We start from the raw sequence: 112,297 nt of genomic DNA on the forward strand, positions 1-112,297 counted from the left end.
TCTTCCGGGAAGAAGTTGACGATGCGGTCCATCGCCTGGTTGGCATTGTTGGCATGCAGCGTGGCCAGCACCAGGTGGCCGGTTTCGGCGAACGCGATGGCGTGGTCCATGCCTTCGCGGGTACGCACCTCGCCGATCATGATCACGTCCGGCGCCTGGCGCAGGGTGTTCTTCAGCGCGGCTTCCCAGCTGTCGGTATCGATGCCGACCTCGCGCTGGGTGATGATGCAGCCCTCGTGCTTGTGCACGAATTCGATCGGGTCTTCGATGGTGATGATGTGCCCGGTCGAGTTCTGGTTGCGGTAACCGATCATCGCCGCCAGCGAAGTCGATTTACCGGTACCGGTGGCACCGACGAACAGGATGATGCCGCGCTTGGTCATCGCCAGCGTCTTGATGATCGGCGGCAGGCTCAGCTCTTCCACGGTCGGAATGCGCGTCTCGATGCGACGCAGCACCATGCCGACCTGGTTGCGCTGGTAGAAGCAGCTCACGCGGAAACGGCCGACACCGGACAGGCCGATGGCGAAGTTGCATTCGTGGGTCTTTTCGAATTCCTCGCGCTGTGCCGGGGTCATCACGTTGAGGACCAGGTCGCGGCTCTGCTGCGGCGTGAGCGGGGTCTGGGTGATCGGCGAGATCTTGCCGTTGACCTTCATCGCCGGTGGCATACCCGCAGTGATGAACAGGTCCGAGGCGCGCTGGTGCGCCATCAGCTTGAGGAACGAAGTGAAATCGATGGTGGTCGCGGTGGTGTTCACGGCGGGCTCCCGGAAAGCGGTTTACCAGGTAACGGTCGGTGGAGGAAACAACACGGAGCGGCCGCGCCATTGCGCGCGCCGCCCGTCGCTGTCCCGCCTTACTCGAACAGGCGCTTGTCCTTGGCGTACTCGCGGGCCTGGTTGCGGGTGATCAGGCTGCGCTTGACCAGGTCCTGCAGGTGCTGGTCCAGGGTCATCATGCCGTACTGCTGGCCGGTCTGGATGGCCGAGTACATCTGCGCCACCTTGTCCTCGCGGATCAGGTTGCGGATGGCCGGGGTGCCGACCATGATTTCCCACGCCGCGGTACGGCCGCCGCCGACCTTCTTCAGCAGTGCCTGCGAGATCACCGCACGCAGGGACTCGGACAGCATCGAACGCACCATCGGCTTTTCGCCCGCCGGGAACACGTCGATGATACGGTCGATGGTCTTGGCCGCCGAACTGGTGTGCAGGGTGCCGAACACCAGGTGGCCGGTTTCCGCGGCGGTCAGTGCCAGGCGGATGGTTTCCAGGTCGCGGAGTTCGCCCACCAGAATGATATCCGGGTCCTCACGCAGTGCCGAGCGCAGTGCTTCGTTGAAGCCATGCGTGTCACGGTGCACTTCGCGCTGGTTGATCAGGCACTTCTGCGAGGTGTGCACGAATTCGATCGGATCCTCGACGGTGAGGATGTGGCCGTATTCGTTCTTGTTGATGTAGTCGATCATCGCCGCCAGCGTGGTCGACTTGCCCGAACCGGTCGGGCCGGTCACCAGGATCAGGCCCTGCGGCTGCTGGATCACCTCGCGGAACAGCGGCGGGCAGGCCAGGTCCTCGAGGGTGAGCACCTCGGACGGAATGGTACGGAACACCGCACCGGCGCCACGGTTCTGGTTGAACGCGTTCACACGGAAGCGCGCCAGCGACGGGATCTCGAAGGAGAAGTCCACTTCGAGGAATTCCTCGTAATCGCGGCGCTGCTTGTCGGACATGATGTCGTACACCAGCGCATGGACCTGCTTGTGGTCCAGGGCCGGGATGTTGATCCGGCGAACGTCGCCGTCCACGCGGATCATCGGCGGCAGGCCTGCGGACAGGTGCAGGTCGGACGCTTTGTTCTTTACGGAAAACGCCAGCAGTTCGGCGATATCCATGAGCGGCTACTCCCCAATAACGGCTTCGACTGGAAGGATCTTTCCCCGGGCGGCAGTATAGCCTCCTGATTCAACGGAACGCGTTACGTGGCCACTCCCCTGCCCCAGATCCTGAGCAACCTGCATGCCGCCGCCGAGGCGGCCGGCCGGCCCGATCCGCGCCTGCTGGCCGTTTCCAAGACCCAACCGGCCGAGGCCGTGGCTGCGCTGGCCGCGCAGGGCCAGCAGGCCTTCGGCGAGAACTATGTGCAGGAAGCGCTGGCCAAGATGCAGGCGCTGCAGCACCTGGCGCTGGAGTGGCACCTGATCGGCCACCTGCAGTCGAACAAGGCCGAGGCCGTGGCCACCCACTTCGATTGGGTGCAGAGCGTGGACCGGCCCAAGCTGGTGACGGCGCTGGCGCGCCATCGCCCGGCAGCGCGTGGTCCGCTGAATGTGCTGATCCAGGTCAACATCGACGATGAATCCAGCAAGCACGGCTGTGCGCCGGAGGATGTCGAGGTGCTGGCCGCTTCGATTGCCGCCGAGCCCACCCTGCGCCTGCGTGGCCTGATGGCGATTCCCGCGCCATGGCCCGAGGCGGAACGCCGTCGGGATGCGTTCGTGCGCATGCGCACACTTTTCCAGTCGCTGGCCGCCCAGCACGCGCAGGTCGACACGCTGTCGATGGGCATGAGCAGCGACTACGCCGACGCCATCGCCGAGGGCGCCACTTTGGTGCGCATCGGCACCGCCCTGTTCGGCGCGCGTCCTCGCCCGGCCTGATCTTGCAAGGAGAGTTTCATGACAGCTGATTCCATCACCTTCATCGGCGGCGGCAACATGGCGCGCAGCCTGATCGCCGGCCTGATCCGCCAGGGCGTGCCCGCCGCACACATCCACGTGGCCGAACCGGTTGCAGCACTGCGCGAGTCGCTGGCCACGGATTTCGGCGTGCAGGTGCACGACAATGCCGCCGATGCCGCCGCACAGGGCCGCACCTGGCTGCTGGCGGTGAAGCCACAGGTGCTGCGCGAGGTCTGCCAGTCGCTGCAGGCACTGGCCCAGGCAAGCCGGCCACTGGTGGTGTCGATCGCCGCCGGCATCACCAGCGCGCAGCTGGAACGCTGGCTGGGTGGCAACCTGCCGGTGGTGCGTGCAATGCCCAACACGCCGGCCCTGCTCGGCGCCGGCGTGACCGGCCTGTATGCCACGCCGTCGGTGGATGCACAGCAGCGCTCGCAGGCCGAACAGGTATTGGCCAGTGCCGGCCGTACCGTGTGGATCGAGCGCGAGGCGCTGATGGATTCGGTCACTGCCGTGTCCGGCAGCGGGCCGGCCTACGTGTTCCTGCTGGCCGAAGCGATGGAAGCGGCGGGCATTGCCCAGGGCCTGCCGGCCGACGCCGCGCGCACGCTGGTGGTGCAGACCCTGCTGGGCGCCTCGCGCATGCTCGATGAAGCCGGCGAAAGCCCGGCCGAGCTTCGCCGCCGTGTGACCTCGCCGAACGGCACCACCCAGGCCGCGATCGAGAGCTTCCAGGCCGGAGGTTTCGAAGTGCTGGTGGACAACGCGCTGCGTGCTGCGCAGGTGCGCGGGCAGGAATTGTCTGCGGCGAATGATTGATCCCGATGTGTGCCGACCAACGGTCGGCACCTACCATCATCCACGCATGGCGTGGATGCTCATTGCCCAAATGTGGCCATGACGAAATCCACGAAGCACTGCAGCCGCGGGCGCGGCCGTCGATCCGGCAGGTAGATCAGATGCATCGGTCGCGGTTCGGGCAGGTAGTCGCGCAGCAGCGGCTTCAGGCGCCCTGCTGCGATCTCCCCCGCCAACAGCGCGGTGGGCTGCAACACCAACCCGGCCCCGGCCACGGCGGCTTCGCGCAGCGCGAACCCGTCGTTGCAGGTCAGCCGCGCCTCCCAATCCACCTGTTCACCGTTGGCCAACTGCCAGCCATGGCCACCACGCCAGGCAAGATGGCTCAGGCAATCATGCCCCTGCAGGTCCGCCGGCGTGCGTGGCGTGCCGCGCCTGCGCAGGTAAGACGGCGCCGCGCACAGGCTCATCGCATACGGCGGCAGCGGCCGCGCCACCACCTCCTGCGATGGCAACGGCCCGACCCGGATCGCCACGTCGAAGCCGTCCTCGATCAGGTCCACACGGCGGTTGCTCAGATCCAGTTCGATGTTCAACTGCGGCTGCGCGCGCAGCAGGCCGGCCAGCTGCGGCGCCAGCACGCAGCTGCCCCAGGTGGTCGGCGCACTGACCCGCAGCAGGCCACGCGGCTGTACCTGCAGACCGGCCACATCGGCCTCGGCCTGCTGCACCTGCTCCAGCACTTGCCGGCATCCGGCCAGATAGGCGCTGCCGGCTTCGGTCAGGCGCTGGCGGCGGGTGTTCCGTTGCAGCAGCGCGGTACCCAGATGCGCCTCCAGCTGCTGGATGTACTTGCCCACCATCACCGCCGAGACCTGCAGCTGTTCGGCGGCGCCGGCGAAGCTGCCACGCTCGGCCACGGCAACGAAGGCCTGCATGCATCGAAGGGTATCCATTACTAATCCTTAGTTAGGAATCTGCGAATCATACGCCGCTTACCTAACCCCATTGTGAGGGCGCAGACTGCGCTCACTCCCTTACGCAAGGAACGGCCATGAAGATCCTCCTCGTTGGTGCCAGCGGCACCCTCGGCCAGGCAGTCGCCCGCCAGCTCGGCCAACAGCATCAGATTCTCGCCGCCGGCCGCAGCAGCGGCGAACTGCGCGTGGACCTGACCGATGACGCCAGCGTCGCCGAACTGTTCGCACGTACCGGCCCGGTCGATGCGGTGATTTCCACCGCCGGCAAGCTGCACTTCGGCCCGCTGCAGCAGATGACGCCGGCGCAGTTCAACCTCGGCCTGCAGGACAAACTGCTGGGCCAGGTGAGGCTGGCACTGGCCGCGCAGCATCATCTCAACAGCGGCGGCTCGATCACCCTGACCAGCGGCATCGTCAGCGCACAACCGATCCGCGACGGCGTCAACGCCACCTCGGTGAATGCCGCACTGGAAGGCTTCGTGCGCGCAGCCGCACTGGAGCTGCTGCCGCGCGGCCTGCGCATCAACGTGGTCAGCCCGAACGTACTGATCGAATCGATGGCCGCCTACGGCCCCTACTTCCCGGGCTTCGAGGCGGTAAGCGCACAGCGCGCGGCACTGGCCTTCCAGCGCGCGGTGGAAGGCATCCAGAGCGGCGAAACCATCACGGTCTGGTAAGAAAAAGGGGACGGAGGGGATTAAGTCGCAAGTGCACAAACGACATAATCCCCTCCGTCCCCTTTTTGTCGCTCACTCCCAGCGCATCGGGCCGTCGCCGCGCTCGCCGAGGACGTCGCCGGGATTGGCCAGGCGGCAGTGCTGCAGCGACAGGCAGCCACAACCGATGCAGCCGGTCAGTTCGTCGCGCAGCAGCTGCAGCATGTGGATGCGCTCTTCCAGCTCGGTGCGCCAGCGCGCGGACAGCCTGGCCCAATCCGCTTTGGTCGGTGCGCGTCCGTCAGGCAGGCTTTCGAAGGCACGGCCGACTGCTTCCAGCGGCATGCCCACCCGCTGCGCCACGCGGATCACCGCCAACCGGCGCAGCACGTCCCGGCTGTAACGACGTTGGTTGCCCGAGGTGCGCAGGCTGCTGATCAGCCCCTTGCGCTCGTAGAAATGCAGTGCGGAAACGGCCACGCCACTGCGCTGGGAGACCTCGCCAACGCTGAGTTCCTGGGATGCCATTGCTTGACCTCAACTACAGTTGAGGTGGCATGCTGCTACCTTCGCCGCCCGTTGACAAGCGCGGCCTGCACCTGACCCGTATGACCCCGACCCTCTCTCCCGCCGACACCCACCTGCCGGCTGACAGCTCGATCCTGTCCGCGCGCTACCGCGCCACGACCATCGGCATGGTCGCACTGGTCGCGCTGCACGCCTTCGAAGCACTGGCCGTCGCGGCCGCGATGCCCACCGTGGCCGAAGCACTCGATGGACTGCGCCTGTACGCACTGGCCTTTGGCGGCACCCTGGCCACCAGTGTGATCGGCATGACCCTGGCCGGGCGCTGGGCCGATCGCCACGGCCCCGCGCGGCCACTCTGGTACGGCCTGGGCTGCTTCGTGCTGGGCCTGCTGCTGGCCGGCTTTGCGACGCGCATGGGCATGCTGGTGGCCGGGCGCCTGATGCAGGGCCTGGGCGCGGGCGCGATTTCGGTCTCGCTGTACGTGATGGTCGGCCGCAGCTACCCCGAACACCTGCGGCCGAAGGTGTTCGCGGCGTTCTCCGCAGGCTGGGTGGTGCCCTCGATGGTCGGCCCGGCGTTGAGTGGCCTGATGGTGCAGCACCTGGGCTGGCGCTGGGTATTCCTGGCAGTGCCACTGCTGGCGATACCGGCCGCACTGCTGCTGCGCCCGGCACTGGCGCGCATGCAACCTCCCGTTGCGGTCTGCAACGATGGCGAACGCAGCAACGTGGTGCGCTGGGCCTCTGGCGCCTCACTGGCCGCACTACTGCTCTACGTCGGCGGCCAGCAACAGGGCATGGCTGCCCTGCTCTGCATCGGCGTGGCGATGCTGGCGCTGCTGTTCTGCGTGCATCGGCTGCTGCCGGCCGGAACCCTGATCCTGCGCCGCGGCCTGCCCAGCGTGATCGCGTTGCGCGGCATTGCTGCAGCGGCGTTCTTCGCCTGCGAGGCCTATCTGCCCCTGCTGCTGCAGCGCGAACGCGGGCTCTCGCCCAGCTGGGCAGGCGCCGTGCTCAGCCTCGGTGCGCTGGGCTGGTTCGCCGGTTCATGGCTGCAGGGCCACCAGCAGCGTGGCTGGTCACGCCAGCAGCTGCTGCGCGTTGGCACGGTGATGATGACGTTCGGCATCGCCGCAACGCTGTCGGTGCTGTTCAACCCGATGCCGCTGCCGGTCGCGCTGGTCGGCTGGGCCGTGACCGGCTTCGGCATGGGCATGATCTACGCCAGCCTGTCGGTGCTGACCCTGTCGCTGTCAGCACCGCATGAGCAGGGTGCCAATACCTCGGCGCTGCAGCTGAGCGAGGCGTTGTCGGTGACCACCGCGCTGGCCGTGTCCGGCGCGTTGTTCGCCATGTTCGTGGAAAGCGCGCCGCATACCGGCTACCTGCTTTGCCTGGCCATCACCTTCGGTCTGGCGGTGCTGGCCGCAGTGGTCGCGCGGCGGGTGTAGCGCCGCCGGATTCCGGTAGTGCCGGCCGCTGGCCGGCAACCTCCGCGCACGCGGGAATCCGATGATGGCGACGGCCAGAGGCCGGCATTACCGTGTACCGGTCCCGACGTCATCGATATCCCGATGCAGGATGCGGCGCACTTCCAGCACGGCCTGCGGGGTCTCCTGCACGCTGTGGCCGGAAATGATCACCTTCTCCGACAGCGCGCCCGGCAGATGCGCGCTCCAGTACGGCACCAGCCCGTCATCGGACTTCTCCACCGGCAGCTCCGGCTTGCGCTGGGCGATGATCGAGTGGTACTTCAGGCCCGCTTCGATCGGCAGCTGTGCGGCGGCCTTCACGAACGGATCGCTGGCCTTGAGGTTGTCGATGCTGTTGGGAATCTTCGGCTTGGCGGTGCCGTCGACCTGCTGCTCGGCCTGTGCCAGCGCCATGAACACGTCCTCGAACTTGCCGAGAATGGTCAGCGGCAGGCGTACCAGGCGCCCGATCAGCCGCCCGACCTTGTTGCCGGCGATATCCGTGCCCTGGTGCGGCGCGGCGATGAAGATCGCGCGTTCCACGTTCGGCTGCGCCTTGAAATGCAGCAGTGGCCCCAGCTTGGCCTGCACCCGCTTCAGCCGCTCGCCCTTCAGGTCATAGTTGGCCAGCAGGTCATCCCACAGCACATCACCCGAGTCGCTCACCAGCAGCCGCGCGAGCACGCCGCCCATGCTGTGACCGATATAGACCATGTCCTTCGATGCGCGTGTGCTGCCGTTGGGGTCGAAGTGCTTGAGCGTGTCATTGAACGCGTTGGCGATCTCGTAGCGGTTCAGCGCGATCGGTGCATTGGTCGGGTAGTAGACCTGCCACACCTGGAACTGCTGGCGCAGCTCGGGGTCGCCCATGATCTCGTTGGCCAGGTTCACCCAGGCTTCCGGGCTGCTGGCCAGGCCGTGCAGCATGAAGATGATGCGGCGGTTCGGGTCCCACGGCTGCATCAGGTAGATGTGCGGTTCGCCGATGCCCTCACTCATGCCGAACAGGGTGCGCAGTGACTGCCGGGCGAAGCCACTCTGCGCCAGCCACAGGCCGTAGGCAGCGGTGAAATTGCCGGCCAGCGGCACCTGTTCGCCGTGCAGGGTGATGCGTTCAGTGGCCTCCGGCGAATAGGCGTCCAGTTCAACCCGGCGCGTGCGCATCACGTCTTCCAGGCTGCTGCCTTCGAAACGCAGCAGCGCGGTGACGTTGATCGAGGACATCTCGCTGAATTCCGGCACCGAATCGTCATGCCGATGGCGGCGGCCACGGCGCTCGTCGTCAGCATCATCCGCCGCTGTTTCCGCCTTCGGCCCATCGCCCGCGATCACCGGCGCGACCAGCTTGGGCGGGTCCATCACCATCACCAGCTCGGCACCGAAGCCATCGCGGCGATAGGTGCTGCGCAGGCCGACGAAGCTGACCGTGCCGGCCGGCACCAGCTGCGCCGGAATGCTCTTCAGGTTCAACTGCTGGTAGTTGGAGGCCAGCGACCAGCTGCCGACCGAGATCGGCTTCGTATAGTCCTCGCCGGCCAGTGCCGCTGCACGCGCGCGCACGAACAGCACCACCGCCGCCTTCTCGGCGGCGTAGTTGTAGTAGTCGCGCACCTGCGTCTGCCGGTCCTCGAAGGCGCGGTCGGACGGCGAGCGGCCGCTGTAGAACAGGTAGGCATAGGCATAGCGCGCGGCTTCCAGCCAGGCATCCAGCGCCGCATCGCTCATCGGCGGATCGCCGGCGGCGGTCTTCTTCGGCGTCAGCGCCAGTGCGGCCTTCACCCACAGTTCGGACAGCGCCGACAGCCGCTGCTCGACGTTGAGGTCATCGGTCATCAACAACGTGCTGCGGCAGACCAGGAAGTCCTTCTCGCACTGCGACTCATCCAGGCCCGCCGCGCTGAGCGTCTCGCGCGCGGCCGGGCTGAGCTTGCCGGTGTTGAGCACATCGGCGCGCTTGTTCACCAGCGAATCGCTGGACTTCACCTGCTTGACAGTCACCATCGCGCAGCCGCTGCTGCCCAGCAGCAGGAAGGCGGCGAACAACACCGGCAGCGCGCGCTGCCAGCGGATCAGGAAGAGTCGGGTCATTACTGCGGGTCCTGCTCGGTGCCGGGCACGCCCTGGCGGATCACGGTGGAGAAGTGGTCGCCGCTGCCCAGGTCCAGCGCACGCTGGGTGATGCGGCCCTTGTCATGCAGTTCGGCATAAGGCACGCCCGGCGTGAGCGCGCCGACCTCCTGTGCGTATTCGGCCAGGTAGCCGGACAGCAGCAGGCGGTAGTCCAGCGGCAGGCGCGGCGCGATGTGGCGGGCCAGATCGAAGACGATGGTGGTGCAGTTGCTGGTGAGCGTGTTGTAGAAGCCCGGCTTCGCATCCAGTTCGCGCGCCTGCGCGATGTACGCGGCGAACAGTTGCTTCAGCTGCGCCTGGTCCATGCCGTGCAGGCGGTACAGGTAGACATCCTCGCCACGCGCGTTGGTGCGGGTGCGGATGATGTCGGTCTCCTCCGCGGCCACCAGGGTCATCTCGAATTTGCGGAAGAAGCCGCCCAGCGCCGAGAACGATTCGCCGCGTTCCTTGCGGATCTCCAGCGAGAACACCACGTGGCGCCCATCCTCGAAACCGAACGAGATCAGGGTGTGGGCGATCGCCGGGCCCATCCAGTACGACAGCACCAGATCGGCCGAGCGGAGTTGGTCCAGGTCGTACGCGCGGCGCACCCAGTGCGCGTCGTAGTCGGTCTCGCTGCGCCAGGTGAAATCACGCACGTTGTCGAGCACCACGTGGCGCCCGTCGAAGGACACCACGTGCAGGCGCTGGGCCACGTCATCGGCCCAGACGCGGTCCTGGCGCGGGGTGAGCAGCAGCCACCACAGGCCGGCTAGCGCCAGCGACGCGCCGAACGCCATGCCCAGGCGACGATGGCCACGGCCACGCGCGACCTGCCACGACGCCCACAGCGCAACCAGCAGCCACAGCACCGCAATGCCATTGGCCAGCCAGCCCGGCCCCGGCATCTGATAGGCCAGCAGCCCGGTCACCCACAACGCTGCCAGCGCCATGGCACTTCCTGTCATCCAACGTCCTGCGGCTCTCACTGGCATCCTGTCGCGGTCCCGAAGCCGCATAGTTAGCCACAAGCGGGTTCACCGTGGCATCTACGGCCCGTTCAGGGACCGCGGCGCACCGTCTGCGGCGGTCCATGCGGCCAGGTTCACCTCACAGCAGCAACGATGGGCATCACTTCCGTGGCCGGCGTTCCGGTCCAACCCCAGCACCGCGCCACCTGCCACTGCGGCACGGTCGAGCTGTTGCTGGACCTCCCGGACGGCATCGTCGACCCGCGCCGCTGCGACTGCTCGATGTGCCGGCGCCGGGGTGCCATCGCCGCCAGCGTCCCCCGCCAGGGCCTGCAGGTGGTGCGCGGGCAGCATCACCTGCAGAAGTACCAGTTCAACACCCATGTGGCCGAGCACTACTTCTGCGGGGTGTGCGGCATCTACACCCATCACCGGCGCCGCTCCAACCCCGACCAGTACGGCTACAACGTGGCCTGCCTGGAGGGCATCGACCCGTTCGCGCTGGGGGTGATCCCGGTCAGCGATGGGGTAAACCACCCATCAGACCGCACCGGCTAGTGGCGCGTGCGCCGCGGTGGCGTGGCCACCTTCTGCCAGGGCGCCATGCCGCTGCGCCCGGCCCGCGCCGGGCGTTTCAGCCAGGGCCGGCGTGACGGTGCCTGTGGCGCGTCCTCGACCGGGGGAGGAAGGGGTCGACGGCTGGGCCAGAGATGGTCGAGCAGCCACATGGCGGGTCTCCGTGGGGGACGGGGACGATCAACACTAGGCCCGGGTGGGCATAGGCGGCGTGAGCGGGACACGACAGCGGGATGACGGCGGAGGCGGCGATGAGCCTGCTACACCATGTCCCCGACCAAGGCACCTGTGCGTTTCCGCAGCAACAGGCGCAACACGGCGGCACAGGCGGCGGTCAGCAGCGCCAGTACACGCAGCAGTGTCGCCAGCGCCTCACTACTGGCGTGCTGCAGCTGCATGCGGCTCATCGTCGGTAGCAGTGCCTGCGCCTGTTCCCGCGCCCCCGTGGCCAGATAGGCACCGGCACGCACCAGCGGTGCCGGCGACGCGCCCTGCAGCTGATGGCCGATCAGCAGCGCAAGCAAGGCAGTGACTGCGGCCAACGCGATGCCTTCGCCGGCCACCCGCACGGTTCCGAATATGCCTGCGGCCATGCCGGCACGTTGCACCGGTACCACGCTCACCGACAGTCCATCCATCAGCCCCCACGGCAAAGCCGTGCCTGCGCCGACCAGCATCAGCAGCGGCACCCACTGCAAGGGCGACGGGTGCGAAGCCTGCCGCGACAACAGGTACAGGCCGGCGGCACACACCAGCAGACCCAGCGTGCACAGCCGCGCACTTCCCACGCGCTCCGCCCAACGCGCGGCCAGCATCGGCAGGACCAGCATCGGCGCGGACAGCGCCAGCATCTGCAGTCCCACCAGCGTCGCGCTCTGGCCATGCACGCCCAGCAGTTGCACAGGTAACACGACCAGCAGCACCACGTAGCCGAAGCAGGTCGCCACCGGCAGCAGCTGGACACCGAGGAACGCCGGTTGTGAGAACAGTGAGAGGTCCAGCAACGGTGAGGGGTGCCGCCGTTCGATGAAGACGAACACCCCGCCCAACAGCAGCGTCACCAGCAGCGCCAGCCGCACGCGCGCGGCATGCAGGCCGAACTCGCCCAGCCACAGCAGCGCCAGGGTCAACGCCGCCAGCGTCAGGCTGAAACTCAGCATGCCGCCGATATCCAGTGGTCGGCGCTCGCCATGACTTTCAGGCAACGCGCGTGCCCCCAGGCCGAAGGCCACCAACGTGAGCACACCGCCCGCGGCGAACACGCTGCGCCATCCCAATGTCTGCAGCAGCAGGCCCGCGAGCAGGGGCCCCAGCGCCAGCCCCATGCCGAACGTGGTGCCCAGCAGGGCGAAGACACGGGCACGCGCCGGCCCCTGCCAAGCCTGTGCCAGCAGCGCCGTGCCGGATGCCAGCGCCGCCGCCGCGGCAACGCCCTGCAACCCGCGCGCCAGATCCAGCCATAGCAGCGTGCGAGCAAGGCAGACGGCGGCGGTGGCGGTGGTGAAGCCCGCCGTGCCCAGCAGGAACAGCCGCCGACGGCCATATCGATCGGCCAAGCCGCCCGCAGCGAGCAACAGACTGCCGAAGGTGAGCATGAAGGCGTTGGTCACCCAGGCCAGCGCGGTGGGCGAAGCCGCCGCGGAACGGGCCAGCGCCGGCACCGCGACTGCACCGGCAGAGAAGGACAACGGCAACGCCAGCGCGGCCAGGCAGACCGCAAGCAGCGCCCAGCGCTGCTGCGCGCGGACAGGTACAGGGAGCATCGAATCCGGGGCCATGCGGGCCTCCATCCATCAGGGGGCATTGATGATGGACAGGCCGCTATTCCAGAAAAACAGGCTCGGTGGATGTTGATTGCGGCGAGATGTTCCGCAATCATCCAAGCATGGACTCCATCTCCGCCCTGCTCGCCTTCGTCCGCACCGCGGAGGCCGGCAGCATTGTCGGTGCCGCCCGCGTACTCGGCCTGTCAGCCTCGGCCGTCGGCAAGCGCATCGCCCGGCTTGAACAGGAACTCGGCACGCGCCTGTTCCAGCGCACCACCCGCCGCGTGCATCTCACCGACGAAGGCGAACTGCTGCTGCAGCGCTGCCGGCGTGCACTGGACGAGCTTTCCGAAGCACAGGCGGACCTGGCGCAGCGACAGCACGCCCCCAGCGGGCTGCTGCGCATCGGCCTGCCCACCATCGGCTACCGCTTCCTGCTGCCGGTGCTGCCCGGCTTCCAGCAACGCTATCCGCAGGTGCAGCTGGAACTGGACTTCAACGACCGCATCGTCGATGTGGTCAGCGAAGGCCTGGATGCGGTGATACGCAGTGGCGAACTGGCTGATTCCAGCCTGACCGCACGGCGACTGGGGGGTTTTCGTTTCATCCTCTGTGCGGCGCCGGGCTATCTGCAGATGCATGGAACGCCCGGCGATGTGGGCGACCTGCGCATGCATACCGCGCTGCGCTTCCGTTACCCCACCACGGGAAAGCTGCATCCGTGGCAGCTGCCGGGCATCGAAGGCGACGCCGGGGCGCGCCTTCCCACGGCGATGACCTGCAACAACATGGAAGCCGTGCTGGCCGCTGCGATCGGATGCATGGGCCTGGCCTGGATGCCTGACTTCCTCGCCGCTGACGCGCTGGCTGATGGCCGCCTGCAACAGGTGCTGCCCACACTGCCCACGCACCAGGGGCAGTTCTCGCTGCTGTGGCCCGGCGGGCGCCATCCCAGTGCACGCTTGCGGGTGTTCATCGACTACGCCGTTGCGCACCTTTTCCGCAGCCCCCCGGAAAAGGGGACGGAGGGGATTAAGTCGTAATTGGTCCTGCTGTGCCTGAAACGACTTAATCCCCTCCGTCCCCTTTTTCCTAGCGGCTGAAGCGGCGCGCGCCGGCGACGCAGATCACCGCGACCAGAGTCACCAGCACCATGCTGAGGCTGACCGACTCGTGCAGCAGCAGCGCGGCCAGGGCCAGGCCGAAGAACGGCTGCAGCAGCTGCAGCTGGCCGACGGCAGCGATGCCGCCCTGGGCCAGCCCGCGGTACCAGAACAGGAAGCCGATCAGCATGCTGAACACTGCGACGTAGCCCAGTGCCCACCACGCCGAGGCACCGACCGCGGTGAACGAGGCCGGGCGCATCAGCACCGTCAGCGGCAGCATCACCGGCAACGCCAGCAGCAGTGCCCAGCTGATCACCTGCCAGCCGCCCAGATGACGGGCGAGCCGACCACCCTCCGCGTAGCCCAGCCCGCACACCACGATCGCCGCCAGCATCAGCAGGTCGGCCTGCAACGAGGCTTTGATTCCGTTGCGCGCGGCATAGCCGACCACGCAGGCACTGCCCAGCAACGAGAACAGCCAGAACGCCGGGCGCGGCCGATCGCCACCGCGCAGCACGCCGAACACCGCTGTACTCAACGGCAGCAGGCCAAGGAACACGATGGTGTGCGCCGACGACGCGTGACGCAGCGCGAGCGCGGTCAGCAGCGGGAAGCCGACCACAACGCCGAGGCTGACCACCACCAGCCCCGGCAGGTCGCCGCGCCGCGGCCATGGCTGGCGCAGCAGAAGCAGCAGCCCCAGACCGAGCACCGCGGCGATGGTGGCGCGTGCGGCGGTGACGAACCCGGCATCCAGCTGCAGCACCGCCAGGCGGGTGGCCGGCAATGAGCCGGCGAAGATCACCACACCGATGAAGCCATTGATCCAACCACTCGCCGACCGTTCCACGCCTGTACTCCTGAAGGTGCCGGACGATGCCCGGCTGCACCTGTATGGAAGCATCCGGCGCGGAACGACCCCAGCTACAATCCAGTACAGCCGCAAGTAACTGTACTGCCCACACTTCCACTACGGTTCCACCATGCCGCGCCCGCTCACCCGCATCGAATCGGTCATCCAGACCGTCCGCACCCGCATCAGTGCACGGGTGGACGGCCCCGGCTCCCGCCTGCCTTCGGTACGTGCGCAGGCGGCGACCATGGGGGTTTCAGTCTCCACCGTGGTCGAGGCCTACGAGCGCCTGGCGGCCGAAGGCCTGATCAGTGCGCGCGCAGGCTCGGGCTTCTACGTCAGTGGCCCGGCCGCACCGCTGGCGCTGGCTGAAATGGAGCCGCGGCTGGATCGCGCGGTGGATCCGCTGTGGGTGTCACGGCAATCGCTGGAAACGCCCGCGGGCGATCTCAAGCCAGGGTGCGGCTGGATGCCCAGTGACTGGCTGTATCACGATGGCGTGCGCCGCGGCCTGCGCCGGCTGGCGCGTGCCGATGCCATGCAACTGGTGGACTACGCCGGTCCGCTCGGGCTGCCCGCGTTGCGCCAGCTGCTGCAAAGGCGCAGCGCCACGCTTGGCATCGATGCACCGATGGAGCAGATCCTGCTGACCGAATCCGGTACGCACGCGGTCGATCTGCTCTGCCGTTTCCTGCTCAAGCCCGGCGACTGCGTGCTGGTCGATGACCCGAGCTACTTCAATTACCACGCGCTGCTCAAGGCGCACCAGGTGCAGGCCATCGGCGTGCCGTACACGCACAGCGGCCCGGACCTGGAGGCGTTCGCGCAAGCCCTGCAGGCGCATTCGCCGCGGCTGTACATCACCAATTCCGGCCTGCACAACCCGACCGGCGCGGTGCTTTCGGCCAACACCGCGCACCGCCTGCTGGGCCTGGCCGAACGCAGCGAGTTGATCATCGTCGAGGACGACATCTTCGCCGACTTCGAACTGCAGCCGGCACCGCGGCTGGCCGCGCTCGATGGACTGTCACGGGTGATCCACGTCGGCAGTTTCTCCAAGACGCTGTCGGCAGCGTCGCGCTGCGGCTACATCGCTGCGCGCCACGACTGGATAGAAGCACTGACCGACCTGAAGCTGGCGACCAGCTTTGGCGGCGGCCATCTGGCCGCGCAGTTGATGCACATCGCGCTGACCGATAGCGGTTACCGCCGCCACATGCAGTCGATACGTTCGCGCCTGGCCGATGCACGCCGGCACACACTGCGGAAACTGCAGGCGCTGGGCATCACGCCATGGCTGCAGCCGGAAGCCGGCCTGTTCCTGTGGTGCCAGCTGCCCGACGGCCGCGACGCCGCCGCACTGGCGCGGCAATGCCTGCGCGAGGGCATCGTGCTGGCGCCGGGCAACGCGTTCAGCCAGTCGCAGCGCGCGGCCGACTATCTGCGCTTCAACGTCTCGCAGTGCCAGGACCCGAGGATCTGGCAGGTGCTGGCGCGGGCGTTGCGCTGAGCTGGATGCAAGCCGGTCAGCGCAGGCAGGAGCGACCCGCGGCAAAGGCACTTGCATGCCACGGTACAGTGGTATGTCCCTGTTGCAGGAATGCACGCATGTCTTCGTTCTCCGATCCGCAGGCCGTTGCCCGCTATGCCGAGGGCCCGCTGCGCCAGGTGCCGGGCTTCCTCGCGTTGCAGCAGATGAGTCGCCTGCTGCTGGCCGAACACGTTCCTGCGCAGGGCCGCGTGCTGGTGCTGGGCGCCGGTGGCGGGCTGGAGCTGAAGGCATTTGCCGAGGCGCAGCCGGGCTGGCAGCTGCTGGGCGTGGACCCGGCTGCACCGATGCTGGCCCTGGCCGAACAGACACTGGGCCCGCTGATGTCGCGCGTGCAGTTGCTGGAAGGCTACATCGACGATGCCCCCGACGTGCGCTTCGATGGTGCCAGCTGCCTGCTGACCCTGCACTTCCTCGACGCCGCGCAGCGCCTGCACACGCTGCGGGAGCTGCACAGGCGCCTGCAGCCCGGCGCGCCGCTGGTGGTGGCCCACCACAGCGTGCCGCAGGATCCGGCCGGCAAGCTGCGCTGGTTGCAGCGCTACGCCGCGTTCGCCGAAGCCTCCGGCGTTGCCCACGCCGATGCACAGCGCGCGATCGACGCCATTGCCGAGCGGCTGCCGCTGCTGGCCCCCGAACAGGAGGTCGCCCTGCTGCAGGAGGCCGGCTTCGACGATGTGGAGCTGTTCTATGCGGGCTTCAGCTTCAAGGGCTGGGTGGCGTACGCCGGCTGATGCCTACGGCACCACCGTGATGCCGATGCGCTGCATCAACAGCGCCACCTGCTGGACATCCAGCGTGGCGCCACGCAGGTTGGTGCTGCGCAGGTCCAGCTCGCCCAGATCGGAATTGGTCAGGTCGCAGTCGGTGAAGTTGGCGCTGTTCCAGTCGATTCCCTCGAACTGGCCACCGGACAGGTCCGAGCCGGCAAAGCTGGCGCCGCTGACGTTTGCACCGTCCCAGCGGTTCTCCCACAGTTCGCATTTCTCCAGCGTGACCCGCGAGAAATTGGCATAGCGCAGGTTCGACTTCTTGATGAAGGCGCTGCAGAACCAGCTGCGCGTGGTGATCTGGTTCATGAAGCTGGCGTTGCTGAAATCCGCACCCTGCGCGCGGCACTCGCTGATCTCCAGGCCCAGCGCCTTGATGAAGTTGAAGTGGCACATGCTGATGTCGCAGCTGCGGAAGCTGGCCTCCTTCAATGTGGCGCCATTGAAGCGGCAGCCGCTGCGGCTGTCGGCATCGTAGAAGCTGCAGTTGATGAACTCGGTGGCGGTCAGGTCGGCACCGGAAAAATCGCACTCATGGAACTGCTGGTCGACCACTTTCTGGCCGGTGTACTGGTCCGCGTCGATGCGCAGCTTGCGGTGAACGGTGGGGGACATCAGGGATTCCATGCCAGGTGCCCCGCCATCATGCCGGGCCGCGAGGGCGATCCATAGACGTGGGCACGGGCGGATTCACCGGCAGTCCAGCCGCCCTGTGCCCCGCCCAAACGCAGCATTCACGTTGTTGCACGTTAATGCACGAACGTGCAGACTTGCAGCATGAGCTCCGATCCCAGCCCCCTCCCCGCCCAGCGCACCCGGCAGATTCTGGAGGAACTGCGCCAGCAGGGCCGCGTGGTTGCCGCCGAGCTGGCGCGCCGCTATGCCGTGTCCGAAGATTCGATCCGCCGCGACCTGCGCGAGCTGGCCGCGCAGGGCCTGTGCCAGCGCGTCTACGGTGGCGCCGTGCTGCCACCGCCCAAGGAACGCCCGCTGCGCGAGCGGCTGACCCGCGACCGCGGCGACAAGGCCGAGCTGGCCGCCCGCGTCTGCGCGTTGCTGCAACCCGGCCAGGTCGTACTGCTCGACGCCGGTTCAACCAACCTGGCGATCGCCCAGCAGTTGCCGGCCGCCCTCGGCTTGACGGTGATCACCAACGCGCCACAGATCGCCACGGCCGCCAGCCTGCTTGAAGGCACCTCGGTGCAGCTGATCGGCGGGCGCCTGGCCAGCGGTGGCGGCGCGGTCGGCGCCGAAGCACTGGCCCAGGTGCAGCGCCTGCGCGCCGATGTGTACCTGCCCGGCCCCTGCGCGGTGGACGGCGACACCGGCGTGTGGGCAATGGATGCGGAAGAAGCCACGCTGAAGCGCGCGATGGTGGCCTGCAGCAGCCGTGTCATCGTCGCCGCCACGACTGAAAAGCTGGGTGCACGCGGCAACTGGCAGATTGCCAGCCTCGACGAGATCGACGACCTGGTGCTGACCACCACCGCACCGCCCGCATTGGCGGCACGCTTCCGCGCCGCAGGCATCGCGGTACACCCCACTCCCCCCTGACCGTACCGCTCATGTCCGTTGCCAACCGCGCGCGTGCCGAACAGCACGCGACCCGCGCTGCGTTCTTCATTCCCGGCTTCGCCACCGCGCTGTGGGCCACTCTGGTGCCGTTCGCAAAGGCACGCACCGGGATCAACGACGCCACGCTGGGGCTGGTGCTGCTCTGCCTCGGTGCCGGTTCGCTGCTGGCGATGCCGTTGTCCGGCGTGCTGGCCGCGCGCCTCGGTTGCCGGCGGGTGATGGTGGCCAGCAGCCTGCTGATCTGCCTGACCGTGCCCGGCCTGGCGCTGGCCGGTTCGGCCTGGACACTCGGGCTGGTCCTGTTCGTGTTCGGCGCCGCCGTGGGGGCAATGGACTGCACGATGAACGTACAGGCCGTCATCGTCGAGCGCGAAGCACGGCGCGTGATGATGTCCGGCTTCCATGCGTTCTTCAGCATCGGCGGCTTCCTCGGCGCGGCCACCATGACCGTGCTGCTGTCTGCTCACCTGCCTCCCTCGGCGTCCGTGCTGATCGGCGTTGGCGCCATGCTGCTGGTGATGCTGCTGTCGGCGTCGTACTGGCACAGCGAACGCATGCCGCACGACACACCGATGCTGGCCCTGCCACACGGCATCGTGCTGTTCATCGGCGTGCTGGCGTTCGTCGCGTTCCTCGGCGAAGGTGCGATGCTCGACTGGAGCGCGGTGTTTCTCAGCGACGTGCGCCGCGTCGATGCCGGCCTCGCCGGCATCGGCTATGTGACCTTCACCCTGACCATGACCGTCGCACGCCTGTTCGGTGATGCACTGGTGGCACGCGTGGGCCGCCAGCGCGCGATCGTGTTCGGCGCGTTGCTTGCCGCCGCGGGCGTGCTGGTGCTGACCCTGGTCACGCCGTGGCAGGCGTCGCTGATCGGCTATGTGCTGGTCGGCCTCGGCTGCGCCAACATCGCACCGGCGCTGTTCTCGCTGGCTGGCCACCAGACCCGCATGCCCGGCGCGCTGGCCATCACCGCCGTTTCCACGCTGGGCTTTGCCGGCATCCTTGCTGGCCCGGCACTGATCGGTTTTGCCGCCAACCACTTCGGCCTGATCGCTGCATTCATCGGCGTGGCCACGGCCTTGTTGCTGGTGGCGATGTCCACGCGTTGGCTGCGGGTGTAGCCCAGGGCATCAGCGCCGCCTGCGCCGCAGCTTCATCCGCAATCGCCGATAGCCGATCACCGTCGCCGTGGCACACAACGCGGTGCCGGCAGCGCTCAGCAGCAGCAACACCGCCAACCGGGCACCTTCCTGGCGCAGCATCGCCGGCAGGTCCCAGCTATGCAGGAAGTAGAACAGCCAGCGCCCCACCCGCTCACGATGCCCCATCGTCAGCAACGGATCGCCGGTCGCCAGATCGAGATAGACGCGTGTCGCCTCGGCATCACCGAAATCCACCACTGCCACCGGGAAGCGACGTACCGCTGCACCATTCATGGCCTCGGGCGCACGCGGGTAGAAGTACGCATCCGCTGCATGCTGCACCACGAAACCCTGCATGGGTGTAGCGGACAGCGCACGTGCCCTCTGCTGCAACCACGCGGTCGGCAGCCACCGTGCGACATGCAGGTGCCCATTGCCGCCGGACACGATGCGCGTATCACCCTGCCCGTCCAGCAACACCGCGAACAGCTCACCACCGATCCGTCGCCACTGGATCTCCACCGGCTGGAAGCGCGCAGCTTCGGCCATCGCCAGAAGCTTCGCAGGATCACCCAGCGCACCATCCACCGCCACCGCGCCGCCACGGTAGTGCTCAACATCGATCGCTTCACCCGTACTGCTGAAGACACCCAATGGGTTCATCGACATCAGGCCGCTGAAAATCCAGGTGAACACGAACGCCGCAGCACACAATCCGATCAGATGGTGCCAGCGCATCCACGACTCCACGTACGGCGTCTTCGCACCGGAACGATAGTGCCCACGGAAACGCCAGCGCCATACGCCCACCACGATGCCGCTGATCGCCGCCACCGTGCACAGTGCGGACAGCACGATCACCACCCACGTCCACACCGGGTCGACCGACTGCATGCGCAGGAAGTACAGCCAGTGCAGCCAGGCGCCCACATAGTTCCAGCGCTGCTGCACATGCGGAGCGTCCAGCACCACTTCACCGGTACGCGAGGACACATACAGGTCGCCCGGCTGCGCGCCGCCCACCTCCACCCGATACAGCGGCCGATGCGCGTCCAGTGCACGCGAATGCGTCCAACGATCCTCATTCACGCGCATCGCACCCACGAAGGCCTGGCCGCCCGCGAACTGCGCAGCGGATGCTTCGGCGCGCTGTGCCGACACCGGCAGCAGCGCCTGGCCGGTCACGGCAGACCAGGCGCCCACGTTGCTGCCACTGCGCACCACATACGCCGGCTCGCCACGCAGCGTGGTCAATGCCACAGCCTCCGGCTCGGCCTGCACGGCGGCAGGCAGTACCGACAGCCCCTGCAGGTCGCGGGCCTCACCCAGCACCGGCAACGCCGCCAGCCGCTCGCCGGGCGTCAGCTTCGGGTAACCAATGAACAGCATCACCATGCCGCTGACGAACCACAGCAGCATCAGCAGGCATCCGCCGATGCCCAGCCAGCGATGCACCAGGTAGGTCCAGCGCTTGGCGGTGGAACGCAACGTCATTGCCCGCGCCCTCAGAAGCGATGATCGACGGTGAATTCGACGCGCCGGTCCGCACCCAGCAGCCACTGCGTGCTGGTGTAGTACGCGGTGGCGTAGTACGCCTTGTCGAACACGTTGAACAACCGCGCGGACAGCTGAGTGCGCGGTGCCGCCTGCCAGGTCAGTGCAAGGTCGGTGGTGCTGTAGCCGGGCAGTTCCAGCGTATTGGCGTTGTCGGCGTAGCGCTTGCCGACATAACGCACGCCCCCCGCCGCACTCCAATCCGGTGCGAACTGCCAGCTCAACCACATACTGGCCAAGCGCTCGGCCACGTTCGGCGGCACGTTGCCGTCGCGCGACACCAACACCGCCGGCGAACCCGTGGTTTCCAGGAAGTCCTCGAATTCGGCCTTCAGCACCGTCGCGTTGGCATCGAGCGACCAGCGCGGCGCGAAGTTCCAGTTCAACGACGCTTCAATACCGCGCGAGGTCTGCGCGCCCACCTGCGCCCGGCGATCCGGCACCAGCGGATCGCGGCTGAGCAGCCCGGTCTTGCGGATGCGATACGCCGCCAGCGTCCACTCGCCACCGTCGAAGGCCTGCTTCAGGCCAACCTCGATCTGCCGGCCCTTGGCCAGGTCAAAGGCGCCGTTGGCCGGGCTGATCATCAGCAGGCCACTGACCGGGTCCGCCGCCTGCGAATACTGCGCATACAGGCTCAGCGTCGGCCGCAGCGCGAGTACCGTACCCGCACGCCAGCCTGTGCTGCTGTAGGTCTTCGAGAACGCGTTCTGGCCGCTGATCAGATCGGTGCGATCGATGCGCGCGCGGTCATGGCGCAGGCCACCCAGCACCGACCAGCGCTCGCTCAGTGCCAGCCGGTCGTCCACGAACAGCGCGTACTGCTCGGCACGGTTGCGATAGCGCGGCAGGTTCGGCGCGTCGCTGGCGAACTGCCCCGGCACCGGATCGAACGGATCGACCGGGCCCGAGCTGCCGGCATAGGTGTTGTTGGTGTGCTTGAAGTGCGCGCGGTTGGCGTCCAGGCCCACCGCGAAGTTGTTCTGCAGGCCACCCGCCGTTCCCTGCACACGCAGCGTCGAGGTCAGTCCGGTCTGGTCCTGGTTGTGGGTGATCTCGGTATTGCCCGAGCGATCGATCAAGCCGGTAGCGCGGTTGTAGACATAGGCCTCGGCATTGCGCCAATCACGCTGGCTGTCGATCTGGTAGACGCGGGTTCGCCATTCCACGTTCGCGTTCGGTGTCCACAGCGCGTCGAGCTGGGTCCAGCGGTCGCGGAAGCGGATCTCGCTGTCGTCCACGTTGTAGTTGCGGTGGCGCAGCGCCTCCAGCTGGCGGCCCTCGACCAGCGGCGTGCCGAAGTAGCGCATGGGTTTCTGGTAGCCCTGCGCATGGGTGAGCATCAGCTGCAGGTCCGCACGTGGCTGCCACAGCAACGCACCGGAGAATGTCGCGTCGCTGTTGCGTCCACGATCAACCCAGCCACCGCTGTAGTTGCCGCTCACATCCAGCCGGTAGGCCAGCTCGGGCGTCGGGGCGCCACCACTGCCGAAGCCCAGCCGCGCGGTGTCCTCGCTGCCCACGGTCACGCTGATCTCGTTCTCGATCGCCCCACGCGTGGGCTTCTTCGGCACGATGTTGATGACACCGCCGATCGCACCGTCGCCATGGATGACCGAGGCCGGGCCGCGCAGCACTTCGATGCGCTCGATCGACCAGGTATCGAACGGGAACGTGATGCCCACGCCGCCGTACTGGCGCAGCCCATCGTACAGCCGCATCACCGAGGCACCGTCGGTGAAGCCGCGGCTGGACAGCGCACTCAGGCCATTGCCCGGATGCGGCATGGCACTGATCGCACCCGCCCGGCTGATCGCATCGTTGAGGTTGCTGTCGCCGCGTTGCTCCAGCTGCTCGCGCGAAATCACCGTCAGGCTGGCCGGTGTCTGCAGCACGCTCAGGCCCAACGCAGAGCCCGCGCTGGCGGTGGACGACAGTTCACCGCTGCGGGTATCGACCACCCGCACGGTATCCAGCGTGGTCGGTGGGGCCGCGTCAGCGGCAAGTACGGGGGCGGTGTGCAGGAGCAACGCGCACAGGACAGGCAGCGTCGCCCGGCGCAGGCGCGCGGAGTTGGGGTTCGTTTTCATTTTTTCACGGCATGCAAGGCCACCCCGCAATGGCAGGGCAGCAATCAGAAAGGGACAGACACGCGCGTGCGGGCACCGGCCGTGGCCGGCAACCTCATGGAAGAACGTTCAATGCAGCGCGCGTGCGGCTCAGGCGGCCATCAGTGCCGGCGGCCCACGCGCGCCCAATGTGCCGCTGATCCGTTGCGGCAACGCCCGCACCGCGCCGCGCAGTGCGCGGCACACCGGTGCCATCGGCGCCAACAGCAGCACGGCCGCCACCAGCAGGGTGATCAGCCGTGCAGCGATCAGGCAGTAATCGCAGTCCACACCCATCTCATGATCGGCATGTGGATCGGCGGGCGGCTTCTTCGTGGCCCCGCCGTGCGGCATGGCCATTGCGTGATGGTCGTGGTGCCCTTCCATCGCGTGCAGCGCGTGCTCTGCGTGCATTGCGTGGTCCATGGCCGCCACCGGCGCAGCGGCAGCCACGTGACCATGCGCCAGCCAGCGGCTCACCAGCGGGGCGAGCAGCACCAGCAGCATGGCAAGCCATGCCAGGGCCTGGAACCGGCGGTGGAGAACAGAATGGCGCACGCCGCCATTCTACGGGGCCATAGCCAACCTTGGACCCCGTTCAGGGTTTGGCCCCTGCGACACGGTGACGCAGGGGCTCGCCTCCAGCGGCGACATGTGAATGCACCGCACCGCGGTCCCTACGCTTGCAGGCCCCGCCTCGCCAACGTTAGGGTTCAGATGGCCACGGCAAGGAGCCAGAGGGATCCGCATGACCACTCGCATCACACACCGGCTGCGCATCAGCCTGCTCGGCCTGACCGCGTTGCTTGCCGCCTGTGCCGACAAGGGGCCGCCCCCACCGCCAGAGCCGCTGGAACTCTCACAGCCCATCGCCGTGGACACGCCGGGCCAGCAGGTGCAGTTCGAGTTCGAAACCACGGCGCGCAATTTTGCCAGCTACCGCACTTATGCGGTGGAACTGGAACTGCAGCGGCGAAGTCCAGCTACAACGGGCACGCCCGATATAGCAAGTATCAACATCCCATTCGAAGTATCCCTGCAGCGTCGGGAAGGTACTACCTGGCAGGAGATTGCAACACAGGACAGCTATCAGGCACGCGCGCGCAACGGTGTTGAGCCGCTCCCCTCGTGGCACCACTCTGAGAGCTGGCGCTATGCCTCGCTCGCATCAGGCAGCGACGGCAGCTACCTCCTGAACGTGACAGCGCTGCCGCTGGAGCTCGACAGCAGATACCGGCTGCAGATTCAAACGGTCCATGCCATATCAGGACTGCAAGACTATTCGGCAAGGCTAGTCGTGCACGCCTCGCGTCCTGCAGGGAAGTGACACCATTCATTCGAAGGAACGAAGGAGTTTCCATGAACAAGCCCCGCTACAGCCTGGACATTGTCATTGCCGCACCCGGCACCCCACTGCTCGATCCCGATTCGGGAAAGCAGCAGCTGACGCCCGATGGCACTCCTGATACTTCCGGGCCTGGCCACATGTTCTACGTTCTGCACGCTCTAGGTAAAGCGGCGCAGAGTTTCGGCTTCGCACCCGTCGAGCATGGCAGCATGAATGGTCCCGGGCGCATCGTCAGAGACGACGTGAAAGTCTATAAGGACCCCGCCCATGTCCGTACCATCGAAATCACCGAAGCCCAGTACAACAAGCTCAAGGCGTTCGGCGACGATCCAGTGGCGCACGGCTTCAGCAAGCACTACGCCGACGTGCGTCACAACTGCGTGGACTTCACCTGGGACGCATTGAATCATGCCGGCATCCAGCGCAAGCACAGCCTGGACGTGAACAGCATCGGCGGCCCCGTCGGCCAATTGCTGCCAGACGTCCGCATTCCGCTGGGCGTCCAGTCACAGGGCAAGGACGGTTATCGCCCCCTGCGCAACATCCATGGCGTGGACAGCATTGAACCGCCCTTCCCCAACAGCGAACTCAACCGCACCACCACCCATCCCCTGCCCGAGCGCAGCTTGAAGCAGCGTCTGCTCAGCGAAACCGATGGTATTGATGGCCCCTTGGGCGAGCGTCTGGCTGCGGACGCGCGCGCACCGGGGCACAGCCTTCATGCCTTGGACCAGAAAGTGCGTACCGCACTCGCCCAGGCCAGCGAACAGCAGGGACTGCCCCCCGGACAGGAGCACGAACGACTGGCCGGCCATCTGACCCACGCGGCGGTGCAGGCCGGCTTCAGCGAAAAGGACACGCTGCAGGTGGCATTCAGTTCAAACAGCACCGCCGAGGCACCCGGCTACGTATTCCTGCATCGCAGCGGCGACACCGCCTCGCCGGACCCTGCCGCCAATCGCCAGCGCCTGTCCCTGCTCGATACGCAGCAGGGCGACGCGGACACGCTGTATCAGCAGGTCAACGTGCAGCAGCAATCCCGCGACGCAAGCCGGCTGGCGCAGGACGAGCAACAGGCACAACAGCAGGCGTCGCCGCGCATGGCCTGACCAAACCGCGTGAGGCGCAGGCACCGTTCCCGCATCAACTCACGTACTGCGCCTGCCCATTGCCAAACGACCAGTTCTCCTTCTTCACCTCCACCAGGTTGATGAACACATCCTCGCGGCGGATACCCACCGCCGCATGCAGGCCATCGGCAATGCCCAGGTACAACGCCTTCTTCTGCTCCAGCGTGCGCCCTTCGTTCCAGGTGATCTGGATGCAGATGAAGTCGTCGGTGCGATCCACGCCCAGGTAGCCGGGGTCGTGGATCAGCGTGCCGGGCGCGTGTTCCTGGAAGATCTGGAAGCGATCATTTTCCGGCACCCCCACCGCGCGCATGGCCTGGTAGATGGTTTCGCCGACGCGTTGCAGGTAGTCGGCGGATTTACCTTTGCGAAGATCGATGCGGGCGAGCGGCATGGTGGCACTCCAGAGTGGATGGGCACGGCAACGGGCTGAGACTACGCCTGCCCGGGGCGGCGGGACAGCGCAGGGATGGAACCCTCTGGCTCCATGCGTGGCATGGTCCCGCCTCGCCGCGCAGGGTGACGCGATTGCCGTGGCGGCGCCGCTCTGGAGTCGTCTCGTGCACGGTCGGCAGGGGCGGCGATGTGCGCCATCAGTGATGGGCCGCACTACTCGCAGGTGTCCGACGGCACACATCGGAAAACGTCTGGCCTGCCTAGGGCCAGTTGAGAACTTTCCTTACAGACTGATGTGATGGCCCGGCTTGAAGATCGCCGCGCCGAGGCAAGACGCCTTGGCCGGGATTGGCGTCTCGAATAAACGAACAGGCTTCAAGGACTGCGAGAGAGATCGCAGTTGAGAGAATGCACCGACTGCCCTCAATGGCGGGCGGTGCGTGGGGATCGCAAGATCCGCCAGGCGTTCTTCTCCCTTGAAGCTTGTTTGCCTTGGCACGCCAACCCGCACCGTCCGCCACCTTCACTCCAGAAGGTGGCCCTACGCCAGTGAGGGTTTCGCCATGACCAACCGAACCGCCATCCATCCCCGCCTGCACGCGCTTATCGGCGACGTCGCAGCCGACGTGCCCGAAGACCTTGCGCGTGAGATCGAATGCGCTCTAGCGGAGCGACTGCTGCCGCCTTCGCGCCCAACGTTCCTTTCCTGCCTCGATGCCATCCGCGCCGGTGATGACCAAGCCGGGCGCGCATGTACCCCGCAGACACTCAGCGCCACAGGCTTCGGCTCGCTCGACCGCTCGCTGGCCGCTTTGAATGCCGTACTGGATCTACTGCATGCCGCCGAACGTGCGCGCCTGGATGGCGATCCGCAGGATCAACTCGGTGACTTCCATCGGGACGGATTGATCGTTGCCGCACGCCAGATCGCGCGCGCTGCACAGGATGGGCTAGGCCATGCCATGGGATTCGCGGCAGGAAGACCTGGCTGATGCACGCGCAGCAAAGATGGCCCATTGCTGGAGGCCCTTTTTGTTCTGCAACATGGTAGGTGGCACAGGGATGGACGCGGCTCTTCTACCCAGCGAAGGCGGCCATTGCGGTATATGATCCACTCGGATCGGTGCACGAACGCCACGGTCATACTGCCTAGTCAAGTCATCTTGGACAGCGCTTTCGGGGAAAGAAAGGATGCATACATTCAAAAGGAACGCGGGCGATGAATCCGCCTGCGCATCAAGGGTTGGAGTTCGTCTCCGAACACTGGTTGCAGCAAGTACTTGGCTACACATTGCGCTGCCAATTGGGCTTGGCCTGCCTCCATCCGCGAACGCTGCAGGTCCGGAGACGGTTACCTACATTCATACCGACGCCCTTGGCTCCCTTGTTGCTGAGAGCGACGCCAACGGCAACGTGATAAAGCGTTATGACTACGAGCCCTATGGGACCCTGGTAGGAGGACAGGTCACCGACGGACCCGGATACACAGGGCATGTGAGCGACTCGACTACGGGCTTGAGCTACATGCAACAGCGATACATGGATCCGGAGCTGGGAGTCTTCCTCTCAGTGGACCCGGTCTCAGCGTATGACCAGCCTGTAGGCCAGTTCAATCGCTATCGGTATGCCAACGGGAATCCGTACAAATTCACTGATCCAGATGGGCGAAATCCAGCCCTGCCATTCATCTATGGCGCGATAGCGGGGGGCCTGTCCAATATTGCCATCCAGAAGCTGATGAATCCGGATAAACCAATCGATCAGACGCAGGCATTGATAGCAGCAGGGGTGGGTTCGGTCTCAGGCGGCGTGGGCGGTATCGCTGTCGCAGCCGTGGAGTCTGGAGTGATTTCTGTCGGCCGAGCCGTTGCCATTCAAGCAGCGGCGAATTTCGTCACTGGCGGCGCCGGTGCCGCCGCAGAGAGCGCCCTCAAGGGAGAGCCGATTTCCGCTGGTGGAGTGCTCACGGCAGCGACCGGAGGCGCTGTTGGTGGTCTGGCAGGTTCCGGTGTTGCAGCTGCAGCAGGCGACTTCGCGGGACCAGCCGCCAAAGGCGCTCTGAATAGGCTGAGCAGCTCCGCATCTCCCGGCGCCCCGAACATCGCCTCCACCACCGCATCAACAGGAGTCGCAATTCCTCGTCAGTCGATCACACAAGCGGGAGCATCACAGCTAGGGCAGAGCACCGCCGGAGCCGCCGTAGATGCGGCACAAAAGACGATGGAGAAGAAGAAGTGAATCCAGTACTACGTGGCTTTCTCGCATACCAAGCCGGGGGCATTCTCGTTCTTGGCGCCCTCTACTTCATTGCGATTCAATCAGGAAATCCGCATCCCTTTCGCGCATCATTCAGATTGTGGGCGGCGTATGCAGTTTTCTTTGCTGCCATATCTGCATTTGAGCTAGTAAAGCGACGACGGTATCGCAATCGGCGATGATCGGCCTCTGAAGTCGGGCTGCGCTCAACAATCGAATGAGAATCGAAAAGCGCTGAACCTAAAATCGGTCATCCAGACGTCCTCGAACTTCGACCATCGACTTGCAAGGACACGGATAGTGGAGTTCACGAAGGGTTTCGAGTACGAAAGCGTACAGGTGATAGTGGAGCGGGTAATCGAACGCAGAGACCTGCTTGACTATGTACGCACAAGCCTTTTCGCTAGGGAAAAAGTCAAAGCGGGCCAGGGTAAGCTAGTAGAGTCCCATATCCATCTGACGGCGAGTCACCGGTTACTTGGAGCCGACACGACCTCCATGCACTTACTCTGCGCATACGAAAAAGCCGGCTGAAAGCCGGCTTCTTCATAACACCTGAAAAGTCAGGTCTACTATTTGGTGGGCGGTACAGGGATCGAACCTGTGACCCTTGCCGTGTGAAGGCAATGCTCTACCGCTGAGCTAACCGCCCGGTGTGTTGCTGAGCCGCTCATTATAGGGGCTTTTCAGAGGCCGTCAACAGTTTTTCACAGTCGTGTTCACGGGCATTTCGGGGCACGCAGCCGGGCATGACCCGACGCTACCGGAATCACATCGTATGGGTCGGTTTGTCCGAACCGGTCAGCCCGGCCAGCAGGGTCTCGATCTTGTGGCGCACGCCCTCGCCTTCGGCACCGTCGGCCAGCTGCACGCCGATGCCGGCGGTGCGGTTGCCCTGCGCGCCGGCCGGGGTCACCCAGATCACCTTGCCGGCCACCGGCAGACGCTCGCTGGAATCGGGCAGCGTCAGCAGCAGGAACACCTCGTCGCCCAGGAAGTAGCGCTTGGGCGTGGGCACGAAGATGCCGCCATTCTTCACGAACGGCATGTACGCGCTGTACAGCGCGGCTTTGTCCTTCACAGCCAGGGACAGGATGCCCTGGCGGGCGTTGCTGGCACTCATCGATTTCCCCTTGCGGCAGGCCGCTCGTTCACCTTGTTCCAGGCCAGCAGCAACTCGACCACCGCAAGGTCTGCACGCACCGTGGTGCGCAGCAGGTCGCGGGTGCGGTTGGCCGCATCGAACCAGGCTGCAAGCTTGTGCAATCGCTCCGGCGTGGTCAAGGCATCGGTGCTGGCCTGGGCCAGCGCCAGATCGGCAGCGAAGCGCAGGCGCAGCGCCGCGTTGTCATCACCGCACCACTTCTGCGCCAGCTCCACCGCGCCGGTCTTGCCGGCGGCCAGCTGTTCCAGATCTCGACCAACTTCGCGGCGCAGGCTCAGGCCGTCTTCGCGCAGCCAGTTGTCGGCCTGGCCGGGATGGCCGCGGGCGGCCTCCAGCGCTTCGCGCGCCGATGCTTCACTGTGGCCCAGCTGCTGCAGCCAGGCCAGTGCTTCGTGCTGCGGCGGCAGCTTGAATTCCAGTCGCTGGCAACGGCTGCGGATGGTCTGCGGCAGGCGTGCCGGGTCGCTGCTGATCAGCCAAAGGTAGCGGCCGGGCTGCGGCTCCTCCAGCGTCTTCAGCAGCGCGTTGGCGGCCGAACGGTTGATCGCATCGGCCGGATCGACGATCACCACCTGCGCCACGCCGTACTGCGGGGTCAGCGCCAGCTTGTCGGTGATCTCGCGCACCTGCTCGATGACGATCTCGGTACGCAGCTTGTCGCCGCTCTTGTTCGGAATGAAGCTGACCAGCTGCAGGTCCGGATGGGTGCCGGCGGCGATCAGCTGGCGCGTACGCGTGGCGTGCGTTGCATCACCCTGCGCCAGCACGTGGTCGGCCAGCGCCAGCGCCACCTCGCGCTTGCCCAGCCCGGCCGGGCCGCAGATCAGCAGGCCATGACCGAGGCGACCGGCGTCGAGCGCAGCCACGGTCTGGTCGAACGCGCGCTGCTGCCACGGCGAAAACGTGCTCATGCGCCCTCCCCGTCCTGCAGCCAACGCTCGACACGTGCGACCACATCGGCGGCCACGCGTTCCTGCACCTGGCCGGCGTCGATCAGCGCGAAGCGCTGCGGGTCCTGCTGTGCGCGGCTGCGGAACACGGCGCGCACGCGCTGGAAGAAATCGTCCTGCTCGCTCTCGATGCGGTCCGGCCACAGGTCACGGCCGTTGGCGCGTGCGCGGCCGACGGCCACGTCCACATCCAGCAGCAGGGTCAGCCCTGGCAGCAGGCCGACCGCGCGGCGCTCCAGGTCGGCAATCCACTGCGGGTCAAGCCCGCGGCCACCGCCTTGGTAGGCGTAGCTGGAATCGGTGAAGCGGTCGCTCAGCACGTAGGCACCGCGCTGCAGCGCCGGCCGGATCACCTGGCGCACATGCTGGGCGCGTGCGGCGAACACCAGCAGCAGCTCGGCTTCGGCGCTGAGCGGCTCGGCAGCGATCTCGGCATCGGGCTTCAGCACCAGGCCGCGGATGCGCTCGGCCAGCGGCGTGCCACCCGGCTCGCGGGTCAGCACCACCTCGTGGCCGTGGCGGCGCAGGCAGTCACGGATGGCATTGATGGCGGTGGTCTTGCCTGCGCCCTCGCCGCCTTCCAGGCTGACGAAACGCGGGTGGCGAAGCAGCGCGGGACTCATTGCGCCGGGGTCTCCTGGGTACGTTGCTGGCGCAGCTGCTGCAGGTAGCGGGCTACGGCGGCGTTGTGCTGGTCCAGGCTGGGCGAGAACACGTGCGCGCCGCTGCCGTCGCCCACGGCGACGAAGTACAGCGCATCACCGGCGGCCGGCTGCGCCGCGGCCATCAGCGCGTCGCGACTGGGCATGGCGATCGGGGTCGGGGTCAGGCCCGCACGGGTATAGGTGTTGTACGGCGTATCGGTGGTCAGGTCGCGGCGGCGGATGTTGCCGTCATACGCGGCACCGATGCCGTAGATCACGGTCGGGTCGGTCTGCAGGCGCATGCCGATCTTCAGGCGGCGCATGAACACGCCGGCGATCTGCGGGCGCTCGCTGGCCAGCGCGGTTTCCTTCTCGATGATCGACGCCAGCGTCAGCAGTTCGTAGGGCGTGTTGATCGGCAGGTCCGGCGCGCGGCTTTCCCAGGCTTCGTCCAGCGCCTTTTCCATTGCGGCGTGGGCGCGCTTGAGCACGTCCAGATCACTGTCGCCGCGCTGGTAAACGTAGGTCTCCGGCAGGAAGCGGCCTTCCGGGTGCTGGCCACCGAAGCCAAGGCGCTGCATCAACGCGGCGTCATCCAGGTTGTCGGTGGTGTGCAGCAGCGGCTCGGCGCGCTTGAGTGCGGCACGCAGCTGGCGGATGTTCCAGCCCTCGACAATCGTGACGCGGTGCTGCAGCACCTTGCCGGCGCGCATGCGAAGCAGCAGCTCGCGCGGGGTCAGCTCACCACTGAGCGCGTACTCGCCCACCTTCAGCTTGCCGGCCGCATCGAGCTGGCGCGCCAGCAGTTGCCACTGGGTGTCCTGGCCCTCGTCCACGCCGGCATCGCGCAGCTTGCGCAGCACGCTGTTCATGCCATCGCCGCTGGCGATGACCACGCTCTCGGCGGTCGGGGTGATCGGGGCGTCGGCGAACCGGGTCTGCTGGTAGAAGAACCACGCGCCCGCGCCGGCCACGACGGCAGCCAGCACCACCACCAGCGTTACCACGAACAGACACCCGCGCTTGGCTCCCGCCATGGACTACCTCTGAACTCGATTCCGTCGTGCAGGATACCGTGCCGGTGGATTGGGGTCATGACCGGGGTGGCGCCTGCATGCCGGCCAACGGTCGATCAGTAGATCCACGCCATGCGTGGATGAACGCCCGGCGGCATGACTGCGGGGGTCAGAGCCCTCGCGCGGTGCGCAAGGGATCCGACCCCGACCGGATCAGCCCTGCTGGCCGAGCGCGCGCAGCAGGCCGCGGGCCTTGGCGCGGGTCTCGTCCAGTTCCTTGTCCGGGTCCGAATCGACCACGATGCCGGCGCCGGTGCGGAAGCTGACCTGGTGGCCATCCACTTCGGCGGTGCGGATCAGGATGTTCAGGTCCAGGTCGCCATCGCGGTTCAGCCAGCCGAACGCGCCGGTGTAGGCGCCGCGCGGCACCTGCTCCAGCTCGCTGATGATCTGCATGCAGCGCACCTTGGGGCAGCCGGTGATGGTGCCACCGGGGAACGTGGCGGCGATCACCTCGCCGGGGGTGACCTCCGGGCGCAGGTGGCCGCTGACGTTGCTGACGATGTGGTGCACGTGCGCGTAGCTCTCCACGGTCATCAGCTCGTCGACCACCACGGTACCGGGCATGCAGATGCGGCCCAGGTCGTTGCGCTCCAGGTCGATCAGCATCACGTGCTCGGCGCGCTCCTTGGGGTGGCCGACCAGCTCCTGGATGCGTGCGGCATCATCGTCCCCCTCGAAGCGCGGACGCGTGCCGGCAATCGGACGGGTCTGCGCGTGGCCGGCATGCACCGACACCAGCCGCTCCGGCGAGGAACTGACCACATGGCGGCCGTGCGCGCTGAACAGGCCGGCGAACGGTGCCGGGTTGGCGCGGCGCAGCTGCGCGTACAGCGCCTGCGGGCTGACCGGCGCAGCGAACTGCGCGCTCCAGCGCCGCGACAGGTTCACCTGGAACACGTCGCCGGCACGCAGGTACTCGATCACCCGGCGCACGCCGTCGGTGAAGCGCTGCGGCGCATCCTCGCCCACCGCCTGCGGCGGCTGCCAGCCCTGCCCGGCCTCGGGCAGCGCGGCCGAGGCCAGTGCCACCAGCGCATCCAGCAACGCCTGCTCGCCGGCCTCGGCGATGACGAAGCTGGCGCCGTTGTGATGGTCATGCAGCACCGCGGCCGGGCAGCGCAGCGCCAGCGCGGTCGGGCGACCGTCCTCGCGCGCACGCGCCGGCAGCACCGGTTCGATCTGGCTGGCCACTTCGTAGTCCAGCATCAGCGCCCAGCCGCCGCGGAACGGCAGGCTGTGGCTGCCGTCATGCAGCAGGCGTTCGCGCTGCCAGGCACGGTCCAGCACCTGCAGGAAGCTGCCGGCGTGCACCGCGTCGTGCTGGTCGCGCACCTGGCCATCGGCATCCAGCCGCAGGCAGTCGCCCTGCGCGGCCAGCAGCAGGCTCCAGCGGCCCTGCGCGGTGCCCGAGGCAGTGGATTCCATCAGCAGCGGAAAGCGCGCCGGGTCATGCTGCTGCAGGGCCAGCAGATCGATCGGGTGCGGCAGCGGGTGGATCAGCGGTGCGTGGGTCATGGCGGCCAGTTCGGGGGTTCAGATGCACGGAAGCCGCCTTGCGGCGGCTCCGTAGAACGCGGCGTCGAGCATGGCCCGACGCTACAACTCGGTCAGACGCGCTTGAAGACCAGCGTGCCGTTGGTGCCGCCGAAGCCGAAGCCATTGGACATCACCACGTCGACCTTGGCCTGGCGCGCTTCGTTGGGCACGTAGTCCAGGTCGCAGCCTTCGCCCGGCTGCTGCAGGTTGATGGTCGGCGGGATGACGTTGTCCTGCAGTGCCATCACCGAGAAGATCGCTTCCACGCCGCCGGCAGCACCCAGCAGGTGGCCGGTCATCGACTTGGTGGAGCTGACCATCATCTTGTAGGCGTGGTCGCCGAAGGCGGTCTTCATCGCCATGGTCTCGCCCAGGTCGCCCAGCGGCGTGGAGGTACCGTGCGCGTTGAGGTAGCCCACCTGTTCCGGGCTCACACCCGCGTCCTTCATAGCCATGGCCATGCAGCGCGCGGCGCCTTCGCCGTTCTCGCTCGGTGCGGTCATGTGGTACGCGTCGGAGCTGGCGCCGAAGCCGGCCAGTTCACAGTAGATCTTCGCGCCACGCGCCTTGGCGTGCTCGTACTCTTCCAGGATCAGGATGCCGGCGCCGTCGCCCAGCACGAAGCCGTCACGGTCCTTGTCCCACGGGCGCGAGGCCTGTTCCGGGGCATCGTTGCGGGTGCTCATGGCCTTCATCGCGCAGAAGCCGCCCAGCGCGGTCGGCGACGAGCCACGCTCGGCACCGCCAACCACCATCACGTCGGCGTCGCCGTACTGGATCATGCGCATCGCGGTACCGATCGAATGGTTCGAGGTCGCGCAGGCCGACACCGCCGAGAACGACGGGCCCTTCAGGCCGGTGATGATGCTCAGCTGGCCCGGCAGCATGTTGATGATGGTCTTTGGCACGTAGAAGGGCGAGATCTTCTTGCCCTCGTGGAACTCGATGGTCTGCTCTTCGATGCCGAGCAGGCCGCCGATGCCGGCGCCGACGATGGCGCCGATGCGCTCGGCATTGGCGTCGGTGATCTCCAGGCCCGAGTCGTGCAGGGCCATGAACGAGGCACCGAGGCCGTAATGGATGAACGGGTCCATCTTCTTGGCATCCTTGCCGCTGACCCGGAACTTGCCGAACAGTTCATTGTCGGCGGTGATGTCGAATCCCTTGACCTCACCGGCAATCTTGGTGGTGAACCGATCCAGATAGGCATCCGCAACGTTGGTCAGCGGACCGATGCCCGAACGACCGTGGGTGATGCCTTCCCAGCTGCTGGCCAGATCATTGCCCAACGGCGAGACGATACCCAGGCCGGTTACGACGACGCGACGCTTCATTGCTGATTCTCCTGGCCCGGCTGATTTCAACGGGCAACGCGGTTTGCTTCGGTGTGATGCTCAAACACACGGGGCCGCAACTGCGGCCCCATGGGGTGCGGTGCGCGGCGAGCGTGGGCCCGCGCGCGCACTGCCGTCTGACATCAGGCCTTGACGTGGGCCTTGATGTAGTCGATGGCGGCCTGCACGGTGCTGATCTTCTCGGCTTCTTCGTCCGGGATCTCGCACTCGAATTCTTCTTCCAGGGCCATCACCAGCTCGACGGTGTCCAGCGAGTCAGCGCCCAGGTCATCGACGAACGATGCGCTGTTGGTGACTTCTTCTTCCTTGACGCCAAGCTGTTCGACGACGATTTTCTTGACGCGTTCTTCGATGGTGCTCATGGGATCTCGCTCCAGATGGAGTTGTGGTTCAAAAGTGGTCGCCATCAAAGGCGATGGCCGTGGGATAGTGTAGTGGAAACCGGCGCGGCCTTGCATTGCAGCAAAAACCTCCGCAGATCAACCACTTGCGGCGCAATCCCTGCGCCCCTTGCTTACGGCATGTACATGCCGCCGTTCACATGGAGGGTTTCGCCGGTGATGTAACCGGCAGCCGGGCTGGCCAGGAAGGCCACCGCATGGGCGATGTCTTCCGGCGACCCCAGGCGTTCGAGGGCGATGTCGTTGATCAGCGCGGTGCGCGCTTCTTCCGGCAACGCCTTGGTCATGTCGGTGTCGATGAAGCCAGGTGCGACAACATTGACGGTGACGCCGCGCGAACCGATTTCCTTGGCCAGCGACTTGCTGAAGCCGATGATGCCCGCCTTGGCCGCGGCGTAGTTGGCCTGGCCGGCATTGCCGGTCACGCCCACCACCGATGCGATGTTGATGATGCGGCCCTTGCGCGCCTTCATCATGCCGCGCATCACCGCCTTGCTGGTGCGGAACACGCTGGTCAGGTTGGTGTCGATGATCGACGCCCAGTCCTCGTCCTTCATGCGCATGAGCAGGTTGTCGCGGGTGATGCCGGCATTGTTGACCAGGATCGAGATCGGGCCGAATTCCTTGGCGATGCCATCGAGCACGCTGTCCAGCGCGGCGGCATCGGTGACGTTCAGCGCGCGGCCGTGACCACCGTGGGCGGCCAGGCGTTCGCCGATCGCGGCAGCGCCGGATTCAGTGGTGGCGGTACCGATGACGGTGGCGCCCTGGGCGGCCAGCAGATCGGCGATGGCGGCACCGATGCCACGGCTGGCGCCGGTGACCAGTGCGATTTCACCCTGCAGGGGCTTGCTCATGATGTTTTCCTCAGGCTGGGGCGACCGCCGCACCCGTGCCGCTTGCCGCGGCCACCGGTACGGTCGGCAGGAACAGGGGGGATCAGGCCGACCATGCCTCGCGGGCGGCTTCGAAGTCGCCCGGCGTGGCCAGCGAACGGCCGTCGATGGCCTTGTCGATGCGCTTGACCAGGCCGGTCAGCACCTTGCCCGGGCCGCACTCGGCGATCCGGGTGACGCCACGGGCAGCCAGCGCCTGCACGCACCCGGTCCACTGTACCGGCTGGTACAGCTGCTGGACCAGCGCGGTGCGGATCGCGTCGATGCCGCTGTGCACCTGGGCGTCGACGTTCTGCACCACCGGCAGCTGCGGCGCGTGCCAGGACAGGCCGGCCATCACTTCGGCCAGGCGGTTGGCGGCTTCGCGCATGAGCGGGGTGTGCGAGGGCACGCTGACGGCCAGCTTGACCGCCTTGCGCACGCCCTTCTCGGCCAGCAGCGCCAGCGCACGGTCGACCGCGTCGGCGTCGCCACCGATCACGATCTGGCCCGGCGAATTGAAGTTGGCCGGCACCACCACCTGGCTGCCTGCCGCTTCGGCGCAGACGTCCAGCACCAGCTGGTCTTCAGCGCCGAGCACGGCGGCCATGGCGCCGACACCGGCCGGTGCGGCTTCCTGCATCAGCTGGCCGCGCAGGCGCACCAGGTGCGCACCGTCATGCAGGCTCAGTGCGCCTGCGGCAACCAGGGCGGTGTACTCGCCCAGGCTGTGGCCGGCCAATACCGACGGGCGCGGACCGCCCACGGCGTTCCAGGCGCGCCACACGCCGATGCTCGCGGCCAGCAGGGCCGGCTGGGTGTATTCGGTACGGTTGAGCATTTCCTCCGGGCCGCCCTGGGACAGCGCCCACAGGTCGACGCCGGCACCATCGGATGCCTCGGTGAAGGCTTCACGCACCTGTGGGTGCAGTTCGGCCAGCTCGGCCACCATGCCCACAGACTGCGAGCCCTGGCCGGGGAAGACAAAAGCGAGGGTGGATACGGTCACGCGGTCATCCGCTTGTTGCAATCGAAGCGGGCCATGATAAGGGGGAACATGCCGTGTCGTCTGTACGTGCGCGTATGCACGCGTATGGTGAATGGCCGGGCAAGCGCAACGGGGTCAGATCCCTTTTCCTGCGGAAAAGGGATCTGACCCCTATCAGCCTCAGCAGAACAGCTGCAGGACGTCCAGGTCGCCGTCGGCGAGGAAATCCACGCACAGGCCCACCAGCATCAACACGCCGGCGGTGCTGGCGCCGTGGGCGATGAAGATGGAATGGGCCAGCGCGCGCGCCGAACGGCCCAGCTTCATGCAGACCCGGGCCAGGCTGCGCAGGCGGCCGCTGACCGCATGCACGTGCTCGCGCACCGGCGCCTGAACGTCACCCATCGCCTCGGCCATCATCGCCTGCAGGTGCCCGGGGCGGTCGGCGTAGTACTTGGCCACGCCGTAACCGAACATCAGCCAGTCGCGGGCCTGCGCTTCGGACAGATCCATCACTTCCAGCGGATCTTCCTCGAAATCGATGAAGCCGACCTTCTCGCCATCCCATGTGAGGTTGCGCGGCAATGGCTGCCCGAAATAGGCGCCGCGGGCATGAGCTTCAGCAATGGCCAGCATCGCCGCCATCACCAGCTGATCGCGACCGGCTTCGTCGGCTTCGCGCAGGCAGGTATTGAACGAGCTGCCGTTGTCGCCGATCACCAGCGCGGCATGACCGGTGCCCAGTACGTCCGGCACGTTCACACCCTGCGCCTGCAGTTCCGCGAGGCGGCGGGCCTCGGTTTCGCGTGCGGCGTCGCCACCGCGGTGCGGCGGCGGGCGCAGCGCATCCAGATGGAAACGGCGCGCAACAAAATTGAGCAGGCCCAGGGCCATTGCCCGGCTTCCCTTGCCGTACTGCTTCAGCCAGGCACGTTGCCCTTCGATGACGATGGGCTCAACCATGACAGGTCCTCCTTAAACGCGTTACGGCCCCGGAGGGGCCGTAACGACAAGACTTCACATTGTCGTAACTTGCACTATCAATAGCGCAGCAGGGCCGAACCCCAGGTGAAGCCGCCGCCGAAGGCCTCCAGCAGCAGCAACTGGCCACGCTCGACCTTGCCCGAACGCACCGCGGCATCCAGCGCCAGCGGCACCGAGCCGGAGGAGGTGTTGCCGTGCTTGTCGACGGTCACCACGACCTGGTCCATCGACATCTCCAGCCGCTTGGCGGTGGCTTCGATGATGCGCAGGTTGGCCTGGTGCGGGATCAGCCAGTCCAGGTCGGACTTGTCCAGGCCGTTGGCGGCCAGGGTCTCGTCCACGACCGAGTCCAGCGCCTTGACGGCGTACTTGAACACGTCGTTGCCCTTCATGTTGATGGTGCCACCACCATTGGCGCCGTCCTTGAAGCCGGTCGAAACGCCGACCGGGTTCCACAGCAGTTCCTTCTTGCTGCCATCGGCATGCAGGTGGGTGCTGAGGATGCCGGTGTCTTCGTCGGCCTTGAGCACGACAGCGCCGGCGCCATCGCCGAACAGCACGCAGGTGGTGCGATCGTTCCAGTCGACCATGCGGGTCAGCGTTTCGGTGCCGATCACCAGCACGTGCTTGCAGTCGCCGGAGCGGATGAACTTGTCGGCCACACCCAGCGCGAACACGAAGCCGGAACAGGCTGCGTTGACGTCGAAGGCGGGGCACCCGGCCACACCGAGCTTGGCCTGGATCAGGCACGCGGTGGACGGGAAAATGAGATCAGGGGTGGTCGTGCCGACCACGATCATGTCGAGCTGCGAGGCATCGATGCCTGCGGCTTCAAGCGCGCGCAGGGCGGCGTTGTAGCCAAGGTCGCTGGTGGTTTCGCCTTCGGCCGCGATGTGCCGTTCACGAATACCGGTGCGCGACTGGATCCACTCATCCGAGGTTTCGACCATTTTTTCCAGGTCGGCGTTGGTCAGGACTTTTTCCGGCAAATAGCTACCGGTGCCCGCGATCCTCGAATAGATCCGCTTGCTCATCATGTTTCCTGTTGCGCGGGCCGCCGATCACCGGCACGCCCGGGAAAGAAAGCAAAGGCCGCTGCCCGGAGGCAGCGGCCTTCCCGGCACATCAATCTTCTTCGACGGCCGAGGTCTTGGTCTGGATGACCTTCTTGCCGCGGTAGAAACCGTCGGCAGTGATGTGGTGACGCAGGTGCACTTCGCCGGTGGTCGGGTCGGTCGACAGCTGCTTGGCGCTCAGGGCGTCGTGGGCACGACGCATGCCGCGGCGGGACGGGGTGACACGGGATTTCTGCACAGCCATGGGATTGCTCCAAACTCGGTTCGATTTGCTTCGTCGTATCGTCGCGCAGGACGCCAGCGCCCAGCACACTTTCGCTTTCGCCGCAGCCGCCGACGACAATCCGGCTGCTATTGTTTCTTCAGTGCTGCCAACGCCGCAAACGGGTTGGCCTTCTTCGTTTCTTCTTCGCTCGGTGCCCAGTCCTTGTCGACTGCTTCACCGTCGGGCGACAGCGGCACCACGGGCACCGCCAGCACCAATTCGTCCTCGACCAGATCCAGCGGACGCAGCTGGCCGTCTTCCGGCACCAGCAACGCCTCGTATTCCTCCGGCAGGGACGATTCCTCGTCCTCGTCGCGGATCAGGCCAAGCCTCTGGGTCACCTTCACCGGCAACAGGAATCGCTGCATGCTGCGCTGACAGGTCAGCGGCAGCGCGGTGTCGATGGTCAGTTCCACATAGGATACCCGCAAGACGTCGTCGCGACCGAATTCAAGCGAGTAGACACACTCGCCGTCGGTATCTGCGACCAACCCCTGCAGGCGGGTCAATTCAGCCAGGGAGACCTGACCGTCGAAGCGCCTTCGCGCTACAACCATCCGCCAGGCATCCAGCGTTTCGGGCACGTTCGCGGACATAAGCCGCTGAATACTAAGGATCGCACCGCCCGCTGTCAAATGCCCGCCCTGCAGCACTTGCCGCTGGCGCCGTGGAGGGGCCAGACTGCCGCGCCCTGCCCCGGTATTGTCACATGTCACTGGTCCTGGCCTCCACCTCCCGCTACCGTCGCGAACTGCTGGAACGGCTGGGCCTGCCCTTCGACTGCGCACGCCCGGACGTGGATGAAACCCCTCTGGGCGCCGAGACCCCGCTGGCCCTGGCCACGCGCCTGGCCGCCGTCAAGGCCGCCGACGTGGCCGCCCGCCATCCGGGCGCCTGGGTGATCGGCTCGGACCAGGTGGCCGACCTGAACGGCCAGCCGCTGGGCAAGCCGGGCACGGCGGAGGCGGCCTGTGCGCAGCTGGCGGCAATGTCCGGACAGACGGTGCGCTTTCACACGGCAATCAGTCTCAGGCGGGATGGAGAATCCCTCGCCACCCTGGATCTGACCGAAGTACGCTTCCGCGTGCTGGACCCGCAGGAAATCATCCGCTACGTCGCCGCCGAGCAGCCGCTGGACTGCGCCGGCAGCTTCAAGTGCGAGGGCCTGGGCATCAGCCTGTTCGAGGCAATCGACAACCGCGACCCGACCGCGCTGGTCGGCCTGCCACTGATCGCGGTGTGCGGCCTGCTGCGCAGGGCTGGATTCGCGGTGCCGTGAACGGTAGAGCCGAGCCCTTGCTCGGCCGTCTTTTTTTTAGGCTGCCCGCCATCTGTAGCAGAAGCAGCCGAGCATCGGCTCGGCTCTACAGGACCAGGGGACCTCAACGAACTTCGAACGGCTGCTCCTGCCACGCCTCCACGCTGCCGTCGCGGCCGTGCAGGCGCAGGCCAAGCCAATGCCGCCCCGGCGCCAGCGTGGTGGTATCCAGCGATGCGTCGAAGCCCACCGCCGGATGTTGCGGATCGGTGCTGTCCGGCCAGGTGTGGCGGATGTCGAACATGCGCCCGTAGCGCGCATCGCCAATCGAATGGCCATCGACCAGCACTTCGATGCGCGCCAACCCCACCCCATCCTTGAATGCCCAGCCCTTGATGGCGAGCGTTCCGGAGACCTTCTCACCGTTGGACGGTGCATCCAGCCAGGCCATTGCCGGCGTCACGCAGGGCCCCTGCGCGCGCTGCACCGGCAGCCGGAACAGCAGGAAGCGCTGGAAACCATGATCGCTGCTGACCACGCGCGGCGCCGGCAACGGCCCCACCTGCTCGCAGATCGCGTGATAGCGCGCCAGCAGATCGCGGTAGCGCTGGTCGCTGGGTGACAGCACCAGCAGCATCGGCGCACTGCGCGGGCCTTCGTGCAGCAGGCCCCACTGTGCCAGCTGTGCGGTCCGCCCATGCTTGTCGTTGAGCGGGTGCGGCAACACCTCGATATCACCGTTGCCCAGCTGGAAGCCCAGTTCGGCACCGACCTTGAAGTTGCCCGCCAGCACACGCGTGCCCGGCGGCATCTGCCGCAGTTCGTCGCGCACCGCCACGGCCAGCGGCTGCCAGCCGGCAAAGTTGCGCGGGTAGTACTTGCTGCCGGCCATCTGCTCGCGCAGCGCCGGCGTGGACGCCATCAGGTAGTAGCCGAAAGCCAGTACGGTGCCTGCAGCTGCCAGCCACCAGCCGGTGCGGCGCAGCCAGCGTGGCCAGCCGTTGAGGACCACCGGCACGGCCACCAGCAGCGCCAGGTAGCCCGGCAACGGCCAATGGAAACTGATCCGCTCGACATCGGTGAAGAAGCCCAGCAGGAAGATGCCCAGCGTCGACACCCCGCCCACCAGGCCGAAATAGCGCCATTGCACCCGCACACCACCACCACTGCGGGTACCCGCCAGGGCGACCTTCCACATCGCGATGCACAGGATCGGCGTCACCAGCATCGGCTGGATCACCAGGAACCACAGCCCTTCCCACTCGAACGTCCACGGGTGGCGCTCGACCACCTGGAACTTCAGGCCGGCATCATGGTTGTCCGCATTCCACGCCAGCAACGGCAGCCAGGCCAGTACACCCACCGCCAGCGCCACCCATACGCGCGGGTCGGCCAGCATGCGGCGGCCCTGCGGCAGCGCCAGCAGCGCAATGAAGCCGACACCGATGACGCCAATGAAACGGTAGTGGCTGAGCGCACCGATCAGCAGGCCCAGCGCCAGCTTCATCGCCGACGACGCATCCACGTTGTGCAGCAGGCGCGCACCGGCCTGCAGGCAGATCACCGCCGCAAGCGCCATCGGCACATCCGGCACGGCCAGCAGGCCCAGCGTGGCCGACAGCGGCATCAGCAGGGTCAGGCTGCCCGCCTGCCACCCTGCGACGTTGCCAAACCAGCGCGTGGCGATGCGCACCACCAGCAACGGCAGCAACGCACCGATGGCCAGGAACGGCAGGCGCAATGCGAGCACGTGATGGCCACCGATTTCCACGCCCAGGCGTGCAAGCCATGCTGTCAACCCCGGCAGGTCGGAATAGGCAGCGGCCAGGTGCTGGCCTTCCTGCCAATAGAACGCCTCATCGACGAACAGCGGCAGGCGTGCAGCCACCACCAGCTTGGCCGCTGTGATCAGCGTCCATAACCAGAGAAATATTGCCCGCGCGCGCTGTTCGCCTTGCATTGCTCTATGGATAATCGAGTGGATTCCAGACCTGAGACGATCATGCCAGCCTCGTCCCCCAATCCCAGCATGCTAACCGATCAACTGCGCCAGGCCCTGCGGGAGGCACAGGATCAGGTGAACGCACTGGTACTGGGCAAGGTGCCGGAAGTCAGGCTGGCCTTTGTCGCCCTGCTTTCCGGCGGCCACCTGCTCATCGAAGATCTGCCCGGGCTGGGCAAGACCACGCTGGCGCATGCATTGGCCAGCAGCCTCGGCCTCAGCTTCCAGCGCGTGCAGTTCACTTCCGACCTGTTGCCGGCGGACGTACTGGGCGTATCGGTGTACGAGGCCGGCAGCCGCCAGTTCCAGTTCCACCCCGGCCCGGTGTTCACCCACGTGCTGCTGGCCGATGAGATCAACCGCGCACCGCCGCGCACGCAGAGTGCGTTGCTGGAGGCGATGGCCGAGCAGCAGGTCACCCTGGATGGACAGACGCATCCACTGCCCGATCCATTCTTCGTGATCGCCACGCAGAACCCGGTCGACCTGTCCGGCACCTTCCCGTTGCCGGATTCGCAGCTCGATCGTTTCCTGCTGCGGCTGGCGATGGGCTACCCGAGCGTGCAGGCCGAGCGCGAGCTGCTGCGTGGCAGCGATCGCCGCGACCTGATCGCCCGCGCGGTGCCGAAGCTGGATGACACCCAGGTGCGTGCGCTGCGTGAAGCCGTTGGCCAGGTACACGCCAGCGACGCGCTGATCGACTACGTGCAGGCACTGTTGACCCGCAGCCGCCAGCATGCCGGCGTACGCGTGGGCCTGTCACCGCGCGCCGGGCTGGCCCTGCTGCGTGCCGCCAGGGCGCATGCACTACTGCTCGGCCGCGGGCATGTGGTGCCCGAAGACGTGCAGACCCTGTTCGTGGCAGTGGCCGGCCATCGCCTGGTGGCGGAGGCCGAATCCAGCTCCGGGCCGGCATTGGCGCGGGCGATCCTGCAGACCGTCGCGGTGGACTGAAGGTGGCCACACGCTGGGCACGCATGCAGCTGCTGGCACGCCCACGCAGGCCCGAAGCCCTGCCGCAGCGACTGGATCGCCATCGCATCTATGTACTGCCGACGCGCTTCGGCCTGTTCGTCGCCACCCTGCTGTCGGCGATGCTGCTGGGCGCATTGAACTACAACAACAACCCGGCCCTGCTGCTGGCACTGTTGCTGGCCGCAGCAGCGATCGCCAGCGCCATTGCCGCGCACCTGCAGCTGTCCGGCATACAGATCGATGCAATCTCCGCCGAGCCGGTTCCGGCCGGGCACCCCCTGCGCCTGCGCGTGGACCTGTCGTTGCGCGACCCGCGCGCGCGCCACGGGCTGCACCTGCAGCTGGGCGCAAGCGAGGCGTGGGTCGCACTGCCTGCACACGGTCGCGGCGAAGTGGAGCTGGATGTCCCCAGCGAGCGCCGCGGCTGGCTGGAACTGCCGCGCATCCGCCTGTCCAGCACGCAGCCGCTGGGGCTGGTGCGGGCATGGTCGTGGGTGTGGCCGGAGCAGCCGCTGCTGGTTTATCCACTGGCCGAGGCACTGGCACCACCCCTTCCGGAAAGTGGCAGCGATCCACTGCACACCCGCGCCCATGCCAGTGGCGAAGAGCTGCACCAGCTGCGCCCCTATCGTGCCGGCGACGCCCCGCGCAGCATTGCCTGGAAACACTCGGCACGCCGCGACAGCCTGCTGGTACGCGAATACGAGAAGCCGATCGGCATCGAAGTTGTGCTGGACTGGCGCACGCTGGCGCCGCTGGGCCATGAAGCACGCATCGCGCGGTTGGCACGCTGGGTCGACATGGCCGAGCGCGAAGGCCGGCGCTACACGCTGCTGCTTCCAGCCCATCCCCCGTTCGGGCCCGGCCAGGGCGCCAGCCACCACCACCTGTGCCTGCGCGCACTGGCGCTGATGCCCCATGACTGAGCCTGCCGTCCTGCTCGATCGCAACGCCCGCAGCTGGACCCTGGCCAGCGCAGCGCTGGCGCTGCTGCCACTGCTGCTGCAGCTGCCGCCGGTGCTGGCCGTCGTGATCGCGATCACCGCCGTGCTGACCGCTGCGCTTTCCTGGCGGCGGGTGCTGCCGATGCCGGTGCGCCTGCTGCTGGTGCTGGCCATGCTCGCCACCATCGTCTGGCAGATGGGCATGGTGCGGCCGGGGCGTGATACCGGCTGTGCGCTGCTGGCGGCGATGCTGGCCATCAAATCCAGCGAACTGCGCAACCTGCGTGATGCGCGCAGCCTGCTCGGTTTCGCGCTGTTCTCGCCGTTCGCGGCCTTCCTGCTCGACCAGGGCCCGCTGACCACGGGACTGGCTGCGCTGGCCGCGGTTGCCGCACTGCTGGCCCTGCAACGCCTGGCCCAGGACGAGGGCCGCAGCCCACGCCTGCCACTGCACGGTCAACTGCGCGGCGTCGGCCGCCTGCTTGGCATCGGCCTGCCGCTGGCACTGGCCTGCTTCTGGCTGTTCCCGCGCTTGTCCACGCCGTTGTGGGGCGTACCCGAACGAGCGGTGGGTACACCCGGCCTGGCTGACAGCATGGCGCCGGACCAATGGCTGGACCTGATGGCCGACGACACCCCGGCGCTGCGCGTGCAGTTCTTCGGCGCGGTGCCCGAGCCCGCGCAGCGCTATTGGCGCGGCCCGGTGCTGACTTCCTTCGATGGCCACCGCTGGAGCCGCGATCGCGCGACGGCCCGGCGCCCCGCCCCCGTGGTCGAAGCCGACGCACAGGGATGGGACTACCAGATCGACTACGAACCCACCGACCGTCGCCTGCTGGTGGCCCTGGACCTGCCCAGCCGCGCACCGGAAGGCAGCAGTTTCGATGCGGACATGAGCCTGCGCAGCGACCGCACGCTGTCCGCGCTCAGCCGCTGGCGGTTGCATTCGGCGCCTCCGCAACGGTTCGACACCGATCTGTCGCCCTACCTGCGCCGTGCCGCGCTGCAGCTTCCCCCCGGCTTCAATCCGCGCACCGCCCAGCTGGCACGGCAATGGCGGCAGGAGGCCGGCAACGATGACGAAGCCATCGTCCGCCGAGCGCTGCAGTGGATCACCCGCGACTTCTCCTACACGCTCGATACCCCGGTGGCCGGGCGCGATCCGGTCGACGATTTCCTGTTCAACTACAAGGCCGGCTTCTGCCAGCACTTCAGCTCGGCCTTCGTGGTGCTGATGCGCAACGCCGGCATTCCGGCCCGGGTGGTGACCGGCTTCGCAGGTGGCACCCGCAACCGCATCGGGGACTACTGGGTAGTGCGGCGCATGGACGCCCACGCCTGGGCCGAAGTCTGGCTGCCCCAGCGCGGCTGGGTCCGGGTGGACCCGACTGCGGCCGTGGCACCGGAACGCATCCTGGACACGCTGGACGACCGCTTGCAGGCCGGCACGGACACCCCGCTGCAGCAGCGCTGGCTGCAGCTGGGGCAGATGGGTGACTGGCTGCGCCGTGGCTGGAACGACCTGGTGCTTTCCTTCGACGCACGCCGTCAGCAGCAGCTGCTCAGGCCGTTCGGGCTGGATGATCTCGGGCCGGCGCAGCTGGTGGCCGGCTTCGTGGTCGCCGCACTGCTGGCATTGGCATGGATGGCCTGGCTGCTGGCCCGCGGCGAGCGCGAGCGCGACCCGCTGCTGCGCGCCTGGCACCGGCTGGGGCGGCGCTATGCGCGCCTTGGCCTGGCCCGCGCCCCCCACGAGACGGCATGCGACTGGTCACGACGGGTACACGCCGTGCGCCCCGACCCCGCCCTGCTGGCACTCAGCCAGCGTTTCGCCGACGCGCGTTACGCTGGAACTTGCACCGACCTCGCTTCATTATTGCGGGACCTGCGCAGGCATCGCCCGACTTCCGGAGCCTTCCCATGAACACCAAGTTCCTCCTCACCGCTGTGGCCACGCTGGCCCTGTCGGCCTGCGCCACGGCCCCCAAGCCGCTGCAGGGACAGTTCAGCCTGGTCTCCCCGCGCGACTCGGTCGCCACCCAGCAGGTCGGCACGCCGGTCCGATGGGGTGGTCGCATCATCGAGACCAAGCCCGGCCAGGGCGAGACCTGCTTCCAGATGATCTCGCGCCCCCTCAACGCCAGTGGCCGCCCGAACACCACCTCGTCCGACGCCAGCGACGGCCGCTTCATTGCCTGCCGCGCCGGCTTCTACGACCCGGCCGTGTTTGAAGCCGGCCGCGACGTGACCTTCATCGGCAAGATCGACGGCTACCAGAACACCCGCATCGGGGAGTACGACTATCGCCTGCCGAAGCTGTCGGCCGATGTGATCTACCTGTGGCCGGAACAGCGCCAGGTCGATGTGGTGCCCTACCCCTATGGCCCGTGGGGCCCGGGCCCGTATGGCCCGTACTGGGGTGGTTACGGCCGTTGGGGCTGGTGGTGATCGCCACCGGCCATGCGTGATCGAAAAAGGCCGCCTTCGGGCGGCCTTTTTTTCATCCACGCATCGCATGGATCCACTGCGGGCAATGGTGGATGCCGGGCGCTCAGCGCCCCGGCGTACCGAAATGCCCCAGCGGCGCACCGGCCAGCAGGTGCATGTGGATGTGGAACACGGTCTGCCCGGCATCCTCGCGGCAGTTCATCACGATGCGGTAGCCGTCCTGCGCGAACCCTTCGCGGCGCGCATATTCGGCGGCAGCCAGGGCAAGCTTCCCGATCAGGTGCGCCTGCGACGGCTGCAGGTCGTCCAGGGTCGGGATGATCTCGTTCTTCGGAATGAACAGTACGTGCACCGGCGCCTGCGGTGCGATGTCCTTGAAGCCCAGCACCTCGTCGTCCTCGTAGACGATGGTGGCCGGGATCTCGCGACGGATGATCTTGCTGAAGAGGGTTTCGTTGCTCATGGTCGGCCTCGGCGGGATGTCTTCCGCATTGTAGGCCGGACACGCCGGGCGCTGCCCGGACAGCGCTCAGTCGCGGAATTCGCTGCGCGTGCCGAACGCGTGCGACAGCGTGCCGCGGTCAACGTATTCGAGTTCGCCGCCGAGCGGCAGGCCCTGCGCCAGGCGGCTGGGCTGCACCTTGCGCGCGCGCGCCAGCTGCGCCAGGTAGTGCGCGGTGGCTTCGCCTTCGACGGTGGCACTGGTGGCGATGATCAGCTCCTGCACCTCACCTTCGGCCAGACGCTGCTCCAGCTGCTCCAGGCCCAGCTCGCGCGGGCCGATGCCATCGAGCGGCGACAGCCGGCCCTGCAGCACGAAGTAGACACCGCGGAAGCCGGTGGCGTTTTCGATGGCCAGGCGGTCGGCCGGCGATTCGACCACGCACAGCTGGCTGCGCTCGCGGCTGCTGTTGGCACAGGTCGGGCACAGCTCGGTTTCGCTGAAGTCGCGGCACTGCGCGCAGTGGCCGATGCGCTCCACCGCCAGCGCCAGGGCTTCGGCCAGTCGCTGGCCACCTTCGCGCTCGCGCTCGAGCAGGTGGTACGCCATGCGCTGTGCGGTCTTCTGGCCCACGCCAGGCAGCACCCGCAGTGCGTCGATCAATTGTTCAAGCAGGGGTGCGGACACGGCGGCATGCTTTCATGGCGTCGAGCAGGCTCGACAGCTACAGATTCTGTGGCACCCGCTTGCACGGGTGCCACGCTGGCAATCAGAACGGCAGCTTCATGCCCGGCGGCAGCTGCATGCCGGCGGTGGCCGAACCCATCTTCGACTTCGACTCGGCGTCGATCTTGTTCGAAGCGTCGTTGAAGGCGGCGGCGATCAGGTCTTCCAGCATCTCCGGGTCGCTGGTCAGCGACGGGTCGATGCGCACCTTGCGGCATTCCTTGGCACCGGTCAGGGTCACGCTGACCATGCCGCCGCCGGCACTGCCGGTCACTTCGATCTTGGCGATTTCTTCCTGGGCCTTCTGCAGGTTTTCCTGCATCTTCTGGGCCTGCTGCATCAGTTGGGCGATGTTTCCGCGCATGGTGTCTTACTCGTCAAAAGAACGGATGGAATCGGAAACAACCCGGGCACCGTGCTGCTGGATCAGCACCTGCACTTCCGGGTCGTCCATGAAAACGGCCTCTGCCACCTGCTGCCGCTCGCCACGCTGGCGGTCGGCCCGCTGATGCAGGGTCTCGGCCGGAACGTGTTCGGTTTCCACGGTCTCGACCACGATCTTCGGCGCCTGGCCGAGGGCCTTCTGCAGCATCTCGCCCAAGGCAGCCAGCGCGCGCTCCGAGCGCAGGTATTCAAATCCGGGCGAAAGGCCCAGTTTCAAGGTCCCATGCTGGCAGCTGATGAAGGCGGCGTTGGCGGCCAGCTGCCGCGAGGGGCCGCTCAGGCCGCTGTTGGCGACCAGGTCCAGCCAGTCTTCGGCCGTGGCCAGCTCGCTGACACCTTCCTGCGGCGCGGCGGCATGCGCCGGGGCCGGCTTGGCATGTTCGGCCGGCGCAATGGCAATGCCTTCGGCGCGGAACGGGCGCTCGGGCGGCGCAGGCTCGCTGGGAGCCGCGACGGGAGCCGGCGGTTCGTGCCAGGGCGCAGCCATGGCGGCGTCCGGGCCGGACATCTCGGCCGCCAATGCCTCGTCACGCGCCTCGGCTTCGTCAGTGGCCCACGGCGGCAGGTCGTCGCCTGCCTCTGCAGTGACGGCAGGCGCCGGCGCCTGTGGCTCAGCCTTCACCGGCGGCGGCGACACGGGCTCTTCCACCGGAACCGGCTCGGGCTCGGGCGTCGGATCTGGTTCCGGTTGCGGGGCCGGTTCGGGCTCGGGTTCAGGTTCGCGCGGCGCGGCCTGCACCGGCGCGGCTGCCTGCGCCGCTACCGCCGGGCTGCCCGAAGCGGCAGCAGCGGCCGGCGTCGCATCGCGGCTACCGGTACCGGCGCCACCACCGGCAGCGTTGCCACCCGGCGTGCCGCCCAACGCACCGTCGACGGCCTTCGGCACCGGCGGTACCGCTGCGGCCGGACGGAACGCCAGCATGCGCAGCACGGCCATTTCAAAGCCCGCGCGCGGGCTGGGTGCCAGCGGCAGGTCGCGGCGGCCATTCAAGGCCATCTGGTACCAGAGCTGCACCACTTCCGGGCGCAGGCGCTCGGCGAATGCGGCGACATCCAGGCCTTCCGCCGCGGCAGCGCCCGGCACCAGCTGCTGCACCTGGATGCGGTGCAGCCCTTCGGCCAGCGCTTCCAGCACACCACTCCAGTCCGGCGAGAACTCTGCCAGCGCGGCTACCACCTGCAGCAGGCGCGGGCCATCGCCGTCGGCCAGCGCATCGAGCATCGCCGCCACCTGGGTGCGGTCCACGGTACCCAGCATGGTGCGCACCACGTCCTCACGCAGCGCGCCGCCGGCATAGGCGATCGCCTGGTCCAGCAGTGACAGGCCATCGCGCAGGCTGCCGTCAGCGGCCTTGGCCAGCTGCACGATGGCGCTGCCATCGGCCTCGATCGCTTCCGCCGCCAGGATGCGGGTCATCTGGCCCTGGATCTGGTCTTCATCCAGGCGCTTGAGGTTGAACTGCAGGCAGCGGCTGAGCACGGTGACCGGCAGCTTCTGCGGATCGGTGGTGGCCAGCAGGAACTTCACGTGCTCCGGCGGTTCTTCCAGCGTCTTCAGCAGCGCGTTGAACGCCGCCTTGGACAGCATGTGCACTTCGTCGATCAGGTAGACCTTGTACTTGCCGCGCGAGGGCATGTACTGCGCGTTCTCGATCACCTCGCGCACGTCATCCACACCGGTGTTGGACGCGGCGTCGATTTCCAGCAGGTCGATGTAGCGGCCGGCGTCGATGTCCAGGCAGGCCGCGCACTGGCCGCACGGGTCGGCGCTGGTACCCTGCTCGCAGTTCAGCGACTTGGCGAAGATGCGCGCGATGGTGGTCTTGCCCACGCCGCGGGTGCCGGTGAACAGGAACGCGTGGTGGACCCGGCCGCTGTCCAGCGCGTTGCTGAGCGCACGGACCACGTGTTCCTGGCCCACCAGCTCGGCGAAACGCTTCGGACGCCACTTGCGGGCAAGGACGAGATAGGACATCAGGCCACCGTTTTCCATCGGATGTTCCATTGTGCCATGCCTGTCCAGCCCCCTCGCCACCCATGGCCATGGATACGCCGTCGATCGGGGTGCTTGTGTCCGGCCGCGCCGCCCGCTAGAATCTGCGCCCCTGCTGAGGCGTTTGCCGATGGCAGGGATCCGGAGAGGTGTCCGAGTGGTTGAAGGAGCACGCCTGGAAAGTGTGTAAGCGTCTAAACCGCGCTTCGGGGGTTCGAATCCCCCTCTCTCCGCCAGATAACTGAAAAAGGCTGCCTTCGGGCAGCCTTTTTCAGTTATCTGGCGGGGGATGCGAAGTGCGCTGCGCGCGCTTCGCCCCAAACGTTGCTGCGCAACGTTCGGCCCCCCCCCCCTTGCCGGCCTCTCCCCGCCCCTGTCGGGGCAGCCCCTCAACAGAGGGGCTTGTTGCTCCAGATCCATCAATGGGTTTCCGCCGTGCGGGGATGCCTGGTCGGCTGTACCTCGCAGAAGCCACTGGCGGGAGATGCGAAGTGCGCTGCGCGCGCTTCGCCCCAAACGTTGCTGCGCAACGTTCGGGCCCCTCCCCTTGCCGGCCTCTCCCCGCCCCTGTCGGGGCACCCCTCAACAGAGGGGCTTGTTGCTCCAGATCCATCAATGGGTTTCCGCCGTGCGGGGATGCCTGGTCGGTTGTACCTCGCAGAAGCCGCTGGCGGGAGATGCGAAGTGCGCTGCGCGCGCTTCACCCCAGACGTTGCTGCGCAACGTTCGGGCCCCTCCCCTTGCCGGCCTCTCCCCGCCCCTGTCGGGGCAGCCCCTCAACAGAGGGGCTTGTTGCTCCAGATCCATCAATGGGTTTCCGTCGTGCGGGGATGCCTGGTCGACCGTCCCGCTTCCACGTTCGATGGCCGTCCAACGACAGGATCTGCCCCACGTCGTGGCACCCCGCGCTTCCTGTCCACGCCCTGACCACTGGCCGTGCCGTGGCGATGCAACGACACGCTGGCACTCACTGCCTGTTGCTATGCTCGGGCCACAGGGGATTGATGCCCGCTATCGGGCCGGATGAGGAACATCAACATGCGGTATTTCATGACGAAGCTAGTGATCACCTCCGCCTTGCTGATCGGCAGCGGCACCGCAGTCGCACAGGGCGGCGGTGCGGCGCAGTTCGGCGCACTGGGAGGCACGCATGCAGGCAATGCCCTGGCGTGCGGCGCAACCCCGGAACAGGCCGCCAAGCTGCGCGCAAGCCACAAGGCACAGGCAAAAACCGTGTTCGGCGCCGAAGCAGGCTTCGACCAGGCCTATGACACGGCCGAAGCGCAGACACAGAAGAAGATCACCGATGCCTGGAAGAAGGGCCAGTACAAGCCCACCAGCGAAGTCTGCAACGAACTGATGAAGCAGGTGCGTTCATGACGCAGAAGCACGGATCGACGATGTCCGCAGTGCGCGCGAGCCTGTTGGCCGCCAGCCTGGTACTGGCACTGGGTGCCTGCAAGCGCGCTGGCGAAGCGCCTGCAGAGGGTGGCGCTTCCTCGGCCGCACCTTCCAGCACCGCAGCCGAACCATCACCGCAGGCGGCTGCGGCCACGGATGGAAGCCAGAAGGCCGCAGCGTTCAATGTTGCCGAGCTGCCCGTATCGCAGGCAACGATCGGCAGCTTCCCTTATCTCGGACTGCCGCAGGGCTACACCAGCCAGGACGTCGTAGACAGCGAATTCGATCGCGTACCGTTCTGGACCGGCGATCGCGTGGAATGGATTGAAGGCAAGGTTCATTCTTCGGTCCTGCAGAGCAGCAGCGATCACCCTTATTCGCAGCTGGAGCTCAGCCGCAATGTACAGAGCCTGGTCGAGGCCCTGGGGGGCAAGCGCATTTTCTCCGGCACCATACCGGCCGATGCATCGCGTGACATCGGCAACAGCAAGGCGGCGACCACCTATGTCGGCGGCATCGGCGACATCTACAACGAACCCGCAGAAACCTATGTCATCCATCGCGAAGATCGCGATATCTGGATTCACCTGGGCTCGGGTGGAAACTCCGGCGGCCTGCTCGTCGCAGAGACAAAACCGGTGCAGATCACGGCCAAGGTCATTGAAGCGGACACGCTGAAACAGGCACTGGACAGCAGTGGCAAGGTATCCATCCAGGTGAACTTCGCAACCGACGCGGCCGAGATCCTGCCCGATTCGGAACCGCAGATCGCACAGGTCACCCAGCTGTTGAAGGCCGACCCACAGCTTCGCCTTTCCGTTGAAGGACACACCGACAACAGCGGCAGCCAATCGCACAACCAGACGCTCTCGCAGGCGCGTGCGGAGTCGGTGCGCACGCGTCTTGTCGGCGGTGGAATCGCAGCCGAACGCCTGAGCGCGAAAGGCTATGGGCAGAGCCAGCCGGTCGCCGACAACGCAACCGAAGAAGGGCGCCGCGCCAATCGTCGCGTGGAACTGGTCAAGCGCTGATATCACCACGACGTTACTGCGTTGAAGCACTCCGGAAAAAGCACATGCCCTGCATGTGCTTTTTTCTTTTCCGCGCCGCACGGTCATTTGTTTTGCCGCGGATGCAACGAGATAAAAACACGCGGATCTCTCATCCCGTTCGAACAAGAAGCAGGCCGTGCACGCGCCCTCTGTAGCGCGCCAATATTCCGGCACCACAAGCCGCCTGCGTGACACAAATATGTCAGTTAAGTGTTAATTTCCTTAACGAAAAGCGGTGCATCTAGCTCAAATTTGACGTGATTATGTGCAGACAATTGTTAATCTGCAATGTGCATCACATTTTCAAATATTTCATTGCATATCGGAAAAACCTGACTTGTATCGTCAATTTTCTGTCGATAGGCTTGGCCCCGTTCTCGAACAAGCGACAAATTTTCGACGAACCAGGGTGTGAGCTTCCTGTCTTTACCTCGCCCTGCCATTAATCAGGATCCCCCAGCGGACACGCCGAATATCCCGCACACCCGGGAGGATTCCTGCCATCAAGGAGGAAATACATGGAACGCAGCCGTCGTCACATCCGTTTTTCCCGTAAGCAGGCCGGTCAGGGCATGACCGAGTACATCATCATCACCGCGCTGATCGCCATCGCCGCGATCGGAGCCGTCACCTTCTTCGGAGGCACGGTTCGCAGCCAGGTGGCAGGCATGTCGAAGGAACTTTCCGGCCAGAGCGCGACGCAGTCGATCAACCGCGCCAAGAACCAGGCCAACAGCGCCCAGCAGGAAGCTGACAAGACCAAGGGCATGGACGCGTACAAGAACAAGTAATACCCCAGCCCTGGCGGCATGAAGCCGCCAGGGCCCTCCCAGCATAATCTCCCTGCGCGCACCGCACGCGGCGCGCGACGGGCAGCCATGGCCTCCGGCCCAGGAATTCGTTATGCGCAGCGCATTGGCTTTGGCACGAAGCCGTGCGGCCCGGGGCGTTTCCAGCCACCGAACGGTCGCCGGCCAAGCAATGGTTCTCGGGCTGGCACTCATTCTGGTTCTATGCATCGGGATTGTCCTGCTGTTCAACACAGGGCAGGTGGTGAACAAGAAGGTGGAGTTGGTCAATGCGGCTGACGCCGCCGCCTACAGCGTTGCGATCCAGCAGGCACGCGCACTGAACTACGCGGCCTACATGAACCGTGCCCGCGTTGCCAACGAAGTGGCCGTGGCACAGACGATCAGCCTCTATTCGTGGCTGAACCAGATGCACACCACCTCCATCGTCATCCGCACCACGCTGGATGTGCTCTCCGCCATTCCCTACATCGGCGTGGTGTTCAAGGCATTGGCAACCGCCTTCAAGGTCGCCGAACGCATTCTCAAGGTCACCCGCCAGACGTTCCAGCCTGTCGCGCACGCGGCCATCATCGCCATCGACAAGCTCAACATGATGTTCGCCGCCTCGGTGCAGCTCGTCATCGAGGGCGTATCGCGGCTGGACAGCTACACCATCGCCAAGGATGTGCTGCAGCGGAACTCACCGCAGGCACAACTGGGCACCATCGGAACCGCGGTGCTCGGCACGCAACTGGCCACGGCCGAGAACCGGCTGCTGCAGCGCTACAGCATTCCCCGTACCGCCAACGGTGGCTCGGCCACGCAGCGCCAGGGCGCCGACCGCTTCCGCAATGTGGTGATGCAGTCGCGTGATGGCTTCAGCAAGAGCCGCAGCGATGATTTCCTCGGCTTCCTGGTGCAGTCCGGCGGCACCGACATGGTCGACTACAACCGATGGGCAGCGCTGGATACCATGGCCGTCGAGCTTCCGCTGCCATGGCCGCTTTCCGATATCGATATTCCGGTCGGCTGGGGCGGTGCGCAGGCCGTGGAAAGCTATCGCAACCAGCGCTTCCTCAACGGCTTCGGCAACGGCAACGGCTGGTACTCGGACTGGGACCGCCGCCGCTACCGCCCGTATGGCGAAGCGGTGCGCCGCAATCGTGGCGCGGCGTGGATTGTCGACCGCAGCCAGGATGCCAACGTGCGCTTCGCCAATGGCCAGCATCGCAAGGCCTTCTTCACCGGCTACAACGGCCTGCGCGACTATCACGACGTCAAGGCCGGGCAGGCACTGCAGCCCTACGCCGAGAATGATCGTGACCGCGACAAGGTCGGCCCGGTCTTCACCATCTATGCCGAGACCGCCGGCACCAGCGCGCGCACCACGTCCGGCGCCGGCATCGGCGCCCCGGCCGGCTCGCAGATGGAACTGCCGGACAGGATGGCCAACAACAAGATCGCCGCACTTTCCTCCGCGCAGGTGTTCTTCGACCGCCCGGTGCAGCTGCGCATGTTCAGCCGCGATGACCGCAAGCGTGAAACCGGAAACCTGTTCAGCCCTTACTGGCAGGCACGACTGGTCAAGACCGATGCCACCACCAAGGCTGCCCTGGCGGCAGCCGGAGCCTTGATGCCATGACGTTTGCTGTTTTCAATCGCCTGCACCTGTCGATCGCCACACTGCTGATCAGCGGCTGTGGCAGCGCGGCGGACAACGGCGAGCCCGCCGCTGCCAGGAACATGCCGGGCATCCATCTTGACCAGATTGCCGAAACCCTGGTGGATGGACGCAACGCGGCGCGCACCAGCTACCAGCAGGCACTGAGCGACTGCCAGGCGGCAGGATTGCCGACCCGCGCACTGGATGACGCCGATGTCGCCCGCCTGGGAACCGTTCGTTACGAAGCCTGGCTTTCCAGCAAAGAGGAAGTGTTCCGTACCCGCGAGTGGCGCCTGCTCAACGATGGCCCTGCGACCAGCTGCCAGTTCCGGCTGGAGGCTACCGGCCTGCAGGAGACCCAGAGCGCCTCCGGCGTGGAGCAGGTCGATCTGGCAACGGGAGAGCGTAGCCAGTCCCCCGCCGACAGCGACGGGCTCACCCGCTTTGCCGCCGAAGCCGACGAAGGCAGCGCCTCGCCGGGCTTCCAGCGCGCGGGCAACCGCAGGGTCGCTGGCCAGCCGTGCAACGTGTGGAAGGACGAGAACGGACGGTTCAGCCAGTGCGTGTGGTCGGCTGGTGCCAGCTGGGGCTTTACCCCCGGTGCACTGAACGACTACCGGCCGAGCCGCTACGCCATTGTCCTGGAGCAGGAACCCCTCGACGGCAATGGCACCCGCCTGACCACGCAGCGCATGACGGTGGGCCAACCCTTTGAACGCGGCGACCTCGAGGTACCGCGCGAACCGTCCTCCCAACGATGACCTGCTGAGGTAGCCATGGACAGGGAACGCCCATTCCGCGGCGCGCGTCGCCAGCGCGGCCAGAGTCTCACCGAAGTCGCCGTGCTCTGCGCCGTGCTGGTGCCGATCTTCCTGCTGATCCCGATCCTGGCCAAGTACATCCACGCCCGCCAGGCCACCCAGCAGGCCGCGCGCGCGATCGCCTGGGAAGCCACCGTATCGCCGGACTACAAGCTGCCGGCCAGCGGCCGCCAGCGCGATCTTGCCGTCGACCGCTATTTCGGGCGTGCCAACGATCCCATCGTCAGCCAGGCGCAGACCGGCGCACGCGATGCCGCCGTCGGCGACGTCCTGATGAATACCTTCTCCAACCAGCCGCTGGTGCGGCGCGGTGACCTCGCCCTGGTCTCCTACACCAGCACGTCGGCAGGCGGCATGATGAAGAAGATCGGCGACGTGACCTCGATGTTCGGTTCGTTCCCGCCCAACCGCAACGGCCTGACCCAGGCCCAGCTGCGGTTGGATGTGCAGGATCTGAAAAGTGCCAACGGCAGTGCTGCCGCCTATCTGGAACCCTTCGATTCGCTGGGCCTGAAGCTGCAGGCCACCCATGTGGTGCTGGCCGACCCCTGGAATGCAGCCGGTTCCGGGCTCAAGGTCAACTCGTCACGCTCGGTGATCGCGCAGGTCAAGCCACTGGTGCCATCCCAGCACATGGCGGGCATCGCCAAGGCGTTTGACGGCCTCTCCGGCATCCCGATGATCGGGACGCTGAGCAGGCTTGATCCCGGTTACATCGCGCCCGACGTGGTGCCTGTCGACAAGTTGCCTGCCTATGCGCCGTCGCGTTGACCTGCTGGCGGCACTGGCCGCGCTGCTGTTCGCCTGGCCTGCGCTGGCCGCGTCCTGGCCGGACATTCCCGAGCCCGAGGGCGCGCAGAGCGAGTGGGTGGCCAAGGACATGCTCTACAACGGCCTGCCCATGCGCATCTCGCGCTTCACGTCCGCATTGCCGGTGTCGTCCATCGTCAGCTACTACAACCGCGAATGGCCCGGGCAGACCGTGATCAACGAGGTCGGCGGCAAGACCGTGATCGGCCACGCACACGGCGAGTACTACGTGACCATCGAGGTATCGGCCAAGGGCAGTGGCAGCCAGTCACAGATCGGCATTACACGCCTGCTCAAGCGCAAGCCCGATGCCGCGGCCGGCGCCGATTTCCCGAAACCGTCCGGGACGCAGGTGATCAATGACATCACCTACCTGGACACGCCCGGGCGCAGCCTGTCCATGGAAAGCACGCTGTCTCCGTTCCAGACCGATGCCTTCTATGCCAGCCGCCTCCCTGCGGACGGCTGGAGCCGAAGTTCCGGCCCTGCGGGCTGTTCGATGATCGCGCTGCAGTGCGTTGTCCGCTACAGCAAGGGCAGCCAGGAAATGACCATGACCTTCAACCGGCACGAGCAGGGAACCTCGATTGTCGTCAACCAGTCGCAGCACTGAGACCACCGCCATGAGAAAACGCATTCCCCCGTCCCTACGCCGCCAGCGCGGGGCCGCACTGATCGAGTACGCCGTGGTCGCTTCCGTCGGTGTCCTGGTCCTGGTCGCCGAGCCGAACATCGTGCTCGAGCTGATCGATTCACTGCGCAAGGCGTACCAGGGGTTCACCTACATGCTGTCGATGGGAGTCGTATGAAGGCGCTCCCGCTGAAAGCCAACCGCAACGTCGTCTTCATCATCATCGCCCTCGCGCTCGGCCTGTTCGCGGCCCTGGTCGCCGTGCGCTACGTGCAGAAGGCAGTGAACGAGCGTGCCGCTCCGCCGGTGGAAATGGTGCCGGTAGCCGTGCCCAAGACCGACATGGAGCCGGGCAGCATTGTCACCGTTGCCGACCTTGCAGTGCGCGAAGTCCCCGCCGACCTGCCGCCTGCCGATGCGATCACGCCGGACAATGTGTCCGAGTACAGCGGCCGCATGCTGCGCGCGCCGATCCGCGAAGGTGCACCGCTGGGTGCCAGTGCACTGGTACCGCTGTACGACCAGTTCTCGCGCGTGATCGCCAAGGGCAACGTGGGCTACACCCTCCAGGTGGACGAGACGAACTCGATCTCCGGCATGATTGCTCCCGGAGATCACGTCGACATCCTGCTCACCGTCGAGCAGGAACAGACCGGTGCCCGGGTGCTGCCGCTGCTTGAGGACATCAACGTTCTGGCAACCGGCAACCGCGTCGGCGAAACGCCGGCCTCGGAAGATCAGCAGGGCTATTCGAACATCACTCTGGAACTGACACCGGCACAGGCGCAGCGACTCACGGTCGCCGCCAAGGCCGGTTCGATGCGGGTGATGCTTCGCCAGGTGGAGGATCGTGGTGCGTTCGGCCTCAGTGGCATGACGCAGAGGGAACTGCTCGGCAACGGCACGCAGGGTCGTGCTGGCGTGCAATTCATCATTGGGGGCAAAGGATCGACGAATGCGCAGCAATAATGGAATCCGCAGCCTCATCGCCGCCACTGCGGCCATCGCTGTTGTCACCTTGCCACTGCTGGCCGTGGCACAGACCACCGGCACCCAGCTGACCCCGGTACCGGTCATGGCCGCACCGCGCCCTGCTGTCCAGGCGCAACCGCAGCCCAACACCAACCACGCACCGGTACCCGGTGGGCAGAGCGCCTTCCCGGCGCCGGTTCCCGATCCCGCCTATCGCACCAGCGCGTCGGCCATGCCCGCGGTGCCACTGCCCACCCGCGCCCGGATCTATGCCGGCCAGGCCGCCGTCTACACGCTGCCCAGCGGGCTCAAGCGCGTGGCCGTCGGTAGTGGCGAGATGCTCGAGGTCACCAACGTCGGCCCGCGCGACCTGATCATGATGGGCATGAAGCCCGGCTCCACCACGGTTCACCTGTGGCTGCAGAACGGCAAGCAGCTGCAGGTGCAGGTGGACATCTCCGAGAACGATGCCGTCAGCCTGGCCGAGACCATCCGAACCCTGCTGGCCGACGTGGAAAAGATCAATGTGCATGCGGTCGCCGACCGTGTGGTCATTACCGGCCAGGACATCAACCCGGGCATCGGCAGCCGCATCGATGCGATCCAGAAGATCTACCCGACGGTGTTGAATTTCACTACCGCCGACCCGGTGGGCATGCGCCCGATGGTGCAGATGGACGTGAAGATCATGGAATTCGACACCAATGCGCTGGAAGAACTCGGCATCCAGTGGGACAACGTCATCCGTGGCCCGGTGGCGGGCATCGTCAAGGATTTCACCAACAACAACTACTACCGCATCAACCCCGAGCAGAGCCCGGCCAACGGCGTGCTGCTGCCGAACAAGCTGCAGGGAACCCAGGCCTTCTTTGGCATCGCCACGCAGATCGGCTCGGCGATCAACCTGATGATGAACAAGGGCAAGGCGTTCCTGCTGGCCTCGCCCCAACTCAGCGCCCGCAGCGGCGGGCAGGCCAAGTTCCTGGCCGGCGGCGAAGTGCCGATCCCGGTTCCGCAGGGTTTCGGCCAGGTCACCGTCGACTACAAGGAATACGGCATCAAGCTCGACATCGAGCCCCTGGTCAACTTCAACCAGGACATCTCCACCCGCATCCTGGCTGAGGTCAGCCGCGTCGATCCGACGGTGACCGTGCAGGGCGTGCCTGGCTTCACCACCCGCCGCACCGAGTCGGAAATCAACGTCCACGCAGGGGAAACCATCGTCATCTCCGGGCTGATCGACTCCAGCGCGCAGCAGGATGCCAAGCGCCTGCCGCTGCTGGGCGATATCCCGATCCTCGGAAAGCTGTTCCGCTCCGATGGCTTCCGTGGCAACCGTACCGAGCTGGTGATGTTCGTTACTCCGCGCGTGGTGACGCCGGGCTCGCAGGAAAACCTCGATGGCCTGGAGCGTGCGCGACAGATCCAGGAGCGCGGCCAGCAGGCCATGCCGCGCCGGAACAAAGATTTCGTGCAGTGACCGGAGCCGTCGCATGTTCAACATCCTCATCGACACACCCAACCGCGACCAGCGACGTGTCCGCTGCCTGCACCGTGAATGCGGGATCGGCCGTGGCGACGGCAACCTGGTGGTGCTGCAGGGCTGGAGCATCGCCCAACGCCATGCGGCGCTGAAGCGCGAGGACCAGGGCATCTTCATCGAGAGCCTGGGAGGCCGCTCGCCGGTACTGGTGAATGGCGAACAGGTCAAAGGCAGCCGTGGCCCGCTCACCAGCCGTGACCGCGTGCAGATCGGCGACTACCTGCTGCAGGTGGTGGACGACGACCCGCCGGCCGAACCCCTCGCCGATGCTGGAAGTTTCAATGCGGGCGCGGCCAACGATGTACCGGTGGACGCCACGCCCGCACCGGCACCCGCACCGGCGCAGCCATCCAGCGAACGCCAGCTGGCGCGGCCGGAGCAGCTGCCGCCGGACATGGCGGTCTATCGTGCAAAGCTGCATGCCTCGCTGGTCAAGCAGATGGACCTGCGCCGGCTTGACGTGCGCAGCATGGACGATGAGTCGCTGCGCAACGCCACGATCAAGCTGATCGATGAGGTGATGCAACGGGAGTTCTCCGAGCTGCCCAAGACGATCAACCCACGCAGGCTGGCCAAGGAGGTGCTCGATGAGGCCATCGGCCTCGGCCCGCTGGAAGACCTGATCGACGATGCGACGGTGACGGAAATCATGGTCAACGCGCACGACCAGATCTTCATTGAACGTGCGGGCCGGATCGAACGGTCCCCCATTGTCTTCACCAGTGACCGCGCGGTGCTGTCAGCCATCGAGCGCATCGTGACGCCCCTCGGTCGCCGCATCGACGAAAGCTCGCCGATGGTCGACGCGCGGCTGAAGGATGGCTCCCGCGTCAACGCCATCATTCCGCCGGTGGCGCTGCGCGGTCCGAGCATCAGCATCCGAAAGTTCGCCAAGCGCAAGCTGGAAGGAAAGGACCTGCTCACGTTCGGTTCGCTCAGCCAGCCGATGCTGGAATTCCTGATCGTTGCGGTGCGCGAACGGCGCAACATCGTCGTCACCGGCGGCACCGGCTCCGGCAAGACCACCCTGCTCAACATCCTTTCCAACTTCATTCCCGATACCGATCGCATCGTCACCATCGAGGACGCGGCCGAACTGAAGCTCGTCCAGCCCAACCTGGTTGCCCTGGAAGCGCGTCCTCCCAACATGGAAGGCAAGGGCCATATTTCCATCCGCGACCTGGTGCGCAACGCGCTGCGCATGCGCCCGGACCGCATCGTGGTCGGCGAGTGCCGCGGCGGCGAAGCACTGGACATGCTGCAGGCCATGAACACCGGCCACGAAGGATCGCTGACCACCGCCCATGCCAACAATCCGCGCGAGGCGCTGTCGCGCCTGGAAGTGATGGTCATGATGTCCGGCATGGAGCTGCCGATGACGGTGGTGCGCGAACAGATCTCGTCGGCAGTGGACCTGATCGTGCACCAGAAGCGCTTCCCCTGCGGTTCGCGCAAGGTCAGCCACATCACTGAGTTGACGGGCATGGAAAGCGGAACCATCCAGCTGCAGGATGTGTTCCTGTTCAAGGCACGCTCCACTGCCGGACGCGATGGCAAGGTGGTGGGCGAGTTCGTCGCGACCGGTGCAGTGCCGGAGTTCTATGAAGAGCTTGCCGAGCGCGGCGTCGCCGTTGACCTGGACATTTTCCGTACCGGGGGACGGCGGAATGAGTGACATCCTGCTGATCGCCCTGCTGTGTTTTGCCTGCGTGACGGGCTCGGTGCTGTTGCTGGCGCGTGCCAGCTCCGGCTTCATGGACCGTTACCGCGCCAACTTCATGGACCAGGCGCGGGTCAATCTGGCCGACATGTTCCTGTTCGTCGACCCGCGCGTGCTGTTCAGGACCAATGTCCTGATGCTGCTGGCGATTCCCGTGCTGCTGTGGATCGTCACCGGCGGCAACCTGCTGCTGCCGATCCTGGCCCTGATCCTGCTGGCCATAGCGCCACGCAAGATCTACCTGTGGCTGAAGCAGCGCCGCCTCGACCAGATCCAGCAGCAGTTGCCCGACGGGCTGCTGATGCTGGCCGGCAGCCTCAAGGCCGGCGTCGGCTTCAATCCTGCGCTGGAAGCACTGGCCCATGACGGCCTGCCTCCGCTGGCCCAGGAGCTGGCACTGGTACTGCGCGAGCAGCACATGGGCGTGCGCACGGAGGAGGCGCTGGACAACTTCGCCGCCCGCGTGCCCATTGCCGACGTGAAGCTGTTCGTGGCCGCCGTCAGCATTTCGCGCGAGGTTGGTGGCAATCTCGCCGAGAGCCTCTCCACGCTCGCCGAAACGCTGCGGCGCAAGCTCATCATGGAAGGCAAGGTCAAGGCACTTACCGCGCAGGGGCGCCTGCAGGGCATCGTCATGGCGATGCTGCCAGCCGGCCTTGTCGGCTTCCTCGTGCTGTTCTATCCAGAAACGATGAACCCCATGTTCCACACCTTCATCGGCTGGTGCGTCATGGCCCTGATCGGGGTACTGGAATACCTCGGCTACCGCATGTGCCGCAAAATCATGACGATCGATATATGAACGCCCTGCTCATCCTGGTCGCACTGCTTGCCGCTGCCGCTGTTGGGCTGCTTGCATTCGCGCTGCGCGGACTGGTGCAGTCGGTCGAGGTGGACCAGCGCAACTACCAGGATCCGCTGCCGCTGCTGCTGCGCATCCTGTGGCCGCTGATTACGGTCGCTACGCGCCTGGCCGGGCCGCGCCTGTCCTCGGCACAGCTGGAGCGCGCGCATCGCAGCCTGCAGTCGGCCGGCCAGGACTTCGTGCTGTCACCGGAAGAACTGTATGGCGCACGCATCGTCTCCGCCGCCGTGGCCAGTAGCTTCCTGTTGCTCACCATCATCCTGCTGGGCCGGTTCGGAGTCGGCTCCGTGCTGATGGCCCTGGCATTCGGCGCACCGTTCGGGTGGATGTATCCCACGCTGTGGCTGGGCGAACGGCGGAAAGCGCGCTCCAAGCATGTGATCCGCGACCTGCCTATCTTCCTCGACTTCATCACCATGGCCGTCGAAGCGGGCCTGAACATCACCGGTGCGATCGAACAGTCCGTCGACAAGGGTCCACCCGGTCCGCTGTCACAGGAGTTCTCGCGCATGCTGCGTGATCTGCGCGCCGGCCTTCCGCGTGCCGAAGCGCTGCGGCGCATGTCCGATCGCGCCGACATTTCCCAGGTGACCAGCTTCACCAGCGCTTTGATCCAGGCGGACCGGGTGGGTGCCAGCCTGAGTGACACACTGCGCTCGCAGGCCATGCAGCGCCGCGAAGAGCGCTTCCTTCGCGCCGAGAAGCTGGCCCTGGAAGCGCCGGTGAAGATGATGCTGCCGCTGGTGCTGTTCTTCTTCCCGCTGATCTTCGTCGTCCTGGCCTACTTCATCTTCCTGCAGATGAAGCAGCAGGGCATCCTGTGAGTCCCCGCACATGAGAACCGGCGCCCTGATCCGCGACCACCAGCAGTTGCTCAGCTGCGTCTGGCATGCCGATCGCTGGCACCAGCGGCTGCGCGGCCTGCTGTTGCGCGCGCCACTCCAGCCTGGGCAAGGCCTGCTGATAACCCCCTGCTCGAGCGTGCACACCCTGGCCATGGGGTATCCACTCGACCTGTTGTTCCTGGACCGCGATCAGCGCGCCGTTGGCTGGCGCGAGGCCGTGCGCCCATGGCGCGGCGCCTGGTGCCGCGGCGCCTACTCGACGCTGGAAATGCCGGTGGACAGCCTCGGGCATATTGCTCCGGTGCTGGGCGAGACGTTCCAATGGTGCCCTTCTCCGCCTGCGGCACCGCCATCCACGAGGGCGTTGCAATGAAGCACATCCGCACATCCATCCGCCAGCAGCGGGGGCAATCGCTGATTGAATTCTGCATCGTGGTTCCGGCCTTCGTCTTCCTCGTCCTGGTCATCTTCCAGTTCGTCCTGATCTATCGCGCCAAGTCGCTGCTGGATTTCGCCACGCTGCAGGCCGCGCGTGCCGGCGCGGTCAGTGGCGTCAATCATTCCGAGATGCGCAGCGCACTGGAAATGGCGATGGCTCCCCTGTACGCGACCTCGCCGGATGCCGCCGGTGCCGTCGCCGCCCGCGCCAAGGTCGCCCTGCTGTGGAAGAACCCGTTGCTGTCACCGAAGATCGAGGTCATTTCACCCAGCCGCGCGGCGTACAACGAGTTCCGCGAGCGCCAGTTCGATGGGCGCTATGCGCTGCCGAACGACAATCTTGCCTTCCGCGATGCACGTGTCGGCAGCAGCCGCGTCAGCGTGCAGGACGCCAACATCCTCAAGATCAAGGTCACCTATCCGATGCCCCTGATCGTTCCCTTTGCCGACCGGGTGATTGCCGGTCTTTCAGACCTGGTCAGCGAAGGCGACAGCTTCCGCCCGGCCTCGATGCTGATCGAGGACCCGATCACCGGCCATCGCCGCATGCCGATCGAGTCCTACGCGATCGTCCGCATGCAGAGCCCCGTGCATGACAGCAACAACCTGGCGCGCTGACATGCAGGTGCTGCTGGCCAGCCTGTTGATGGCAGCAACCTGGGCCGTCGCCGCGCAATCCACGGACGCTGCTGACAACGAACCTCCACAGGCGCGATTGCTGGCACGCGCTTATGGCCTGGGCCCACTCGGTCCAAGCTCGCCTGGTGGTGAGGTCGAGGTCGAGATCCGTTTGCGCGGGCCTGCCATCCGTATTGATTTCCGCGGCGACAATGCGCCCGATGCATGGCTGACCACCCAGGGCCAGCGCGGCCGGGCATGGCTGGTGAGCGAGCGCGGCAACTACACGCTGCCGGTCGCCGACGCCAGTGGTCCCTACTGGTACGATCCTGCCGCCCCATGCCACACGATCGGAGGGCGCTGCTCTCCCGCACCCGGCGAGTTCATCCTGGGTCGCCTCGCTGCCGGCTGGCGCTATGACAATGCGCAGGGCCCTGATGGCACCACCTCCGGCACGTTGTGGATCGATACCCGCACGGGCCTGCTGCTGGGTTACCGCGGACGCACCGGCAACCAGCGTACCGAACGCGGCCTGCGGGTTACCGAGGTCACATTCGATGAGGTGCCGTCGAGCCTGTTCGACCCGCCCGCCGGATTGCGGCGACGCACGCAGGATGCGGCGAACTGAGCGAGGTGGTTGCAGTGCCGACACCGTGGCGCGGGAGGTCTCACTCCCTCCGCGCCGGTAGATCCACGCAGCGCGTGGATCTACCGCTGGCCCGCCCCCCTTAGAAGCCTACCCGCAGGTTGATCTGCCCGCCGACATCGCGGCGGCCATCACCGTGCTGGCCCTGCACGAACATCGACAGCTGGCTGTTGCGACCCAGGCCGACCGCCACGCCGAGCTGGCTGACCAGCGCATTGCGTGCCATCACCGCGCTGTAGACATCGAAGGCATCGCCACCGACCGCGAAGCGGTTGCGGCTGGCCACATCGGTGTCACCCGATGCATGCTGCCAGCCCAGGCCGACGGTCAGCTGCGCCGGGAAGCGCGCGCCGCTACCCACGTCCCAGCGGCCCCGCACGCCCACTGTGCTGACGTTGAGCGTGTCCTTGCCACCTTCCAGCACCAGTGCGGCACTGCCACCCTGCTCCAGCGCACGATCACTGTCGACCCAGTGCCGGGTGAACTGCACGTACGGCTGCAGTTGGGTCCTGCCATGGGTCCAGGTCCAGCTGCCTTCGACCTGGGCGATGGTCACGTCCGAATCCTGGCGGCTGTACAGGGTCTGGCCCAGCAGAGGCACTTCACGCGTGGTGCGCGTGCGGTAGTCACCGCGCGACACGCTGCCACCGACCGCAAAGCCGTTGTTCCACTGTCCCTGTGCATACAGGCCGAACGTGTTGCCGCGCAGGCGGGCGCGCGAACTGCGATCGTACAGGCGCGTATAAAGCCGTTCGTTGCCGGCCGCCGCACCCAGCACCACGTGTTCACCCAGCTGCCAGTCCACACCCGCCATCACCGCATTGCGGTTGGAACGGATCTCATCGCCATTGCCATCGCCATCCTGCTTGAACACCTTGCCGCTACCAGCCAGCCAGGCCGAGGCACGCTCACCACGCACGGTCGGCAGCTCACTGCCCAGGCGCTGGCGGATGCCCTCTTCCAGGTAGTTGTCGTACAGCAGCACCGCGCGGCTGGCCGCGTGCACTTCGCCGGAGAGCTGGTCGAATGCGCTGCGCGCAGTGCTGGCGTCATACAGCAGCACCGTGTTGTACAGGCCCAGCGCCGCGCCACTCTGCGGCAGGCTGTCCAGCGCCGCAGCGGTGTTGTACTGGTTGCGCGTGTTGGCCACGGTGGTGAACGCCGCTGTCTGCGCCACGTCGATCTGCAGGTTGGCGGTGTTGGCGGTGTAGACCGGGGTGATGGTCAGGAAGGCCGACGGCGAGTTCGCCGAGGCGAACTGCCCGCTCACCCCACCGCCCGCGTTGATCACCGTGTACTGCTGGCCCTGCTGGTAGCTGGTGCTCGGCGAGATGGTGTTCACCTTTACGGTGCTGCCACCCACGTTGGCGCTGCCGCCCACCTGTACCGTATCGCTGCCGCTGGCACCCAGATCGATGCCCAGCGTGCTGCCCGGCGACAGGGTCAGGTTGCCACCCACGGTGATCGTGCCGGTGCCATTGCCTGTGCCGCTGCCGTTGCCCGGGCCATTACCCGGCGACAGCACGCCACCACTGGACACCGTCACGCCACCGCCGGTGCCACCAATGGTGCCGGTGCCGGACAGCGTGGTACCGCTGCCGATGGTCCACTGGCCGCCGATGGTGCCGGTGACATTCAGGCCGCCGCCGGTGACCTGGCCGGTACCGTTGAAGCCACCACTGTTGCCGCCGAGGTTCAGGCCACCGGGGCCGGCCTGCACGATGCTGCCGCCGCCGCTGATGCTGCCGCCCAGCGTGGTGGTGCCACCGGTGTTGATCACCAGGCCACCGTTGTTGGTGATGTTGCCGGTGATCGCGCCGCTGGCCCCACCGTTGCCGACCTGCACCGTGCCACCGGCGTTGATGGTGGTGCCACCGGTATAGGTGTTGTTGCCGGTCAGGATCACGGTGCCGGTGCCGGCCTGGGTCAGGCCGCCGCTGCCGCTGATGGTGCCGCCGACGGTGCTGTTGCCACCCACATTGAACACCAGGCTGCCGTTGTTGCTGACGTTGCCGGTGATCGCACCGCTCGCGCCACCGTTGCCGACCTGCAGCGTGCCGCCGGTGTTGATGGTGGTGCCGCCGGTATAGGTGTTGTTGCTGGCCAGGACCACGGTGCCGGTGCCGGCCTGGGTCAGGCCGCCGCTGCCGCTGATGGCGCCGCCGACGGTGCTGTTGCCACCCACGTTGAACACCAGGCTGCCGTTGTTGACGACACTGCCGCCGATCGCACCGGTCGCGCCGCCATTGCCAACCTGCAGCGTGCCACCGGCGTTGATGGTGGTCGGGCCGGTATAGGTGTTGTTGCCGGTCAGGGTCAGCGTGCCGCTGCCGGCCTGGGTCAGGCCGCCACTGCCGCTGATGGTGCCGCCCAGCGTGGTGTTGCCGGCCACGTTGGACAGCAGCGTGCCATTGTTGGTGACATCACCGACGATCGAACCGGTCGCACCGCCATTGCCCAGCTGCAGCGTGCCACCGGCATTGATGGTGGTACCGCCGGTGTAGGTGTTGGTGCCGGTCAGCAGCAACGTACCGCTGCCGGCCTGGGTCAGGCCGCCACTGCCACTGATGGTGCCGCCCAGCGCGGTGTTGCCGGCCACGTTGGAAATCAACGCACCATTGTTGGTGATGTCGCCGGCGATGGCGCCGGTTGTACCGCCATTGCCCACCTGCAGCGTGCCGCCGGCATTGATGGTGGTACCGCCGCTGTAGGTGTTGTTGCCGACCAGGGTCAGCACCCCGCTGCCGGCCTGGGTCAGGCCACCACTGCCACTGATCGCGCCGCCGACGGTGGTGTTGCCCGCGACGTCGAAGACCAGGCTGCCGTTGTTGGCGACATTGCCGGTGATCGCACCGGTGGCACCGCCATTGCCCACCTGCAGCGTGCCACCGGCATTGATGGTGGTACCGCCGGTATAGGTGTTGTTGCCGGTCAGGGTCAGCGTACCGGCACCGGCCTGGGTCAGGCCACCGGTGCCGCTGATGGTGCCGCCCAGCAAGGTGTTGCCGGCCACGTTGGACACCAGCGCACCGTTGTTGGTGATGTCACCGACGATCGCGCCGGTCGCACCGCCATTGCCCACCTGCAGCGTGCCGCCGGCATTAATGGTGGTACCGCCGGTGTAGGTGTTGTTGCCGGTCAGCACCAGCGTGCCACTACCGGCCTGGGTCAGGCCGCCGCTGCCACTGACCACCGCACCCACGGTTGCCGTCGTGCCCAGGTTGTAGACCAGGCTGCCATTGTTGGTGATGTCGCCCAGCACCGAGCCGGTGCTGCCGCCATTGCCGATCTGCAGCGTGCTGCCACCATTGATGGTGGTGCCGCCGGTATAGACGTTGTCGCCGCTCAAGGTCAGCGTGCCGGTGCCGCTCTGCACCAGGCCACCAGTGCCGCTGAGCACACCGCCGAAGGTGGTGCTGCCGTTGTTGCCGCCGGTGGTCAGGGTCGCACCGCCCAGCACCACGCTGGATCCGGTCACGCCGGCCAGGCCACCGATGCTCTGGCTGCCACCGGCACTGATGTCCAACGTGCCGGCACCGGACAGGTTCACCGTGCTGGCACCGGACAGGCTGCCACCGGCCGCCACCGCCAGCGTGCCGCTGTTGATGGTGGTGGTACCGGTGTAGGTGCTGGCGCCGCCCAGGGTGACGGTTGCCGCGCCATCTTTCAGCAGGCCGCCAGCGCCGCTGATCGGGCCATTCAAGGTCAGCGCGTTGCTGCCCGCCAGGGTCAGCGTGCCATTGGCCAGCTGCACGGTGTTGGCCAGGGTCAGCGCGCTGGTGCCGTCCAGGCTGGCGTTGCCGCCCACGGTCAGCGCGCCGGTGCCCAGCGAACCGTCGTTGCCCAGCAGCAGGCCACCGGCATTGAGGGTCACGCCGCCCGTGAAGACGTTGACGCCAGTCAAGCCCTGGATGCCTGCGCCGTTCTTTACCAGGCCACCGGCCCCTCCGATGGTGCCGGCGAACGTGGTATTGCCCACGCCATTGAGGGTCAGCGTGCTGCCGCCCAGCGCAACGGTCGAACCCGCCACGCCTGCCAGCGAACCGATCGCCTGCGCACCACCCGCGCTGATGTCGAAGGTGGTACCGGCATTGGCCAGGTTCACCGCACCGGTCGCCGCCAGGCTGCCACCGGCGCCGATCGCCAGCGTGCCGGCGTTGATGGTGGTACCCCCGGTGAAGGTGTTGGTGCCGGTCAGCGTCTGGGTCCCCGAGCCTTCCTTGATCAGGCCACCCGAGCCGGCCAACGAACCACTGAACGTGCCATTGCTGGCATCACCGATCGTCAGCGTGTTGGCCCCCAGGTTCACCGTACCGTTGCCGACCAGTGTGCCGAACTGCTGCGTGCCGCTGCCCGCCGACAGATCGAAGATCGCACCCGAGGCCAGGTTGACGATGCCACTGGCGTGCAGGCTCGCGCCAGCGCCCAGTGCCAATGTACCGGCGTTGATGTTGGTGCCACCGGTGTAGGTGTTGGTGCCGTTCAGGGTCAGCGTTGCGGCTCCCTCCTTGGTCAGGCTGCCGGTGCCGCTCAGGTTGCCGTTGAGGGTGAGGTTGTTGCTGCCGAGGACGGTCAACGCGTTGTTGAGGGTGAAGTTGTTGGCGAGGGTGACCGCTGTGTTCGAATCGAGCGTCGCAGCGCCTGCGACCGTCACCGCACCGGTGCCCAGCGCAGCATTGTTGCCGACCACCAGGCCGCCGGCGTTGAGCGTTACGCCGCCGCTGAAGGTGCTGCCGCCGTTGAGCGTCTGCACGCCTGCACCGTTCTTGACCAGGCCGCCGTTGCCACTGATCGCACCGCTGAAGGTGCTGTCCACGGTGCCGCCCAGGGTCAGCGTGCTGCCACCCAGCGCCACCGTGCTGCCGGCGACGCCGGCCAGCGAGCCGATGGCCTGGTTGCCCGCCGAAATGTCGAACGTGCCGGCACCGGCCAGGTTCACCGCGCCGGTCGCGGCGAGGCTGCCACCCGCGCCGATCGCCAGCGTGCCGTTGTTGATGGTGGTACCACCGGTGTAGGTGTTGGCACCGCTCAGGGTCACGGTGGCCGCACCGTCCTTGACCAGGCCGCCGGTACCGGAAATCACACCGCCCAGTGTCAGCGCCTGGCTGCCAAGCAGGTCGAGGTTCGCGCCCGCTGCGAGCCCGATGTTGTTGGCCAGGTTGACGCCTGTCGATGCGTCCAGCGTCGCGTTGCCGCCCACTGCCAGCGCACCGCTGCCGAGCGCAGCGTTGTTGCCGACCACCAGGCCACCGCCGTTGAGTGCGACGCCACCACTGAACAGATTGGCGCCTCCCAGTGTGAGGACGCCGGCGCCATTCTTGACCAGGCCACCGGTGCCGGAAATCGCGCCATCGAAGAGGCTGTTGCCCACACCACCGAGTGTCAGCGTCTGTGCACCCAGGCTCACCGTCGAGCCCGCCACGCCGTTCAACGAGCCGATGGTCTGGTTGGCACCTGCGGTGGAGATATCGAAGCCGGTGCCTGCAGCGCTCAGCGTCACCGCGCCGGTGGCTGCAAGGCTGCCGCCCGGACCAATCGCCAGCGTACCGGCAGTGATGAAGGTGCCGCCGGTGTAGGTGTTGGCACCGGTCAGCGTCTCGATGCCCGTACCGACCTTGGTCAGGCCACCCGTGCCTGCGATCGAGCCACTGAAGGTGCCATTGGTGGCGCCGCCGACTTCGATCGAGTTGGCGCCGAGGTTCACCGTACCGTTGCCGACCAGGGTTCCGAACACCTGCGTGCCGCTGCCGGCAGACAGATCCAGCGTGGCACCTGTGGCGAGGTTCACGGTACCGCTCGCCGCCAGGCTGGCACCGGCCCCCAGCGCCAGCGTGCCGGCGTTTATGTTGGTGCCACCGGTATAGCTGTTGATGCCATTCAAGGTCAGCGTCGCGCTGCCGTTCTTGGTCAGGCTGCCGGCACCGGAAAGGACGCCGTTGAGCGTCAGTGCGTTGGTCCCGAGCACGGTCAGCCCGGCGTTGAGCGCGATGTTGTTGGCCAGCGTTGCCAGGCCGGTGGTATCCAGCGTGGCAGCACCGCCGACCGTCAATGCACCGGTGCCCAGCGCCGCGTCATTGCCGAGTACCAGCCCGCCTGCATTGAGGGTCACGCCGCCGCCAAAGGTGTTGGCACCGGACAGCGTCTGTACGCCCGCGCCCACCTTGACCAGCCCCCCGCCGCCACTGATCACGCCGTCGAACGCGGCGTTGCCGGCCGTACCGAACGTCAATGAGTTTCCGCCCAGCGCCAGCGTGCTGCCGCCCAGACCATTGAGTGCGCCGATGGTCTGGCTGCTGCCGGCACCGGAGATATCGAAGCCGGCGCCCGCCCCCAACGTGACGTCACCCGCCGCGGCCAGGCTGCCGCCCGTGCCCAGCGCCAGCGTGCCGGCATTGATGGTGGTACCGCCGGTGTAGGTGTTGGCACCGGACAGCGTCAGCGTGGTAGCGCCGTTCTTGATCAGGCTGCCATTGCCGCCGACCACGCCCGACAGCGTCAGCGCATTGCTGCCCGGCACCGTCAGTGCAACGCCCGAGCCCAGCGTGACCGCATTGCCGAGCGTCACTGCCGCGCCCGCATCCAGCGTGGTGCTGGTATTCACCGCCAGCGCGCCGGTACCAAGCGCACCATCCGCACCGACGACCAGGCCACCACCGTTCAGGGTCAGGCCGCCAGCGAAGGTGTTGGTGTTGTTGAGGGTCAGCAGGCCCGTACCGTTCTTGACCAGGCTGCCATTGCCGGCCACCACGCCACCGAGCGTGACATCGTTGCTGCCGCCCAGCGTCAGCTGCGTGCCCGCACCGAAGTTCACTGCATTGGCCAGGTTCAACGCCACCGTGCTGTCCAGCGTGGTGGTGCCACCGATGCCCAGCGCACCGGTGCCGAGCGCGCTGGCATTGCCGAGGATCAGGCCACCCGCGTTGAGTGCAACACCGCCACTGAAGGTGTTGGCACCGGACAGCGTCTGCACGCCGGTACCCGTCTTGACCAGGCCGCCAGTGCCACCGATCACGCCGGCAAAGCTGCCGTTGCCGGCGCCGCCAAAGGTCAGCGACTGCGCGCCCAGCGCCAGCTGGCTGCCTGCGACGCCGTTGAGTGCGCCAATGGTCTGCGCGGCACCGGCTGCGGAGATGTCCAGCGTCGCACCGGCGCCGGCAAGATCCACCGCACCGGCCGCGGCAAGGCTGCCACCGGCCCCCAGCGCCAGCGTGCCGGCGTTGACGGTGGTGCCACCCCCGAACGTGTTGGCGCCAGACAGCGTGAGGCGCGCCGCGCCATCCTTGATCAGCCCGCCGGCGCCGAACACCGGACCGGTCAGCGTCAGGTCATTGCTGCCCAGCACGGTGAGGTTGGCGCCGGCGGCGAGGCCGAGGGTGTTGCCCACCGAAAGCGCCGCAGTGGCATCCAGCGAAGCGTTGCCGCCCACGTCCAGCTGGCCGGTACCCAGCGCCTGTGCGTTGCCAAGCTGCAGTACGCCCGCGTTGAGCCCGACGCCCCCGCTGAACGTATTGGCGCCGTTCAACGCCAGTGTCGCCGCACCGTTCTTGACCAGCCCGCCGGTGCCGCTGATGACGCCCCCCAGCGACACGTTCTGGCTGCCCAGCAGATCCAGCACCGCACCGGCGCCGAGGTTGACGCTGTTGGCCAGGTCCAGCGCCACCGAACTGTCCAGCGTGGTATTGGCCCCCACCGACAATGCACCGGTGCCCAGCGCGCCGGCATTGCCCAGCAGCAGGCCGCCGCCGTTGACGGTCAGCCCGCCACCGAAGCTGTTGGCGCCATTGAGGGTCAAGGTGGTGGCACCGTTCTTCACCAGCCTGCCCGCACCGGACACCACCCCACCCAGCGTGATCGACTGCGAACCCGGCAGCGACAACGCGGCGCCTGCACCCAGTGCCACGTTGTTGCCCAGGTTCAGCGGCGCACTGCCGTCGAGCGAGACGTTGCCACCGATGCCCAGCGTCCCCGTGCCGAGTGCGCCGCTGTTGCCCAGCAGCAGGGCGCCAGCGTTTGCGTTCAGTCCACCACTGAAGGTGTTGGTACCGTTCAAGGACAGTGTCGCCGCGCCGTTCTTGACCAGGCTGCCGGTGCCCGTGATGTTGCCGGCCAGGGCCAGGTTCTGGCTGCCCGGCAGGGTCAGGGCCGCGCCGAGGTTGATCGCATTGCCCAGGTTCAACGCTGCCGTGGTATCCAGCGAACCGTTGCCGCTGACCGTCAACGCCCCGCTGCCGATCGCACTGCTGTCGCCCAGCAGCAGGCCGCCCGCCGTCAGATTCACGCCGCCACTGAAGGTGTTGGCGCCGCTCAGCGTCTGGATGCCCGTGCCCTGCTTGACCAGGCCGCCGGTACCACCGATCACGCCCGCGAACGTCTGGTTGGTGGCATCACCGAAGGTGAGCGTGCTGCTGCCCAGCGTCACCGTGCTGCCGGCAATACCGGACAGCGCGCCGATGGTCTGGTTGCCGCCGAGCGAGATGTCCAGGTCCGCGCCAACGCCGGCCAGGCTGACCGCACCGCCGGCGGCCAGGCTTCCGCCGCTGCCCACCGCAACCTTGCCGGCATTGATCGCCAGGCCGCCGGTGAAGGTATTCGCGCCACCCAGCGTAAGCGTGGCGGCACCGTTCTTGACCAGGCTGCCGGTGCCACCGATGGCGCCGCCCAGCGTCAATGCGTTCGAGCCCAGCACATTGAGCGAGCCACCCGCGCCCAGCGTGATGCCATTGCCGACCGCAAGCGCCGCGCTGGTGTCGAGCGACACCACGCCATCAACATTCAGCCCACCGGTTCCCAGTGCTCCACCGTTGCCCAGCACCAGGCTGCCGGCATTGAACGCCACGCCGCCGCCGAAGGTGTTGGCGCCATTGAGCGTCAGCGACGACGCACCGCTCTTGACCAGGCCACCGGTGCCACCGATCACGCCGTTGAACGTCAACGCCTGGTTGCCGAGCAGATTGAGGCTGGCACCCGAACCGAGGTTGACCGCGTTGGCCAGTGCAAGCGCCCCCGTGGTTCCATCGAGCGTCACGTTGCCGCCGACACTGAGCGCACCGCTGCCCAGCGCAGCAGCATTGCCCAGCAGCAGGCCGCCGCCGTTGAGTGCCACGCCGCCGCTGAGGTTGTTTACGCCCGACAAGGTCTGCACGCCGGTGCCCAGCTTGACCAGGCCACCCGTGCCTGCGGCGAACGTGCCGCTGTAGCTGGTATCGCCCAGCCCGGCGAGGGTGAGCGTGTGGCTGCCCAGGTTGACCGAACCGCCGAGGCCCGCCAGCGAACCGATGGTCTGGTTGGCGGCCGCCGACAGGTCCAGGGTGGTACCGACGCCGACCGTGATCGCACCGGTGGGTGACAGGCTGCCGCCCGCGCCCAGCGCCAACGCGCCTCCGGCCAGGTTGAAACTGCCGGTCAGCGCATTGGCGCCGTTCAAGGTGAGGGTGCCGGCGCCGCTCTTGGTCAGGTTGCCGGCACCGGAGATCGAACCGTTCAATGACAACGCATTGCTGCCGAGCAGGTTCAGCGAGCCCCCGCCATTGATCACCACATTGTTGCCCAGGGTGAAGCCCGCCGTCGTATCCAGTGAAGCGCTGCCACCCACGGTCAGGTTGCCGCTGCCCAGTGCACCGGCATTGCCCAGTACCAGGCCGCCGGCATTGAGGTTGACGCCGCCGGAGAACAGGTTTGCGCCGCCGAGAGTAACGATGCCGGTGTTGTTGACCGTCAGCCCGCCAGTACCGGACAGCAAGCCCCCCAGGCTGAACGCATTGGTCCCTGCCAGGGACAGATTGCCACCAAGGCTGAAAGCGTTGGCCAGGTTCAGACCGGCCGTGGCAGAGGCGATGGCACCGCCGTTGGCGGTGAACAGCCCTGTGCCGAAGGAACCGGCATTGTTGAAATTGACCAGGCCATCATTGAGCGTGGTCGTACCTGCACCCGCCCACGCACCCTGCAGGTTCCAGGTGCCGCTGTTGACGGTGAGCTTCTGGAAGTTGAGGTACTGGTTCCAGCCCAGCGTGGTCACCGCTCCGCCGGTGCCGGACCCCGGACCGCTGACGACGTTCTGCAACACCAGCGTGTTGTTGGCCGCACCACTGCCGGTACCGGCGTCGACCGATCCCGCAGCCGCAACCTTTACCCCGGTGACACCGGTAATCACGCCGGCAAGAGCGCTGCCGCCGCCGCTCACAACGCTGGAACCCGACACTGCGGTGAAGGTGTTGCCGCCGGTTGAATCACCCAGGTGAACGCTGCCACTGACCGCCCCCGCATTGAGGAACGTGTTACCGCCAGAAGCACCCAGGCCGACGCGTCCGTCGATGGTGCCTGTGTTGGTCACATTGGCGGCTGCACCACCATAGGTCACCACCGTGGTCGCGTCGGAAACGCTGCCTGCACCGATCAGCGACGTGCTGATCAGGCCGGCGTTGTTGATGGTGGTGGTGCCGTTGACATTCTGTGCCACCAGCGCCTGTCCACCGAAGCCCAACAGCGTTGCGATGTTGACGACACCCTTGATCTGTCCGCTGGCGTTGTTGTTGACGACGATCGCGCTGTTGTTGGCAGAACCATTGCCGATGACCAGGCCGGGCGAGGCGAGGATGATCGAGCTCGGATCGATCGTGCCATTGTTGTTGACCGTCACGTTGTCGCCGGTCAGCGTTGCTGCGTTGCCGCCGCCTACGATCGGCGGCGTACGCAGCAATGCACCCGCGTCGATGTTCAGCGTGAGGCCGTTGGTCGCGTTGGAGTAGTTGTTGATGCTGGTGGTGCTGTCGCAGTTTACGGTTGTGGTGCCCGTGCACGCTGCGAATGCCGATCCGCTGGCCAGTGTGGCGGCCAAAGCCGCCGCCAGCTGGTGCGCCCGCAATCGCGGCACCCGCCCTGCGCTGACCGCGCTTCCGCCGGGGTTCTGGGCGACCTCCGAAGCAACCTGCATTACCCCAAGGGCACGATTGAAAACCAGACGGTAAATGCGGTTCATCGGTAAATCTCCATGAAAAGACCGGATGGCACAGCTGGCAGGTTTTTTGGAGACAATGCGGCCCACCCCGGCTCCCCGAACGGGAACAAGGCCTGAAGGCATTAACTCCTGAAAATCTTCACATCTTCACGCGATCGCACCCGGGGACAGGTGCGCCAGCGCGTCCGTCAAGCCGAAAACTCCCCGATTTCGCCCGACGAATGGCGGCACTGTGCGACCGACGGTGCCAGCGGCATGTGAATCACGCGCGCTATTTTTATGACGTGCGTCAAATAACAGGGGCGGACAAAATGGTTTTGCCGAAAATGCATATTGCTGCATGTGGCGGAGAATCCATTCCCCGCCATGAGTAAATAAATTCAGCTGCTGGAGAGTTTCATCAGCACCAGGCCGGAAACGATCAACACCGCCGCACCGATCCGCATCGGGCTGACCTGCTCGCCCAGGAACACAATGCCAACCACGAACGCCCCGACCGCGCCGATGCCGGTCCAGATCGTATAGGCGGTTCCCAGCGGCAGGCTGCGCATGGCCACCGCCAGCAACCAGAAGCTGGCGATCATGCCGATGATGGTGACCACGGTGGGGGTGAGCCGGGTGAAGCCTTCGGACTGCTTCATGGACACGGCCCAGACGATTTCCAGCAGGCCGGCAAACAACAGATAGATCCAGGCCATGACGGCCCTCCTCTTGGTAGGGCCAGGCCGTCCTGGTCATTGGTTCCCGATGTGGGGGAGGTCGTTCCTCCTGGTCGGCATTCTAGCAACGGGGGTGGGTACCGGCCGCTGCCGCCGGGAGCGGGTTACAGCCGATTCAGTGCATGAAGCTGGCGTCGATGGGCCCGTCTGCGCTAGAATGCGCGTCTGCCATCGGCCAGCCCGATGTGCAGTCCGGCTGTGGTCTCCGGCGCGCCGCGCGCTGTTTCCCCTGATCCGTGAACTGGCCGCCCACCGGGCGGCCAACGTCTCTATGGTGGCCCCGTCGGCCCCTCGCGACGCTAGGTCGAAAACCCCGCCAGGGCCGGAAGGCAGCAACGGTATCGATCGACGCGGGCGCCGAGGTCAGCCGGCGGGGCCACCGCCTTTTCCGCACTGGGCTCAGATCCCTTTGCATGGCAGAGGGATCTGACCCCGGCTTCGCATTCTTGGCCCGGCATGGCGCCGCGCTACCCTGCCTCGGGCGTGCCCTGGTGGAACACCATGCGCCATCTGTCCCCGTGCCGGCGCCACAGCGAACTGCGCAGCACCCAGTGCTGCAGCTGCCCATCAAGGTGATGGCGGCTGCGGTAGCGCACCTGGGCCAGGTCCTGCGACAGCAGCCAGACGGCGTACTGCTCCGATTCGATCTGCACCTGGGCACGCTCCAGCGGAATCTCCACCAGCGCGGCCGCACGGTCGTAGCACTGGCCGGAGCTGCCGATCTCGCTGAAATCCTCATCCAGCAATGCGGCCAGTTGCTCGCGGTCGGCACGCACCTGCGGCGCATGCAGTGCGCGCTCCAGCGCCTCCAGCCCGGCAGCCAACGCCGCATCTGCGGGCTGGCCGGTACCGCTCACGGCGGGTCCTGGACCAGCACGTGCGGGGCGGTCGGGCTCGCCAGCGGCACGCACTGCCCCGGCTGCGCCACGCGGTGCCCACGCGCAGCCAGCGCCAGACCATCGGCCGCGCTGGCGTAGTGGTACAGCATCATCCGCGCCTGCAGTTCGGCGCTGTACTCACGCTCCAGATCGTCCACGCCGGTATGCGAGGGATTGCCGTGCAGGCCGCAATCGTGAGCGATCAGTTCGTTGTCACTGGCAAAGCGTGCCAGCATCTCCGGAATCGGCCGGGTATCGCCGCTCCAGGTCAGCGCGCCCTGCAGGCGCAGGCCATAGGCCGTCTCCGGCCAGTGGTGGCGCACCGGAAACACTTCCAGGCGCACGCCCTCGTGCCAGAACGCCTCGCCCACCACGATCAGCTGGAAGGCATCCCAGAAGTTCGCACCGCCCTCGGCCAGCACGTTCGGGTAATCCCCGATGCGCTTGTGCAGCAGCGGAACCACCGTGGCGGGCACGTACAGGCGCACCTTGCCGCGCCGGTGCGCATTGAAGAAGGTATCCACGAACAGGCGCTCGAAGCCGGCCACGTGGTCCAGGTGCACATGGGTGACGAACAGCGCCTGCGGCATCTGCCCGTAGTGCGCCTTGAACGCGGTCAGGCCTTCGCCACCACAATCGATGGTCAGCCATGGGCGCCCATCGCGCTCGATCACCGACATCGGCGACCCCAGCTCGACCGCCGACGCATTGCCGACGCCGAGGAAACGCAACGCCCAGTCCATCAGGTGCCCCGGTTCCAGGCCATGTCATAGGCACGGCGCAGCCGCGCGTAGTCCTTCTGCACGTCTTCCACGCTGCGCTCGCCGCGCAGCTTGATCAGCGAGCGCAGCAGGCGCTTGAGGTTGCGCTCGCGCCAGGCGGTCGCCGGGATGCGGATCACGCCGCGGTCGAAATCGATCAGCCAGCCATGGCCGCTGCCATCGAACAGGATGTTGTGCGCGTTGAGATCGGCATGGTCCAGGCCGGCACGATGGAAACGGGCAATCAGGCGCCCGGTCTCCTCCCAGGGAGCCCCCCGGCCGGCCACCAGTGCGCGGTCGGCCAGCGAGCGCACGCCCTCGATCCGCTCCATCAGGATCGCCGCCCGGTAGCGCAGGCCCTCGCGCATGTAGAACGCGGCGATCGGCCGTGGCACCGGCAGCTTTTTCTCGCGCAGGGCGCGCATCAGGCGGAATTCGGCGAAGCTGCGGGTCCGGTCCGAGCCGCGCCAGAGGTACTGGTCATGGCTGATACGGGCCGCCATGCCGCCGCGCAGATAGTGGCGCAGCACGCTGGCACCGAACGGCGCATCGACGAACCAGGCGCTGCCGCGGCCGCCCTCGCCCACCGGCCGGGCCCTGCTGCCCCAGTGCTGGGGCGAGAACAGGCCGATCTCGGCTTGCCGCAGCCGCTCGCGGTCGAACAGAATGGCCCCGATGCCGCGACCCTCGCGGCATGGCGTCAGCGCTTCATTGGCGTCGAATGCGACCATTTCATTGAGTCTAACAACACATGGCATCAGCGTCCTCCTCCTTGTGCCTCCTGCGCCTGTCCGCACTTGGCGATGTCACCCACGTGGTGCCCCTGGTGCGTACCCTGCAGGCCGCGCGCCCGGACACGCCGATCCACTGGATCATCGACAAGGTCGGCCACAAGCTGCTCGACGGCCTGCCCGGCGTCACCTTCCATGCCTACGACAAGAAGAGCGGCATGGCCGGGGTCAAGGAACTGCGCAGGCAGCTGCCGCCGGGGCGCTTCGAAGCGCTGCTGCAGATGCAGGTCGCGTTCCGCGCCAACCTGCTGTCGGCCTTCATTCCGGCCGAGCGCCGCATCGGCTACGACCGCAGCCGCTCGAAGGACCTGCATGGGCTTTTCATCAACGAACGCATTCCCGACCGTCCGGGCATCCATGTGCTCGATGCCATCGGCAGCTTCTGCGAACCGCTGGGCCTGCGCCAGACCGAGGTCAGCTGGGACCTGGCCGTGCCGCAGTCGGCATATGAGTGGGCCGCCGCGCAGTGGCACGACGATGGTCGCCCGGTGCTGATGATCTCGCCGTGCTCCAGCCACGTGCGCCGCAACTGGTACGCCGACCGCTACGCCGCCGTGGCCAACCACGCGGTCACGCGCGGCTGGCAGGTGGTGCTGTGCGGCGGCCGCAGCGAACTTGAGCGCAGCATGGCCGACGCCATCCAGGCACAGCTGCACACGCCGGCGCTGGACCTGGTAGGCAAGGACACGCTGAAGCAGCTGCCCGCCCTGCTGGCCCGCGCCAACCTGGTGATGACGCCCGATTCCGGCCCGATGCACATCGCCAACGCGATGGGCGCCAAGGTGCTGGGCCTGCATGCGGCCAGCAATCCGAACCGCAGCGGCCCGTACTCGGATCGTCGCTATTGCGTGGACCGCTACGACGATGCGGCACGCAAGTACCTCGCCAAGCAGGCCACCGATCTGAAGTGGGGCACCAAGATCGAGTTCGACGATGTGATGGAACTGATCACCGTGGAAGACGGTATCGCTGCCTTCGAACGCTACGTCGCCGACCACCTGGGGTGAGCGGCAGGCCGCCCGGGATTACACGCGCTGCGCGTAATCCTGATAGGACTTCTCCTCCACGTACGCCGAGCCCAGCGCCAGGTTGATCGCCTTCTTGATGCGCGCGCGTTCGTCATTGCGCAGGTACACGCTGCGCGCCAGGTCGATGAAGCCCTGGTCGAACGCCTGCGCCTTCTCCTTCAGCCGGATGTCGTCCTCGATTTCCCACAGCTGCTCGTTGACCACCTTCAGCTCGGCACGCAGCCTGGCGATGTCCTTCACGGCCGCCGGGTGCGCCATCCAGGTCTGCTCCAGCGCCGACAGCTCCCTGCGCACGTTGGCCAGCTTGCCCTCGTCGCTGATGCGCTCGGACTTGATCTGCAGGATCGAAATCTTGTCCAGCAGCTCGCCGAAAGAAACGGGAACGAGGATTTCAGCGGTCATGGGGAAAAGCTCCAGCAGGTGATGCGTACATGGTAACCCGCAGCGTCCGCACGGATATCCCCGGTAGATCCACGTCATGCGTGGATGAGCCTGCCAGCAGGAACAGCATCCACGCACCGCGCGGATCTCAGTGATGCATCTGGAGGACCAAGCCCCTCTGTTGAGGGGCTGCCCCGACAGGGGCGGGGAGAGGCCGGCAAAGGGAGGGGCCCACGCGTTGCGCAGCAACGTGTGGGGCGACGCGCAGAGCGCGTCGCGTCCCGCGCCAGATAAAGAAAAAGGGCTGCCTTTCGGCAGCCCTTTTTCTTTATCTGGCGGAGAGGGGGGGATTCGAACCCCCGAGGCGCTATAAACGCCTGCCTGATTTCGAGTCAGGTACATTCAACCACTCTGCCACCTCTCCGGGTGGTCCCCGGCGGACCGGGGACGCGCATCATACGAGGAAGTCAGGCCGACGACAAGTCATTCCGGTCAATGAAGTGAAAATTTCCTGGATGCATGCCTTGCCGGATGCCCGCAGCCCCCCGATGATGCCTGTCTCCCCAGCAATACCCCGCCCCTGCACACCATGATCGAATTCGGACACCTCACCCACCCCGGCCTGCGCCGCGAGCTCAACGAAGACACCTACTACGGTGACAGCGAGCTGGCCCTGTGGCTGGTGGCCGATGGCATGGGCGGCCACGCCTGCGGCGAGGTGGCCAGCGCGCTGGCGCGCGAAACCATCGTGCGCGAGATCCGCCGTGGCGCGCCGCTGGCCCAGGCCATCCGCACCGCCGACGAAGAGATCATCCGCGCCTCGCGGCGGCGCAACGACACCCTGCCGATGGGTACCACCGTGGTCGCCGCACGCGTGCAGGGCAATCGCTATGAAGTGGCATGGGTCGGCGACAGCCGTGCCTACCTCTGGCGTGACGGCCAGCTGGCACAGCTCAGCCAGGATCACAGCGTGGTGCAGGAACTGGTCGCGCAGGGCAACCTGACGGCCGAACAGGCACGCGCGCATCCACATCGCAACGTGGTCACCCAGGCGCTGGGCGTCACCGATCCGGCACATCTGAACGTGGCCACCACCAGCGGCGAGCTGCGCCCCGGCATGCAGCTGCTGCTGTGCAGTGACGGCCTGACCGAGGAAGTGGACGACCGCGGCATCGCCCGCACCCTCGCCTTCGAGGATGCAAGCGCACAGGAATGCGTGGACACGCTGGTCGCCGCCGCGCTCGACGGCGGTGGCCGCGACAACATCAGCGTGATCCTGGTGCGCTGCCATTAACCCGTAGATCCACGCCATGCGTGGAGGCGGTAGTGCCGGCCGCTGGCCGGCTCACCGGGAAACGTGTTCACGCAGATGCCGGCCAGCGGCCGGCACTACCTCTTCCAGGCATTACGCGCTGGCGGGCTCTTCCACCTTCGGCCCATCCCACAGTGCGTGGCCGGCCTTCTTGCGCAGCCGCTCCAGCCGCGCGGCATGCGCTTCCAGCTCCGACGGCGTGGCCACTACGCGCGGACGCGGCAGCAGCTTGCTGGTATCGAAGGCCTGCAGCGCCGCACCGGCGCCACCGCCATCGTCATCCCCCAGGCCGAATCCGATCTCTTCCTGCCCCGAGGTCAGCGCGATGTACACGTCGCCCAGGATCTGCGCATCGAGCAGGCCGCCATGCAGCGCACGGTGCGAGTTGTCAACGCCCAGCCGCTTGCACAGCGCATCCAGCGAATTGCGCTGGCCCGGGAAGCGCTCGCGCGCCATCACCAGGGTATCGATCACCGTGCAGCGATCGGTGATCTTCCCGTACTGCGGGCCCAGCAGCGACAGCTCGTTGTCGAGGAAGCCCAGGTCGAACGCCGCGTTGTGGATGATCAGCTCGGCGCCATCGATGAAGGCCAGGAACTCATCGGCGATCTGCGCGAAGTCCGGCTTGTCAGCCAGGAACTCCAGGGTCAGGCCGGTGACTTCCTGCGCGCCCTGTTCGAACTCGCAGTCCGGCTTGATGTACTGGTGGTAGTTGTTGCCGGTCGGGCGGCGCTTGAACAGCTCCACGCAGCCGATTTCGACGATGCGGTTGCCCTTCTTCCATTCCAGGCCGGTGGTTTCGGTATCGAGGATGATCTGACGCATGGCCTCAGTTTACCGGGCTGGCGTCGCGGATCTGGATGGCCGCGTTGCGCGCCAGCGTATCCACCCGCTCGTTGTCCGGGTCACCGGAGTGGCCCTTTACCCAGCGCCAGTCGATCTGATGCCGCAGCGTCGCGGCATGCAGGCGCTCCCACAGCTCGCGGTTCTTCACCGGGTCGCCGCCGGCGGTCTTCCAGTTCTTGCGGATCCAGCCGGGCAGCCACTGCGTCAGGCCCTGCCGCACGTACTGCGAATCGGTATAGAGCACGATGTTGCAGGGCTCGGTGAGCGTCTCCAACCCGGAAATGGCCGCCATCAGCTCCATCCGGTTGTTGGTGGTGTGCGCTTCGCCGCCGCTCAGTTCACGCTCGTGGCCCTTGTAGCGCAGCAGCGCAGCCCAGCCGCCGGGGCCGGGATTGCCAAGGCAGGAACCGTCGGTGTGGATTTCGATGGTTTTCAATACAACTCCAGATCAGGTGGCAACGGTGCCGAGCCAACGCACCGGCAACGGTTTCGGCCCGGGCAGGGCCAGCGTGCGCTTTTCAGCATGGAACAGGCAGGCCGCGCGCAGCGGCGCCCAACCGCCCGTGCGGCGACTGCCTGCACCGCGCCAGAGCGGGCCGAGGTAACGCATATCGTCGCACTCCAGCCCGTGGCGGCCGAGCAGCAGGCGGATCCGCTGTGGCGTGCGCACCACCAGTCCGTGCTGGCGCCAATGCGTGCGGTAAGGGCTGAACGGGTTGAGGCTGCTCAGCCACAGGTGGCCGCCCGGCATCAGCACGCGCTCGCACTCGTCCAGCAGTCGCTCCGCATCGCCCGCGGTCACATGCTGCAGCACGACCGCGTTGACGCTCTCGCTGGCCAGCGGCAGCGGCAGCGCACAGCGGGTGTCGCCGGCATAGCCCTGGCCCTGCCGGAACAGCCGCAGCCCGCGCCCGCCCAGCTGCGCATCCTCCAGCCAGGCCGCACTCGGTGCGATCCACAGCCAGGGCTGCGTCGGCAGGACAGACAGCTGCGGCAGCAGCAACTGCCGCTCCAGCACGCGCAAGGAGCCCGCCGGTTCAGTGTCGAACCACGGGGCCTGGCTCGCTTGACGGGTGCTCTGCAGCGCGGGCATGGTCCAATTCTATGCGACTGACTGCCCTGCCCGCATTTGCGGACAACTACATCTGGACGTTGATCGACGACGCTGGCGCCGCCGTGGTCGTCGATCCCGGCGATGCCGCGCCGGTGCTTGCGCTGGCCGATCAGGGCCTGCGCGTGGACACGATCCTGCTCACCCATCACCACGATGACCACATCGGTGGCGTGCCCGCGTTGCAGGCACGTTTTCCCGGTGTACGGGTCATCGCGCCCGTCGAGGAGCGCATCCCTGCAGCGACCGAGCGGGTCGGCGAAGGTGAACGCGTTCAGGCACTGGGCCGGACGTTCCACGTACTATCCGTGCCCGGGCATACCCGCAGCCACATCGCGTTTCACACTGCTGAACATCTTTTCAGCGGAGATTCGTTGTTCAGCCTGGGCTGTGGACGCCTGTTCGAAGGTACGCCGTCCCAGCTGCTGGCATCGATGCGCAAGCTGGGTACCTTGCCCGCGCAACTGCTGCTTTGTTGCGCCCACGAGTACACCGTGTCAAATGCCGTCTTCGCGCGGCATGTCGACCCCGCCAACGCTGCCCTGTGGCAGCGCCAAGAGGAGGCTTTGGCCATGCGCCGCGATGACCGTTCCACCCTGCCGGTAACCCTGGCCAACGAATTCGACTGCAATCCGTTCCTGCGTGTGCACACGGCGCCGATCCGCGCGGCAGTGTCGGCGCACCTGGGCCGCGACGTCGTTGACGACGTCGACGTCATGGCCGGTCTCCGGCACTGGAAAGACGGCTTCCGCGCATGATGCGCCGAAGTCTGCCGCTGGCCCTGGGCCTGGTCCTGGGGCTGGCCGGAACCGCCGGTGCCCAGTCGCTGGGCGCGGGCATCGGCCAGAACCTGGCCGCCGCGGCGGCCCTGCCGCTGGATCCGGCCGCGTTGCCGGCCGCGTCGGTCCGCAATGGCCAGGAGATCTTCTCCAGCTTCCGCGACGGCCTGGCCGAGCCCACCTGCAATGCCGAGGCCACCAGCCCGCGCTGGCAGAAGCAGTTCGCCCACGCCCCGTCGCGCCTGGCCAACCAGGATGACGATGCGCTGGTGCTGTTCGGCTACGTGGTTGAAGAGCTGCGCAAGGCCAACCTGCCTACCGAATTCGCACTGATCCCGTTCGTGGAAAGCGGCTACCGGCCCAATGCCCGCAATGGCAGCGGCCCGACCGGCCTGTGGCAGTTCATCGCCACCACCGCACGCAACCACCGCGTGCCCATGGCCAACGGCTACGACGGCCGCCTGTCGGCAGTCGATTCCACCCAGGCCGCAGTGCGCTACCTGAAGACCCTGCACGGCATGTTCGGCGGCGACTGGCGCCTGGCCACCATGGCCTACAACGCCGGTGAGTACCGCGTGTTGCAGTCCATGCGCAAGGCGGGCATGAACGCGCAGAACGCCAAGCCGTCGGCGCTGCCCGGCCTGTCGCCGGTCACCCATGCCTACGTCGAGAAGCTGCATGCCCTGGCCTGCGTGCTGGAAGACGTGGAAGACCAGCCGGGCGTGATGGCCTCGCTGGACCGCACCGTGCCGGTGCTGAAGGACCACACCCTGCCCGCCGGCACCAGCGTCCAGCAGTGGGCCGCACAGCGCGCCCTGGACCCGGCCAGGATCGCCCGCCTCAACCCCGCCCTGGCGGGCGGTGGCCGCGCCTCGTCGGGTACCACCCGCGTGCTGGCTCCTGTCTCGGCTGCCAATGCGACGGTGGCGGACACCGCATCCGCCCTGGTCGCCAGCGCTGCGCCAGTCGCCACCGCAGCACCGACGCCGCAGGTGGCCAAGACCGTCGCCGCGATCGCTGATCGTCCGCGCAGCCGCCGCCACACCGTGCGTGATGGCGAGTCGGCCTGGACCATCGCCCGCCGCTACGGCATGCCGGTCAAGGCCCTGTTGTCGCTGAACGGCCTGAGCGGCAGCAGCGTGCTGAAGCCGGGCGCCGTGCTGCGCGTGGAAGACTGAGTCCGGCGCGGCACCGCCGCGCCCTGCCCTGTTTCCTGCAGAGCCGAGCCCTTGCTCGGCTTTTTCATGCCTGCGCCCGGCAGACGCAGTCGAGCATGGCTCGACGCTACACATCGGCAGGCACAAAAAAAGGCCCGGCAGTGCCGGGCCTTTCTCATGGATGCAGCCGCAAGGCTTACAGGTTCGCCTCGGTGGTCTGGATCACGAACTTCTTGCGCATCGCCTCGATGTAGGCCTTGGCCGCGGCCATGCCATCGATCTGGCTCAGCTGTTCCTTCAGCTGCTTCTGCTGCTCTGCAGTCACTTCCTTGATGTCGCCCGGATTGACCTTGTTCACCGCGAACAGCAGCGCGTGGCCATTGACGTCGACCTTGCCATAGCTCGGCTTGCCTTCGGCCGGCACCGGCGCACTGAAGATCGCGCGGTTGATTTCCGGGGTCGGCACCGGCTGGCTGCGCGGCAGGCCCGGCATCGGGCTCAGCTGCAGCTTCTCGCTGGCGGCCAGCGACTGCAGGGTGGCACCCGCCTTCAGCTTGGCCAGGATCGCATCGGCCGCCTTGTCGCTGGCCTGGCGCTGGCGGTCAGCGCGGATCGCGGCGATCACCTGGTCACGAGCCTTGTCCAGCGGCAGGGCCTGTTCCGGGGTGTGCGCAGCCACGCGGATGACCACGCTGTGGTTGGTCGCGCCCCCCAGGGCGATCGGGTCACTGGCGGTACCGTCCTGCACCAGCACGTCGGAGAACGCCGCACGCAGCACGGCCGGGTCAGCCGCGATGCCACTGGCGGTCGCGCGGGTGATCGGGCCCAGCGTCTGCAGCGGCAGGTTCACTTCCTTGGCGGCAGCGGCCAGATCGCTCGGGCTCTTGTTGATGGCATCGACCAAGCGACCGGCCAGCTCGTTGAAGCCGCGCTCACCGTCGGCCTTCAGCTGTTCGGCGGCCAGCGTGTCACGCACTTCCTCGAACGACTTGCCCTGGCCACCGCGCACAGCGGCCACCTTGATGATGTGGTAACCGAACTCGGTCTTCACCGGGCCGATCACGTCACCGGCCTTGGCCGCAAACAGCGCGTCCTCGAACGGCTTCACCATCGCACCGCGCTCGACCCAACCCAGGTCACCGCCCTGGTCCTTGGAGCCCGGATCTTCCGAATTGGCCTTGGCCAGCGCGCCGAAATCGGCACCAGCGGCCTTGGCTTCGGCAGCGATCCTGTTCGCCTTGGCTTCTGCACCGTCACCGGTGATCAGGATGTGCGAGGCCTGGCGCTGCTCCGGCGAGGTGAACTTCGCCTTCTCGTCTTCATAGCGCTTGCGCAGGGTGGCTTCATCGGCCGCCGCCGGTGCCGGCAGGTTCGCGCCGTTGATCTCGACGTACTCCAGCGACACGCTCTCGGCCTGGCGGAAATCCTTGCCGTGGCTGTCGTACCACTGCTTGATCTGCTCATCGGTCACCGGCGCGGTATCGGCCGGTACGGGCGGCAACGCGGCCAGCTCGACGTCGCGGGTTTCGCCCAGCAGCTTCAACAGGCGCTCGGTCTCGGCCTGGGTGACGAAGCCGGAGCTCTGCAGGCCCGACGGAATCACCGACTGCTGCAGGCTCTCGCGCACCAGCTCCTGGAACTGGGTCGGCGTACGCGGCGGGTTGCCGCCGGCCAGGGCCAGGCGATAGTTGTTCTCGTTGAACTTGCCGTTCGAATCGAGGAATGCGGGCATGGTCGCGATGTACTCGCGCACCGCGCCGTCGCCGATCACCACGCCCGCCTGCTCACCGACCAGGCGCACGACCTGCTCGTCGATCAGCTGGTCGAGCACGGCCATCTTGTTCTCGGTGCTCTCGAACGCGCGCGGGTCGAAGTTGTCGCCCTGCTGCTGGCGCTCACGCATGCGCTCCTGCTCGAAACGCGTGCGGAAATCCTGCGAGCTGATCTCGTGGTGCTGCCACAGCATGCGCACCGGCCACCACGACGGCGCCGAACGCCACCAGGTCGGCGGCGCGGAAACCTTGGCCACGTTCTGTGCGCCAACGCCACCGAGGTAGCTGTTGTCGATCACGAACAGGAACGGAATCATCAGCAGCCCCAGGATCACAGTGACGATCCAGCCTGAGGTCTTGTCGCGGAGTTTCTGCAGCATGGTGAGGAATCACAAGGCCTTATTGGCGAGCCCGGCAGTGTAACCCGCTTCGCCGCAGGGACCAAAAGCAGCGCCAGCGCGGCCTGCGCCCACATCGGCAGGCATGCGCCATCCGCGTGTCGACCATTTCCACCATGGCGCAAAGAAAAAGCCCCCGGCTTGCGCCGAGGGCTTTTGAAGTTGGCGGAGCGGACGGGACTCGAACCCGCGACCTCCGGCGTGACAGGCCAGCATTCTAACCAGCTGAACTACCGCTCCGCGCTTGAACTTTGCAGGCGCCCAGTATATCCGAAGACTCCCTGGAAACCCAGCCCGATGAACACTTTTTTCAAAGTTTTTTCACAGGGACTTAAGAATTCTGCAATGGCGGAGCGGACGGGACTCGAACCCGCGACCTCCGGCGTGACAGGCCAGCATTCTAACCAGCTGAACTACCGCTCCGTTCTTGCAAAAACCTTTTCGCCTTCCTTCCGAACCTGTCGGTGAGAAGACAAGGCCCCCAGCTTCAGGCCGGGGGCCTCGATGTAGTGGCGGAGCGGACGGGACTCGAACCCGCGACCTCCGGCGTGACAGGCCAGCATTCTAACCAGCTGAACTACCGCTCCGCGTTGTTACCTTTTTTGCTTTCAGCCGGCCTGGACCGGGAGAAAACAAAGCCTCCAGCTTTTGGCCGGAGGCCTCGTTGAATGGCGGAGCGGACGGGACTCGAACCCGCGACCTCCGGCGTGACAGGCCAGCATTCTAACCAGCTGAACTACCGCTCCACACTCAAACTTTTACCGCGGTGCTGTGGTGGGTGCTGAGGGTTTCGAACCCCCGACCCTCTCCGTGTAAAGGAGACGCTCTACCGCTGAGCTAAGCACCCCAGCGAGCCGCTTAGTTTACAGCATCCTTCAGGGCCTTACCAGCCTTGAACGACGGATTCTTCGAAGCAGCGATCTTGATGGTGTCGCCGGTCTTCGGGTTGCGGCCGGTGCGGGCAGCACGGTCGCGGACCTGGAAGGTACCGAAGCCAACCAGGGTGACCGCATCGCCGTCCTTCAGCGCCTTGGTGACGGCAGCAACGACGGCATCGACAGCGCGGCTGGACTCGGCCTTGGTCAGGTCTGCAGCTTCAGCAACGGCATCGATCAATTCGGTCTTGTTCATTCTCTACAACTCCTTTGGCGGTGGGTTCCGCTTATTCGACAGGGAAGCAACCGCACGCGCTCTGCATGCGGCCGCCATGTGGAAACGGTTCGCCGAATTCAGCGATCGCCAGACTGCGATCACTCATTCGCGAGTGCTGCTTTTATACCAGTGGCCCTACCCCCACGCAAGCTGGAAAGCCAGCAACGACGCGGGTTTCGGGCCATTGGACAGCGCGCGTCAATGCTTGACGCGCGCGTTTCCACTCGGTTTGGCCTTGCTGCGCACCGTGACACGTTGCGCACTCTTGCGCGCCTTCTTCGGTGCCAACGGACGCTCCAGCGCCAGGTCCAGGACTTCTTCGATGTACTTCACCGGCACGATCTCCAGATCGCGGGTGACGTTGGCCGGGATGTCGGCCAGGTCCTTGCGGTTCTCCTCGGGAATGATGACCGTGCGGATTCCGCCACGCAGTGCGGCCAGCAGCTTCTCCTTCAGTCCACCGATGGCCGTGACGCGACCACGCAGGGTGATTTCGCCGGTCATCGCCACGTCGGCACGCACCGGCACCTTGGTCAGCATCGATACCAGCGAGGTGACCATCGCCGCGCCGGCACTCGGGCCGTCCTTCGGCGTAGCGCCATCGGGCACATGCAGGTGCACGTCGTGCTTCTGCAGGAAGTCGCTGTCGATGCCGAAGCCGACGGCGCGCGAACGCACCACCGACAGCGCCGCTGAAGCCGATTCCTTCATCACGTTGCCGAGCTGGCCGGTCAGGATCAGCTGGCCCTTGCCCGGCACCAGCGTCGATTCGATCTGCAGCAGATCGCCACCCACCTCGGTCCAGGCCAGGCCGGTGACCAGGCCGATCTCGTTCTCTTCCTCGGCACGGCCGAAGTCGAAGCGACGCACGCCCAGGTACTTGTCCAGGTTCTTGCTGGACACGCTCACCAGCGCCTTCTTCTTCGCGCCCTTCTTCGCCTTCACCGGCTGCGGGCCGGCCAGCGCGATCTCCTTCACCACCTTGCGGCAGATCTTGGCGATCTCGCGTTCCAGGTTGCGCACGCCCGACTCGCGCGTGTAGTAGCGCACGATGTCCTGGATGGCGTCACTGCCGATCTCCAGCTCTTCCGGCTGCAGGCCGTTGGCCTTGACCTGCTTGGGCACCAGGTAACGGGTGGCGATGTTGAGCTTCTCATCCTCGGTGTAGCCGGGGATGCGGATCACTTCCATGCGGTCCAGCAGCGGACCGGGAATGTTGAGCGAGTTCGAGGTGGCCACGAACATCACTTCAGACAGGTCCAGGTCCACTTCCAGGTAGTGGTCGTTGAACGCGTTGTTCTGCTCAGGGTCGAGCACTTCCAGCAACGCCGAGGACGGATCGCCGCGGAAGTCCATCGACATCTTGTCGATCTCGTCGAGCACGAACAGCGGGTTCTTGCTGCCGACCTTGTTGAGGTTCTGCACGATGCGGCCCGGCATCGAACCGACGTAGGTGCGACGGTGGCCACGGATCTCGGCCTCGTCACGCACGCCGCCCAGCGACATGCGCACGAACTTGCGGTTGGTGGCCTTGGCGATGGACTGTCCCAGCGAGGTCTTGCCCACGCCCGGCGGCCCGACCAGGCACAGGATCGGGCCCTTCATCTGCTTCACGCGCGACTGCACCGCCAGGTATTCAAGGATGCGTTCCTTGACCTTCTCCAGCCCGTAGTGATCGGCATCGAGGGTGTCCTGCGCCACCTTCAGGTCCTTGCGCACCTTGCTGCGCTTCTTCCACGGCACGCCCAGCAACCACTCCAGGTAGTTGCGCACGACCGCCGCTTCGGCCGACATCGGCGACATCTGCTTGAGCTTGTTCAGCTCGTTGCGCGCCTTGGCTTCAACGGCCTTCGGCATGCCGGCCTCGGCGATCTTGCGCGCCAGCTCTTCCAGCTCGCCAGGCGCATCGTCCAGGTCACCCAGTTCCTTCTGGATGGCCTTCATCTGTTCGTTGAGGTAGTACTCGCGCTGGCTCTTCTCCATCTGCGACTTCACGCGGCCGCGGATGCGCTTCTCCATCTGCTGCACGTCGATCTCGCCGTCGACCAGGCCGACCAGCATCTCCAGGCGGTCACCGACGGCCAGCGTTTCCAGCAGGCGCTGCTTGTCGGCCAGGCGCACGCTGATGTGCGCGGCGATGGTGTCGGCCAGGCGCGCCGGCTCATCGATGCCCGACAGCGTCTGCAGCAGTTCCGGCGGCAGCTTGCGGTTGGTCTTCACGTACTGCTCGAACAGCGACATCAGCGAGCGGGCGATCGCCTCGACCTCGCGCGCTTCGCGCTCGTCGCTGGCGTCGATCTCCACGGCCTGGCCGTGCAGCGAGCCGTTGCGCTCGTCAACGTGGGTGACCTGCACGCGCGACAGGCCTTCGACCAGCACCTTGATGGTGCCGTCGGGCAGCTTCAGCAGCTGCAGCACCTGCGCCAGCGTACCGACCTGGTAGAGGTCGGCCGCATGCGGGTCGTCGGTTTCGGCCGACTTCTGCGCCAGCAGCAGGATGCGCTTGTCCGCCTCCATTGCCTGTTCGAGCGCGTGCATGGACTTGTCACGGCCGACGAACAGCGGAATGACCATGTGCGGGAACACCACTACGTCGCGCAGCGGCAGGACCGGCAGGTCGAGGGTTTCACTTGGGGAACGGGCCATGGGGGCTCCAGGGAAGGGGGAAAACCGCCTCCGGGAGGGCATCTTCCGGAGACAAAAAAAGCCGATGGCCCCGTTATGGGGCCATCGGCTTTCAGATGCAAGGCATTCCTTGAAAATCCTTTCCAATCAACAACCTGGAAGGATCACTCGGCGCCTGCGGCCTTCTGTTCAGGGACCGCCGGGGTCTGGTAGATCAGGTACGGCTCGGACTTGTGCTCGATCACCGATTCGTCCACCACCACCTTGCTGACGTTTTCCTGCGACGGCAGGTCGTACATGGTGTCCAGCAGGACCGATTCGACGATGGTGCGCAGGCCACGGGCACCGGTCTTGCGCTTGAGCGCCTTCCTGGCGATGGCCGACAACGCGTCCGGACGGAACTCCAGCTCGACGTTCTCCATCTCGAACAGCTTCTTGAACTGCTTGGTGATGGCGTTCTTCGGCTCGGTCAGGATCTTGATCAGGGCCGGCTCGTCCAGCTCCTCCAGGGTCGCCACCACCGGCAGGCGGCCGACGAACTCCGGAATCAGGCCGAACTTGATCAGGTCTTCCGGCTCGACTTCGGCCAGCACCTTGCCCACTTCCTGCTTGCGCTCGCTGCTCTTCACCTTGGCGCCGAAGCCGATGCTGCCGACGTCGGTGGAACGGGCCTGGATCACCTTGTCCAGCCCGGCGAACGCGCCGCCGCAGATGAACAGGATGTTCTTGGTGTCCACCTGCAGGAATTCCTGCTGCGGATGCTTGCGCCCGCCCTGCGGCGGAACGCTGGCCACGGTGCCTTCGATCAGCTTCAGCAGGGCCTGCTGCACGCCTTCGCCGGACACATCGCGGGTGATCGACGGGTTCTCGCTCTTGCGCGAGATCTTGTCGATTTCATCGATGTAGACGATGCCCTGCTGTGCCTTCTCGACGTCGTAGTCGCACTTCTGCAGCAGCTTCTGGATGATGTTCTCCACGTCCTCGCCCACGTAACCGGCTTCGGTCAGCGTGGTGGCGTCGGCCATGGTGAACGGCACGTTGAGCAGGCGGGCCAGGGTTTCGGCCAGCAGCGTCTTGCCCGAACCGGTCGGGCCGACCAGCAGGATGTTCGACTTCGCCAGTTCGACGTCGTCGTTCTTCTGCCGGCTCTCGATGCGCTTGTAGTGGTTGTACACGGCCACGGCCAAGGTGCGCTTGGCGCGGTTCTGGCCGATCACGTACTGGTCGAGGACCTCGAGGATCTCGCGCGGCTTGGGCAGCGAACTGCGCGCCGACTGCGCCTTTTCCTCAAGTTCCTCACGGATGATGTCGTTGCACAGCTCCACGCACTCATCGCAGATGAATACGCTCGGACCCGCAATCAGCTTGCGCACTTCATGCTGGCTCTTGCCGCAGAAAGAGCAGTAGAGGATCTTGCCGGTGTCCGTGGAACGACCTTGGCGGTCTTCGCTCATGCTTCGCTTACCCAGTTACCCCACCCGCTGAACGGGGGTTCGATTCGAGAATAGCACAGGGCCGAGGGGACACCAGTCCCGCCCGACCCTGCAGGAACGGGGCCTCCCTGGCCCCGTGAAGGCCGGTCAACCGGCCTGGATCGACTCATCCGGACGACGCTCCAGGACCTGGTCGACCAGACCGTAGGCCTGCGCCTCGAAGGCGCTCTTGAAGTTGTCGCGCTCGGTGTCGCGGGCGATCGTCTCCAGCGACTGGCCGGTGTGCTTGGCCAGGATCTCGTTCAGGCGCGAACGCAGGGTCAGGATCTCACGCGCGTGGATGTCGATGTCGGTGGCCTGGCCCTGGTAGCCGCCCAGCGGCTGGTGGATCATCACACGCGAGTTCGGCAGCGCATAGCGCTTGCCGGCTTCGCCCGCGGCCAGCAGCAGGGCGCCCATCGAGGCGGCCTGGCCGATGCAGGTGGTGCTCACATTCGGCTTGATGTACTGCATGGTGTCGTAGATCGCCATGCCGGCGGTGACCACGCCACCCGGCGAGTTGATGTAGATGTTGATGTCCTTTTCCGGGTTCTCCGATTCCAGGAACAGCAACTGCGCCACCACCACGTTGGCCATGTGATCGTCGATCGGGCCCACGAGGAAGATCAGGCGCTCCTTCAACAGGCGCGAATAGATGTCGTAGGCACGCTCGCCGCGGCTGGTCTGCTCGACCACCATCGGAACCAGGTTCAGGGCTTTGGTTCGGTTGTCCATTACGTGAGGTACCTATCTTGGGGGGCAACAACCCCGCGCCGGCAAAGGCGCGGGGCATCCGGTGATCCGCCGGCTTACTGGCGGATCGCGTCCTGGAACGACAGCTTCTCTTCGGTGTGCTGGGCACGCTCGGCGATCCAGTCGATCACCTGCTCTTCCATCACACGGTTCTGCAGGCCAGACATCAGCTGGGGGTCGTTGCGGTACATCTCAATGACCTGCTCCGGCTCTTCGTAGGTCGAGGCGATCAGACGCATCGTTTCGTTCAGGCGCTTGGCTTCCAGGCGCAGGTCGTTGATGCGGGCCACTTCACCGACCAGCAGGCCGACCAGCACGCGCTTGGCGGCGGCGTCCTTGAAGCCTTCGTGGGCATCGGCCGGGATCTCGCCGACGTTCTGGCCGTTGCGGCGCAGCTGCTCGACCTGCTGGGCCAGCATGGCGCGGGCTTCGTTCTCGACCAGGCGCGGCGGCATTTCCACCGACGAGTAGGCCGCGATCAGCTGCTCGCCCACTTCGCGGCGCAGGCGGTTCATCAGCGCGCCCTTCAGCTCACGCTCCAGATTGGCACGGATGTCGCTGCGGAACTGCTCGACGTCGCCCCCCTTCACGCCGAAGCTCTTGATGAAGGCTTCGTCGACCGCCGGCACGACCGGCTCGGACACTTCGGCAACCTTGACGGTGACCTGCACGGTCTTGCCGGCCAGCACCGGCACGCGCCAGTCAGCCGGGAACTCGACGTCCAGGGTCTTCTCTTCGCCCTTGGCCAGGCCGACCAGGCCCTTTTCGATGGTGTCGAACATCATGCCCTGGCCGAGCACGATCGAACCCTTCTCGGTGCCCTCGGCCGGCAGGCGCTCTTCGCCGGCCTGCGACCAGGTTTCCACCGCGACCAGGTCACCGTCCTGCGCGCCACGGCTGACCGGGGCCCAGGTGCGACGCTGGTTCTGCAGGTTCTCGATCATCTGGTCGATGTCGGCGTCGGTGATCTCGGCGGTGTGGCGCACGACGGTCAGCTTGCTGACGTCGATGTCGCCGAAGTCCGGCACCACTTCCACGGTGGCCACGAAGGAGAACTCACCCTCGTCGCCCTTGTCGATGCGCGGGCTGCCGACGACGCGCAGGTCGTGCTCGCGCACGGCCGCGTCGAAGGTCTCGCGCAGCAGGCCGTCCAGCGCCTCGCCACGGACCTGCGCGCCGAAGCGCTGCTCGATCACCTTGGCCGGCACCTTGCCCGGACGGAACCCCTTGATGCGGGTGGTACGGGCGATTTCGCCCAGGCGGCCGGCGATGTGGCTCTGCAGACGCTCTTCCGGCAGCGAGAAGCTCAGGCGGCGTTCCAGGTTGCCGGTGGATTCGATCGAAGCTTGCATGTTGACTCCTGCCACCGGTGGCCCAGGCCCCCGGCTCGATGATTGGGATGAAACGGTTGTTAGGACACGACGTCTGGGACGCGCCTGCTTGCCGCAGCCCTTTAGTTTCGCCCAATTCGGCCTGCACTGCCAGCGCGTGCCGGTCAAGGGGGCGCCGATGGCCCGATCAGGGCGGGGACAGGCCGGCACTGGTGCGAAAGGGGGGACTCGAACCCCCACGCCTTGCGGCACTGGAACCTAAATCCAGGGCGTCTACCAATTCCGCCACTTTCGCGTGGCCGGCACAGGTGTTCATTGTCGCAGGCGGCGACTGGAATCGGAAGGCCTGCACAAAGCTGAATCCACTACGCTCCGCGCCATCGCTGCATCGCGGCCAGCCCGGCGGGTGCGCGACCCGCCGGGCTGGCCGCAGCCTACTGCTGCGGTACCGTGCGGGCCGGCGCCGCGCCTGAGCCCGGGTCGACGGCCGCATCCACCTTCCGGACCTCCACGCCCCCATCGTCGGTGCGACGCAGGGCCACCGACGCCGGCGCAGCCCTGCGCACATCCACCGAACCGTCCGCATTGCGCTGTACGTCCACCGCGCCGGGCAGGACCTCCCCCTCCGCGGGCCGGGCCGGCCGCAACTGCATGGCGTCGTCGATCTGGCGCGCCGGAATGCGCTCTGCGCCCGGATCACGCTCGACAGCCTGCGCGGGATCATTGCCCGGCGTGCAGGCCGCCAGTGCCATCAACGCGAAGGGAATCCACACCGTGCCGTGCAATCGAGTGATCTCAGCCATCAACATCTTCCTTCCTGCATGCGCCATCGGCGCGGAAGATCTATTGGGTGCGATGCAGGACGCCATGCGGTGAGAAGCAGTGCACAGCATTGAAAACACTGATGACGCGTATGCCCCTGATTTCAGCACTGCTTCAGTAGATCCACGCCATGCGTGGATGAAGCGCAACCCGGCGTGCGGGCAAGAAAAAAGCCACCTGGATGACCAAGTGGCTTTCGTCTGGTGGGCTGTCAAGGATTCGAACCTTGGACCTATTGATTAAGAGTCAACTGCTCTACCAACTGAGCTAACAGCCCGAAATCGGGGCGCGAATTATGACCCGATCCGCTCGGTGGGTGCAAGCACTTTCTTCAACATCGTTGAAACCAGCACTGCGATCCCGATGCGTTGCAGATCCACGCCAGGCGGGGCCCTGCAACGTGTGGCCCATTGAAACGAAAGGGTCACACCTATAAGAAAAAAGCCACCTGGCGTACCAGGTGGCTTCCGTCTTGGTGGGCCGTCAAGGATTCGAACCTTGGACCTATTGATTAAGAGTCAACTGCTCTACCAACTGAGCTAACGGCCCGTGGAACTCAGACGCACATTGTAGCGTGCTTTCTGTTTATTGCAATACCGTTTCGGCTGCGCCGATGCGGTTGAATCAGTGGGGTGGCTGAGGGGATTCGAACCCCCGACCACCGGAATCACAATCCGGTACTCTAACCAACTGAGCTACAGCCACCACTGAAACTTTCGCTCCACCGCCGATACCGCCAGCACTGGAACCTTGAAACCTTGCCTGGAGACTGTCACCGAAGTTCCGGTCCGCCGAAGCGAGTCCGATATTCTGGTGGAGTCTTTACGCTTTTGCAAGCACTTCTTCACATCCGCCGATGCGATCCCGCTGTCCCGCCAATGGCGCGCCCGACAGGAATCGAACCTGTAACCGCCGGCTTAGAAGGCCGGTGCTCTATCCAGTTGAGCTACGGGCGCCCGAACCGGAACGGTGTCCAATCCGACGTGACGTGGGATTGGTCGGGGTAGAGGGATTCGAACCCCCGACATCCTGCTCCCAAAGCAGGCGCGCTACCAGACTGCGCTATACCCCGGTCTTGCAATCCCCTCGGGTCAGGCCCGGGGAGTTGGTCATTGTCGCCAAGCGCGTTGGGAACTGTCAACGAAGGATGCGCAGTTCCGCGGCCTGCCACAACGCCGAAAGCAGTCATCGGCTATGCTCACGCCCATCGGCCGGATGGCCGTCCTGACCCTCATTCGCACGGAGAACACGCATGCGCAGCGGCAACCCGGCTCTTTCCGAGTCGACCTTCCTCGACCTCGCCAGCGGTTCGGTGGTGACCAGCCCCGACCAGGCAATGACCCTCAACGGCACCGTCAACAAGACCGGTTTCCTGCTGCTGTTGACCGTGCTGACGGCCGCTTTCGCCTGGAACCAGACCATCGACGACTACGGCCAGGTCATGGCCGGAGCCAGGTTGTATGCCATGGGCGGCGCCATCGGCGGCCTGGTGCTGGCGCTGATCACCATCTTCAAGAAGGAATGGTCGCCGGTCACCGCGCCGATGTATGCGCTGGTGGAAGGCGTGTTCCTCGGCGCCATCTCGGCCCTGTTCAACGCCAAGTTCCCGGGCATCGTGTTCCAGGCCGTGCTGCTGACCTTCGGCACCCTGTTTGCGCTGCTGTTCGCGTACCGCAGCGGCGTGATCAAGGCCACCGAGAACTTCAAGTTGGGCGTGGTCGCCGCCACCGGCGGCATCGCCCTGCTCTACCTGGCCTCGTTCGTGCTGGGCTTCTTCAACATCAACGTGCCGGTGATCCACGACTCCAGCTGGCTGGGCATCGCCTTCAGCCTGTTCGTGGTGGTCGTGGCGGCGCTGAACCTGGTGCTGGACTTCGACTTCATCGAAACCGGCGTGGCCCAGCGCGCGCCGAAGTACATGGAGTGGTATGGCGCATTCGGCCTGATGGTGACCCTGGTCTGGCTGTATGTGGAGTTCCTGCGCCTGCTGTCGAAGATCCAGCAGCGCTGAGTCCAGCCACGCCGAGAGAGACAAGCCGCGATCCGCAAGGGTCGCGGCTTTTTTGTAGAGTCGAGCAAGCCCACACGTCCCCTGCCCCCATGCCCGACACCTTCCACAGCTACCGCCCGGCAGAGGGCCACCGTCTGCCGCATGACCCGTTCAACGCCATCATCGGCCCGCGCCCGATCGGCTGGATTTCCAGCCGCGACGCACAGGGCACGTTGAACCTGGCGCCCTACAGCTTCTTCAACGCCTTCAACTACACCCCGCCGATCATCGGCTTCTCCAGCCAGGGCCGCAAAGACTCGCTGCGCAACATTGAAGCCACCGGTGAATTCGTGTGGAACCTGGCCACCTTCGACCTGGCCGAGGCGATGAACGAAAGCTGCCGTGCGGTCGCGCCGGATGTCGACGAGTTCGTCCTTGCCGGCCTGACGCCACTGGCCTCAACGCAGGTCACACCGCCCCGCGTGGCACAGAGCCCGGTAAGCATGGAATGCCGCTGCACGCAGATCGTCCGCCTGCGAGATGCCGCCGGCCAGGACACCAACGGCTGGCTGGTGCTGGGCGAAGTCGTGACGGTGCATATCGATGAACGGCTGCTGGTCGATGGCATCTACGACACCGCTGCGGCGGCCCCGATCCTGCGCGGCGGCGGGCCTGCCGACTACTTCCGCATCGGTGCCGGACAGCGCTTCCGCATGTTCCGCCCGACCTGACGTTCAACCGGTTACGACCGCGCCAGCAGCGCCGGCATCGACGACGCCAGCAATGCGATGCCCGACGCGGTCAACAGGCTCAGTACGATCTGCCGGAAGCGCGCCTCGCTGATGCCGATGTAGACGCGCGCACCCAGCAGGGTCGGCACCAGCATCGCCGGCGCCACGATGGCGAAGTACGGCAGCATCTGCCGGCTCACCAGGCCGCTGCCGACATAGGTGGCCATGGTCACTGCCAGCATCGCCAGGTTGAAGTTCTGGATGACCGCGCGCTGCTCGTCCTTGCCGAAGCCACGCAGCGTGCTCCACAGCGTCGGCACCGGTCCGGCGAAACCGCCGATGCCGCTGAGCACCCCACCTGCCATGCCGGCGATCGCGTCACCGATGCGACCACCCACGCGGATCGGCGGCAATGATCGCGCCATCAGCATCACCGGGCACCACAGCGCAAGGAAGCCGCCCAGCAGCGCCTTGAACCAGTCCATGTCCAGGTGTGGCAGTACCATCACGCCGAGCGGAATGCCCGCCAGGCCGCCCAGCACGAACGGCAGCAGCAGGCGCAGGTTGAAGCCACGCCGCACGGTGAACACGGCCACCAGCTGACCGACCAGCGCGCCGAACACCGACAGCGCAGCGGCCAGTCGCGGCTCCAGCCCCCATGCCCAGAACGACATCGCTACCATCCCGAAGGCGAAACCGGTCAGGCCCTGTACGAATCCGGCGACGATCGCGCCAAGCGCGACCAGCAGATACACCGACTCCATCATCACCCCGGCTGCAACCGCGCGACTACCCTGCCGCGCTCACCTGTGCAGCGTAGTGCGCCGCGAGATGCTCGACCAGCGCACGCACCTTGGGCGCCAGTGCACGTGCATGCGGGTACAGCGCGAAGTAGCGTCGCTGGCCCGCATGCCAGGCCGGCAGCACGCGGATCAAACGACCGGCGCGCAGATCCTCCTGCACGGTGAAGGCGGTGAACAGGCTGATGCCCATGCCGGCCAGCGCGGCGGCGTACAGTGCGGGCGTGGCATCCACGCGCAGGCGCTGCCCGGCTTCGATGCTCGCGGTTGCGCCGCGCGGCCCCTGCAACTGCCAGGGCGGCATTGCTGGCGTGGGACTGAAACCCAGCAGCGTGTGATGAGCCAGGTCCGCTGCCTGCCGCGGCAGTCCGTGGTGTGCCAGGTAGGCCGGTGCGGCGACCAGGATGCGCGGGCAGCTGGCCAGCTCGCGCGCGACCAGCTGGCTGTCCGGCAGTGAAGCCGCGATGCGCAGGGCCAGGTCGAAACCACCACCGACCACATCGACCAGCTGGTCATCGGCCGACAGGTCCAGCGTGACCTGGGGGTAACGCTGCAGGAATGACGGCAGCCAGTGCGGCAGCTCCTGGCTGGCCACCACCTGCGGCACGCTGATCCTCACGCTTCCACTGGGCTGCGCCTGCCCGGCACGGGCACGGTCGTCGGCTTCCTGCAGGCGGTCCAGCAGCGTTGCCGCCTCACGGTAGTAGTCGCGCCCGGCCTCGGTCAACGACAGCCGGCGGCTGTTGCGATCGAGCAGGCGCACCTGCAGGTGTTCTTCCAGCTGCCGCAGTTGCCGCGACATCGCCGAGTGGGTGGTACCGAGGCGCTCGGCTGCCGCGGTGAAGCTGCCCGCATCGACGATGGCGCGCAGTGCACGCAGGGCAGCGAAGTGATCCATCGGCGGGCAGCTCCACGTGGCGGAGCCCGCGGCATGCGGGCCCCGCCAGCTTATCAAGCGCCGTCGCCGGCCTTGCGCACCGGCAGTGCCAGGATCGCGTCAGTCGTCATGACATCGCCGAAGGCGTCCTCGATCTGGGCCAGAGCGGCTTCATGCAGCGTGCGATGGCCGATGCGCCGGCCGCCAGCCAGGTCCAGGTCACGGCTGGCGCTGGCATCGGACGAGACGATCACCCGGTAACCACGGGGCGCGGCCGCCGCGTCGCGCGCGGCACCAGCCACGCAGGCATGGGTCTGCAGGCCGGTGACGATCAGGGTGTCGATGCCGGCGTTCTTCAGCAGCGGGTCGAGCACGGTGGAGGACGCGCCGGCGAACACGCTGACATTGTCCTTCTGCACCACGGTCTCGCCCTGGCGCGGCTGCAGGTCGCGATGGAAGGCAGCATTGACGCTGCCCTGTGCGAACAGCGGCGCACCCGCCGGCAGCACGTGCTGCACATGGATCACGCGGATGCCATGAGCATCGGCGAATTCGACCACCCGCTTCGCCTGCCGCAGCGCGGCCACGCCATCGGGAATGACCATGCGGCCACCGGCAAAGCCCGGTGCGGCCGTGGCATCGAAGTACTCATTCTGGAAGTCGATGACCAGCACGGCGGTCTTTGCCGCATCCAGCGAGGTCGCGACCGGCGCGCCAGCCATGTGGCGGATGGTGGGATGGGCCGGCTCGGCGGCGGCGACCGGGGCGGTGGTGGCCATGCCGATCAGGCTGGCCAGGCCGAAGGCGGTGAGGTTCATGTTCGAGCTCCAGTGCGTTGGGAAGTGGGCACAGGATGCGGAGCGCATGACGCACGAACCAGCCGCGTAGCGGCACATGATCTGTGCAATGTACGCACAGACAATTTCCATGTAGAGCCACCCCATGGGTGGCTGCGGACCAAGGCCCCGTCATTCCACGCACGGCGTGGATCTACCGGGCCGGCCCACAACGCAACGGGGCGCCCGAAGGCGCCCCGCTGTGGATCCAACCGAGGTCGGCCGGCCGCTTACAGGCGGTTGGCGATGGCCTGGGCAAAGCTCATGGTGGTGCCGGTGCCGCCCAGGTCGCCGGTCAGCGAATCCTTGGCTTCCATGGTCGCCACGATGGCCTTGCGCAGGCGCTCGGCGTTTTCCGGCTGGCCGACATGGTCCAGCATCTGCGCGGCTGCCAGCAGCAGCGCGCACGGATTGGCCTTGCCCTGGCCGGCGATGTCCGGCGCGGTGCCGTGCACGGCTTCGAAGATCGCCGCGTCCTTGCCGATGTTGGCACCCGGGGCCAGGCCCAGGCCGCCGACGAGACCGGCGCACAGGTCGGAGATGATGTCGCCGAACAGGTTGGTGGTGACGATCACATCGAACTGTTCCGGACGCATCACCAGCTGCATGCAGCAGTTGTCGACGATCATTTCCTGGAACTCGATCTCCGGGTACTGTGCGGCGACTTCACGGGCGACGTTCAGGAACAGGCCCGAGGTCGACTTGATGATGTTGGCCTTGTGCACGGCAGTGACCTTCTTGCGGCCAGTGCTCTTGGCCAGCTCGAAGGCGTAGCGCACGATGCGCTCGGAGCCCTTGCGGGTGATGCGGGTGCCGGAGAAGGCGGTTTCGCCGTCGGCCGACACTTCCTGGCCTTCGGCCAGGTAGGCACCTTCGGTGTTCTCACGGACGGTGATCAGGTCGACGTTGTCGAAACGCGACTTGGTGTTCGGGAAGGTGTGGGCCGGACGCACGTTGGCGTACAGGTCGAAGTGGCGGCGCAGGCTGACGTTGATCGAGGTGAAGCCACCACCGACCGGGGTGGTCAGCGGGCTCTTCAGCGCGACCTTGTTGCGCGCGATCGATTCCAGGGTCACTGCCGGCATCAGGTCGCCGTGCTTTTCCAGGGCCACCAGGCCGGCGTCGGCGTCTTCGTACTCCAGGCCAGTCTTGAGCTGGTCGAGCACGAACAGGGTGGCGTCCATGATTTCCGGGCCAATGCCGTCGCCGCGGATGACCGTAATTTTCTGCGTCATTGATCGATGTTCCGAACAGGGGGAAAAACGCCGTCCGGACGTGCCCGGAAACGCCGGCGCAAAGGAAGTTTCACCGGCAATTATGCCTGAGCCGGGGCCGAGGTCCCAAATAGACCATGGTCCCAGTGCCCGGCCCAGGCAGAATTGCCCGCGCATTCCGCCTTATCCCCGCGCCTGCCGGCGCGCCCCCTTGAACAACAAGGGGGCTCCTGGGCTGTTGGATCGTGGGAAGGCCCCTCGCGGGTGCGGTAGTGCCGGCCGCTGGCCGGCAACCCCGGCCATGCCGGATTCAGGGAATACCGGCCAGCGGCCGGCACGCCCCTCAGTGCTCGTGCGCTGCCGGGGCGGCGGCGCCACCTTCAAGCTGGTCGAGGAAGTCGACCGCGCGGCGCAGGTGCGGGATCACGATCGATCCGCCCACCACCAGGCCGACCGAGAAGGTCTCGAAGAACTCCTCGCGGGTCACGCCGGCGTCCTTGCACTGGGCCACGTGATAGCTGATGCAGTCGTCGCAGCGCAGCACCATCGAGGCCACCAGGCCCAGCAGCTCCTTGGTCTTCACGTCCAGCGCGCCGGCCTGGTAGGTCTGCGTGTCCAGCGCGAAGAAGCGGCGCACCACCTGGTTCGGCTCACCCAGGATCCGCTCGTTCATGCGCTTGCGGAACTCGGTGAACTCGGCGATGCGGTCCTTGCTGCCGTCGTCGGCCGCGCTCATGCCTGGCCCTGCCCGGCCAGCAGCGGCTCGAGCTTGCCTTCACGGTGCAGGGCCATCATGTCGTCGTAGCCGCCGACATGGACGTCGCCGACGAAGATCTGCGGCACGCTGGTGCGGCGGGTCAGCGCCATCATCTTCTCGCGCTCGGCCGGGTCCAGGTCGATGCGGACCTCGGTCCACTGCTGGCCCTTGCTCTTCAGGAAGTTCTTGGCGGCCACGCAGTACGGGCAGACGGCGGTGGAATAGATGGTGATGGCGGGGGCACCGCCGGCGGTCTGGGCTGTCACGGGAAACTCCACGATGGATCGACGGTCTACATATGGTACCGGTGCGCTGGAATTTCCACGCCACGGCCGCAACACTGTGGATTAACGAATGGTTGCCCCCCGCCCTGCCACGCTTGGCGCGCCCCGCCCGAGGAACTCCTGCTTGCGAGCCCTGCTGCTGACTACCGCCGTCACCCTGGCCCTGGCCATGCCGCTGGCCCAGGCCCAGGAGAAGCTGCCCGACATCGGCTCCTCGGCCGGCGAGCTGCTGACCCCGGCCCGCCAGGCCGAGTACGGCGCGATGATGCTGCGCGAGCTGCGCAACTACGGCTACCTGCTGGAAGATCCGCTGGTCAACGACTGGCTGCAGACCATGGGCACCCGTCTCGGCTCCAACAGTGACCAGCCACGGCAGCCGTACACCTTCTTCGTGATGAACGACCGCCAGATCAACGCGTTCGCCACGCTGGGCGGCTACATCGGGGTCAATGCCGGCCTGGTGCTGACCGCCGAGCGCGAGGACGAGGTCGCTGCGGTGCTGTCCCACGAAATCGCCCACGTCACCCAGCAGCATGTGCTGCGCGGCGTCGAGCGCGCCCAGCGTGACCAGATCCCGATCCTGCTGGGCATGCTGGCGGCGGTGGTGGCCGCCCAGGCCAGCAACAGCACGTCGTCCGGCAACGCGACGATGGCCGCGATCAGCTCGGGCATGGGCCTGATGCAGCAACGGCAGATCAACTACACCCGCTCCAACGAGTCCGAGGCCGACCGCCTGGGCATCCGCACCCTGTCGCGCAGCGGCTACGACGTGGATGCCATGGCCGGCTTCTTCGAACGGATGTCGGCGGCCATGCGTGGCAACGAAGGGGGCTACAGCGTGCCCGAGTTCCTGCGCACCCACCCGGTCAACATCACCCGCATCAGCGAAGCCAAGGCCCGCGCCGAGCAGATGAAGAAGGATACGGTGCTGCTGACCACCAGCACCCCCACCGGCGAGCGCAAGGAGCGGGTGGACCCGGCCGATCCCAGCCTGGGCGAGCCGCTGCTGCGCGGCAACAACCCGCTGCTGCCCAGCAGTGTGCTGCGCCTCCCGATCGGCCAGCTCAACCGTGGCGCCAGCGGCGACTTCGACTGGGCACGTGAGCGCCTGCGCGTGCTCAGCGCGGATTCCACCCCCGAGCTGGAACGCGAGTATGCCGACCTGGCCAAGCGGCAGAAGGACGGTCTCAACGATGCGCAGCGCTATGGCCAGGCGCTGGCGGTCATGCGCGGTGGCCGTGCCGGCGCCGGCCAGGCCCGGCAGACCCTGGCCGGCCTGCTCCAGACCCATCCCGGCAACCTGTGGCTGGCGCTGGGCCTGGGCGAAGCGGAATCGCGGGCAGGCCAGGCGGCCCAGGCCAACAGCCGCTTCGAGCAGCTGCTGCGCGAACACCCCAACAGCCGCCCGGTGGCACTGACCTATGCCGAGATCCTGAACGAACAGGGCAACCGCGAGGCCGGCCAGCGCGCGCAGGCGATGCTGCGCCCCCTGTTGTCGCAAAGCGGTAACGATCCGGTCTTCCAGCAGCGCTTTGCCCGCGCCAGCGAGCTGGCCGGCGACAGCGTGCGTGCCAGCGAGGCCTATGCCGAGGCCGCCTTCCTCAGCGGTCGGCCGGAACAGGCGCTGCTGCAGCTGCAGGCGCTCAAGCGCAACCCGGCGCTGGATTACATTGGCCGCGCGCGGGTCGATGCCCGCATCGAAGCGATCACCCCGACCGTGCTGGAGCTGCGCCGCCAGGGCGTGCAGGACCCGGACCTGGACCGGCGCTGAGCGCTGCATGACCGGCCGATGGCAATCCAGGCCGGTTCCGGCCGGGCAGTCACAAACATGTCATCAAACCGTAGTCTACTGGCACCACTCCAGTAACCGAGCCCTACGGTGTCCTCGTGCAGAAACGCATCCTGATCGTCGATGACGAGCCCGCGATCCGTGAAATGGTCGCCTTCGCCCTTCGCAAGGGCGATTACGAACCGGTCCACGCCGGCGATGCCCGGGAGGCCCAGACCGCGATCGCCGACCGCGTTCCGGACCTGATCCTGCTGGACTGGATGCTGCCCGGCACCAGCGGCCTGGACCTGGCCCGTCGCTGGCGCAAGGAAACGCTGACCCGCGAAGTGCCGATCATCATGCTGACCGCCCGCGGCGAAGAGAACGACCGCGTCGGTGGCCTGGAAGCCGGCGTCGACGACTACGTGGTCAAGCCGTTCTCGGCGCGCGAACTGCTGGCGCGCATCCGTGCGGTGATGCGCCGTGCCCGCGAGGACGACGAGGACGGCAGCGTGGCAGTCGGCCCGATCCGCATCGACGGCGCCGCCCATCGCGTGTTCGCCAACGACCAGCCGGTGCCGATCGGCCCGACCGAATACCGCCTGCTGCACTTCTTCATGACCCATCCGGAGCGCGTCTACACCCGCGCGCAGCTGCTGGACCATGTATGGGGTGGCAGCGTGTACGTGGAGGAGCGCACCATCGACGTGCATATCCGCCGCCTGCGCAAGACGCTGGAACCGTTCAACGCCGAGAACATGGTGCAGACCGTGCGCGGCGCCGGCTACCGGTTCTCCACTGCCACCTGAGTCTCGTCGTGCCGGCACCGCGCACCTGCGGGTGCCGGTGCCGGCAACTCTGCTATAACCCTTGGTTCACTCCAGTGAACCGCCGCACCTCAACGACGAGACCGCAATGCCCCGCCACATCCGCTCTGCCTGGTTGAAGACCCTGGCCACCGTTGCCGCGGTACTGCTGTTCGCCGGACTGGTGGGGTGGTTCACGGGCCATCTGTGGTTGTGCATCGCGCTGGGCGCGCTGGCCACCCTGGCCTGGCATTACTGGCGCCTGCGCAGCGTGCTGCGCCGCCTGACCGCACGCCAGCGCTGGGACACCGCCGAAGAAGGCACCGGCGTCTGGAACGAACTGGACCGCCTGCTGTATCGCAACCAGGTGGAAATGCGCGTGCGCAAGCGCCGCCTGCTGGACATGCTGCGCAGCTACCGCGCCGCCGCCGCCGCATTGCCCGACGCGGTGGTGGTGCTGGACCGCAACAGCCAGCGCGTGCAGTGGTTCAACGAAGCGGCCACCGCCCTGCTCGGCCTGCACCATCCCGGCGACCTTGGCGAGGCCCTGGTCGAACGCCTGCAGCCGATGCCGCTGGCCCACTGGCTGGCCGGTGGCCGCAATGCCGAACCGATCCTGGACGTGCCCTCGCCGGTCGATCCGGCGATCCGCCTGAACCTGCGCCTGATTCCCTATTCGTCGGATTACTGGCTGCTGATCGCCCGCGACGTCAGCAAGCTGCTGCGCCTGGAACAGGTGCGCCGCGACTTCGTGGCCAATGTTTCACACGAGCTGCGCACGCCGCTCACCGTGGTCCACGGCTACCTGGACATGATGGATCCGGAGGACTTCCCCGGCACCGGCCCGATGCTGGAAGAAATGCGCAAGCAGAGCCAGCGCATGGCCCAGCTGGTGGAAGACCTGCTGACCCTGTCGCGGCTGGAATCGCAGGAGCACAGCGAGGAAGAGACCGTGGCCATGCAGCCGATGCTGGCGACCCTGCGCCGCGAGGCCGAGGCGCACAGCCAGGGCCGCCACCAGATCAGCATCGATGATCTGGCCGGTGTCGACCTGCAGGGTTCGACCAAGGAACTGCACAGCGCCTTCTCCAACCTGGTCACCAACGCGGTGCGCTATACCCCGGCCGGGGGCCGCATTGCGGTGGAGTTCCGCCGCGAAGGCGACGGCGCCGTGCTGGCGGTGCGCGATTCCGGCTACGGCATTCCCGCCACCCACCTGCCGCGCCTGACCGAACGTTTCTACCGTGTGTCCAGCAGCCGCTCGCGCGAGAGCGGCGGCACCGGGCTGGGCCTGTCCATCGTCAAGCACATCCTCGGCCTGCACCACGCACGGCTGGAGATTGAAAGCGAAGTCGGCAAGGGCTCGGTGTTCTCCTGCCATTTCGATGCCGACCACGTGCGCCCGCGCGAGTCCGCCCCCCTGACCTCCATCGAAGAATGACGCCATGAGCAGCCTCGGATCCCTCCCCCTCCCCGTGAGCCCGGACAACGATCCGTTGCGCGACCCGTCGCTGTACATCAACCGCGAGCTGTCGCAGCTGGATTTCAACTTCCGCGTGCTGGCGCAGGCCATGGACCCGCAGGTGCCGCTGCTGGAGCGCCTGCGCTTCATGTGCATCTCCTGCACCAACCTCGACGAGTTCTTCGAGATCCGTGCCGCCGCCGTGCGCCACGCGCAGGAATTCGGCCTGCCGCCGGCGCCGGACGGCATGAGCCCGCAGGCCATCCTCAACGCCATCCATGACCGCGCTGCGGAGCTGGTGGACCAGCAGTACCGCTGCTGGAACGAGACGCTGCGCCCGGCGCTGATGGAGGCCGGCATCGGCGTGCTCGGTCGCCATTCCTGGACCGACCGCCAGAGGCGCTGGCTGCGCGCCTACTTCCGCAACGAGATCATGCCGGTGCTGTCGCCGCTGGGCCTGGACCCGGTGCACCCGTTCCCGAAGATCCTCAACAAGTCGCTGAACATCGTGGTGGTGCTGAAGGGCACCGATGCGTTCGGCCGCGCCGGCCACCTGGCGATCGTGCGTGCGCCGCGCTCGCTGCCGCGCATCATCCAGCTGCCGGAGAAGCTCGGCGGATCGCAGAACTTCGTGTTCCTGTCCTCGGTGCTGTCGACCTTCGTCGATGAGCTGTTCCCGGGCATGGAAGTCCAGGGTGCCTACCAGTTCCGTGTCACCCGCAACTCCGAGCTGGTGGTGGACGAGGAGGAAGTGGAGAACCTGGCGCTGGCGCTGCGCGACGAACTGGTCGACCGCGGCTACCGGCCGGCGGTGCGCCTGGAGATCGCCCACGACATGCCGCGCGAGATCGTGCGCACGCTGCTGCAGAATTTCGGCCTGACCGAGAACGCGGTGTACCGCATCGACGGCCCGGTCAACCTCAACCGCATCATCCAGCTGTACGACCTGATCGCGCAGCCAGACCTGAAGTACCCGCCGATGACCCCGCGCACGCTGCGCGACAGCGACGGCATCTTCGAGACCACGGCGCGCCAGGACCTGCTGCTGCACCACCCGTTCGATGCCTTCACCGCGGTGCTGGACCTGATCCGGCAGGCGGCGATCGATCCCAACGTGCTGGCGATCAAGCAGACGCTGTACCGCACCGGCAAGGATTCGCTGATCGTCGACGCACTGATCCAGGCCGCGCGCAACGGCAAGGACGTGACTGTAGTGGTCGAACTGCGTGCGCGCTTCGACGAAGAGGCCAACCTGGGCCTGGCCGATCGCCTGCAGGAGGCCGGGGTGCAGGTGGTGTACGGCGTGGTCGGCTACAAGACCCACGCCAAGATGCTGCTGATCGTGCGCCGCGAAGGCCGCAAGCTGCGCCGCTACGTGCACCTGGGCACCGGCAACTACCACAGCGGCACTGCCCGCGCGTACACCGACATCAGCCTGATCACCGCCGATCCGGACATCGGCAATGACGTGCACCTGTTGTTCCAGCAGCTGTCCGGGCTGGCCTCGAAGATGAAGCTCAAGCGCCTGCTGCAGTCGCCCTTCACCCTGCACACCGGCATCCTCGGCCGTATCGAGCGCGAGACGCGCATCGCCGCCGCCGGCCGCCCAGCGCGGATCATCGCCAAGATGAACGCGTTGAACGAACCGCAGGTGGTGCGCGCGCTGTACGCCGCGTCGCAGGCCGGCGTGCAGATCGACCTGATCATCCGTGGCGCCTGCACCCTGCGTCCGGGCGTTCCGGGTGTCTCGGACAACATCCGCGTGCGCTCGATCGTCGGCCGCTTCCTGGAGCACAGCCGCGTCTACTGGTTCGGCAACGACGGCGCGCCGGAGATGTACTGCGCCAGCGCCGACTGGCTGGAACGCAACCTGCTGCGCCGGGTCGAGACCTGCTTCCCGATCCTCGATCCGGAACTGGCCAAGCGGGTGTACCGCGAGGTCCTGCAGAACTACCTGGACGACAACCTCAACGCCTGGGAACTGGACGCCGACGGCCTCTACCACAAGCGTGCGCCGGCGCACGACGAAGCCCCGCATTCTGCGCAGATGGCATTGATGCAGGGGCTGTAGTCCTGCCCCGGTGGACCCCGACCGCAGGTCGGGATTCGATCAGCGGTCGCCCGGGGTCAGATCCCTTTCCTGCGGGAAAGGGATCTGACCCCTTGCAATCCTGCTGCACGCCTCCTTCCAAAATGTGAAGGCCGCGCGGTGACGAGCACACCGCCGCTTCGGCTAACATTCGCCCATGCCGCATACCTCCACGACTCCGCCCGCATTGCAGGATGGCGACCTGCTGGCCGCCATCGACCTTGGCTCCAACAGTTTCCACATGGTCATCGCGCGCTACACGCTCGGCCAGCTGCGGGTGATCGACCGCCTGCGCGAGACGGTGCGCATGGCCGACGGGCTGGATGGCAAAGGCGGACTGTCTTCCGCCGCACGGCAGCGCGCGCTGGAATGCCTGGCCCGTTTCGGCCAGCGCATCCGCAATGTGCCGCCGCATCGGGTGCGCGCGCTGGCCACCAACACGGTGCGCCAGCTGCGTTCTCCCCAGTCGTTCCTGGTCCCGGCCGAAACTGCACTGGGACACGCCATCGAAGTGGTCAGCGGCCGCGAAGAAGCCCGCCTGATCTACCTGGGCGTGGCCCACGCGCAACCCCCCAAGCCCGGCCAGCGCCGGCTGGTGATCGACATCGGTGGCGGCTCCACTGAATTCATCATCGGCATGGGCATGCAGACCCTGGAGCGCGAAAGCCTGCAGGCCGGTTGCATCGCCAGCACCCGGCGCTTCTTCCCCGGCGGCAAGCTCAGCAAGAAGCGCTGGAAGGACGCGCTGGCCGAGATCGGCCGCGAGTTCCAGCCCTTCGCCAGCAAGTACCGCGCGCTGGGCTGGCAGGAGGCGCTGGGTTCTTCGGGCACGCACAAGGCGATCAGCGAGATCTGCGCGACGATGAAGCTGAGCAAGGGCGCGATCACCGCCGAGGCCCTGCCGCAACTGCGCGATGAGCTGCTGAAGGCCAAGAAGATCGACGACATCCAGTTGCCGGGCCTGTCCAGCGACCGCCGCCCGATCATCGCCGGCGGCATCCTGGTGCTGGAAGCGGCGTTCCAGGCACTTGGCCTGCAGAAGCTGCTGGTCAGCAAGGCCGCGATGCGCGAGGGCATCCTCTACGACATCGTCGGCCGTGCCGGCGAGAACGACCTGCGCGATGAATCAGTGGCCGCGCTCAGCCAGCGCTACGGTATCGATACGGTACAGGCCGACCGCGTGCAGGACACCGCTCTGTCACTGCTGGAGCAGGTGCAGGAACGCTGGAAGCTCGATGCCGATGATGCGCGCATGCTCGGCTGGGCCGCACGCCTGCACGAGCTGGGCCTGATGATTGCCCACAGCGGCTACCACGTGCATGGCAGCTACGTGCTGGAGCACTCGGACATCGCCGGCTTCTCCCGCCAGGAACAGCAGATGCTGGCCGCGCTGGTGCGCAGCCATCGCCGCAGCGTGACCAAGACCGCCTTCGACGCCCTGCCCGAGCGACTGCTGCTGACCGCGCGCCGGTTGGCGGCCCTGCTGCGGCTGGCGGTGCTGCTCAACCGCGCGCATGAGGACGACCCGCTGCCGGCGCTGGAACTGACCGCCGACGACAACCGGCTGTCGCTGATCGTGCCGCAGGCGTTCATCGATGCCCGTCCGCTGCTGCGCGCCGACCTGATCGGCGAGACCGACGGGATCGCCGGGCTGGGCATCCAGTTCCGTCCGTTCGTAGCCTGAATACGCCGTCGCCTGTTGTCCACAGGACAGCAGGAGTGACGCACTTCGCACCCCCACTTTGCGCAGTCTGGCGGTTTTTTGTGCTGCTTCGCATCACGACGGCACCGTATCGCGTATCGCACCTCTCACGTAAGCGCCTGCTTTTGTTCACGTTTTGTGAAGGATGGGGGTGTCCCGTGACATAAATCGATACGAACTCTTTACAGAGCATTAACTAACGAGACTACTATCGGGTCACCGGCTCGGTCATCAACCCAGCTGG

Annotated in this window: 98 protein-coding genes, 14 tRNA genes, 1 other RNA gene and 1 pseudogene (1 of these 114 running past the window's edge); 48 read left to right on the top strand and 66 right to left on the bottom strand. The window is 66.6% G+C overall.

What is annotated here, in order from left to right; all coding sequences use genetic code 11:
• Together AC5P56_RS17335 and AC5P56_RS17340 are read right to left on the bottom strand one after the other, a co-directional pair.
• Positions 1-713: the 5' portion of a PilT/PilU family type 4a pilus ATPase gene (locus AC5P56_RS17335; protein WP_049411044.1), read on the bottom strand. Its footprint begins 382 nt before the window's first position; 713 of the gene's 1,095 nt are visible here — the first part of the coding sequence; it begins with the start codon at positions 711-713; its stop codon lies beyond the left edge, outside the window.
• 146 nt (positions 714-859) lie between these two features.
• The gene (locus AC5P56_RS17340; protein WP_004147099.1) at positions 860-1,897 is read right to left on the bottom strand and encodes a type IV pilus twitching motility protein PilT; all 1,038 of its coding nucleotides are present in this window, start codon (positions 1,895-1,897) and stop codon (positions 860-862) included.
• 87 nt (positions 1,898-1,984) lie between these two features.
• On the opposite strand from AC5P56_RS17340, the gene AC5P56_RS17345 reads away from it, so the two are divergent.
• Together AC5P56_RS17345 and proC are read left to right on the top strand one after the other, a co-directional pair.
• Positions 1,985-2,662: a YggS family pyridoxal phosphate-dependent enzyme gene (locus AC5P56_RS17345; protein WP_069117541.1), complete on the top strand. Its 678-nt coding sequence runs from the start codon at positions 1,985-1,987 to the stop codon at positions 2,660-2,662.
• An 18-nt stretch (positions 2,663-2,680) separates the two neighbouring features.
• Positions 2,681-3,502: a pyrroline-5-carboxylate reductase gene (proC, locus tag AC5P56_RS17350; protein WP_014646216.1), complete on the top strand. Its 822-nt coding sequence runs from the start codon at positions 2,681-2,683 to the stop codon at positions 3,500-3,502.
• A gap of 59 nt (positions 3,503-3,561) precedes the next feature.
• On the opposite strand, the gene AC5P56_RS17355 is transcribed toward proC, so the two are convergent.
• Positions 3,562-4,437, bottom strand: a complete 876-nt coding sequence (locus AC5P56_RS17355) for a LysR family transcriptional regulator (protein ID WP_014646215.1) — start codon at positions 4,435-4,437, stop codon at positions 3,562-3,564.
• A 71-nt stretch (positions 4,438-4,508) separates the two neighbouring features.
• Between AC5P56_RS17355 and AC5P56_RS17360 the strand changes: the two are divergent.
• A pseudogene (locus AC5P56_RS17360) lies at positions 4,509-5,138 on the top strand (short chain dehydrogenase); the annotation flags it as partial.
• Positions 5,139-5,210: 72 nt separating this feature from the next.
• Here the strand turns inward: AC5P56_RS17360 and soxR are convergent.
• Complete coding sequence (gene soxR, locus AC5P56_RS17365; protein WP_021202603.1) at positions 5,211-5,645, bottom strand: redox-sensitive transcriptional activator SoxR; 435 nt, start codon at positions 5,643-5,645, stop codon at positions 5,211-5,213.
• Between the two features lie 29 nt (positions 5,646-5,674).
• Between soxR and AC5P56_RS17370 the strand changes: the two genes are divergently transcribed.
• Positions 5,675-7,096 carry an MFS transporter gene (locus AC5P56_RS17370; protein WP_197606074.1) on the top strand — a complete coding sequence of 474 codons (1,422 nt, stop codon included), beginning with the start codon at positions 5,675-5,677 and terminating at the stop codon, positions 7,094-7,096.
• A gap of 87 nt (positions 7,097-7,183) precedes the next feature.
• Here the strand turns inward: AC5P56_RS17370 and AC5P56_RS17375 are convergent, their stop codons facing one another.
• Both AC5P56_RS17375 and AC5P56_RS17380 read right to left on the bottom strand, forming a co-directional pair.
• Positions 7,184-9,205 carry an esterase/lipase family protein gene (locus AC5P56_RS17375; protein ID WP_134808570.1) on the bottom strand — a complete coding sequence of 674 codons (2,022 nt, stop codon included), beginning with the start codon at positions 9,203-9,205 and terminating at the stop codon, positions 7,184-7,186.
• On the bottom strand, positions 9,205-10,179 hold the full coding sequence (locus AC5P56_RS17380; protein ID WP_014646210.1) for an Lnb N-terminal periplasmic domain-containing protein: 975 nt from the start codon (positions 10,177-10,179) through the stop codon (positions 9,205-9,207). The genes AC5P56_RS17375 and AC5P56_RS17380 overlap by 1 nt, the downstream gene beginning before the upstream one ends.
• Positions 10,180-10,350: 171 nt before the next feature.
• On the opposite strand from AC5P56_RS17380, the gene AC5P56_RS17385 reads away from it, so the two are divergent.
• The gene (locus AC5P56_RS17385; RefSeq protein WP_014646209.1) at positions 10,351-10,755 is read left to right on the top strand and encodes a GFA family protein; all 405 of its coding nucleotides are present in this window, start codon (positions 10,351-10,353) and stop codon (positions 10,753-10,755) included.
• 278 nt (positions 10,756-11,033) lie between these two features.
• Here AC5P56_RS17385 and AC5P56_RS17390 read toward each other — a convergent pair whose 3' ends face one another.
• Positions 11,034-12,551 carry an MFS transporter gene (locus tag AC5P56_RS17390; protein WP_288494964.1) on the bottom strand — a complete coding sequence of 506 codons (1,518 nt, stop codon included), beginning with the start codon at positions 12,549-12,551 and terminating at the stop codon, positions 11,034-11,036.
• Positions 12,552-12,658: 107 nt separating this feature from the next.
• On the opposite strand from AC5P56_RS17390, the gene AC5P56_RS17395 reads away from it, so the two are divergent.
• Positions 12,659-13,582 (top strand): LysR family transcriptional regulator, encoded by a 924-nt coding sequence (locus AC5P56_RS17395; protein WP_049405071.1) that lies wholly within the window; start codon positions 12,659-12,661, stop codon positions 13,580-13,582.
• 49 nt (positions 13,583-13,631) lie between these two features.
• Here AC5P56_RS17395 and AC5P56_RS17400 read toward each other — a convergent pair whose 3' ends face one another.
• The gene (locus AC5P56_RS17400) at positions 13,632-14,495 is read right to left on the bottom strand and encodes a DMT family transporter (protein WP_134808566.1); all 864 of its coding nucleotides are present in this window, start codon (positions 14,493-14,495) and stop codon (positions 13,632-13,634) included.
• A gap of 133 nt (positions 14,496-14,628) precedes the next feature.
• On the opposite strand from AC5P56_RS17400, the gene AC5P56_RS17405 reads away from it, so the two are divergent.
• Positions 14,629-16,008 carry an aminotransferase-like domain-containing protein gene (locus AC5P56_RS17405; RefSeq protein ID WP_069117551.1) on the top strand — a complete coding sequence of 460 codons (1,380 nt, stop codon included), beginning with the start codon at positions 14,629-14,631 and terminating at the stop codon, positions 16,006-16,008.
• Positions 16,009-16,106: 98 nt separating this feature from the next.
• Positions 16,107-16,781, top strand: coding sequence for a class I SAM-dependent methyltransferase (locus tag AC5P56_RS17410; RefSeq protein WP_495231830.1), 675 nt, complete (start codon positions 16,107-16,109; stop codon positions 16,779-16,781).
• Positions 16,782-16,784: 3 nt separating this feature from the next.
• Here AC5P56_RS17410 and smqnr read toward each other — a convergent pair whose 3' ends face one another.
• Complete coding sequence (gene smqnr, locus AC5P56_RS17415) at positions 16,785-17,432, bottom strand: SmQnr family pentapeptide repeat protein (RefSeq protein WP_134808564.1); 648 nt, start codon at positions 17,430-17,432, stop codon at positions 16,785-16,787.
• Between the two features lie 162 nt (positions 17,433-17,594).
• Between smqnr and AC5P56_RS17420 the strand changes: the two genes are divergently transcribed.
• Positions 17,595-18,371 (top strand): DeoR/GlpR family DNA-binding transcription regulator, encoded by a 777-nt coding sequence (locus tag AC5P56_RS17420; RefSeq protein ID WP_014646202.1) that lies wholly within the window; start codon positions 17,595-17,597, stop codon positions 18,369-18,371.
• Positions 18,372-18,382: 11 nt separating this feature from the next.
• The gene (locus AC5P56_RS17425; protein ID WP_111205527.1) at positions 18,383-19,516 is read left to right on the top strand and encodes an MFS transporter; all 1,134 of its coding nucleotides are present in this window, start codon (positions 18,383-18,385) and stop codon (positions 19,514-19,516) included.
• Positions 19,517-19,525: 9 nt separating this feature from the next.
• Here the strand turns inward: AC5P56_RS17425 and AC5P56_RS17430 are convergent, their stop codons facing one another.
• The 3 genes from AC5P56_RS17430 to AC5P56_RS17440 form a co-directional block, all read right to left on the bottom strand.
• Positions 19,526-21,031 (bottom strand): PepSY domain-containing protein, encoded by a 1,506-nt coding sequence (locus AC5P56_RS17430; RefSeq protein WP_495231831.1) that lies wholly within the window; start codon positions 21,029-21,031, stop codon positions 19,526-19,528.
• Positions 21,032-21,042: 11 nt separating this feature from the next.
• On the bottom strand, positions 21,043-23,181 hold the full coding sequence (locus tag AC5P56_RS17435) for a TonB-dependent receptor (RefSeq protein WP_495231832.1): 2,139 nt from the start codon (positions 23,179-23,181) through the stop codon (positions 21,043-21,045).
• 129 nt (positions 23,182-23,310) lie between these two features.
• Entirely contained in the window at positions 23,311-23,706 is a 396-nt protein-coding gene (locus AC5P56_RS17440; RefSeq protein WP_014646198.1) for a DUF2946 family protein, read from the bottom strand.
• A gap of 241 nt (positions 23,707-23,947) precedes the next feature.
• Between AC5P56_RS17440 and AC5P56_RS17445 the strand changes: the two genes are divergently transcribed.
• Positions 23,948-24,526 carry a hypothetical protein gene (locus tag AC5P56_RS17445; RefSeq protein ID WP_032958533.1) on the top strand — a complete coding sequence of 193 codons (579 nt, stop codon included), beginning with the start codon at positions 23,948-23,950 and terminating at the stop codon, positions 24,524-24,526.
• 32 nt (positions 24,527-24,558) lie between these two features.
• A complete protein-coding gene (locus AC5P56_RS17450; RefSeq protein WP_495231833.1) occupies positions 24,559-25,656 on the top strand; it encodes an XVIPCD domain-containing protein in 1,098 nt (365 codons plus the stop codon).
• 34 nt (positions 25,657-25,690) lie between these two features.
• Here the strand turns inward: AC5P56_RS17450 and AC5P56_RS17455 are convergent, their stop codons facing one another.
• Positions 25,691-26,071 (bottom strand): tautomerase family protein, encoded by a 381-nt coding sequence (locus tag AC5P56_RS17455; RefSeq protein WP_014646195.1) that lies wholly within the window; start codon positions 26,069-26,071, stop codon positions 25,691-25,693.
• A gap of 565 nt (positions 26,072-26,636) precedes the next feature.
• Between AC5P56_RS17455 and AC5P56_RS17460 the strand changes: the two genes are divergently transcribed.
• Both AC5P56_RS17460 and AC5P56_RS17465 read left to right on the top strand, forming a co-directional pair.
• Positions 26,637-27,065: a hypothetical protein gene (locus AC5P56_RS17460; RefSeq protein WP_014646194.1), complete on the top strand. Its 429-nt coding sequence runs from the start codon at positions 26,637-26,639 to the stop codon at positions 27,063-27,065.
• 199 nt (positions 27,066-27,264) lie between these two features.
• Complete coding sequence (locus AC5P56_RS17465; protein ID WP_080281850.1) at positions 27,265-28,311, top strand: RHS repeat-associated core domain-containing protein; 1,047 nt, start codon at positions 27,265-27,267, stop codon at positions 28,309-28,311.
• Between the two features lie 595 nt (positions 28,312-28,906).
• Here AC5P56_RS17465 and AC5P56_RS17470 read toward each other — a convergent pair.
• From AC5P56_RS17470 to AC5P56_RS17535, 14 genes are all read right to left on the bottom strand, one after another.
• Positions 28,907-28,981, bottom strand: a tRNA-Val gene (locus AC5P56_RS17470).
• Positions 28,982-29,098: 117 nt separating this feature from the next.
• Positions 29,099-29,452: a PilZ domain-containing protein gene (locus tag AC5P56_RS17475; protein ID WP_005412452.1), complete on the bottom strand. Its 354-nt coding sequence runs from the start codon at positions 29,450-29,452 to the stop codon at positions 29,099-29,101.
• A complete protein-coding gene (locus AC5P56_RS17480) occupies positions 29,449-30,405 on the bottom strand; it encodes a DNA polymerase III subunit delta' (protein ID WP_046429215.1) in 957 nt (318 codons plus the stop codon). The genes AC5P56_RS17475 and AC5P56_RS17480 overlap by 4 nt, the downstream gene beginning before the upstream one ends.
• On the bottom strand, positions 30,402-31,067 hold the full coding sequence (tmk, locus tag AC5P56_RS17485) for a dTMP kinase (RefSeq protein WP_049441019.1): 666 nt from the start codon (positions 31,065-31,067) through the stop codon (positions 30,402-30,404). Before tmk ends, AC5P56_RS17480 begins: the two co-directional genes overlap by 4 nt.
• Positions 31,064-32,125, bottom strand: a complete 1,062-nt coding sequence (mltG, locus tag AC5P56_RS17490) for an endolytic transglycosylase MltG (protein WP_046429210.1) — start codon at positions 32,123-32,125, stop codon at positions 31,064-31,066. The genes tmk and mltG overlap by 4 nt, the downstream gene beginning before the upstream one ends.
• Before the next feature lie 192 nt (positions 32,126-32,317).
• Positions 32,318-33,682 (bottom strand): aminodeoxychorismate synthase component I, encoded by a 1,365-nt coding sequence (locus tag AC5P56_RS17495; protein ID WP_495231834.1) that lies wholly within the window; start codon positions 33,680-33,682, stop codon positions 32,318-32,320.
• A 92-nt stretch (positions 33,683-33,774) separates the two neighbouring features.
• Positions 33,775-35,037, bottom strand: a complete 1,263-nt coding sequence (gene fabF / locus AC5P56_RS17500; RefSeq protein ID WP_134808562.1) for a beta-ketoacyl-ACP synthase II — start codon at positions 35,035-35,037, stop codon at positions 33,775-33,777.
• Positions 35,038-35,180: 143 nt separating this feature from the next.
• Positions 35,181-35,420, bottom strand: a complete 240-nt coding sequence (gene acpP / locus AC5P56_RS17505; protein ID WP_005415509.1) for an acyl carrier protein — start codon at positions 35,418-35,420, stop codon at positions 35,181-35,183.
• A 152-nt stretch (positions 35,421-35,572) separates the two neighbouring features.
• Entirely contained in the window at positions 35,573-36,316 is a 744-nt protein-coding gene (gene fabG / locus AC5P56_RS17510) for a 3-oxoacyl-ACP reductase FabG (protein WP_005408312.1), read from the bottom strand.
• A gap of 82 nt (positions 36,317-36,398) precedes the next feature.
• Positions 36,399-37,343, bottom strand: coding sequence for an ACP S-malonyltransferase (gene fabD / locus AC5P56_RS17515; protein WP_032958546.1), 945 nt, complete (start codon positions 37,341-37,343; stop codon positions 36,399-36,401).
• A gap of 159 nt (positions 37,344-37,502) precedes the next feature.
• Complete coding sequence (locus tag AC5P56_RS17520) at positions 37,503-38,285, bottom strand: BUD32 family EKC/KEOPS complex subunit (RefSeq protein ID WP_046429200.1); 783 nt, start codon at positions 38,283-38,285, stop codon at positions 37,503-37,505.
• Between the two features lie 77 nt (positions 38,286-38,362).
• Entirely contained in the window at positions 38,363-39,340 is a 978-nt protein-coding gene (locus tag AC5P56_RS17525; RefSeq protein ID WP_014646186.1) for a beta-ketoacyl-ACP synthase III, read from the bottom strand.
• Positions 39,341-39,431: 91 nt separating this feature from the next.
• The gene (rpmF, locus tag AC5P56_RS17530) at positions 39,432-39,626 is read right to left on the bottom strand and encodes a 50S ribosomal protein L32 (RefSeq protein ID WP_004154640.1); all 195 of its coding nucleotides are present in this window, start codon (positions 39,624-39,626) and stop codon (positions 39,432-39,434) included.
• 107 nt (positions 39,627-39,733) lie between these two features.
• Positions 39,734-40,243: a YceD family protein gene (locus AC5P56_RS17535; protein WP_049404889.1), complete on the bottom strand. Its 510-nt coding sequence runs from the start codon at positions 40,241-40,243 to the stop codon at positions 39,734-39,736.
• Positions 40,244-40,356: 113 nt separating this feature from the next.
• Between AC5P56_RS17535 and AC5P56_RS17540 the strand changes: the two genes are divergently transcribed.
• Entirely contained in the window at positions 40,357-40,926 is a 570-nt protein-coding gene (locus AC5P56_RS17540) for a Maf family protein (RefSeq protein WP_111205519.1), read from the top strand.
• Positions 40,927-41,029: 103 nt separating this feature from the next.
• Here the strand turns inward: AC5P56_RS17540 and AC5P56_RS17545 are convergent, their stop codons facing one another.
• The gene (locus tag AC5P56_RS17545; RefSeq protein WP_032958556.1) at positions 41,030-42,865 is read right to left on the bottom strand and encodes a glycosyltransferase family 39 protein; all 1,836 of its coding nucleotides are present in this window, start codon (positions 42,863-42,865) and stop codon (positions 41,030-41,032) included.
• A gap of 42 nt (positions 42,866-42,907) precedes the next feature.
• Here AC5P56_RS17545 and AC5P56_RS17550 point away from each other — a divergent pair, with 42 nt between their 5' ends.
• Genes AC5P56_RS17550 through AC5P56_RS17565 form a run of 4 tightly spaced genes read left to right on the top strand, consistent with a single transcriptional unit; the run spans position 42,908 to position 47,274 of the window.
• The gene (locus AC5P56_RS17550) at positions 42,908-43,861 is read left to right on the top strand and encodes an AAA family ATPase (protein WP_032958559.1); all 954 of its coding nucleotides are present in this window, start codon (positions 42,908-42,910) and stop codon (positions 43,859-43,861) included.
• Positions 43,862-43,884: 23 nt separating this feature from the next.
• Positions 43,885-44,808: a DUF58 domain-containing protein gene (locus AC5P56_RS17555; protein ID WP_049441032.1), complete on the top strand. Its 924-nt coding sequence runs from the start codon at positions 43,885-43,887 to the stop codon at positions 44,806-44,808.
• Positions 44,801-46,750 (top strand): transglutaminase TgpA family protein, encoded by a 1,950-nt coding sequence (locus tag AC5P56_RS17560; protein ID WP_495231835.1) that lies wholly within the window; start codon positions 44,801-44,803, stop codon positions 46,748-46,750. Before AC5P56_RS17555 ends, AC5P56_RS17560 begins: the two co-directional genes overlap by 8 nt.
• A complete protein-coding gene (locus tag AC5P56_RS17565; protein WP_014036182.1) occupies positions 46,747-47,274 on the top strand; it encodes a Slp family lipoprotein in 528 nt (175 codons plus the stop codon). The genes AC5P56_RS17560 and AC5P56_RS17565 overlap by 4 nt, the downstream gene beginning before the upstream one ends.
• Before the next feature lie 103 nt (positions 47,275-47,377).
• Here AC5P56_RS17565 and AC5P56_RS17570 read toward each other — a convergent pair whose 3' ends face one another.
• The 4 genes from AC5P56_RS17570 to dnaX all read right to left on the bottom strand — a co-directional run bounded on the left by AC5P56_RS17570 (position 47,378) and on the right by dnaX (position 50,879).
• The gene (locus tag AC5P56_RS17570) at positions 47,378-47,737 is read right to left on the bottom strand and encodes a histidine triad nucleotide-binding protein (RefSeq protein WP_014646179.1); all 360 of its coding nucleotides are present in this window, start codon (positions 47,735-47,737) and stop codon (positions 47,378-47,380) included.
• A 66-nt stretch (positions 47,738-47,803) separates the two neighbouring features.
• Entirely contained in the window at positions 47,804-48,403 is a 600-nt protein-coding gene (recR, locus tag AC5P56_RS17575; RefSeq protein WP_049441038.1) for a recombination mediator RecR, read from the bottom strand.
• A gap of 82 nt (positions 48,404-48,485) precedes the next feature.
• Positions 48,486-48,806 (bottom strand): YbaB/EbfC family nucleoid-associated protein, encoded by a 321-nt coding sequence (locus AC5P56_RS17580; RefSeq protein WP_005408298.1) that lies wholly within the window; start codon positions 48,804-48,806, stop codon positions 48,486-48,488.
• A 6-nt stretch (positions 48,807-48,812) separates the two neighbouring features.
• Positions 48,813-50,879 (bottom strand): DNA polymerase III subunit gamma/tau, encoded by a 2,067-nt coding sequence (gene dnaX / locus AC5P56_RS17585; RefSeq protein ID WP_126411779.1) that lies wholly within the window; start codon positions 50,877-50,879, stop codon positions 48,813-48,815.
• Between the two features lie 143 nt (positions 50,880-51,022).
• On the opposite strand from dnaX, the gene AC5P56_RS17590 reads away from it, so the two are divergent.
• The 17 genes from AC5P56_RS17590 to AC5P56_RS17670 all read left to right on the top strand — a co-directional run bounded on the left by AC5P56_RS17590 (position 51,023) and on the right by AC5P56_RS17670 (position 65,677).
• Positions 51,023-51,115 (top strand) — tRNA-Ser (locus tag AC5P56_RS17590).
• Between the two features lie 814 nt (positions 51,116-51,929).
• Positions 51,930-52,259 carry a hypothetical protein gene (locus tag AC5P56_RS17595; RefSeq protein ID WP_126411778.1) on the top strand — a complete coding sequence of 110 codons (330 nt, stop codon included), beginning with the start codon at positions 51,930-51,932 and terminating at the stop codon, positions 52,257-52,259.
• Positions 52,260-52,279: 20 nt separating this feature from the next.
• Positions 52,280-53,311: an OmpA family protein gene (locus AC5P56_RS17600; protein ID WP_032958215.1), complete on the top strand. Its 1,032-nt coding sequence runs from the start codon at positions 52,280-52,282 to the stop codon at positions 53,309-53,311.
• Positions 53,312-53,850: 539 nt separating this feature from the next.
• Entirely contained in the window at positions 53,851-54,123 is a 273-nt protein-coding gene (locus tag AC5P56_RS17605; protein ID WP_014036176.1) for a hypothetical protein, read from the top strand.
• 190 nt (positions 54,124-54,313) lie between these two features.
• Entirely contained in the window at positions 54,314-55,765 is a 1,452-nt protein-coding gene (locus AC5P56_RS17610) for a pilus assembly protein TadG-related protein (RefSeq protein WP_495231836.1), read from the top strand.
• The gene (locus tag AC5P56_RS17615) at positions 55,762-56,547 is read left to right on the top strand and encodes a hypothetical protein (RefSeq protein ID WP_014646173.1); all 786 of its coding nucleotides are present in this window, start codon (positions 55,762-55,764) and stop codon (positions 56,545-56,547) included. Before AC5P56_RS17610 ends, AC5P56_RS17615 begins: the two co-directional genes overlap by 4 nt.
• 15 nt (positions 56,548-56,562) lie before the next feature.
• On the top strand, positions 56,563-57,378 hold the full coding sequence (locus AC5P56_RS17620) for a TadE/TadG family type IV pilus assembly protein (RefSeq protein WP_014036173.1): 816 nt from the start codon (positions 56,563-56,565) through the stop codon (positions 57,376-57,378).
• A complete protein-coding gene (locus tag AC5P56_RS17625; protein WP_014646172.1) occupies positions 57,362-58,030 on the top strand; it encodes a hypothetical protein in 669 nt (222 codons plus the stop codon). The genes AC5P56_RS17620 and AC5P56_RS17625 overlap by 17 nt, the downstream gene beginning before the upstream one ends.
• Before the next feature lie 10 nt (positions 58,031-58,040).
• Positions 58,041-58,226 (top strand): hypothetical protein, encoded by a 186-nt coding sequence (locus AC5P56_RS17630; RefSeq protein WP_014646171.1) that lies wholly within the window; start codon positions 58,041-58,043, stop codon positions 58,224-58,226.
• Positions 58,223-59,017, top strand: a complete 795-nt coding sequence (cpaB, locus tag AC5P56_RS17635; protein WP_014036170.1) for a Flp pilus assembly protein CpaB — start codon at positions 58,223-58,225, stop codon at positions 59,015-59,017. Before AC5P56_RS17630 ends, cpaB begins: the two co-directional genes overlap by 4 nt.
• Positions 59,004-60,500 (top strand): type II and III secretion system protein family protein, encoded by a 1,497-nt coding sequence (locus AC5P56_RS17640; RefSeq protein ID WP_169410537.1) that lies wholly within the window; start codon positions 59,004-59,006, stop codon positions 60,498-60,500. Before cpaB ends, AC5P56_RS17640 begins: the two co-directional genes overlap by 14 nt.
• A gap of 13 nt (positions 60,501-60,513) precedes the next feature.
• Positions 60,514-62,238 carry a TadA family conjugal transfer-associated ATPase gene (locus AC5P56_RS17645; RefSeq protein WP_111205553.1) on the top strand — a complete coding sequence of 575 codons (1,725 nt, stop codon included), beginning with the start codon at positions 60,514-60,516 and terminating at the stop codon, positions 62,236-62,238.
• Entirely contained in the window at positions 62,231-63,085 is an 855-nt protein-coding gene (locus AC5P56_RS17650; RefSeq protein ID WP_014646168.1) for a type II secretion system F family protein, read from the top strand. The genes AC5P56_RS17645 and AC5P56_RS17650 overlap by 8 nt, the downstream gene beginning before the upstream one ends.
• Positions 63,082-63,972 carry a type II secretion system F family protein gene (locus tag AC5P56_RS17655; RefSeq protein ID WP_100449534.1) on the top strand — a complete coding sequence of 297 codons (891 nt, stop codon included), beginning with the start codon at positions 63,082-63,084 and terminating at the stop codon, positions 63,970-63,972. The genes AC5P56_RS17650 and AC5P56_RS17655 overlap by 4 nt, the downstream gene beginning before the upstream one ends.
• 10 nt (positions 63,973-63,982) lie before the next feature.
• On the top strand, positions 63,983-64,366 hold the full coding sequence (locus AC5P56_RS17660; protein ID WP_053091726.1) for a DUF192 domain-containing protein: 384 nt from the start codon (positions 63,983-63,985) through the stop codon (positions 64,364-64,366).
• Positions 64,363-65,049 (top strand): TadE/TadG family type IV pilus assembly protein, encoded by a 687-nt coding sequence (locus tag AC5P56_RS17665; RefSeq protein ID WP_167692537.1) that lies wholly within the window; start codon positions 64,363-64,365, stop codon positions 65,047-65,049. Before AC5P56_RS17660 ends, AC5P56_RS17665 begins: the two co-directional genes overlap by 4 nt.
• Before the next feature lies 1 nt (position 65,050).
• The gene (locus AC5P56_RS17670; RefSeq protein WP_032958203.1) at positions 65,051-65,677 is read left to right on the top strand and encodes a hypothetical protein; all 627 of its coding nucleotides are present in this window, start codon (positions 65,051-65,053) and stop codon (positions 65,675-65,677) included.
• A 100-nt stretch (positions 65,678-65,777) separates the two neighbouring features.
• On the opposite strand, the gene AC5P56_RS17675 is transcribed toward AC5P56_RS17670, so the two are convergent.
• Together AC5P56_RS17675 and AC5P56_RS17680 are read right to left on the bottom strand one after the other, a co-directional pair.
• The gene (locus AC5P56_RS17675; protein ID WP_495231837.1) at positions 65,778-76,670 is read right to left on the bottom strand and encodes an autotransporter-associated beta strand repeat-containing protein; all 10,893 of its coding nucleotides are present in this window, start codon (positions 76,668-76,670) and stop codon (positions 65,778-65,780) included.
• Between the two features lie 359 nt (positions 76,671-77,029).
• The gene (locus AC5P56_RS17680; RefSeq protein WP_005415486.1) at positions 77,030-77,347 is read right to left on the bottom strand and encodes a DMT family transporter; all 318 of its coding nucleotides are present in this window, start codon (positions 77,345-77,347) and stop codon (positions 77,030-77,032) included.
• Positions 77,348-77,648: 301 nt separating this feature from the next.
• On the opposite strand from AC5P56_RS17680, the gene ffs reads away from it, so the two are divergent.
• Positions 77,649-77,745, top strand: an RNA gene (ffs, locus tag AC5P56_RS17685) — signal recognition particle sRNA small type.
• A gap of 90 nt (positions 77,746-77,835) precedes the next feature.
• Here the strand turns inward: ffs and AC5P56_RS17690 are convergent.
• Genes AC5P56_RS17690 through AC5P56_RS17700 form a run of 3 tightly spaced genes read right to left on the bottom strand, consistent with a single transcriptional unit; the run spans position 77,836 to position 79,738 of the window.
• Positions 77,836-78,225 carry a nuclear transport factor 2 family protein gene (locus AC5P56_RS17690; RefSeq protein WP_049440697.1) on the bottom strand — a complete coding sequence of 130 codons (390 nt, stop codon included), beginning with the start codon at positions 78,223-78,225 and terminating at the stop codon, positions 77,836-77,838.
• Positions 78,222-78,989 carry an MBL fold metallo-hydrolase gene (locus AC5P56_RS17695; RefSeq protein WP_014646162.1) on the bottom strand — a complete coding sequence of 256 codons (768 nt, stop codon included), beginning with the start codon at positions 78,987-78,989 and terminating at the stop codon, positions 78,222-78,224. The genes AC5P56_RS17690 and AC5P56_RS17695 overlap by 4 nt, the downstream gene beginning before the upstream one ends.
• Positions 78,989-79,738 carry a 3-deoxy-D-manno-octulosonic acid kinase gene (locus AC5P56_RS17700; RefSeq protein WP_032958195.1) on the bottom strand — a complete coding sequence of 250 codons (750 nt, stop codon included), beginning with the start codon at positions 79,736-79,738 and terminating at the stop codon, positions 78,989-78,991. Before AC5P56_RS17700 ends, AC5P56_RS17695 begins: the two co-directional genes overlap by 1 nt.
• A gap of 20 nt (positions 79,739-79,758) precedes the next feature.
• Here AC5P56_RS17700 and AC5P56_RS17705 point away from each other — a divergent pair, with 20 nt between their 5' ends.
• A complete protein-coding gene (locus tag AC5P56_RS17705; protein ID WP_046429133.1) occupies positions 79,759-80,805 on the top strand; it encodes a glycosyltransferase family 9 protein in 1,047 nt (348 codons plus the stop codon).
• Between the two features lie 18 nt (positions 80,806-80,823).
• Here AC5P56_RS17705 and AC5P56_RS17710 read toward each other — a convergent pair whose 3' ends face one another.
• Both AC5P56_RS17710 and AC5P56_RS17715 read right to left on the bottom strand, forming a co-directional pair.
• Positions 80,824-81,228, bottom strand: a complete 405-nt coding sequence (locus AC5P56_RS17710; RefSeq protein ID WP_014646159.1) for a DUF6165 family protein — start codon at positions 81,226-81,228, stop codon at positions 80,824-80,826.
• Positions 81,229-81,540: 312 nt separating this feature from the next.
• Positions 81,541-81,631: transfer RNA gene (locus AC5P56_RS17715), tRNA-Ser, on the bottom strand.
• 165 nt (positions 81,632-81,796) lie between these two features.
• Here AC5P56_RS17715 and AC5P56_RS17720 point away from each other — a divergent pair.
• A complete protein-coding gene (locus AC5P56_RS17720; RefSeq protein WP_014036153.1) occupies positions 81,797-82,501 on the top strand; it encodes a PP2C family protein-serine/threonine phosphatase in 705 nt (234 codons plus the stop codon).
• Between the two features lie 111 nt (positions 82,502-82,612).
• On the opposite strand, the gene dnaQ is transcribed toward AC5P56_RS17720, so the two are convergent.
• Genes dnaQ through AC5P56_RS17735 form a run of 3 tightly spaced genes read right to left on the bottom strand, consistent with a single transcriptional unit; the run spans position 82,613 to position 84,458 of the window.
• Positions 82,613-83,344, bottom strand: a complete 732-nt coding sequence (gene dnaQ, locus AC5P56_RS17725; protein WP_014036152.1) for a DNA polymerase III subunit epsilon — start codon at positions 83,342-83,344, stop codon at positions 82,613-82,615.
• Positions 83,345-83,348: 4 nt separating this feature from the next.
• Positions 83,349-83,801 (bottom strand): ribonuclease HI, encoded by a 453-nt coding sequence (gene rnhA / locus AC5P56_RS17730; protein ID WP_014646157.1) that lies wholly within the window; start codon positions 83,799-83,801, stop codon positions 83,349-83,351.
• A 12-nt stretch (positions 83,802-83,813) separates the two neighbouring features.
• A complete protein-coding gene (locus AC5P56_RS17735; protein ID WP_041863105.1) occupies positions 83,814-84,458 on the bottom strand; it encodes a methyltransferase domain-containing protein in 645 nt (214 codons plus the stop codon).
• Between the two features lie 11 nt (positions 84,459-84,469).
• On the opposite strand from AC5P56_RS17735, the gene gloB reads away from it, so the two are divergent.
• Positions 84,470-85,234, top strand: coding sequence for a hydroxyacylglutathione hydrolase (gene gloB, locus AC5P56_RS17740; protein WP_014646155.1), 765 nt, complete (start codon positions 84,470-84,472; stop codon positions 85,232-85,234).
• On the top strand, positions 85,231-86,433 hold the full coding sequence (locus tag AC5P56_RS17745; protein ID WP_046429131.1) for a lytic transglycosylase domain-containing protein: 1,203 nt from the start codon (positions 85,231-85,233) through the stop codon (positions 86,431-86,433). Before gloB ends, AC5P56_RS17745 begins: the two co-directional genes overlap by 4 nt.
• A gap of 175 nt (positions 86,434-86,608) precedes the next feature.
• Here AC5P56_RS17745 and AC5P56_RS17750 read toward each other — a convergent pair whose 3' ends face one another.
• From AC5P56_RS17750 to AC5P56_RS17835, 18 genes are all read right to left on the bottom strand, one after another.
• Positions 86,609-88,564 (bottom strand): peptidyl-prolyl cis-trans isomerase, encoded by a 1,956-nt coding sequence (locus AC5P56_RS17750; RefSeq protein WP_014646101.1) that lies wholly within the window; start codon positions 88,562-88,564, stop codon positions 86,609-86,611.
• A 181-nt stretch (positions 88,565-88,745) separates the two neighbouring features.
• A tRNA-Asp gene (locus AC5P56_RS17755) sits at positions 88,746-88,822 on the bottom strand.
• A 106-nt stretch (positions 88,823-88,928) separates the two neighbouring features.
• Positions 88,929-89,005: transfer RNA gene (locus AC5P56_RS17760), tRNA-Asp, on the bottom strand.
• Between the two features lie 87 nt (positions 89,006-89,092).
• Positions 89,093-89,169: transfer RNA gene (locus AC5P56_RS17765), tRNA-Asp, on the bottom strand.
• 82 nt (positions 89,170-89,251) lie between these two features.
• A tRNA-Asp gene (locus AC5P56_RS17770) sits at positions 89,252-89,328 on the bottom strand.
• 26 nt (positions 89,329-89,354) lie between these two features.
• Positions 89,355-89,429 (bottom strand) — tRNA-Val (locus AC5P56_RS17775).
• Positions 89,430-89,440: 11 nt separating this feature from the next.
• Complete coding sequence (locus AC5P56_RS17780; RefSeq protein ID WP_004146343.1) at positions 89,441-89,713, bottom strand: HU family DNA-binding protein; 273 nt, start codon at positions 89,711-89,713, stop codon at positions 89,441-89,443.
• Positions 89,714-89,932: 219 nt separating this feature from the next.
• On the bottom strand, positions 89,933-92,380 hold the full coding sequence (gene lon / locus AC5P56_RS17785) for an endopeptidase La (protein ID WP_014646100.1): 2,448 nt from the start codon (positions 92,378-92,380) through the stop codon (positions 89,933-89,935).
• 143 nt (positions 92,381-92,523) lie between these two features.
• Positions 92,524-93,813 carry an ATP-dependent Clp protease ATP-binding subunit ClpX gene (clpX, locus tag AC5P56_RS17790; protein ID WP_014646099.1) on the bottom strand — a complete coding sequence of 430 codons (1,290 nt, stop codon included), beginning with the start codon at positions 93,811-93,813 and terminating at the stop codon, positions 92,524-92,526.
• A 126-nt stretch (positions 93,814-93,939) separates the two neighbouring features.
• Positions 93,940-94,566, bottom strand: a complete 627-nt coding sequence (gene clpP, locus AC5P56_RS17795) for an ATP-dependent Clp endopeptidase proteolytic subunit ClpP (protein WP_019659528.1) — start codon at positions 94,564-94,566, stop codon at positions 93,940-93,942.
• Positions 94,567-94,640: 74 nt separating this feature from the next.
• Positions 94,641-95,936, bottom strand: a complete 1,296-nt coding sequence (tig, locus tag AC5P56_RS17800) for a trigger factor (RefSeq protein WP_032961818.1) — start codon at positions 95,934-95,936, stop codon at positions 94,641-94,643.
• A gap of 189 nt (positions 95,937-96,125) precedes the next feature.
• Positions 96,126-96,210 (bottom strand) — tRNA-Leu (locus AC5P56_RS17805).
• 139 nt (positions 96,211-96,349) lie between these two features.
• On the bottom strand, positions 96,350-96,718 hold the full coding sequence (locus AC5P56_RS17810) for a hypothetical protein (RefSeq protein WP_111205354.1): 369 nt from the start codon (positions 96,716-96,718) through the stop codon (positions 96,350-96,352).
• Positions 96,719-96,938: 220 nt separating this feature from the next.
• A tRNA-Lys gene (locus tag AC5P56_RS17815) sits at positions 96,939-97,014 on the bottom strand.
• 196 nt (positions 97,015-97,210) lie between these two features.
• A tRNA-Lys gene (locus tag AC5P56_RS17820) sits at positions 97,211-97,286 on the bottom strand.
• A gap of 79 nt (positions 97,287-97,365) precedes the next feature.
• Positions 97,366-97,442: transfer RNA gene (locus AC5P56_RS17825), tRNA-His, on the bottom strand.
• Positions 97,443-97,616: 174 nt separating this feature from the next.
• Positions 97,617-97,693 (bottom strand) — tRNA-Arg (locus AC5P56_RS17830).
• Between the two features lie 39 nt (positions 97,694-97,732).
• Positions 97,733-97,809 (bottom strand) — tRNA-Pro (locus AC5P56_RS17835).
• Positions 97,810-97,989: 180 nt separating this feature from the next.
• On the opposite strand from AC5P56_RS17835, the gene AC5P56_RS17840 reads away from it, so the two are divergent.
• On the top strand, positions 97,990-98,748 hold the full coding sequence (locus AC5P56_RS17840) for a Bax inhibitor-1/YccA family protein (RefSeq protein ID WP_014646095.1): 759 nt from the start codon (positions 97,990-97,992) through the stop codon (positions 98,746-98,748).
• A gap of 89 nt (positions 98,749-98,837) precedes the next feature.
• A complete protein-coding gene (locus tag AC5P56_RS17845; protein ID WP_014646094.1) occupies positions 98,838-99,458 on the top strand; it encodes a flavin reductase family protein in 621 nt (206 codons plus the stop codon).
• 11 nt (positions 99,459-99,469) lie between these two features.
• Here AC5P56_RS17845 and AC5P56_RS17850 read toward each other — a convergent pair whose 3' ends face one another.
• The 6 genes from AC5P56_RS17850 to grxC form a co-directional block, all read right to left on the bottom strand.
• Entirely contained in the window at positions 99,470-100,222 is a 753-nt protein-coding gene (locus tag AC5P56_RS17850) for a sulfite exporter TauE/SafE family protein (protein WP_126412564.1), read from the bottom strand.
• A gap of 25 nt (positions 100,223-100,247) precedes the next feature.
• Positions 100,248-101,156, bottom strand: coding sequence for a LysR family transcriptional regulator (locus tag AC5P56_RS17855; protein ID WP_032961780.1), 909 nt, complete (start codon positions 101,154-101,156; stop codon positions 100,248-100,250).
• 53 nt (positions 101,157-101,209) lie between these two features.
• Entirely contained in the window at positions 101,210-101,953 is a 744-nt protein-coding gene (locus AC5P56_RS17860) for a cysteine hydrolase family protein (protein WP_014646091.1), read from the bottom strand.
• Between the two features lie 248 nt (positions 101,954-102,201).
• On the bottom strand, positions 102,202-103,206 hold the full coding sequence (locus AC5P56_RS17865; RefSeq protein ID WP_495231838.1) for an isocitrate dehydrogenase: 1,005 nt from the start codon (positions 103,204-103,206) through the stop codon (positions 102,202-102,204).
• Positions 103,207-103,528: 322 nt separating this feature from the next.
• Positions 103,529-103,921, bottom strand: coding sequence for a carboxymuconolactone decarboxylase family protein (locus tag AC5P56_RS17870; protein WP_004154542.1), 393 nt, complete (start codon positions 103,919-103,921; stop codon positions 103,529-103,531).
• Positions 103,918-104,208, bottom strand: a complete 291-nt coding sequence (grxC, locus tag AC5P56_RS17875) for a glutaredoxin 3 (RefSeq protein ID WP_004154541.1) — start codon at positions 104,206-104,208, stop codon at positions 103,918-103,920. Before grxC ends, AC5P56_RS17870 begins: the two co-directional genes overlap by 4 nt.
• Positions 104,209-104,350: 142 nt before the next feature.
• Between grxC and AC5P56_RS17880 the strand changes: the two genes are divergently transcribed.
• From AC5P56_RS17880 to ppx, 5 genes are all read left to right on the top strand, one after another.
• Positions 104,351-105,997: a M48 family metalloprotease gene (locus AC5P56_RS17880; protein WP_014646090.1), complete on the top strand. Its 1,647-nt coding sequence runs from the start codon at positions 104,351-104,353 to the stop codon at positions 105,995-105,997.
• A 116-nt stretch (positions 105,998-106,113) separates the two neighbouring features.
• Positions 106,114-106,803 (top strand): phosphate regulon transcriptional regulator PhoB, encoded by a 690-nt coding sequence (phoB, locus tag AC5P56_RS17885; RefSeq protein ID WP_005408258.1) that lies wholly within the window; start codon positions 106,114-106,116, stop codon positions 106,801-106,803.
• Positions 106,804-106,909: 106 nt separating this feature from the next.
• Positions 106,910-108,241, top strand: coding sequence for a phosphate regulon sensor histidine kinase PhoR (gene phoR, locus AC5P56_RS17890; RefSeq protein WP_005415460.1), 1,332 nt, complete (start codon positions 106,910-106,912; stop codon positions 108,239-108,241).
• A 4-nt stretch (positions 108,242-108,245) separates the two neighbouring features.
• Positions 108,246-110,333 carry a polyphosphate kinase 1 gene (gene ppk1, locus AC5P56_RS17895; RefSeq protein ID WP_046429123.1) on the top strand — a complete coding sequence of 696 codons (2,088 nt, stop codon included), beginning with the start codon at positions 108,246-108,248 and terminating at the stop codon, positions 110,331-110,333.
• A gap of 175 nt (positions 110,334-110,508) precedes the next feature.
• Positions 110,509-112,035, top strand: coding sequence for an exopolyphosphatase (gene ppx, locus AC5P56_RS17900; RefSeq protein ID WP_032955928.1), 1,527 nt, complete (start codon positions 110,509-110,511; stop codon positions 112,033-112,035).
• The last annotated feature ends 262 nt before the right edge of the window (positions 112,036-112,297 follow it).

Source organism: Stenotrophomonas sp. YJH_SMC_131 (assembly GCF_059367975.1).

Excerpts from the sequence above, each read along its gene's own strand:
- AC5P56_RS17420 (WP_014646202.1), top strand. The coding sequence starts at position 17,595 with ATGAGCTCCGATCCCAGCCCCCTCCCCGCCCAGCGCACCCGGCAGATT.
- AC5P56_RS17660 (WP_053091726.1), top strand. The coding sequence starts at position 63,983 with ATGAGAACCGGCGCCCTGATCCGCGACCACCAGCAGTTGCTCAGCTGC.
- AC5P56_RS17450 (WP_495231833.1), top strand. The coding sequence starts at position 24,559 with ATGAACAAGCCCCGCTACAGCCTGGACATTGTCATTGCCGCACCCGGC.
- AC5P56_RS17610 (WP_495231836.1), top strand. The coding sequence starts at position 54,314 with ATGGTTCTCGGGCTGGCACTCATTCTGGTTCTATGCATCGGGATTGTC.
- AC5P56_RS17405 (WP_069117551.1), top strand. The coding sequence starts at position 14,629 with ATGCCGCGCCCGCTCACCCGCATCGAATCGGTCATCCAGACCGTCCGC.
- AC5P56_RS17870 (WP_004154542.1), bottom strand. The coding sequence starts at position 103,921 with ATGAGCGCGGCCGACGACGGCAGCAAGGACCGCATCGCCGAGTTCACC.
- AC5P56_RS17440 (WP_014646198.1), bottom strand. The coding sequence starts at position 23,706 with ATGCTGCTGGTGCTGCTCGCCCCGCTGGTGAGCCGCTGGCTGGCGCAT.
- AC5P56_RS17680 (WP_005415486.1), bottom strand. The coding sequence starts at position 77,347 with ATGGCCTGGATCTATCTGTTGTTTGCCGGCCTGCTGGAAATCGTCTGG.
- AC5P56_RS17710 (WP_014646159.1), bottom strand. The coding sequence starts at position 81,228 with ATGACCGCTGAAATCCTCGTTCCCGTTTCTTTCGGCGAGCTGCTGGAC.
- AC5P56_RS17380 (WP_014646210.1), bottom strand. The coding sequence starts at position 10,179 with ATGGCGCTGGCAGCGTTGTGGGTGACCGGGCTGCTGGCCTATCAGATG.
- AC5P56_RS17620 (WP_014036173.1), top strand. The coding sequence starts at position 56,563 with ATGGACAGGGAACGCCCATTCCGCGGCGCGCGTCGCCAGCGCGGCCAG.
- AC5P56_RS17550 (WP_032958559.1), top strand. The coding sequence starts at position 42,908 with ATGCCAGCCTCGTCCCCCAATCCCAGCATGCTAACCGATCAACTGCGC.
- AC5P56_RS17520 (WP_046429200.1), bottom strand. The coding sequence starts at position 38,285 with ATGGTTGAGCCCATCGTCATCGAAGGGCAACGTGCCTGGCTGAAGCAG.
- AC5P56_RS17465 (WP_080281850.1), top strand. The coding sequence starts at position 27,265 with ATGCATACATTCAAAAGGAACGCGGGCGATGAATCCGCCTGCGCATCA.
- AC5P56_RS17655 (WP_100449534.1), top strand. The coding sequence starts at position 63,082 with ATGAACGCCCTGCTCATCCTGGTCGCACTGCTTGCCGCTGCCGCTGTT.
- cpaB (WP_014036170.1), top strand. The coding sequence starts at position 58,223 with ATGAAGGCGCTCCCGCTGAAAGCCAACCGCAACGTCGTCTTCATCATC.
- tig (WP_032961818.1), bottom strand. The coding sequence starts at position 95,936 with ATGCAAGCTTCGATCGAATCCACCGGCAACCTGGAACGCCGCCTGAGC.
- AC5P56_RS17600 (WP_032958215.1), top strand. The coding sequence starts at position 52,280 with ATGTCCGCAGTGCGCGCGAGCCTGTTGGCCGCCAGCCTGGTACTGGCA.
- AC5P56_RS17625 (WP_014646172.1), top strand. The coding sequence starts at position 57,362 with ATGCGCCGTCGCGTTGACCTGCTGGCGGCACTGGCCGCGCTGCTGTTC.
- AC5P56_RS17665 (WP_167692537.1), top strand. The coding sequence starts at position 64,363 with ATGAAGCACATCCGCACATCCATCCGCCAGCAGCGGGGGCAATCGCTG.
- AC5P56_RS17525 (WP_014646186.1), bottom strand. The coding sequence starts at position 39,340 with ATGAGCAAGCGGATCTATTCGAGGATCGCGGGCACCGGTAGCTATTTG.
- mltG (WP_046429210.1), bottom strand. The coding sequence starts at position 32,125 with ATGGCGGGAGCCAAGCGCGGGTGTCTGTTCGTGGTAACGCTGGTGGTG.
- AC5P56_RS17410 (WP_495231830.1), top strand. The coding sequence starts at position 16,107 with ATGTCTTCGTTCTCCGATCCGCAGGCCGTTGCCCGCTATGCCGAGGGC.
- smqnr (WP_134808564.1), bottom strand. The coding sequence starts at position 17,432 with ATGTCCCCCACCGTTCACCGCAAGCTGCGCATCGACGCGGACCAGTAC.
- AC5P56_RS17855 (WP_032961780.1), bottom strand. The coding sequence starts at position 101,156 with ATGGATCACTTCGCTGCCCTGCGTGCACTGCGCGCCATCGTCGATGCG.
- AC5P56_RS17705 (WP_046429133.1), top strand. The coding sequence starts at position 79,759 with ATGGCATCAGCGTCCTCCTCCTTGTGCCTCCTGCGCCTGTCCGCACTT.
- AC5P56_RS17545 (WP_032958556.1), bottom strand. The coding sequence starts at position 42,865 with ATGCAAGGCGAACAGCGCGCGCGGGCAATATTTCTCTGGTTATGGACG.
- AC5P56_RS17615 (WP_014646173.1), top strand. The coding sequence starts at position 55,762 with ATGACGTTTGCTGTTTTCAATCGCCTGCACCTGTCGATCGCCACACTG.
- AC5P56_RS17385 (WP_014646209.1), top strand. The coding sequence starts at position 10,351 with ATGGGCATCACTTCCGTGGCCGGCGTTCCGGTCCAACCCCAGCACCGC.
- AC5P56_RS17720 (WP_014036153.1), top strand. The coding sequence starts at position 81,797 with ATGATCGAATTCGGACACCTCACCCACCCCGGCCTGCGCCGCGAGCTC.
- AC5P56_RS17425 (WP_111205527.1), top strand. The coding sequence starts at position 18,383 with ATGTCCGTTGCCAACCGCGCGCGTGCCGAACAGCACGCGACCCGCGCT.
- AC5P56_RS17865 (WP_495231838.1), bottom strand. The coding sequence starts at position 103,206 with ATGACGCAGAAAATTACGGTCATCCGCGGCGACGGCATTGGCCCGGAA.
- dnaQ (WP_014036152.1), bottom strand. The coding sequence starts at position 83,344 with ATGCGTCAGATCATCCTCGATACCGAAACCACCGGCCTGGAATGGAAG.
- ppk1 (WP_046429123.1), top strand. The coding sequence starts at position 108,246 with ATGAGCAGCCTCGGATCCCTCCCCCTCCCCGTGAGCCCGGACAACGAT.
- AC5P56_RS17670 (WP_032958203.1), top strand. The coding sequence starts at position 65,051 with ATGCAGGTGCTGCTGGCCAGCCTGTTGATGGCAGCAACCTGGGCCGTC.
- AC5P56_RS17370 (WP_197606074.1), top strand. The coding sequence starts at position 5,675 with ATGCTGCTACCTTCGCCGCCCGTTGACAAGCGCGGCCTGCACCTGACC.
- AC5P56_RS17850 (WP_126412564.1), bottom strand. The coding sequence starts at position 100,222 with ATGGAGTCGGTGTATCTGCTGGTCGCGCTTGGCGCGATCGTCGCCGGA.
- AC5P56_RS17475 (WP_005412452.1), bottom strand. The coding sequence starts at position 29,452 with ATGAGTGCCAGCAACGCCCGCCAGGGCATCCTGTCCCTGGCTGTGAAG.
- ppx (WP_032955928.1), top strand. The coding sequence starts at position 110,509 with ATGCCGCATACCTCCACGACTCCGCCCGCATTGCAGGATGGCGACCTG.
- lon (WP_014646100.1), bottom strand. The coding sequence starts at position 92,380 with ATGGCCCGTTCCCCAAGTGAAACCCTCGACCTGCCGGTCCTGCCGCTG.
- AC5P56_RS17745 (WP_046429131.1), top strand. The coding sequence starts at position 85,231 with ATGATGCGCCGAAGTCTGCCGCTGGCCCTGGGCCTGGTCCTGGGGCTG.
- AC5P56_RS17535 (WP_049404889.1), bottom strand. The coding sequence starts at position 40,243 with ATGTCCGCGAACGTGCCCGAAACGCTGGATGCCTGGCGGATGGTTGTA.
- AC5P56_RS17700 (WP_032958195.1), bottom strand. The coding sequence starts at position 79,738 with ATGGTCGCATTCGACGCCAATGAAGCGCTGACGCCATGCCGCGAGGGT.
- clpP (WP_019659528.1), bottom strand. The coding sequence starts at position 94,566 with ATGGACAACCGAACCAAAGCCCTGAACCTGGTTCCGATGGTGGTCGAG.
- AC5P56_RS17605 (WP_014036176.1), top strand. The coding sequence starts at position 53,851 with ATGGAACGCAGCCGTCGTCACATCCGTTTTTCCCGTAAGCAGGCCGGT.
- AC5P56_RS17735 (WP_041863105.1), bottom strand. The coding sequence starts at position 84,458 with ATGCCCGCGCTGCAGAGCACCCGTCAAGCGAGCCAGGCCCCGTGGTTC.
- AC5P56_RS17595 (WP_126411778.1), top strand. The coding sequence starts at position 51,930 with ATGACGAAGCTAGTGATCACCTCCGCCTTGCTGATCGGCAGCGGCACC.
- fabF (WP_134808562.1), bottom strand. The coding sequence starts at position 35,037 with ATGAAGCGTCGCGTCGTCGTAACCGGCCTGGGTATCGTCTCGCCGTTG.
- AC5P56_RS17460 (WP_014646194.1), top strand. The coding sequence starts at position 26,637 with ATGACCAACCGAACCGCCATCCATCCCCGCCTGCACGCGCTTATCGGC.
- AC5P56_RS17445 (WP_032958533.1), top strand. The coding sequence starts at position 23,948 with ATGACCACTCGCATCACACACCGGCTGCGCATCAGCCTGCTCGGCCTG.
- AC5P56_RS17650 (WP_014646168.1), top strand. The coding sequence starts at position 62,231 with ATGAGTGACATCCTGCTGATCGCCCTGCTGTGTTTTGCCTGCGTGACG.
- AC5P56_RS17780 (WP_004146343.1), bottom strand. The coding sequence starts at position 89,713 with ATGAACAAGACCGAATTGATCGATGCCGTTGCTGAAGCTGCAGACCTG.
- AC5P56_RS17455 (WP_014646195.1), bottom strand. The coding sequence starts at position 26,071 with ATGCCGCTCGCCCGCATCGATCTTCGCAAAGGTAAATCCGCCGACTAC.
- AC5P56_RS17375 (WP_134808570.1), bottom strand. The coding sequence starts at position 9,205 with ATGACCCGACTCTTCCTGATCCGCTGGCAGCGCGCGCTGCCGGTGTTG.
- AC5P56_RS17555 (WP_049441032.1), top strand. The coding sequence starts at position 43,885 with ATGCAGCTGCTGGCACGCCCACGCAGGCCCGAAGCCCTGCCGCAGCGA.
- proC (WP_014646216.1), top strand. The coding sequence starts at position 2,681 with ATGACAGCTGATTCCATCACCTTCATCGGCGGCGGCAACATGGCGCGC.
- AC5P56_RS17645 (WP_111205553.1), top strand. The coding sequence starts at position 60,514 with ATGTTCAACATCCTCATCGACACACCCAACCGCGACCAGCGACGTGTC.
- AC5P56_RS17435 (WP_495231832.1), bottom strand. The coding sequence starts at position 23,181 with ATGAAAACGAACCCCAACTCCGCGCGCCTGCGCCGGGCGACGCTGCCT.
- AC5P56_RS17750 (WP_014646101.1), bottom strand. The coding sequence starts at position 88,564 with ATGCTGCAGAAACTCCGCGACAAGACCTCAGGCTGGATCGTCACTGTG.
- AC5P56_RS17355 (WP_014646215.1), bottom strand. The coding sequence starts at position 4,437 with ATGGATACCCTTCGATGCATGCAGGCCTTCGTTGCCGTGGCCGAGCGT.
- acpP (WP_005415509.1), bottom strand. The coding sequence starts at position 35,420 with ATGAGCACCATCGAAGAACGCGTCAAGAAAATCGTCGTCGAACAGCTT.
- soxR (WP_021202603.1), bottom strand. The coding sequence starts at position 5,645 with ATGGCATCCCAGGAACTCAGCGTTGGCGAGGTCTCCCAGCGCAGTGGC.
- AC5P56_RS17810 (WP_111205354.1), bottom strand. The coding sequence starts at position 96,718 with ATGGCTGAGATCACTCGATTGCACGGCACGGTGTGGATTCCCTTCGCG.
- AC5P56_RS17675 (WP_495231837.1), bottom strand. The coding sequence starts at position 76,670 with ATGAACCGCATTTACCGTCTGGTTTTCAATCGTGCCCTTGGGGTAATG.
- AC5P56_RS17695 (WP_014646162.1), bottom strand. The coding sequence starts at position 78,989 with ATGGACTGGGCGTTGCGTTTCCTCGGCGTCGGCAATGCGTCGGCGGTC.
- AC5P56_RS17560 (WP_495231835.1), top strand. The coding sequence starts at position 44,801 with ATGACTGAGCCTGCCGTCCTGCTCGATCGCAACGCCCGCAGCTGGACC.
- AC5P56_RS17840 (WP_014646095.1), top strand. The coding sequence starts at position 97,990 with ATGCGCAGCGGCAACCCGGCTCTTTCCGAGTCGACCTTCCTCGACCTC.
- AC5P56_RS17565 (WP_014036182.1), top strand. The coding sequence starts at position 46,747 with ATGAACACCAAGTTCCTCCTCACCGCTGTGGCCACGCTGGCCCTGTCG.
- dnaX (WP_126411779.1), bottom strand. The coding sequence starts at position 50,879 with ATGGAAAACGGTGGCCTGATGTCCTATCTCGTCCTTGCCCGCAAGTGG.
- tmk (WP_049441019.1), bottom strand. The coding sequence starts at position 31,067 with ATGAGTCCCGCGCTGCTTCGCCACCCGCGTTTCGTCAGCCTGGAAGGC.
- AC5P56_RS17495 (WP_495231834.1), bottom strand. The coding sequence starts at position 33,682 with ATGACCCACGCACCGCTGATCCACCCGCTGCCGCACCCGATCGATCTG.
- AC5P56_RS17580 (WP_005408298.1), bottom strand. The coding sequence starts at position 48,806 with ATGCGCGGAAACATCGCCCAACTGATGCAGCAGGCCCAGAAGATGCAG.
- AC5P56_RS17640 (WP_169410537.1), top strand. The coding sequence starts at position 59,004 with ATGCGCAGCAATAATGGAATCCGCAGCCTCATCGCCGCCACTGCGGCC.
- AC5P56_RS17430 (WP_495231831.1), bottom strand. The coding sequence starts at position 21,031 with ATGACGTTGCGTTCCACCGCCAAGCGCTGGACCTACCTGGTGCATCGC.
- gloB (WP_014646155.1), top strand. The coding sequence starts at position 84,470 with ATGCGACTGACTGCCCTGCCCGCATTTGCGGACAACTACATCTGGACG.
- phoR (WP_005415460.1), top strand. The coding sequence starts at position 106,910 with ATGCCCCGCCACATCCGCTCTGCCTGGTTGAAGACCCTGGCCACCGTT.
- AC5P56_RS17845 (WP_014646094.1), top strand. The coding sequence starts at position 98,838 with ATGCCCGACACCTTCCACAGCTACCGCCCGGCAGAGGGCCACCGTCTG.
- AC5P56_RS17480 (WP_046429215.1), bottom strand. The coding sequence starts at position 30,405 with ATGAGCACGTTTTCGCCGTGGCAGCAGCGCGCGTTCGACCAGACCGTG.
- AC5P56_RS17395 (WP_049405071.1), top strand. The coding sequence starts at position 12,659 with ATGGACTCCATCTCCGCCCTGCTCGCCTTCGTCCGCACCGCGGAGGCC.
- AC5P56_RS17340 (WP_004147099.1), bottom strand. The coding sequence starts at position 1,897 with ATGGATATCGCCGAACTGCTGGCGTTTTCCGTAAAGAACAAAGCGTCC.
- AC5P56_RS17540 (WP_111205519.1), top strand. The coding sequence starts at position 40,357 with ATGTCACTGGTCCTGGCCTCCACCTCCCGCTACCGTCGCGAACTGCTG.
- AC5P56_RS17390 (WP_288494964.1), bottom strand. The coding sequence starts at position 12,551 with ATGGCCCCGGATTCGATGCTCCCTGTACCTGTCCGCGCGCAGCAGCGC.
- clpX (WP_014646099.1), bottom strand. The coding sequence starts at position 93,813 with ATGAGCGAAGACCGCCAAGGTCGTTCCACGGACACCGGCAAGATCCTC.
- AC5P56_RS17570 (WP_014646179.1), bottom strand. The coding sequence starts at position 47,737 with ATGAGCAACGAAACCCTCTTCAGCAAGATCATCCGTCGCGAGATCCCG.
- AC5P56_RS17630 (WP_014646171.1), top strand. The coding sequence starts at position 58,041 with ATGAGAAAACGCATTCCCCCGTCCCTACGCCGCCAGCGCGGGGCCGCA.
- AC5P56_RS17860 (WP_014646091.1), bottom strand. The coding sequence starts at position 101,953 with ATGAACCTCACCGCCTTCGGCCTGGCCAGCCTGATCGGCATGGCCACC.
- rpmF (WP_004154640.1), bottom strand. The coding sequence starts at position 39,626 with ATGGCTGTGCAGAAATCCCGTGTCACCCCGTCCCGCCGCGGCATGCGT.
- fabG (WP_005408312.1), bottom strand. The coding sequence starts at position 36,316 with ATGAGCAAGCCCCTGCAGGGTGAAATCGCACTGGTCACCGGCGCCAGC.